The sequence below is a fragment of the Sandarakinorhabdus cyanobacteriorum genome, from assembly GCF_002251755.1.
GTDB lineage: Bacteria > Pseudomonadota > Alphaproteobacteria > Sphingomonadales > Sphingomonadaceae > Sandarakinorhabdus > Sandarakinorhabdus cyanobacteriorum.
This window is the reverse complement of record NZ_NOXT01000125.1, coordinates 1-115,343: the sequence shown is the minus strand read 5'-3', so window position 1 is coordinate 115,343 and position 115,343 is coordinate 1. Positions and strand designations below refer to the sequence as shown.

At 67.2% G+C, this 115,343-nt stretch carries 91 protein-coding genes, 2 tRNA genes and 1 pseudogene (1 of these 94 running past the window's edge); 52 read left to right on the top strand and 42 right to left on the bottom strand.

From position 1 onward, the window contains the following. The 5 genes in view from CHU93_RS16060 to CHU93_RS16040 are tightly spaced (at most 11 nt apart) and all read left to right on the top strand, a layout consistent with a single transcriptional unit that may run on beyond the window. Positions 1–404, top strand: partial view of a polysaccharide deacetylase family protein gene (locus tag CHU93_RS16060; protein WP_094475152.1) — the 3' end only. Its footprint begins 466 nt before the window's first position; the window shows 404 of its 870 coding nt (coding positions 467–870); its start codon lies beyond the left edge, outside the window; its stop codon occupies positions 402–404. Next, positions 401–1,159 (top strand): enoyl-CoA hydratase/isomerase family protein, encoded by a 759-nt coding sequence (locus CHU93_RS16055; protein WP_094475151.1) that lies wholly within the window; start codon positions 401–403, stop codon positions 1,157–1,159. Before CHU93_RS16060 ends, CHU93_RS16055 begins: the two co-directional genes overlap by 4 nt. Continuing rightward, the gene (locus CHU93_RS16050) at positions 1,156–2,049 is read left to right on the top strand and encodes a VOC family protein (protein WP_094475150.1); all 894 of its coding nucleotides are present in this window, start codon (positions 1,156–1,158) and stop codon (positions 2,047–2,049) included. Before CHU93_RS16055 ends, CHU93_RS16050 begins: the two co-directional genes overlap by 4 nt. Beyond that, positions 2,049–2,345 carry a YciI family protein gene (locus CHU93_RS16045; protein ID WP_094475149.1) on the top strand — a complete coding sequence of 99 codons (297 nt, stop codon included), beginning with the start codon at positions 2,049–2,051 and terminating at the stop codon, positions 2,343–2,345. The genes CHU93_RS16050 and CHU93_RS16045 overlap by 1 nt, the downstream gene beginning before the upstream one ends. Positions 2,346–2,356: 11 nt before the next feature. Beyond that, the gene (locus CHU93_RS16040; protein ID WP_133064444.1) at positions 2,357–3,313 is read left to right on the top strand and encodes a zinc-binding dehydrogenase; all 957 of its coding nucleotides are present in this window, start codon (positions 2,357–2,359) and stop codon (positions 3,311–3,313) included. Positions 3,314–3,425: 112 nt separating this feature from the next. Here CHU93_RS16040 and CHU93_RS16035 read toward each other — a convergent pair whose 3' ends face one another. Together CHU93_RS16035 and CHU93_RS16030 are read right to left on the bottom strand one after the other, a co-directional pair. Next, complete coding sequence (locus tag CHU93_RS16035; protein WP_094475147.1) at positions 3,426–4,208, bottom strand: helix-turn-helix domain-containing protein; 783 nt, start codon at positions 4,206–4,208, stop codon at positions 3,426–3,428. Between the two features lie 90 nt (positions 4,209–4,298). Continuing rightward, positions 4,299–5,120, bottom strand: a complete 822-nt coding sequence (locus CHU93_RS16030; RefSeq protein ID WP_243375731.1) for a helix-turn-helix domain-containing protein — start codon at positions 5,118–5,120, stop codon at positions 4,299–4,301. 131 nt (positions 5,121–5,251) lie between these two features. On the opposite strand from CHU93_RS16030, the gene CHU93_RS16025 reads away from it, so the two are divergent. Next, a complete protein-coding gene (locus CHU93_RS16025) occupies positions 5,252–5,695 on the top strand; it encodes a hypothetical protein (RefSeq protein WP_133064443.1) in 444 nt (147 codons plus the stop codon). Here the strand turns inward: CHU93_RS16025 and epmA are convergent. After that, the gene (epmA, locus tag CHU93_RS16020) at positions 5,661–6,668 is read right to left on the bottom strand and encodes an EF-P lysine aminoacylase EpmA (protein WP_243375730.1); all 1,008 of its coding nucleotides are present in this window, start codon (positions 6,666–6,668) and stop codon (positions 5,661–5,663) included. The two genes, CHU93_RS16025 and epmA, sit on opposite strands and share 35 nt — an antisense overlap. 79 nt (positions 6,669–6,747) lie before the next feature. Between epmA and efp the strand changes: the two genes are divergently transcribed. The 6 genes from efp (at position 6,748) to CHU93_RS17370 (ending at position 37,746) form a co-directional block, all read left to right on the top strand. Next, positions 6,748–7,320 (top strand): elongation factor P, encoded by a 573-nt coding sequence (efp, locus tag CHU93_RS16015; protein WP_086116401.1) that lies wholly within the window; start codon positions 6,748–6,750, stop codon positions 7,318–7,320. Positions 7,321–7,399: 79 nt separating this feature from the next. After that, the gene (locus CHU93_RS16010) at positions 7,400–7,669 is read left to right on the top strand and encodes a hypothetical protein (RefSeq protein ID WP_094475144.1); all 270 of its coding nucleotides are present in this window, start codon (positions 7,400–7,402) and stop codon (positions 7,667–7,669) included. A gap of 93 nt (positions 7,670–7,762) precedes the next feature. Next, positions 7,763–9,967, top strand: a complete 2,205-nt coding sequence (gene katG / locus CHU93_RS16005; protein ID WP_094475143.1) for a catalase/peroxidase HPI — start codon at positions 7,763–7,765, stop codon at positions 9,965–9,967. Positions 9,968–10,193: 226 nt separating this feature from the next. Next, the gene (locus CHU93_RS16000; protein WP_165768780.1) at positions 10,194–11,924 is read left to right on the top strand and encodes a ShlB/FhaC/HecB family hemolysin secretion/activation protein; all 1,731 of its coding nucleotides are present in this window, start codon (positions 10,194–10,196) and stop codon (positions 11,922–11,924) included. Beyond that, positions 11,924–34,588 (top strand): hypothetical protein, encoded by a 22,665-nt coding sequence (locus CHU93_RS15995; RefSeq protein ID WP_094475141.1) that lies wholly within the window; start codon positions 11,924–11,926, stop codon positions 34,586–34,588. Before CHU93_RS16000 ends, CHU93_RS15995 begins: the two co-directional genes overlap by 1 nt. 2 nt (positions 34,589–34,590) lie before the next feature. Continuing rightward, positions 34,591–37,746, top strand: coding sequence for a CHAT domain-containing protein (locus tag CHU93_RS17370; protein WP_243375740.1), 3,156 nt, complete (start codon positions 34,591–34,593; stop codon positions 37,744–37,746). Between the two features lie 2 nt (positions 37,747–37,748). Here CHU93_RS17370 and CHU93_RS15985 read toward each other — a convergent pair. The 4 genes from CHU93_RS15985 to CHU93_RS18305 form a co-directional block, all read right to left on the bottom strand. Continuing rightward, positions 37,749–37,838 (bottom strand) — tRNA-Ser (locus CHU93_RS15985). Between the two features lie 33 nt (positions 37,839–37,871). Beyond that, on the bottom strand, positions 37,872–38,477 hold the full coding sequence (locus CHU93_RS15980; protein ID WP_094475140.1) for a bifunctional transcriptional activator/DNA repair enzyme AdaA: 606 nt from the start codon (positions 38,475–38,477) through the stop codon (positions 37,872–37,874). A gap of 79 nt (positions 38,478–38,556) precedes the next feature. After that, a complete protein-coding gene (locus tag CHU93_RS15975) occupies positions 38,557–39,258 on the bottom strand; it encodes an aldo/keto reductase (protein ID WP_341476595.1) in 702 nt (233 codons plus the stop codon). Then, positions 39,255–39,548 carry an aldo/keto reductase gene (locus CHU93_RS18305; protein ID WP_341476594.1) on the bottom strand — a complete coding sequence of 98 codons (294 nt, stop codon included), beginning with the start codon at positions 39,546–39,548 and terminating at the stop codon, positions 39,255–39,257. Before CHU93_RS18305 ends, CHU93_RS15975 begins: the two co-directional genes overlap by 4 nt. A gap of 47 nt (positions 39,549–39,595) precedes the next feature. Between CHU93_RS18305 and glmM the strand changes: the two genes are divergently transcribed. The 25 genes from glmM (at position 39,596) to CHU93_RS15850 (ending at position 64,543) form a co-directional block, all read left to right on the top strand. Continuing rightward, complete coding sequence (glmM, locus tag CHU93_RS15970; RefSeq protein WP_094475139.1) at positions 39,596–40,942, top strand: phosphoglucosamine mutase; 1,347 nt, start codon at positions 39,596–39,598, stop codon at positions 40,940–40,942. Continuing rightward, positions 40,942–41,169 (top strand): DUF1272 domain-containing protein, encoded by a 228-nt coding sequence (locus CHU93_RS15965; protein ID WP_094475201.1) that lies wholly within the window; start codon positions 40,942–40,944, stop codon positions 41,167–41,169. The genes glmM and CHU93_RS15965 overlap by 1 nt, the downstream gene beginning before the upstream one ends. Then, positions 41,159–42,328 carry a bifunctional hydroxymethylpyrimidine kinase/phosphomethylpyrimidine kinase gene (gene thiD / locus CHU93_RS15960; protein ID WP_094475138.1) on the top strand — a complete coding sequence of 390 codons (1,170 nt, stop codon included), beginning with the start codon at positions 41,159–41,161 and terminating at the stop codon, positions 42,326–42,328. The genes CHU93_RS15965 and thiD overlap by 11 nt, the downstream gene beginning before the upstream one ends. Next, complete coding sequence (locus tag CHU93_RS15955) at positions 42,325–42,894, top strand: ribonuclease HII (protein WP_094475137.1); 570 nt, start codon at positions 42,325–42,327, stop codon at positions 42,892–42,894. The genes thiD and CHU93_RS15955 overlap by 4 nt, the downstream gene beginning before the upstream one ends. Before the next feature lie 210 nt (positions 42,895–43,104). Further along, positions 43,105–44,241 carry a site-specific DNA-methyltransferase gene (locus tag CHU93_RS15950; RefSeq protein WP_094475200.1) on the top strand — a complete coding sequence of 379 codons (1,137 nt, stop codon included), beginning with the start codon at positions 43,105–43,107 and terminating at the stop codon, positions 44,239–44,241. A 390-nt stretch (positions 44,242–44,631) separates the two neighbouring features. Next, positions 44,632–46,659 carry a M13 family metallopeptidase gene (locus tag CHU93_RS15945; protein ID WP_094475136.1) on the top strand — a complete coding sequence of 676 codons (2,028 nt, stop codon included), beginning with the start codon at positions 44,632–44,634 and terminating at the stop codon, positions 46,657–46,659. After that, positions 46,653–47,645, top strand: a complete 993-nt coding sequence (folP, locus tag CHU93_RS15940) for a dihydropteroate synthase (protein ID WP_094475135.1) — start codon at positions 46,653–46,655, stop codon at positions 47,643–47,645. The genes CHU93_RS15945 and folP overlap by 7 nt, the downstream gene beginning before the upstream one ends. Positions 47,646–47,750: 105 nt before the next feature. Next, positions 47,751–47,876, top strand: a complete 126-nt coding sequence (locus CHU93_RS15935; protein ID WP_094475134.1) for an aa3-type cytochrome c oxidase subunit IV — start codon at positions 47,751–47,753, stop codon at positions 47,874–47,876. Between the two features lie 22 nt (positions 47,877–47,898). Continuing rightward, positions 47,899–49,026 carry an NAD(P) transhydrogenase subunit alpha gene (locus CHU93_RS15930; protein ID WP_094475133.1) on the top strand — a complete coding sequence of 376 codons (1,128 nt, stop codon included), beginning with the start codon at positions 47,899–47,901 and terminating at the stop codon, positions 49,024–49,026. Between the two features lie 13 nt (positions 49,027–49,039). Then, positions 49,040–49,351: a proton-translocating transhydrogenase family protein gene (locus CHU93_RS15925; RefSeq protein ID WP_086116386.1), complete on the top strand. Its 312-nt coding sequence runs from the start codon at positions 49,040–49,042 to the stop codon at positions 49,349–49,351. A gap of 15 nt (positions 49,352–49,366) precedes the next feature. Further along, positions 49,367–50,809, top strand: coding sequence for an NAD(P)(+) transhydrogenase (Re/Si-specific) subunit beta (locus tag CHU93_RS15920; protein ID WP_094475132.1), 1,443 nt, complete (start codon positions 49,367–49,369; stop codon positions 50,807–50,809). A 361-nt stretch (positions 50,810–51,170) separates the two neighbouring features. Further along, on the top strand, positions 51,171–51,674 hold the full coding sequence (locus CHU93_RS15915; RefSeq protein ID WP_094475131.1) for a DUF1993 family protein: 504 nt from the start codon (positions 51,171–51,173) through the stop codon (positions 51,672–51,674). A gap of 86 nt (positions 51,675–51,760) precedes the next feature. Then, positions 51,761–52,927, top strand: a complete 1,167-nt coding sequence (locus tag CHU93_RS15910) for a PQQ-dependent sugar dehydrogenase (RefSeq protein ID WP_094475130.1) — start codon at positions 51,761–51,763, stop codon at positions 52,925–52,927. A 132-nt stretch (positions 52,928–53,059) separates the two neighbouring features. Then, positions 53,060–53,851 (top strand): 30S ribosomal protein S2, encoded by a 792-nt coding sequence (rpsB, locus tag CHU93_RS15905; protein WP_094475129.1) that lies wholly within the window; start codon positions 53,060–53,062, stop codon positions 53,849–53,851. Between the two features lie 115 nt (positions 53,852–53,966). Continuing rightward, on the top strand, positions 53,967–54,893 hold the full coding sequence (gene tsf, locus CHU93_RS15900; RefSeq protein WP_094475128.1) for a translation elongation factor Ts: 927 nt from the start codon (positions 53,967–53,969) through the stop codon (positions 54,891–54,893). A gap of 239 nt (positions 54,894–55,132) precedes the next feature. Further along, on the top strand, positions 55,133–55,867 hold the full coding sequence (gene pyrH, locus CHU93_RS15895) for a UMP kinase (RefSeq protein WP_094475127.1): 735 nt from the start codon (positions 55,133–55,135) through the stop codon (positions 55,865–55,867). Then, complete coding sequence (gene frr, locus CHU93_RS15890; protein ID WP_094475126.1) at positions 55,860–56,429, top strand: ribosome recycling factor; 570 nt, start codon at positions 55,860–55,862, stop codon at positions 56,427–56,429. The genes pyrH and frr overlap by 8 nt, the downstream gene beginning before the upstream one ends. Then, positions 56,426–57,160, top strand: a complete 735-nt coding sequence (locus CHU93_RS15885; RefSeq protein ID WP_094475125.1) for an isoprenyl transferase — start codon at positions 56,426–56,428, stop codon at positions 57,158–57,160. Before frr ends, CHU93_RS15885 begins: the two co-directional genes overlap by 4 nt. Further along, entirely contained in the window at positions 57,160–57,957 is a 798-nt protein-coding gene (locus CHU93_RS15880; protein WP_094475124.1) for a phosphatidate cytidylyltransferase, read from the top strand. Before CHU93_RS15885 ends, CHU93_RS15880 begins: the two co-directional genes overlap by 1 nt. Then, entirely contained in the window at positions 57,954–59,114 is a 1,161-nt protein-coding gene (locus CHU93_RS15875) for a 1-deoxy-D-xylulose-5-phosphate reductoisomerase (RefSeq protein ID WP_094475123.1), read from the top strand. Before CHU93_RS15880 ends, CHU93_RS15875 begins: the two co-directional genes overlap by 4 nt. Further along, positions 59,111–60,259: an RIP metalloprotease RseP gene (gene rseP, locus CHU93_RS15870; RefSeq protein WP_341476593.1), complete on the top strand. Its 1,149-nt coding sequence runs from the start codon at positions 59,111–59,113 to the stop codon at positions 60,257–60,259. Before CHU93_RS15875 ends, rseP begins: the two co-directional genes overlap by 4 nt. Positions 60,260–60,341: 82 nt before the next feature. Then, entirely contained in the window at positions 60,342–62,960 is a 2,619-nt protein-coding gene (bamA, locus tag CHU93_RS15865) for an outer membrane protein assembly factor BamA (protein ID WP_094475121.1), read from the top strand. Then, positions 62,960–63,562 (top strand): OmpH/Skp family outer membrane protein, encoded by a 603-nt coding sequence (locus tag CHU93_RS15860; RefSeq protein ID WP_094475120.1) that lies wholly within the window; start codon positions 62,960–62,962, stop codon positions 63,560–63,562. Before bamA ends, CHU93_RS15860 begins: the two co-directional genes overlap by 1 nt. Further along, the gene (gene fabZ / locus CHU93_RS15855; protein WP_094475119.1) at positions 63,562–64,038 is read left to right on the top strand and encodes a 3-hydroxyacyl-ACP dehydratase FabZ; all 477 of its coding nucleotides are present in this window, start codon (positions 63,562–63,564) and stop codon (positions 64,036–64,038) included. The genes CHU93_RS15860 and fabZ overlap by 1 nt, the downstream gene beginning before the upstream one ends. Positions 64,039–64,105: 67 nt before the next feature. After that, positions 64,106–64,543, top strand: a complete 438-nt coding sequence (locus tag CHU93_RS15850) for a hypothetical protein (RefSeq protein WP_094475118.1) — start codon at positions 64,106–64,108, stop codon at positions 64,541–64,543. Here the strand turns inward: CHU93_RS15850 and CHU93_RS15845 are convergent. From CHU93_RS15845 to CHU93_RS15830, 4 genes are read right to left on the bottom strand one after another with little or no spacing between them, the layout of a single operon-like run. Then, on the bottom strand, positions 64,512–65,420 hold the full coding sequence (locus CHU93_RS15845; protein WP_094475117.1) for a DMT family transporter: 909 nt from the start codon (positions 65,418–65,420) through the stop codon (positions 64,512–64,514). The genes CHU93_RS15850 and CHU93_RS15845 overlap by 32 nt on opposite strands. A gap of 34 nt (positions 65,421–65,454) precedes the next feature. Beyond that, positions 65,455–66,684 carry a glutamate carboxypeptidase gene (locus CHU93_RS15840; RefSeq protein ID WP_094475116.1) on the bottom strand — a complete coding sequence of 410 codons (1,230 nt, stop codon included), beginning with the start codon at positions 66,682–66,684 and terminating at the stop codon, positions 65,455–65,457. A gap of 42 nt (positions 66,685–66,726) precedes the next feature. Beyond that, positions 66,727–67,242 (bottom strand): molybdenum cofactor guanylyltransferase, encoded by a 516-nt coding sequence (locus CHU93_RS15835; protein ID WP_094475115.1) that lies wholly within the window; start codon positions 67,240–67,242, stop codon positions 66,727–66,729. Further along, on the bottom strand, positions 67,239–68,402 hold the full coding sequence (locus CHU93_RS15830) for an isovaleryl-CoA dehydrogenase (RefSeq protein ID WP_094475114.1): 1,164 nt from the start codon (positions 68,400–68,402) through the stop codon (positions 67,239–67,241). The genes CHU93_RS15835 and CHU93_RS15830 overlap by 4 nt, the downstream gene beginning before the upstream one ends. Positions 68,403–68,529: 127 nt before the next feature. On the opposite strand from CHU93_RS15830, the gene CHU93_RS15825 reads away from it, so the two are divergent. Genes CHU93_RS15825 through CHU93_RS15810 form a run of 4 tightly spaced genes read left to right on the top strand, consistent with a single transcriptional unit; the run spans position 68,530 to position 69,750 of the window. After that, positions 68,530–68,802, top strand: a complete 273-nt coding sequence (locus tag CHU93_RS15825) for a helix-turn-helix transcriptional regulator (protein WP_165768783.1) — start codon at positions 68,530–68,532, stop codon at positions 68,800–68,802. Beyond that, the gene (locus tag CHU93_RS15820; RefSeq protein WP_094475113.1) at positions 68,802–69,266 is read left to right on the top strand and encodes a hypothetical protein; all 465 of its coding nucleotides are present in this window, start codon (positions 68,802–68,804) and stop codon (positions 69,264–69,266) included. Before CHU93_RS15825 ends, CHU93_RS15820 begins: the two co-directional genes overlap by 1 nt. Positions 69,267–69,287: 21 nt before the next feature. Further along, a complete protein-coding gene (locus CHU93_RS15815) occupies positions 69,288–69,524 on the top strand; it encodes a hypothetical protein (protein ID WP_165768779.1) in 237 nt (78 codons plus the stop codon). Beyond that, complete coding sequence (locus CHU93_RS15810; RefSeq protein WP_094475111.1) at positions 69,508–69,750, top strand: hypothetical protein; 243 nt, start codon at positions 69,508–69,510, stop codon at positions 69,748–69,750. Before CHU93_RS15815 ends, CHU93_RS15810 begins: the two co-directional genes overlap by 17 nt. Before the next feature lie 189 nt (positions 69,751–69,939). Here the strand turns inward: CHU93_RS15810 and CHU93_RS15805 are convergent, their stop codons facing one another. The 5 genes from CHU93_RS15805 to CHU93_RS15785 form a co-directional block, all read right to left on the bottom strand. Continuing rightward, positions 69,940–70,356 carry a hypothetical protein gene (locus CHU93_RS15805; protein ID WP_094475110.1) on the bottom strand — a complete coding sequence of 139 codons (417 nt, stop codon included), beginning with the start codon at positions 70,354–70,356 and terminating at the stop codon, positions 69,940–69,942. Then, positions 70,353–72,311, bottom strand: coding sequence for an ATP-binding protein (locus CHU93_RS15800; RefSeq protein WP_094475109.1), 1,959 nt, complete (start codon positions 72,309–72,311; stop codon positions 70,353–70,355). Before CHU93_RS15800 ends, CHU93_RS15805 begins: the two co-directional genes overlap by 4 nt. Positions 72,312–72,385: 74 nt before the next feature. After that, complete coding sequence (locus CHU93_RS15795; RefSeq protein ID WP_094475108.1) at positions 72,386–72,847, bottom strand: nuclear transport factor 2 family protein; 462 nt, start codon at positions 72,845–72,847, stop codon at positions 72,386–72,388. Continuing rightward, positions 72,832–73,611: an enoyl-CoA hydratase-related protein gene (locus CHU93_RS15790; protein WP_094475107.1), complete on the bottom strand. Its 780-nt coding sequence runs from the start codon at positions 73,609–73,611 to the stop codon at positions 72,832–72,834. Before CHU93_RS15790 ends, CHU93_RS15795 begins: the two co-directional genes overlap by 16 nt. 8 nt (positions 73,612–73,619) lie before the next feature. Beyond that, entirely contained in the window at positions 73,620–75,140 is a 1,521-nt protein-coding gene (locus tag CHU93_RS15785; protein ID WP_243375738.1) for a carboxyl transferase domain-containing protein, read from the bottom strand. A 247-nt stretch (positions 75,141–75,387) separates the two neighbouring features. Here CHU93_RS15785 and rpmE point away from each other — a divergent pair, with 247 nt between their 5' ends. Beyond that, the gene (gene rpmE / locus CHU93_RS15780) at positions 75,388–75,618 is read left to right on the top strand and encodes a 50S ribosomal protein L31 (RefSeq protein WP_086116359.1); all 231 of its coding nucleotides are present in this window, start codon (positions 75,388–75,390) and stop codon (positions 75,616–75,618) included. A 175-nt stretch (positions 75,619–75,793) separates the two neighbouring features. On the opposite strand, the gene CHU93_RS15775 is transcribed toward rpmE, so the two are convergent. The 7 genes from CHU93_RS15775 to CHU93_RS15745 all read right to left on the bottom strand — a co-directional run bounded on the left by CHU93_RS15775 (position 75,794) and on the right by CHU93_RS15745 (position 80,226). Beyond that, positions 75,794–77,359 carry an AMP-binding protein gene (locus CHU93_RS15775; protein ID WP_094475106.1) on the bottom strand — a complete coding sequence of 522 codons (1,566 nt, stop codon included), beginning with the start codon at positions 77,357–77,359 and terminating at the stop codon, positions 75,794–75,796. A 76-nt stretch (positions 77,360–77,435) separates the two neighbouring features. Next, the gene (locus CHU93_RS15770; RefSeq protein ID WP_086116357.1) at positions 77,436–77,648 is read right to left on the bottom strand and encodes a DUF4170 domain-containing protein; all 213 of its coding nucleotides are present in this window, start codon (positions 77,646–77,648) and stop codon (positions 77,436–77,438) included. A gap of 26 nt (positions 77,649–77,674) precedes the next feature. Further along, the gene (locus CHU93_RS15765) at positions 77,675–78,247 is read right to left on the bottom strand and encodes a gamma carbonic anhydrase family protein (protein ID WP_094475105.1); all 573 of its coding nucleotides are present in this window, start codon (positions 78,245–78,247) and stop codon (positions 77,675–77,677) included. Beyond that, complete coding sequence (locus CHU93_RS15760) at positions 78,244–78,885, bottom strand: MlaC/ttg2D family ABC transporter substrate-binding protein (protein ID WP_094475104.1); 642 nt, start codon at positions 78,883–78,885, stop codon at positions 78,244–78,246. The genes CHU93_RS15765 and CHU93_RS15760 overlap by 4 nt, the downstream gene beginning before the upstream one ends. A gap of 36 nt (positions 78,886–78,921) precedes the next feature. Next, positions 78,922–79,410: a DUF3618 domain-containing protein gene (locus CHU93_RS15755; RefSeq protein WP_094475103.1), complete on the bottom strand. Its 489-nt coding sequence runs from the start codon at positions 79,408–79,410 to the stop codon at positions 78,922–78,924. Then, the gene (locus CHU93_RS15750; protein ID WP_094475102.1) at positions 79,400–79,804 is read right to left on the bottom strand and encodes a phage holin family protein; all 405 of its coding nucleotides are present in this window, start codon (positions 79,802–79,804) and stop codon (positions 79,400–79,402) included. Before CHU93_RS15750 ends, CHU93_RS15755 begins: the two co-directional genes overlap by 11 nt. Beyond that, positions 79,804–80,226, bottom strand: coding sequence for a hypothetical protein (locus CHU93_RS15745; protein WP_165768778.1), 423 nt, complete (start codon positions 80,224–80,226; stop codon positions 79,804–79,806). The genes CHU93_RS15750 and CHU93_RS15745 overlap by 1 nt, the downstream gene beginning before the upstream one ends. A gap of 125 nt (positions 80,227–80,351) precedes the next feature. Here CHU93_RS15745 and eno point away from each other — a divergent pair, with 125 nt between their 5' ends. From eno to prfB, 4 genes are all read left to right on the top strand, one after another. Continuing rightward, on the top strand, positions 80,352–81,626 hold the full coding sequence (eno, locus tag CHU93_RS15740; protein WP_094475100.1) for a phosphopyruvate hydratase: 1,275 nt from the start codon (positions 80,352–80,354) through the stop codon (positions 81,624–81,626). 165 nt (positions 81,627–81,791) lie between these two features. Further along, positions 81,792–83,072 carry an N-acetylmuramoyl-L-alanine amidase gene (locus tag CHU93_RS15735; RefSeq protein ID WP_165768777.1) on the top strand — a complete coding sequence of 427 codons (1,281 nt, stop codon included), beginning with the start codon at positions 81,792–81,794 and terminating at the stop codon, positions 83,070–83,072. A gap of 26 nt (positions 83,073–83,098) precedes the next feature. Beyond that, positions 83,099–85,507, top strand: a complete 2,409-nt coding sequence (locus CHU93_RS15730; RefSeq protein ID WP_243375728.1) for a penicillin-binding protein 1A — start codon at positions 83,099–83,101, stop codon at positions 85,505–85,507. A gap of 45 nt (positions 85,508–85,552) precedes the next feature. After that, positions 85,553–86,681, top strand: a protein-coding gene (gene prfB / locus CHU93_RS15725; RefSeq protein ID WP_106408492.1) for a peptide chain release factor 2 whose coding sequence is annotated in 2 segments (ribosomal slippage) — positions 85,553–85,621 and positions 85,623–86,681 — 1,128 coding nt in all. Because the reading frame shifts where the segments join, the coding sequence is not laid out codon by codon here. Between the two features lie 3 nt (positions 86,682–86,684). Here the strand turns inward: prfB and CHU93_RS15720 are convergent. From CHU93_RS15720 to sseA, 3 genes are read right to left on the bottom strand one after another with little or no spacing between them, the layout of a single operon-like run. Further along, positions 86,685–87,227 (bottom strand): chlorite dismutase family protein, encoded by a 543-nt coding sequence (locus CHU93_RS15720; protein WP_094475098.1) that lies wholly within the window; start codon positions 87,225–87,227, stop codon positions 86,685–86,687. 31 nt (positions 87,228–87,258) lie between these two features. Continuing rightward, complete coding sequence (gene metC / locus CHU93_RS15715) at positions 87,259–88,464, bottom strand: cystathionine beta-lyase (RefSeq protein WP_423825914.1); 1,206 nt, start codon at positions 88,462–88,464, stop codon at positions 87,259–87,261. Further along, positions 88,461–89,300 (bottom strand): 3-mercaptopyruvate sulfurtransferase, encoded by an 840-nt coding sequence (gene sseA, locus CHU93_RS15710; protein ID WP_094475097.1) that lies wholly within the window; start codon positions 89,298–89,300, stop codon positions 88,461–88,463. The genes metC and sseA overlap by 4 nt, the downstream gene beginning before the upstream one ends. A 123-nt stretch (positions 89,301–89,423) precedes the next feature. Between sseA and queF the strand changes: the two genes are divergently transcribed. Further along, positions 89,424–89,873: a preQ(1) synthase gene (queF, locus tag CHU93_RS15705; RefSeq protein ID WP_086116347.1), complete on the top strand. Its 450-nt coding sequence runs from the start codon at positions 89,424–89,426 to the stop codon at positions 89,871–89,873. 22 nt (positions 89,874–89,895) lie between these two features. After that, on the top strand, positions 89,896–91,614 hold the full coding sequence (locus CHU93_RS15700; protein ID WP_243375727.1) for a DUF885 domain-containing protein: 1,719 nt from the start codon (positions 89,896–89,898) through the stop codon (positions 91,612–91,614). Between the two features lie 4 nt (positions 91,615–91,618). Here CHU93_RS15700 and queE read toward each other — a convergent pair whose 3' ends face one another. After that, complete coding sequence (gene queE / locus CHU93_RS15695; RefSeq protein ID WP_094475096.1) at positions 91,619–92,251, bottom strand: 7-carboxy-7-deazaguanine synthase; 633 nt, start codon at positions 92,249–92,251, stop codon at positions 91,619–91,621. After that, positions 92,248–92,922 (bottom strand): 7-cyano-7-deazaguanine synthase QueC, encoded by a 675-nt coding sequence (gene queC / locus CHU93_RS15690; RefSeq protein ID WP_094475095.1) that lies wholly within the window; start codon positions 92,920–92,922, stop codon positions 92,248–92,250. Before queC ends, queE begins: the two co-directional genes overlap by 4 nt. Positions 92,923–93,506: 584 nt before the next feature. On the opposite strand from queC, the pseudogene CHU93_RS18300 reads away from it, so the two are divergent. Further along, positions 93,507–93,605: pseudogene (locus tag CHU93_RS18300) on the top strand (PEPxxWA-CTERM sorting domain-containing protein); the annotation flags it as partial. 39 nt (positions 93,606–93,644) lie between these two features. Here CHU93_RS18300 and hslO read toward each other — a convergent pair. From hslO to CHU93_RS15655, 6 genes are all read right to left on the bottom strand, one after another. Beyond that, positions 93,645–94,535, bottom strand: coding sequence for an Hsp33 family molecular chaperone HslO (hslO, locus tag CHU93_RS15680; protein WP_094475093.1), 891 nt, complete (start codon positions 94,533–94,535; stop codon positions 93,645–93,647). Further along, positions 94,535–95,461: an ornithine carbamoyltransferase gene (argF, locus tag CHU93_RS15675; protein WP_094475092.1), complete on the bottom strand. Its 927-nt coding sequence runs from the start codon at positions 95,459–95,461 to the stop codon at positions 94,535–94,537. Before argF ends, hslO begins: the two co-directional genes overlap by 1 nt. A 117-nt stretch (positions 95,462–95,578) precedes the next feature. Next, positions 95,579–96,766 (bottom strand): aspartate aminotransferase family protein, encoded by a 1,188-nt coding sequence (locus CHU93_RS15670; protein ID WP_094475091.1) that lies wholly within the window; start codon positions 96,764–96,766, stop codon positions 95,579–95,581. A gap of 123 nt (positions 96,767–96,889) precedes the next feature. Next, entirely contained in the window at positions 96,890–98,839 is a 1,950-nt protein-coding gene (locus CHU93_RS15665) for a TonB-dependent receptor plug domain-containing protein (protein ID WP_133064440.1), read from the bottom strand. Further along, entirely contained in the window at positions 98,836–102,048 is a 3,213-nt protein-coding gene (locus CHU93_RS15660; protein WP_094475089.1) for a WD40/YVTN/BNR-like repeat-containing protein, read from the bottom strand. The genes CHU93_RS15665 and CHU93_RS15660 overlap by 4 nt, the downstream gene beginning before the upstream one ends. Before the next feature lie 26 nt (positions 102,049–102,074). Next, the gene (locus CHU93_RS15655) at positions 102,075–102,788 is read right to left on the bottom strand and encodes a LolA-like protein (protein ID WP_133064439.1); all 714 of its coding nucleotides are present in this window, start codon (positions 102,786–102,788) and stop codon (positions 102,075–102,077) included. A 137-nt stretch (positions 102,789–102,925) separates the two neighbouring features. Between CHU93_RS15655 and CHU93_RS15650 the strand changes: the two genes are divergently transcribed. After that, positions 102,926–103,402: a YbaK/EbsC family protein gene (locus CHU93_RS15650; RefSeq protein ID WP_094475087.1), complete on the top strand. Its 477-nt coding sequence runs from the start codon at positions 102,926–102,928 to the stop codon at positions 103,400–103,402. Here the strand turns inward: CHU93_RS15650 and CHU93_RS15645 are convergent. The 8 genes from CHU93_RS15645 to CHU93_RS15610 all read right to left on the bottom strand — a co-directional run bounded on the left by CHU93_RS15645 (position 103,390) and on the right by CHU93_RS15610 (position 112,956). Further along, entirely contained in the window at positions 103,390–104,703 is a 1,314-nt protein-coding gene (locus tag CHU93_RS15645) for an ABC1 kinase family protein (protein WP_094475086.1), read from the bottom strand. The two genes, CHU93_RS15650 and CHU93_RS15645, sit on opposite strands and share 13 nt — an antisense overlap. Before the next feature lie 73 nt (positions 104,704–104,776). Continuing rightward, entirely contained in the window at positions 104,777–106,309 is a 1,533-nt protein-coding gene (locus CHU93_RS15640) for a wax ester/triacylglycerol synthase family O-acyltransferase (RefSeq protein ID WP_094475085.1), read from the bottom strand. A gap of 55 nt (positions 106,310–106,364) precedes the next feature. Next, entirely contained in the window at positions 106,365–107,138 is a 774-nt protein-coding gene (locus CHU93_RS15635; protein ID WP_094475084.1) for an esterase/lipase family protein, read from the bottom strand. Positions 107,139–107,257: 119 nt separating this feature from the next. Beyond that, positions 107,258–107,333, bottom strand: a tRNA-Glu gene (locus CHU93_RS15630). An 84-nt stretch (positions 107,334–107,417) separates the two neighbouring features. Further along, positions 107,418–109,193, bottom strand: a complete 1,776-nt coding sequence (gene recJ, locus CHU93_RS15625) for a single-stranded-DNA-specific exonuclease RecJ (protein WP_094475083.1) — start codon at positions 109,191–109,193, stop codon at positions 107,418–107,420. Positions 109,194–109,397: 204 nt separating this feature from the next. Further along, entirely contained in the window at positions 109,398–110,378 is a 981-nt protein-coding gene (gene glpX / locus CHU93_RS15620) for a class II fructose-bisphosphatase (protein WP_094475082.1), read from the bottom strand. A 70-nt stretch (positions 110,379–110,448) separates the two neighbouring features. Then, entirely contained in the window at positions 110,449–111,741 is a 1,293-nt protein-coding gene (locus tag CHU93_RS15615) for a homoserine dehydrogenase (RefSeq protein WP_094475081.1), read from the bottom strand. Between the two features lie 3 nt (positions 111,742–111,744). Beyond that, positions 111,745–112,956 carry an LL-diaminopimelate aminotransferase gene (locus CHU93_RS15610; protein ID WP_094475080.1) on the bottom strand — a complete coding sequence of 404 codons (1,212 nt, stop codon included), beginning with the start codon at positions 112,954–112,956 and terminating at the stop codon, positions 111,745–111,747. Positions 112,957–113,281: 325 nt separating this feature from the next. Between CHU93_RS15610 and CHU93_RS15605 the strand changes: the two genes are divergently transcribed. After that, positions 113,282–115,024 carry a PHA/PHB synthase family protein gene (locus tag CHU93_RS15605; protein ID WP_094475079.1) on the top strand — a complete coding sequence of 581 codons (1,743 nt, stop codon included), beginning with the start codon at positions 113,282–113,284 and terminating at the stop codon, positions 115,022–115,024. 42 nt (positions 115,025–115,066) lie between these two features. Then, on the top strand, positions 115,067–115,333 hold the full coding sequence (locus CHU93_RS18285; RefSeq protein ID WP_094475078.1) for an AAA family ATPase: 267 nt from the start codon (positions 115,067–115,069) through the stop codon (positions 115,331–115,333). Positions 115,334–115,343: the final 10 nt, after the last annotated feature.

Genomic DNA, 115,343 nt, shown 5'->3' with positions numbered 1-115,343 from the left:
CCGATCACACCCGCCGCCTGCTGATCGAGGCGGGGTTTGATTATCACATGGATGATTACAGCGGCGATGTGCCGTTCTGGGACAAGACGACCGTGCCGGAACGGCCGATGGTGATCGTGCCCTACCAGCTCGACAACAATGACATGAAGATGTGGACCGACCCGGCGATGGGGCCGGAGCAGTGGCTGGCCTATGCCAAGCGCAATTTTGATCAGGTTTATCGCGAAGGCGTCGAGGGCAATCCCAAGATGATGAGCCTGGGCCTGCACCTGCGCATCATCGGCCGGCCGGGGCGCATCTGGGCGCTGGAGGAATTTTTCCGCCATGTCCGCAGCCACGATGGCGTGTGGGTGACGACGCGGCACGAGATCGCCCGGCATTTTGCCAAGGTGCAGCCGGCATGAGCCTGCGCCTTGCCATCGAAGGCCCGATTGCCCGGTTGCTGATTGACCGGGCGGCCAAGCGCAACAGCTTCACGCAAGCCATGTGGGCCGAGCTGCCGCGCCTGCTCGAAGAGGCGGCGGCTGATCCGGCGGTGAAGCTGCTGATCCTGCAATCGGCAACGCCGGCCAGTGCCTTTTGCGCCGGGGCCGATATCGCCGAGCTGCTCGCCAACAAGGATGATTCCGAATGGCGCGCCGCCAACCAGGCGGCGATCAACCGGGCGCAGCATGATCTGGCGCGATTTCCGCTGCCCACCATCGCCTTTGCCGAAGGCGATGCGGTGGGTGGCGGCTGCGGGCTGGCGATGGCCTGTGATCTGAGGGTGGCAACGCCGGCCGCGCGCTTTGGCATCACGCCGGCCAAGCTGGGCCTCGTCTATCCGCTGCATGATGTGAAATTGCTGGTTGATCTCGTTGGGCCGGGGCAGGCCAAGCGGCTGCTGTTCACCGGCGCGCTGATCGATGCGGCCGAGGCACAGGCGATTGGCCTGATCGAGGCGGTGGCCGATGCGCCCGATGGCTTCGTGAATGCCATCCTCGCCGCCTCCCGCCATTCGACCCGGGCGATCAAGGGCTTTGTGCGCCGGGTGCTGGATGGCCAGGTGGCGGACGATGCCGAGACGCTGGCGATCTTTGCCGCCGCCTTCACCGGCGCCGATTTTGCCGAGGGCACCACGGCGTTCGTTGAAAAGCGCAAACCGGAGTTTGGCGCATGATCCCGCATGGCACCATCCTGGGCGGCGTGTCGGTCGTGCCCGATCTGGCGGCTGGCCTTGCCGCCTATCAGGGCACGCTGCAGCTTGATCTTGTGCACCGGGGCCCGCTGCCGGCCGACCTGGCGGCGGCTTGGGGCTGCCCGGCCAGTGCCGGCCGCGCCCACGCGGTGTTGCGGCCGAAAAGCGGTGCGCCCTGCTGGTTCCGGCTGGTGGAGCAGCCCGATGTGGCTGGGTTCAGGCCGACCACCAGTTTCGGCTGGGGGGCGTTTGAACTGACCGTGCAGGATGTGTTCGGCTGGCCCGACCGGCTGGCCGGCAGCGGTTTCACCATCGTGGGCGAGCCCAAGCAACTGCCGGGCATGGACGCCTTTGTGCCGATGCAGGCGTTGGGGCCGGGGCAGGAGATGATCTACCTGAACCAGGTGTTTGCCAACATGGACACGCTGGATCTGCCCAAGGCGGCCAGCATCACCGATCATATCTTCATCGTCATCCTGGCGACGCCCGACCGGGCCGCCACCTGCCGCTGGTATGCCGACCGGCTCGATCTTGATCTGGGGCCGGTGTTTGAATTGCCCTATCAGATGATCAACACCGCCTTTGGCTTGCCGGATGATTTCATCACCGCGCTGCAGATGGTGGGCAAGGGCCGCATGCCGATCGTGGAGGTAGATGATTATCCGCCGCAAACCAGCGTGCGCCCGCGCCATGACGGCATGTTGCCGCCGGGCAATGCGCTGGTGACGCTGGCGATGCGCGATCTGGATGCCTGCGATGTGACCTGGATCAGCCCGCCGGTGCGGCGGGACGGCCCGCTGTATGACGGGCGCCGCGCCGGCTGCGTGATCGGCCCGGCGGGCGAGCTGCTGGAACTGGTGGAGTTGGGCTGATGCCGCTGTTTGCCGTGCGCTGCGTGGATGCGGATGGGGCAGGGCCGCTCAGGCAACTGCATCTGGCCGCGCATCTGGCGCATGTGGAGGCGCATATGGCGCGCTATCGCGTGGCCGGGCCGCTGGCGCCATCGGGATCGCTGTTGGTGATCGAGGCGGCGGATGAAGCGGATGCCCGGGCCTTCATCATGGCCGATCCCTATGGCGCGGCCGGCGTGTGGAGCGACGTGATCATCGAGCCATTCCGCGCCGCAGCTGGCACTTGGGTGGGTGGCGCGACCTGGAAACAGGGCTGATAACGGCGGCCATGCGCGCTGCCGTTTGCACCCATTTGTCGCCCGATCTGTCGGGCCTGTCGTTGCATGACGACTGGCCGGAACCGCCGCCGCCCGGGCCGGGCGAAGTGCTGGTGGCGGTGCGCCATGCCAGCCTGAACTTCCCCGATTTTCTGATGCTGCAGGGCGGATACCAGTACAAGCCCGACGTGCCGTTCATACCGGGCACCGAAGGCACCGGCACGGTTTTGGCCGCCGGGCCGGGGGCGGAGCACTGGGTGGGGCGCGATGTGATGCTGGGCGCGCGCAGCGGGCTGATGGCGGAGCGCATCACGCTGCCGGCGCGCGGCTTGCGGGCCGTGCCGGCGGGGCTGACCATGGCCGAGGCTGCCGCCTTCACCGTTGGGGCGCTGACCGCCTGGGTCGGGCTGGTGGAGCGCGGGCGGCTCAAGGCCGGCGAGCGAGTGCTGGTGACGGGGGCCGGTGGCGGCATGGGGCTGGCCGCGGTGCAGCTGGCCGTGCACCTGGGCGCGCATGTGGTGGCGGTGGCGTCCTCGAGTGCGCGGCTGGCGCTGGCGCAGGCGGCTGGGGCGCATGAGGGGCTGCTGGTGGACCGGGCGGCGCCGCAGATTCCGCACAGGGACATTGATCTGGTGTTCGATCCCGTGGCGGGCCCGCTGGTGCTGCCGCTGGTCAAGTGCCTTCGGCGGGGCGGGCGCTATGCCATCATCGGCTTTGTGGGGGGGCGGGGGGAGGCGGTGCCGCTGAACCGGCTGTTGTTGAAGGAGATCGAACTGGTCGGCGTGCGCGCCGGCGAGCAGGGCCGGCAGGACCCGGCCGCCGGCGCCCGGCACATGCGCGAGATTGATGCGCGCGCCGTTCACATGCGGCCGCACATCGGGCTGGCGGTGCCGCTGGGCGAGGTGAAGGCGGCCTTTGCGGCGATGGGGGCCGGGCGCATTGAGGGGAAGTGCGTGGTTGGGATGTGAGGGGGCGCTGCGCGGGCGGGCGGGCCCCCTCCGTCAGCCTGCGGCTGCCACCTCCCCCTCTGGGGGAGGTGCCGAGCAACGCGAGGCGGAGGGGGCTGAGGGGACGAAGTGGTCAGGCAAATGCCGCCCGCGTCGCCGCATCGGCGGGGAAGAGCAGTTCCAGCCGCAGATCGCGCACGGTCACATCCTCTGATGTGCCGCATTGGGCGACGATGGACAGGAAGCTGAGGAGCCCGTTCGGCCCGCGATAGCTGACCGGCAGCACGGGCGAGCGGCTGCGGGTGCGATAGGGGTGGCGGGCGGCGGCGGCGCGGGTGACGGCGATGAGATCGGCCAGCACCGGATCATCGCCCGACAGCGATTGTTCCAGCGCCAGCCGCTCCAGGCTTTCGTGCAGCACCTGGGGCAGGTTGGCGATGAATTCGGGCGCACGTGGGTGGCAGGCGGTGAGGCGGAAGACATTGGGCGGGCCCGACCAGCCATCGAGGAAGGGCGCCAGCATGGCCGCGGCCGACGGGCTGGCTTCCAGCACATTCCAGTGCCGGTCACATAGCAGCGCCGGGAAGGGGGCGTGGTTGGCCATCATCGTCTGCAATATCTCGCGGAACGGCGCGATGGCTTCGGATGAGAGTGGGGAGGCCGGATAGGCCGAGGCAAAGCCGGCGGCATTGAGCAGATGGTTGCGCTGCGCCAGCGGCAGGGCCAGCGCTTCGGCCAGCGTGACCACCATCTCCCGGCTGGGGCTGGCCCGGCCGGATTCGAGGAAGGAAAGGTGGCGGGCGCTGACCCCGGCATCGAGGGACAGGGCGAGCTGGCTGACCCGCCGGCTGGCACGGGCGGCTTTGAGCGCCGTGGCGAAGGGGCCGGGATCGGAAAGGTCGGGACGGGTTGCCATGGCGGCATCATGCCACCGATGCGCGGCAGGGCAATGACCCGCAAGGTAAGCGCGGCGATGATGTGAACCCTCGCCGCGCGTGCCGGCCTGTCAATCGACGCGGGTGAAGTGGGTGGTTTCCAGCTTGGGCAGCGCGCCGCCGGCCCAGACGATGGTTTCGGTCATCGATTTGCCGTCCTTGGCCACGGTGTAGACGCGGGTGGAGACGGGGGCGCCGTTCTTGCCCAGGGTCATCACCAGCGTGTTGGCCGCCGGCTGGCGCAGGGCGACCGTGTCGATATTGGCCATGGTGCCGGTGACGGGCACCGGCACGCCATCGGTGGCGGCGGTGGATCCGGCGTGGACGCTGGCGCCATCGGGGGTGACGACCTCCACCAGCGTCGTCCAGCGGCCATCGGGCTGGTGGTGGAAGCGGATGCCGACGCGGGCCGGTCGCTCTTCGGCCGGGATGCGGGCGATATCCAGCGCCCAGTTGCCGGCCAGCGGCGAATGGCGGGCGGGGGTGATGGTGGCCGCCGGGGGCGCGGCGGGCGGGGTGGTGGCAGCGGCGGCCAGGAACAGGCCGGCGGCGGCGGCGGGCAGGGCAAACAACATGGCGATCTTCCCTTTGGTCCAGCCAGACCCGCTGGATGCGGGCGGCAGGCCATCGTTGGCCGGGGCGGGCGGGGGAAGAAGATCGATTTTCCTGTCCCAGATTTCCTGGGCTTCGAGCAGGCGGGCGAGTTCGCGGCTGCTGCCGATACCGGTCTTGCGGCGGGCGGAGCGCAGGCGTTCGTTGATGGCGGTTTCGGTGCGGCCAAGGCGGGCGGCGATGCTCTTGATGGTGTGGCCGGCGGCGAGCAGGCGCAGCACCTCGATCTCGGCCGGGTTGAGGCCATCGATGCCGCCGCGTGCATGCTCCATCGCTGTCATGCCGTTGTTGTGACAGGCGGGGGCCGGCGGCGTCTATCCCAAATAAATTGGGACTGGCCGGCCTATCCGCCGGGTAATTGCCGGCCATTGCAAGCTGCTGCAGCCTTGGCTGGCAATCGCAGGAGGTGGCGATGACAAGTGGTTTTTGGGGACAGGCACTGCATCTCTGGTGCTGGCAGGTTGCGGGCTTTGGCCTGTTGTTTGCAGCCGGCGGGCTGGCGGGCGCCGATGCCGCGGCCGGGCTTTATTATTGGCTGGTGAGCGGTCGGCAGCTGGATGCCGGCGCGTTTGATGCGCCGGGTATGCGCAGCACACTTGGGGTGATGGGCGGGTTGATGTTTGGCTGGGGCGTGTCGCTGATCGCGGTGTATCGAGCGGTGGGGGCCGATGTGCGGGTGTGGCGCGCGCTGGGCTGGGGCGTGGCCGGCTGGTTTGTGGTGGACAGCGCGTTGTCGTTGGCGACCGGGCTGCCCGGCAATGCCATCGCCAACACGCTGTTTCTGATCCAGTTCCTGGTGCCGGCGGTGAAGCTGGGGTTTTTCAGCCGGGAAACGGCGTCCAGATCACCTGCCTGATGTCGGTGCCGCCCAGCGCCAGCAGGGCCAGCCGGTCAAAGCCGAGCGCGACGCCGCTGGCCGGTGGCATTGCGCCAAGCGCCGCGATGAAATCCTCGTCGATGGGATAGCGGCGGCCATAGAGGCGCTGTTTTTCGTCCATGTCGGCCTCGAAGCGGCGGCGCTGTTCGGCCGGATCGGTGAGTTCGCCAAAGCCGTTGGCCAGTTCGACACCGCAAGCATAGGCCTCGAAGCGTTCGGCCCAGCGCGGATCATCCGCGCAAGGGCGGGCGAGGGCGGCTTCGCAGACGGGATAATGGGTGAGAAAGGTGAGGCGGCCGTCGCCCAGCCTGGGTTCGATGGTCACGATGATGCGGCTGAAGATGTCGCTCCACGTGTCGTCGGGGCGGGGGCGCAGGCCGGCGGCGGCGGCGAGCGCATCGCGGTCATCCAGGCAGGCGGCGAGATCGATGCCGGCATGGCGCTGGAAGGCATCGGCGCAGCTGAGCAGTTCGGGTTCGGCCATGGCATCGCATGTGCGCCCGCGCCAACGCAGCGGGCCAGTGCCGGCGGCCTGCGCCGTGCGGGCGAGCGCCCACGTGTCGGCGATCACGGCCGTCCAGTCCGCCTGGGCGCGATACCATTCGACCATGGTGAATTCGGGCGCGTGCAGCGGGCCCTGTTCGCCATTGCGCCAGACGCGGGCGAAATCGACGATCTGCGTCTCGCCGGCGGCCAGCAGCTTCTTGGCGGCGAATTCCGGGCTGGTGTGGAGATAGAGCGTCTGCTCCGCGCCGCCATCGGGCCGCCACAGCACCGGAAAGCCGTGCAGATGCGTCTCGTTGCCGGGGCTGATCTGGACGGCCCCGCATTCCACCTCGGTGAAGCCTTGCGCGGCGAACCAGTGGCGCAGGGCGGCCTTGATGCGATTGCGGCCGACAAGGAACGGCTTGCGGTCGAGATGGATGTCGCTGTGCCAGAAGGGGCGGGCCACGATGATTTCCCTTGAACTTGTGCGGCGCGATGCCCTAACGGCGGGCAGCATTTTGGCGCGTTGGCGCATAGGGGATCACATGGTCAAGGACATCGCGAGCAATTTCCGCAAGGGTCAGGTCATCGAGCATGAGGATGGCCAGCTCTATGTCGTGCTGAAGGCCGAGACCTTCCGCCCCGGCAAGGGCACGCCGACCACCACGATCGACATGCGCCGCATCGCCGATGGCGTGAAGACGGTGATCACGGTGAAGACCACCGACAGCCTGGAGCGGGCGTTCGTCGAGGAAGTCAGCCACAATTATCTCTACAAGGATGGGGACGAATATATCTTCATCAACAACGAGAGCTATGAGCAGATCAGCCTGAAGGAAGACATGATCGGCGATGGCATCGTGTTCCTGCAGGAAAATGCCGAGTGCAAGATCCTGATGTTTGACGGCAAGGCCATCACCATCAGCCTGCCGACCCGCGTGACCATGGAAATCATCGCCACCGAACCGGTGGTGAAGGGCCAGACCGCATCGTCGAGCTACAAGCCGGCCACGGTGGAATCGGGCGCCCGCGTGATGGTGCCGCCGCACATCGAAGTGGGCACGCGCATTGTGATCAACACCGAGGATTCGTCCTACGTGGAACGCGCCAAGGATTGATCTGGCGCTTGGCGTTGGCCTGAAATCGGGGGAAGGGTGGCGCATGCCATCCTTCCCCTTTTCATTTGGTCCGGTTTCTGTGGCCATGCTGTTGTTCCAGGCGGGCGTGCTGCTGGCCGTGGCCTGGCCGTTGGGCCGCCTGCTGGGCTGGCGCCGCTGGTGGAGCCGGCCGATCCTGGTGGCGATGAGCTGGATGGCCTGTTCGGCCGGCGGCCTGGTGTTGTTTGGCGCGATGGGCGCTGATGTCTTCATCATTCCCGTCGGGCTGGCAATGTCGGCCGTGCCGGCTGCGCTGCTTGCCGTGCCGCTGTGGTGGCTTGGCGACTGGCTTGTGAAAAAAATCGATTGAAGCGGGCAGGACAATCAATTTCCTGATTGCAACCTGCCGGGCTTAGCCTGCGGACATCGGGGCAACCCGGAGAGTCAAAAGGGAGCCAAACCAATGTCGCGTTCATTCGCATCGATCGTCGCCCTGGCTGTGGCCGGGATGGCCGCCAGCCTGGGCAGCAGCGCGGCCGCGCAAACCGCCAACACCTCCCCGCAGTTCTGGTGGCCGGAACTGGTTGATCTGTCGCCGCTGCGCAGCCAGCAGGCCGCGTCCAACCCCTATGGCGCCGGTTTCGACTATGCCGCCGAATTCTCCAAGCTGGATCTGAAGGCGGTGAAGGCCGATATCGCCAAGGTGCTGACCACCAGCCAGCCCTGGTGGCCGGCCGATTATGGCAATTATGGCCCGTTCTTCATCCGCATGGCGTGGCACTCGGCCGGCACCTATCGCATTGGCGATGGCCGTGGCGGTGCCGGTGGTGGCCAGATGCGCTTTGAACCGCTGAACAGCTGGCCCGACAACGGCAATCTCGACAAGGCCCGCCGCCTCTTGTGGCCGGTGAAGGCCAAATATGGCCGTGCGTTGAGCTGGGCCGACCTGATGGTGCTGGCCGGCAATGTCTCCCTGGAAACCATGGGCTTCAAGCCGTTCGGCTTTGCCGGTGGCCGCACTGACGATTGGGAAGCCGACAAGGTGTACTGGGGCCCTGAGAACAAGATGCTCGATGACAAGCGCTATTCGGAAGGCCGCAAGCTGGCCAACCCGCTCGGCGCGGTGCAGATGGGCCTGATCTATGTGAACCCGGAAGGGCCGAACGGCGTGCCTGATCCGCTGCTGGCGGCGAAGGACATCCGCGAAACCTTTGGCCGCATGGCGATGAACGACGAGGAAACCGCCGCGCTGATCGCTGGTGGCCACACGTTCGGCAAGGCGCATGGCGCCGCCAGCGCCAGCAATGTGGGCGCCGCACCGGCTGGCGAAGCGTTGGAAAAGCAAGGCTTTGGTTGGGAAAACAAGCATGGCACCGGCAAGGGCGCCGATGCCATCACCTCAGGGCTCGAAGGCGCCTGGACCTCGGCCCCGACCCAGTGGACGATGCAGTATCTGGAAAATCTCTACCGCTTCGACTGGGTGCAGACCAAGAGCCCGGCCGGCGCCATCCAGTGGGAGCCGAAGAACGCCAAGGACCAGAAGTTCGTGCCCGACGCGCACCGCGAGGGCGTGTATCACGCGCCGATCATGTTCACGACCGACCTCGCGCTGCGCATGGACCCGGCCTATGGCAAGATCACCAATGGCTGGCTGAAGAATCCCAAGGGGTTTGAAGACGCCTTTGCCCGCGCCTGGTTCAAGCTGACCCACCGCGACATGGGCCCGCGCTCCCGGTACATCGGTGCCGATGTGCCCAAGGAGGTGCTGGCCTGGCAGGATCCGGTGCCGGCCGTCACCCACCCGCTGGTGATCGATGCCGATGTCGCCGATCTGAAGGCCAAGGTGCTGGCCAGCGGCCTGAGCGTGCCGGAACTGGTGCGAACCGCCTGGGCGGCGGCGGCCAGCTATCGCGGGACCGACATGCGTGGCGGTACCAACGGCGGCCGGCTGGCATTGGCCCCACAGAAGGACTGGGCGGTGAACGCGCCGGCAGAACTGGCCAAGGTGCTGCCGGTGCTGGCCAAGGTGCAGGCTGATTTCAATGCTGCCGCCCCCGGTGGCCGCAAGATCAGCCTGGCGGACATGATCGTGCTGGCCGGCAATGCCGCGGTGGAAAAGGCCGCTGCCGATGCCGGTGTGCCCGTCACCCTGGCCTTCACGCCGGGCCGCACCGATGCGACGCAGGCGCAGACCGATGTGGCCAGCTTCAACGCGCTGGAGCCCAAGGCCGATGGTTTCCGCAACCACTGGACGCCGGACAGCCCCTACAACCCGACCCAGGCCATGGTGGACCGCGCGCATCTGCTGGGCGTGACGGTGCCGGAAATGACCGTGCTGGTGGGCGGCCTGCGCGTGCTGGGCGGCAACGCCGGCGGTTCCCAGGTGGGCGTGTTCACAACCCGTGTCGGCGTGCTGAGCAACGACTGGTTCGTCAACCTGCTCGGCATGGAGACCAAGTGGCAGAAGGCGGCGACCGAGGGCCTGTATGACGGCGTCGACCGCAGCACAGGCGCGAAGAAGTGGACCGCCAGCCCGGTTGATCTGCTGTTCGGCAGCCACAGCGAATTGCGCGCCGTGGCCGAGGTGTATGGCGCTGCCGATGGCCACAAGCAGATGGTGGCCGATTTCGCCCGGGCGTGGACCAAGGTGATGAACAACGGCCGGTAAAGCAGAAGGCAATTTGCCGTTCAGGAACGGGCGGTGCCAGGTGCGGCACCGCCCGTTTTTGCATGTCCGTTGCGCACCGGGTCTCAACAAGTGGCTGGCATATCAGTGCATCCATGGTCTAGGATGGACGTAATCATAAAGGTCGCGGGCAACGTTTGGGGGAACGGGGATGAAGCAAAGGCGCGTTCAGGGCGCGGGGCTTGGCCTGTGGCGGACGGTCTTTCTGATGGCGTCCACGCTGTGGGCCGTGTCGCCGACGCTGGCGCAGGTCGGCCTGACCGGCGCGCCGACTCGCGAGGAAATTGATCCGTCCCGCCGCCCGCAGTTGAACCAGCCCAGCCGCCTGATCGTTGATGGCGATATCGAACGCAGCCCCTGCGCCCTGGCCGATCCGGCCTATGCCAGCATCAATGTCACCCTGACCCAGGCCCAGTTCAGCAATCTGGGGCCGGTGCCGGCCGCCGCCCTGGAACGCTATTGGAAGCCGCTGGTGGGCAAGCCGTTGCCCATTTCGGTGCTGTGCGAGATCAGGGACGCGGTCGCCACCGATTTGCGCCGGCGCGGCTATGTGGCGGCCGTGCAGGTGCCGGCGCAGCGCATCGAGGGCGGCGTGGTGCGGTTCGAGGTGCTCTATGCCCGGTTGACGGCGGTGCGGGTGCGCGGCGATGTCGGCCGCATCGAGGCGCAGATCGCGCGCTATCTGAACAAGCTGGTGACGGGCGAGGTGTTCAACCGGGTGGCGGCGGAGCGGTACCTGCTGCTGGCCCGCGACCTGCCGGGCATGGATGTGCGCTTGCAGCTGAAGCCGGCGGGCGGCGCGCCGGGCGAGATGGTGGGCGAGGTTTCGGTGCGGCGCCGGGCGGTGGAAGCCGATCTGGTGGTGAGCAATCTGGCGCCGTCGCAAACCGGCCCCTTTGGCGGCCAGGTGCGCCTGCAGCTCAATGGCCTGACCGGCCTGGGCGACCACAGCTTTGTGTCCTATTATGCCACGCCCGATTTCAGCGAGCAGCATGTGCTGCAGGCCGGGCATGATTTTGCCATCGGCGGCGAGGGGCTGCGGCTGGGCGGGCGGGTCACCCATGCCTGGACCAGCCCTGATCTGGGCGCGGCGGTGCCGCCGGTTGAAGCGCGGGTGTTCTTTGCCAATCTGGAGCTGAGCTATCCGCTGAAGCGTTCGCAGGCGGCCACGCTGACTGGGCGCGGCGGGCTTGATCTGGTCAACCAGCGGGTCAGCTTCAACGCGGCGCCGCTGTCGCGCGATCAGCTGCGCGTGGCCTATCTCAGGCTGGATGGCGAATGGCAGGATCTGCGCGGGCGCGGGCCCGGTGGCACCAGCGGCTGGCGGCTGGGCGCCAATCTGGAGGTGCGGCAGGGCATCGACATGCTGGGCGCGACGCTGGATTGCAGCCGCGATGTGCGGCTGTGCGGCCGCGCCGGCGTGGTGCCGCCCAGCCTGATCACCGGCAGCCCCACCGCCACCGTCGTGCGCTTTGGCGGCCTCGCCGAATTGCGGATGGGCAAGGCGTTGACCGCGGTGGTGCAGCCGCGGGCGCAGCTGGCCAGTGGCGGCGTCTATGGCTTTGAACGCTTTGCCCTGGGCAATTACACGGTGGGCCGTGGCTATGAACCCGGCGTGTTGACCGGCGATGATGGCGCGGCCGTCTCGCTGGAACTGCGCCATGATGCCATCACCCTGTCGGAAGACTGGAAGCTGGCGGTGCAGCCCTATGTGTTTGCAGATGCCGGCTGGGCCTGGTCACGCGGGGTGGGGCCTGCCTTGGCCAACCCGGTCAGCCTGGTTTCGGCCGGGGGCGGCGGGCGCTTCATCCTGTCGGATCGGGCGCGGCTCGATCTGGGCGGTGCTGTGGCGCTGAAGGATGCCGGGCCGGTGCGGGCGGGCGATGTGCGCCTGCTGCTGACCTTTACCACAAGATTGCTGCCGTGGAGGAATAGCTGATGCGTCTGTTTGACGAGAACGCTCCGGCGCGCGCAGCCTCGAGCCAGTCCATCCGCACCCGGCTGACGCTGGCGGCATCGCCCAGCGTGCTGGCCGCGATGCTGGCGTTGCAGCCCCAGCAGGTGCGGGCGCAGGCCTTTCTTGGGACACCCGATGTCATCCGCGGATCGGTCAACCGCTTTCTCGGCACCGGCAGCGAGACGCTTCAGGTCAGCAGCGAGACGCTTCAGGTCAACAGCAGCCAGGCCACCATCAACTGGACCCCGGACGACAATGCCATCGGTGGCGGCACCATCGCCTTTCTGCCGACGGGCAACACGGCCAGCTTTGCCGCCGGCTCGGGCATCAGCAGCTACACGGTGCTCAACCGGATCATCACGGCCGATCCGTCGCGCGCAGTCGGCCTGCTGGGCACGGTCAACAGCGATGCCGCCGGCAGCATCTGGTTCTATGCCCCCAGCGGCCTGCTAATCTCCAACACGGCGCAGTTCAACGTGGGCAGCCTGCTGCTGACCACCAATGATCCGGTGGGGGCCGCTGGCGGTGGCGATTTCATGCCCGGCGGCAACAGTTTCCGGCTGCAGGGCGCTTCGGGCAGCACGGCAGCGATCGATATCCAGAATGGCGCCCAGATCAACGCGCTGAACAACAACAGCTATGTGATCGCGGTGGCGCCGCGGGTGAACATGGCTGGCGCCATCCAGGTCAATGGTTCGGCGGCGCTGGCGATGGCCGAAGATGTCAGCTTCACGCTGAATGGCGGCCTGTTTGACATCACCGCCAATGTCGGCTCGGCCGCTGGCGGCACCAACACGGTCACTGGCAGCATCACCGGCCCGGCCGGGGATTCGGTAAACAGCGATTATCACCGCATCTACATGATGGCGGTGCCCAAGAATGATGCCATCACCCTGCTGTTGACCGGATCGGCGCAGATGGGCTTTGCCATTGCCAGCGCGGCCGATGTGGACGGCAATGCCATCGTGCTTTCGGGTGGCCACAACATCAGCGGGACCAGCAGCGGCGAAGGCGTTGGCCAGTTTTCGGGCGCGGCGTCGGCCGGTGCCGGGACCGGCCAGGTCAACATCAGCCTCGATGCCGTCACGCTCACCTCCAACCTGACCATCCGTTCCCGCGATGTCGGGGAAGCGGTGGCGCGCACCGGCCAGCTGGATGCGGCGCGCAACATCGATATCTTTGCCAACACCCGCGCCAGCATTGGCGCCAGTTTCGGCCAGTTGCTCGAGGTTACGGGCAGCGTGCTCGCCGATGCATCGTCGCAGTTTGATGCCGGAAACGGCGCCAGCCGCACGGCTGGCTTTGCCAATGTGACGGCCGGCAGCGGCGGCAATGTTGCCGTGCTGGGCAATGTGGTGGCCCGCGCCGATGGGCGCGGTGACAGCAGCATGAATTCCGCTGGCGGCAGCGGCACCGGCGGCACCGCCCTTGTCGAGGCGACCGGGGGCAGCCAGCTGCAGGCCGACGGCATCATCGCCACGGCGCGGGGCTTTGGCGGCTATGCCGCCGGCAGTGCATCGGGCAATGCCAGCGGCGGTTCTGCCGTGGTGCAGGTCGATGCCACCAGCAGTCTTTCGGTTCGCGGCACCACCGGGCCTGGGGATATCAGCGTGGCGGCCGGTGCCGTCACCCGATTGGCCGACGTGGGCCAGACAACCGGCAATGCCAGCGGCGGCATCGCCCAGATCCTGGTGAACAGTGCGCTGTCGATGCCCGGCGGCCTGCTGGTGAACAGTGATGCGCGGGCCGATGCCGGCCAGCAGGGCTTCTCGCTGCAAGCCGGCGGTGCGACGGTGCGGGCCGGCACGGCGACGCTGGACGTTGGCGTTGGGGGATCGATTGCGGTCAACCGGTTTGAGCTCAGTGCGGTGGCGCTGGGCGATGCGGGTGGCGGCGGCATCGCCTATATCGGCGGCACGGCGCAATTGGTCTCGCGCACCAACAATGGCCTGGCCAACACCTCGGTCACCCAGACGTCGCGGCTGGATGCCTGGGCCCAGGCCGCCTCCGGCTTGGCCGGGGGCGCCATTGATGGCGGCAGCGCCACGGGCGGCCAGGCCCTTGTTGACGTGCAGGGCAACGACAATCTGGCCTTTGGCACCGGGCTGGTGATGGATGCCAGCGCCACGGCCGGCAATGGTGTTGCTGGCGGCGTTGGCGGCAGCGCCCAGGGCGGCAGCAGCCGCATCGTGATGAACGCCGGTGGCCTGTCGGTGAATGGCGACGTGGAAATGCGCGCGGATGCCACTGGCGGTTCGGGCGTGGTTGGCGGCAATGCCAGCGGCAGCAGCGACAACATTGGCCAGCAGCCGGCGATCTTCTATCGTTATGGCCCCAGTGGCACGGTGAATGATTCCGGCAGTTTCATTGTTGGCGGCCTGATCATTTCGTCCCAGGTGCAGGGCGGGTTCGGTTTTGGCGGTGCCGGCGGCACAGCAACAGGCGGCACCATCCGTTTCAACCTGCAATCGCGGACGCACCAGCTTGGCGATCTGATCGTCAATGCCGACACGCAGGGCGGGTTCGGCCTGACCGGCGGCCAGGCGGTGGGCTCGGAGATCACCGTCACGGCGTTTGATGCCGATCTGTCGAGCAGCGGCACCATGACCTTCAACGCCAATGTGTTTGGCGGGGAGGCCGATGCGGCAGCGACGGGCAACGCCGGCGCCGGCGGTGCGGCCACGCTAGGCGCGGTGCGTCTGACGGCGCGTGGCAATCCGGCAAGCACCGGCACGCCCGCACGCCTGGCGGCCAGCCAGATCAACATCAGTGCCGACGTGTTTGGCGGTCGCGGCGGCCTTGCCACCACGGGCACCGGCGGCACCGGTGGCAATGCCAATGCGATGGGAACCGGCAGCGGCATCCTGTTGCTGGGCAATGCCGGGCGCACCACACTTGATTTCGGCAGCACCAGCATCAGCTTCCGCGCCATTGGCGGCGCTGGCGGCGGATCCGACACCGGAACCTTGGGCAGTGGCGGCAATGCCGTGGGCGGCCGGGCCGATCTTGGCCTGTCGAGCGGTCCATTCTCGCCAGCGGTGAATCCGGCGACTGCGAATTTTGGCGGGCTGAATGTCAACGCCCAGGCGCTGGGCGGCAACACCGGCCCGTTCGATGGCGGCGTGGATGGCGGCAGCGGCGGCACGGCCACCGGCGGGCGCATCGTGCTGTTGGCGCGTGGCGGCACGGTTACGGCCAGCGGGGCGGTGCTTGACGCGTCGGCCGCCGGCGGTTTTGCCGAGGGCGAGACCTTGTCTGGCCGCGGCGGCGATGCCACCGGCGGCGCTGTCGTGGTGCTGGCGACGCCGCATTTCGTGTCGGGCGCGCCAACCAGCCTCACCATCAGCGGCAAGCTGGAAGCCCAGGCCCATGCCAGTGGCGGGGGCAGCCTCAACGATCCCGGCAATGCCACGGGCGGATCGGTTGAAATCACCCTGAGCCAGCACGACGGCGGCCCGGTTGTGGCCAATGTTGGCAGTGTTTCGGTTGCGGATCTGGTCGCCAATGCCTCGGCCAGCGGTGGGCCGGCGCTGGATGAACGGTTGACCGGCGGCAATGCCACGGGTGGCACCGTGCGGGTGCTGGCCAATGATGGCAGCATGACGCTGGGCACCATCAGCCTAAAGGCCGAGGGCACGGGCGGTGCCGAAGGCCTGAATGGGGTTCAGGCCGGCAACGGCAGCGGCGGCACGGCCGAGCTGCTGCTGAGCGGCGGCACGCTGACGGTGACGGGCGACAGCGAGATCCTGGCCAAGGGCATGAACAGCACGGCCACCGGCGGCACGGCCCGCGTGGCGGTGCAGGGCACGGGCGGCACCATGCGGTTGCTGGGCAGCACGCTGGCCATCGATGCCCGGGCCTTCAGCGGCAGCGGATCGGGCCGCCCAGGCGCGGGCACGGCCACCGGTGGCCGGGCCGAAATCCTGAACGTGGCCGGCGGCACACTGCAGCTGCGCGATGCCGCCGATGCAGCGGGGCAATTCACCTTTTCGGCCGATGCCTTTGTGAATGAACCGTCGCCGCAGGCACCGGCCAATGCCGTTGGCGGCACCTTGGTGATCAGCAATGCCGGCACCACGACGATTTCGGCGCCCGGCGTGCTGTCGTTCACGGTTGATGCCGTGGCCGGCGGCCAGTTTGGCAGCAGTGTTGCGGGCGGCAACGCCACCGGCGGCCAGGTCAGCATCAGCAACAGTGGCGGCGTGCTGAACCTCAACAGCCGGTTCAACCGCATCAACATCGGCCATATTGTCGAAGGCGGATCGTCCAGCGGGGTTGCCGGCAACGCCACTGCCGGCCTGATCAATGTCGCCATCACCGGCGGCACGGTGAATTTCAACGCCAACACCGCCATCGACAACATCGCCTTTGGCGGGGGCAGCACCAGCGGCCCGGCGGGCAACAGCACTGGCGGCGGCATCAGCTTCAGCTTTGATGGCGGGGCCAGGGCCAATGTCACCGGCTTCCTGCGATTCCAGAATTTCGGCGACGGCCATGTGCGCCAGGGTGGCACCACCCTGATCAGCAGCACGGGCGGCACCCTGGATATCAGCGGCAATCTCAGCTTCCGCGATGATGTCTTCACCGAAACCAGTTTTGCCGGTGCCCAGGGTGTGGCCGGCAGCGTGGTCATCACCACGGCCGCGACATCGACGATCAGCATTGCCGGCGATGTGAACGGCGATTTCAGCACCAATTTCGTCGGCACGCCCGGCGACCGCATCGCGGCGGCCGGCAATTTCAGCTGGAACAGCCGCGGCACCGTCACGATTGGCGGCGGTATCGATCTGCAGTCCAGTGTGGGCTTCGGCCCGGACGGCGCGGGCACCACCACCGGGGGCAGCGCCGCCATTGCTGTGCTGGGTGGCAGCTTCAGCATCGGCAACGGTTTGACCATCAACACCGGCGTGTCGGGCGGCCGCCTGGCCGCTGGCGATGCACCGGCCATTGCCGCCGGCGTCATCAGCCTTTCGACGGCGGCTGGCGCCAGCTTCACCAGCACCGGCGGCGTGCGGCTGGAGAGCAATGCCAACGGCCATGCGGCGTTGAGCGGCACCGGCGGCGGCGCCACGGGCGGCAGCATCAGCATCGCCAACGCCGGCAGCATGACACTGGACACCGGCCTTGCTGGCCTGCAGCTGCGCGCGACCGCCACCGGCGGCACCGGCAGCACCCGGGGCGGTGCCGCAACCGGAGGCAGCATCAGCCTGTCAACCGCCAGCACCGGCAGCTTCACCCAGCTGGTCGGCTCGCCCAGCCTGCTGCAGCTGGAAGTGCAGGCCATCGGCGGCGCGTCCCCCGTTCTGGGCGGCGATGCCACCGGCGGCAGCGCCAGCATCATCAACGGTGGCAATTTCAGCCTGCCGCACAATCTGCTGCTGCTGGCCAATGCCACCACGGGCGCGGGGCCTGATACCGGCCGCGCCATTGGCGGTTCGGCCACCCTGATCGCCAATGCGGGCACCAGCACGATCAGCGGCGATGTCAATCTGAACACCGAAGCCCTGGTGCAAAGCGCCGGCATCATGGGCACCGGCACGGGCGGCAGCATCAACACCGGTGCCGCTGCCGGTGCCACGCTGGATGTCAGCGGCAATCTTGATCTGCGCGCCGGTGCAACCGGCCGGGTGGCCACCGGCGGGGCCATCACCGTCACCGCTGCCGGCACGGTTCAGGTTGACCGCGCCGTTTCGGCCGATGCCGTGGGCTTCAGCACCGGCAGTGCGGCGACCGCGCTGGGGCTGGGTGGCACGATCGATCTTGCCGTCGGCAATGCCGGCCGATTGACCGTGGCCGACGGCGTGACGCTGTTTGCCTTTGCCAACACCCCGCTGACCAATCCCGACATGTCGATGGAGGGCGGCCGTGCCACCCTGGCCAGTGCCGGCACCGTGCAGATCGGCGGTTCGGGCCTGCTGATCGACAGCCGTGGCGGTTTTGACGAGGTTGTGGGCCGCAACGCCACAGGCGGCACGGCCGAAATCAGCCTGACCGGCGGCAGCTTTGCCAGCGCCGGTGTCACCCTGCTGGCCGATGGCCGCGGCGGCGTGCGCCAGGGCGATATTGGCGGCAATGGGGCCGGCGGCACCGCCCGCCTGGTGATCGGCAATGGCGCCAGCGCCACCATCAGCGGCACGCTGGAGGTGTCGGCGGTGGGCAGCGGCGGGGCCGGCGTGGACGGCGATGCCGGCAATGGCGTTGGCGGCCTGGCCAGCGTTGATGTTGATGGCAGCCTGAACCTGCAGTTGGGCAGCAGCCCGTTCCGCCTGAGCGCCGAAGGCGAGGGCGGCAACAGCGACAGCAGCCTTGGCGGCAGTGGCACGGGCGGCACCGCCCGCCTGATTTCGACTGGCGGCACAGGGAGCGTTGCCATCACCGCCACTGGCACGCCGCAGCTTTCGGTCACGGCCGAGGCGCGTGGTGGCAGTGGTGTCACCCAGGGCGGTGCGGCCATTGGCGGCAATGCCACGGTGGCCGGCGGCGCCAGCCTGCCCCTGCCGGGCGGGCTTGAGGTAAACGCGACGGCCTTTGGCGGCAATGGGGCGGTTGGTGGCGCCGGCCGGGGCGGCAATGCCCGCTTGTCCAACGCCGGCACGCTCAGCATTCCGGGCAGTGTGCTGATCAACGGCAGCGGCTTTGGCGGCAGCGGCAGTGTGAGCGGCAATTCCACGGGCGGCAGCGCCACGCTGATCAACAGCGCCGGCACGGCCGACATCATCGGCGCGCTGGACCTGTTTGCGGCCGGTCAGGTTTTCAGTGGCACCAGTGTGGCCACTGCCCAGGGCGGCACCGTCACGCTGTCCACGCTTGGCGGCACCTTGCAGGTGGGCGCCGCGGTGCAGCTGGATGCCAGCGGCAGCGGCCCGGTTGGCCTTGGCGGTTCGGTCAATGTCACGTCGAACGGCACCACCGATATCAATGGCAATCTGGACATCACGGCAGCGGGCAGCACCGGGTTGAGCAACCCGAATGCCGATGCCCGTGGCGGCGATGTGACCATCACGGTTGGCAGCGCCGGCGCGCTGGATGTGGCCGGGCGCCTGCGGGCGCTGGTGCGGGCGCGTTCCAGCGTGGCCAATCCCGGCATCACCCTGCGCGGCGGCGATCTGCTGCTGAATTCGGCCGGCACCCTGTTGATCGGCGGCTCGGGCCTGACCGGCGATGCCAGCGCCGAATACACGCCCTTTGGCCAGATTGGCGGCAATGCCATCGCCGGCAGTGTTGATATCAACATCAGCGGCGGCAATTTCCAGACCAGCAATGTCAATCTGAACGTCTCGGCCACGGGCGGCGATGATCCGGATGGGCCGGGGGGCAACGCCACCAGCGGGCTGGCGCGGTTCACCCTTGGTGCTGGTGCCACCGGCACGATCAATGGCCAGTTCGCGCTTGATGCCATGGCCTTTGCCGGCACCGGCCTTGTTGGCGGTGTGGCCCAGGCCGGCACGGCCAGCCTGATTGTGGGCGGCAATTTGTCGATCGACAACGGCCCCTTGCCCGGTTTCCTGGTCTCCGCAGCGGCGTTTGGCGGCGGAGGCCTGACCGGTGCCGGCGGCGGCGCAACCGGCGGCACGGCCAGCATCCTCACCCAGACGGGCGGCACGTTGGCCATCATCGCGCCGCCCAGCGCCCTTGTCGGCCCGGATGCCTCGGCCTTTGGCGGCTTTGGTGACAGCGTGGGCGGCAATGCCACCGCCGGCAGAGCGAGTGTCGTGAGCCATGGCAGCCTGAACCTGACGGGTGCGCTTGATATTGCGGCCGAGTCCGAAGGCGGGTTCGGCACCGTTCAGGGCGGCAATGCCGTGGGCGCCACCGCCAGCCTGGGCGGCAGTGGCAACATCAGCATTTCAGCCAATGTCAGCCTGTCCACCAGTGCGACGGGCGGTGACGGTGCCAGCAGCGGCAATGCCAGCGCCGGTGCGGTGAACATCATCCGCACCGGCGGCGTGGCAAACATTGGCGGCAGCCTGACCATCGACAGTTCGGCCGTGGTGCCGGCGGCGACCACCACCGGCAATGGCAGCGGCGGCGCCATCACGCTGGACGTGCAGGGCGGCCGGCTTTCGATTGGCCAGAATCTGGCCTTGCTGGCCACCGGCGATGGCCTGCTGTCGGCCGGGGGCAATCTGCAATTGTCCGCTGCCGGGGATCTGCTGGTGGGCGGGGCCATCACGCTTGACAGCCGGGCGAACAGCAATGTCCTGTCGGCCGCGGCGCGCGCCACCGCCGGCAACATCGGCATCGATGTCAGCGCCAGTGGCCAGTTGCGCGCCACCAACGGGCTGACCGGCACCATCACCGCCAATATCGATCTGGCGCTGTTCGGCTTCACCGCCACCGGGGGCAATCTGGCCTTCAATTCGGCCGGCACGGTCGATCTGGGAGGGTCCGGACTCAACATCGATGGCTCGGCGCGCTATTCCGATTCCAACACGGCCGGCGGCGCGGCGGCGGGCGGCCTGCTCAACGTCAACATCAGCGGCGGCACCTTCCAGGCCAGCCAGATCGCGTTGAACGCCAGTGCGGCGGGTGGCAGCAATTTGACTGGCAACGGCAGCAACGCCAGCGGCGGCGCGGCGCGGGTGCTGGTTGGGGCAGGGGCTTCGGCCACGCTTGGCGGCCTTGTGCTCAATGCCGGTGCCACCGGCGGCTTTGGCAGCGCCAACGGCGGCAATGCGCTGGGCGGCACCAGCCAGTTTTCGGTGTCTGGCACGGCCGATGTGGCGATGGCCAGCGATATCGTGCTGACCGCCACCGGCGCGGGCGGATTTGGCATTGGCGGCGGCGGCGCGGGCACGGGCGGCACGGCCATCCTGGAAAGCCTGACTGCGGCGGGCGATCTGGCCTTCACCGGCACCACGGCGCGGATCATCACGGTGAACGCCAGCGGCACTGGCGGCAATGGCAGCACCGGCGCCAACGGCGGCAACGGCAGCGGCGGCACGGCGCGGGTGGTGAATGACCATCTGCTGAGCGTGCCCGGCGCGCTCACCGTGCAGGCCGATGGCGTGGGCGGTACCGGCGACGGCACCACGCGCATCGGCACCGGCCTGGGTGGCACGGCCAGCCTCAGCTTCAGCGGCGGCCAGCTGGGTGTGGCGGGGGGCGACCTCACGGTTTCGGCCGACGGCCGCTTTGGCGCGGCGCGCGGCGGCACGGCCCGCGTGACCGGCACCGGCGGCAGCTTGTCCGTGGGCAATTTCCTGGAGGTGCGGGCGCAGGCGTCCGGCACTGCCAACGGCAGCAACATCATCCGCGGCGGGACTGTTGAATTGCTGCTGGGGGCCAGCACCACGCTCAGTGCCAACCGTGTCTTCGGTCTGGCCGGTGCGCAGGTGAGCAACTCTTTCGGTTCTCAAGGCACCAGCCTCACCGGCGGCGACGTCCGCCTCGACAGCGCCGGCAGCTTCAAGGCCACCAACGAAGTGCTGCTGGATGCCATTGCCAGCTACAGCGGCACTGGCGGCAGCAGCACCGGCGGCACCCTCAACCTCGCCATCCAGGGCGGAAGTTTCTCCACCCGCGATGTCAATCTGACCGCCGCTGGCTTTGGCGGCAATGGCAACGGCACAGCGGGCAGCCAGGGCACGGGCGGCAGCATCAATTTCACGGTTTCGGGCGGAGCGCAGGCCGGTATCAGCCGCAGCCTGTTCATGCGGGTCAGTGGTTTTGGCGGATCCGGCACGGTGCGCGGTGGCGCGGTGGGCGGCAGCTCGATCCTGACGGTGAATGGTGCCGGCACCAGCCTTTCGATCGATTACATGAGCATGGAGGCCGACAGTTTGGGCGGCAATGCCACTGGCGGCACGGCGGAAATCCGCCTGACCCCCGATGGCCAGGGCGGCGGCGGGACGCTCACCCTGCTTCGCGACATCCTGCTGCTGGCCGAAGGCAACACCAGCCTGAACGCCACTGGCGCCGGGCAGGGCGGCACTGCCCGCATCCTCGCCTCCGCCGGCAATCTGACCGTGGGGGATGGCATTGATCTCAGCGCCCGCAGCCTGGCTGGCTCTGGCGGCAATGGCGGCGCGGCGACGGGCGGCACCGCTGAACTGATCAACAGCGGCGGCACGATCGCCATCACCGGGGATGCCCTGCTCTCCGCGCTGGGCAGCAGCGGCACCGGCCAGGGCGCGGCCGGGCGCGGCGGCACCGGCCGCATTGTCAACAGCGCGAGCCTGTCGATCACCGGCCGCGCCGAATTGCTGGCGCGCGGCAGCGGTGGCTTTGCCACTCCGCAAGGCGGCAGCGGCTTTGGCGGCTCGGCCCTGCTCGACAGCAATGGCACGCTGAACATCACGGGGGCGGTCAGCCTGCTGGTGGATGCAACGGCCGGGGGTGGCACGGCCAGCGGCAGCAGCACGGCCGGCACCGCGCAGGTGACGATCGGTGGCGGCAGTGCCACGCTGGGCAGCAGCCTCACCCTGAACGGCAATGGCGGCGTCACCCCGGCAGCGACGCGCGGCAATGGCAGGGGCGGCACCCTCACTCTCGATGTGGCGGGCGGCACGCTGGATGTGGCGGGCGGCCTGACGATGACGGCGGAAGGCGGTGGCACCATTGGCCGTGGCGGCGATCTGGCGCTGACCATCGATGGCGCGCTGCGGGTGGGTGGCAGTGTCGAACTGGCAGCCAATGTCTTCACCGAAGTGGTGGTGCCCACGGCCCAATCCCAGGCTGGCACTATCACCATCGATGTCGGCAGCAGCGGCAGCTTCACGGCGCTGGGCGGCCTGTTCGCCAATCTGCGCAGCCTGGTCGGTGCGGCGGCCTATGATCTGACCGCGCGTGGCGGCAGCTTTGCCATGACGTCGGCCGGCCTGGTGGACATTGGCGGCAGCGGTTTCGCGGCTGATGGCGGTGCCCAATATATCAGCGGCGGTTTCGAAGGCGGTGCGGCCGTGGGCGGTGATCTGGGCATCACCCTCACCGGCGGCAGCTTCACCACGACCGGGCTGGCGTTGACCGCCGGTGCCGGTGGCGGCAACCGCAGCACCGGCCTTGGCGGCAGCGCCACGGGTGGCCGCGCCAGCCTTGACGTGGGCGCGGGCGCTTCGGCCAGCGTCACCGGCCAGTTCCGGCTGGAAGCCGGTGCCGGGGCCGGCGCCGGGATCAACGGCGGCAATGCCACTGCTGGCACCGTCCGGCTGGCTGTGGCCGGCACGGCCACCATCAACACCGGCACGGCGACGCCGCAATTGTTGGCCAACGCGATTGGCGGCAATGCCAGTTCCGGCAATGGCGGCGCGGCCCTTGGTGGCAACATCACCCTCGCCACCACTGGCACGGGCGGCACGCTGGCCATCGTGAACCAGCCCAATGCGACCCTGCGATTGGGCGCCGATGCGCGCGGCGGCAACAGCAGCACCGGCACCGGCGGCAACGCCACCGGCGGCAGCATCAGCATCGCCAACAGCAACCAGTTGTCGGTGGCCGGCAATCTGCTGGCGGTTGGCCATGGCCAGGGCGGCGTGAGCGGCGCCAGCGACGGCAATGGCTCGGGCACGGGCGGCATGATCAGCCTCGCCTCCACCGCCGGCCTGTTCGATGTCGGTGGCAATCTTGAACTCAGCACCGTTGGTTTCGAAGGCGCGGCCACGGGCGGCACCATCCAGGCCAACATCAGCGGCGGCACCCTCAACGTTGGGCAGACCCTTGATCTGGGCGCCGGCGCGCGCGGCCAGGCCCGCAACGGCAATCTCAATCGCGGCGGCACGGCTGGCATGCAGATCGCCGCCGGCGCCGCGGTTGCGGTGGGCGATTTCTTCAACATCGATGCCAGTGCGGTGTCGTTCAGCGGCGGCAGCGTGCCCGGCGGCACCACCACGGCCGGCACGGCCCGGCTGCTGTCGGCCGGCACCATCACGGCCACCACCGTGCTGCAGGTCAATGCCACCGGCCAGGTGGTCGGCAGCGCCGGTGATGCCACGGGCGGCACCTCGGAAATGATCATTTCCGGCGGCAGTGTCACCACGGCCAATCTCAACATCAACGCCTTGGGCTTTGGCGGGACCAACAGCAGCGGCACGGGCGGCACCGTCAACGTTTTGCTGTCGGGCGGCAGCCAGTTTGACGCCACCGACAGCTTTACCCTGGGCACATTTGCATCCAGCGGTTCGGCGGGCGGTGCTGCCACGGCCGGCACCACGACGCTGGGTGTGTCGGGGGCTGGCACCAGCCTCACCGCCGGGTTCATGGAGCTTTCGGCCAGCGCCGATGGCTTTGCCGGCGCCACTGCCGGCACCAGCAGCCTGATCCTGTCCAACGGCGCCAATCTTGCCACCACCGATGTGGCAGCCGTGCTGGCCGGCGCCACAACCACCAACAGCGGTGCGGCGCTGGCCGGCGCCGCCGGCGTGCGTGTCTCTGGCGTTGGCAGCCGTGCGACGTTCGGCAACGGCCTGGAGCTTGATGCGGCGGCCACTGCCGGCAACGGCACGGCCGACAATGGCTTTGCCACCGCCGGCACCGCGCAGCTGGTGATGGAGGGCGGCCTTGTCGATGTGACCGGCACGCTGGTGGTTGATGCGTCGGCCTTTGCCGGCACCGGCGGCAGCGGCGCGGGCGGTGTCGCCGTGGCCGGCCAGGCCCTGATCAACATCAACAGCGATGGCACCACCACGCCGGCCGGCATCACCACCGATGCGATCGACATCACGGTTTCGGCAAACGGCGGTGCCGGCAATGGGGCGGCAGCCGGCGGCAACGCCAGCGGCGGCACGGTCGAGCTGCTGGGCAGCAGCACCAGCGCCGCGCTCAGCCTGGGCGATGTGACGATCGCGGCCAATGTGGTGGCCGGGCGTGGCGGCAATGGCAGCGTTGGCGGTGCCGGCGGTGCGGCGCTGGGTGCCAATGTGCATGTGGGTCTGGTCAGCGCCGGGGGTGCCGGGCAGGGCCAGTTCACCAGCAGTTCGATCAGCATTTCCGCCAACGCCGCGAGCGGTGATGGCGGAAATGCGCTTGCCACCGGCATGGGCGGTCGCGGCGGCGATGTGGACGCCGGCACCATCCTGCTGGGCAACGACGGCGGTTTGCTGAATGGCGGCACGGTCGTGCTGAACGCCAATGCCATTGCCGGGCAGGGTGGCCGCAACAGCGGTCTTGCCACGCTGCGGGCGAATGGCGGCAATGCCCAGGGCGGCAGCGTGCGTGTGGACGTGCGCCCCGATGCCGTGACTGGCGCGGTGGGGATCACCACGCTGGGCAGCCTGATCGCCAATGCGGGTGGCGGCGGCGGTCTGGGCGATGCGGCCGGGGCTGGCCGTGGCGGCACGGTCACGATCGCAGCGGTGCGCCAGGCGTCGCGGCCGAACGACAGCAACACCGGGCAATTGATCATCTCCGGCCCGGCCACGCTTGATGCCTCGGGCGCGGGTGGCGGATCGCTGGACGGCGAAACCAGCCAGGGCGGTTTTGGCGGTGGCGGCACCGTACAGATCCTGGCCGAAGCCGGCCGTGTGCAGATTGGCGGCACCTTGAACGCCACGGCCCAGGGCATCGGCGGCGATGGCGGGGCGGCCGGCAACGGCAACGGCGGCATTCTGAACATGCTGGTGTTTGATGGCGGGCGCCTGCTGCCGCTTGGCGCGGCGACCTTGTCGGTCAGTGCCACTGGCGGCGCGGGCAGCAGCCTGGGCGGCAACGGCAATGCCGGCATCCTCAATCTGCAGGCCAGTGCCGGCGGCTGGCTGCTGTTTGACAACAGCCTTGCCGTGTTTGCCGATGGCAGTGGCAGCTCGGCCGATGCCGGCGGCAATGGCGCTGGCGGGGTGATCAGCATTGGCGTCAGCGGCCCTGCCAGCGCGCTTGGCCTGCGGGCGACCAGTGTGTCGGCCGGCGGCGTTGGCGGCGGCAGTGTCAGCGCGATCGGCGGCGAAGGCCGCGGCGGCAATGTCACCGTGCAGGCCCTTGATGGGGCCCAGCTGGCTCTGGATGCGCCGCTGGGCTTGCAGGCCGATGGCGTTGGCGCGTCTGGCGAGGGCGGCGGGGCCGGCTTTGGCGGCAACCTGCGCCTGCTGGCGTCCAACGATGGCCGTATTGTCGGCGGGGCCAATCTGTCGCTGTTCCGCGCCGAAGGTCTGGGCGGCAGCGGCACCGCCGGCAGCGGCGGCAATGGCCGTGGCGGCAATGCCGAAATCCGGGCCGACAACAATGGCACGATCGCGCTGGGCAACATCGAATTCAGCCGGGTGCGCGGCGTGGGCGGCGACGGCAATGGCACTGGCAACGGCGGCAGCGGCCGTGGCGGCACCATCACGGTGGAAGCCAGCGCCGCCGGCACGCTTTCGGCTGCCAACCTGAGCAATCTTTCCGCCACCGGCGAGGGTGGCAACGCCAATGGCAGCGGTGATGGCGGCGCCGGCTTTGGCGGGACATCGCAGCTGCTGGCGCTGGGCGGCGGCAACCTGTCGCTCACGGCCACGGGCGGCACCATCGGCATTGGCCTGACGGCGGCCGGCGTGGGCGGCAACAGCCAGGGCGGCCGGGGCGGCGATGGCCTTGCCGGTGCGGTCGACGTGATTGCCGAAGCCGGCACTGCCCGGCTGGCCCTGGATGGCCGCGCGGCCAGCGAAGAAGCGATCAGCCTGCGGGCGCGCGGCATCGCTGGCACGGGCCTGGTTGGCGGGGCTGCCAATGGTGGGAACGTGCTGGTTCTGGCCGATGCCGCAGCCAGCCTGTTGATGCAGGGCACGGTCAGCGCCAATGTCGGTGCGCTGGGCGGTGATGGGCTTGATGGCGATGGTGGTGCTGCTACCGCGGGCCAGATTGATGTGTTCCTGGGCGGTGGCCAGGGCGCCTCGCTGATCAGCAGCGATCTGGTGCTGGCCGGGGTGGCCATTGGCGGCAATGCCGGCAGCACGGGACTGAAGGCCGGCAACGCCCTGGGCGGGGTGATCAGCATCGAGGCTGATGGCGCCAATGGCGTGATCCAGACGGGCGCTGTCAGCATTGATGGATCGGCCATCGGCGGCAGCGGCGGGGCGACGGGCGGTGATGCCGCCACCCGGCAGATCAACCTGATCGCGCGCAGCAGCGATGCCTTTGGTGGCCCGTTGCTGTTCACCGGCCCGATGGCGTTGGTGGCGCAGGCAACGGGCGGCACCGGCGATGACGGTGGCAGCGCCACGGCCGGCCAGATCAGCATCAGCGCCCGTGGCGGCGCAATCTCGATTGGTGATGGCCTGGCAACCGGGCTGAGCATCGATGCCAATCTGTTGGGCGGCCTGGGCACCCAGGGGGCTGGCGGCAGTGCGGTGGGCAGCGACACGGCGATCAGCCTTGAAGCCGTGGCCAATGCGGCCGGCAAGACCGGTCTGCTGCGGGCGGGCGGCATGGCCATCACGGCCAATGGCGTTGGCGGCAACGGCCAGACCGGCGCCAATGCCCGGGCCAACGGCGTGACCATGTTGGCCCGTGGTGGCGATCTGGACATCGACAATATCGTTGATGCGCGTTTCAACGCTGTGGGCGGCGATGGCGATCTGGCTGGCGGCGCCGGTGTTGGCGGCAGTTTCGAGATTTCCAACCAATCCGGCGGGCGCACCAGCATTGGCGGGATCAGCGGCCTGCAGGCCAATGGTCGGGGCGGCGCATCCGGCGGCCTGGCAGGTGAAGGCCGGGGTGGCCGGCTTGCCATCGAGGCGCTGGCCGGCAGCATCACGCTGGGCGGCCTTGCCGGCGCTTCGCTGCAGGGCGAAGGCGGCGCCGCCACCGGCACCGGAACGGGCGGATCGGGCCTTGGCGGCACCTTCGATCTGAGCGCCAATGATGCGGTGCTGTCGATCACCGGCACCGTGACGGCCAATGGGCTGAGCGTGAATGCCGATGGCACGGGCGGCGCTGCACAGGACGGCGCGGCCGGCGAAGGCCGGGGCGGTACGATCGCGATCACCGCAGCGTTCAACAGCCTGCTCGTCATCGAAGACAGCGCCGATAGCGGCCATATGCTGACCGCGCGCGGTGTTGGCGGCAATGGCGCCAGCGGCGGGCGCGGGCTTGGCGGCCTGGTGGTGGCCACGGCCGGCGCCGATGCCGATCTGCAACTCATCGGCAATGCCACGCTGAATGCCAGCGCGACCGGCGGCAGTGCCAGCGATGGCAACGGCGGCAATGGCTTTGCCGGCCGCGTGGCGGTGCGGATTGCCGGCGGCACGGCCGCGACCGTTTTGACCACCGAAAATCTGGCGCTGGTGGCCACCTCCACCGGCGGTGCCGGCGGCGGTGACAATGGTGCGGGCGGCGCTGGTGACGGCAATCAAAACCGCGGCGGCAGCGGCATTTTCCTCGGCTCCACCAGCAATCTGGGCAGTATCACCACGGGCAATGTGGCAGCCACGCTGAGCGGAACCGGCGGCGCCGGCGCGAACGCGCGTCTGGCCGGCAGGGGCGGCAATGGCCTGGCCGGCGAATTGACCATTGGCACATTGGCCGAGGACGCTGGCGGGCCGGTGGGCGGCATGGTCACACTGGGCCGGCTGAACGTGACGGCAAGCGGCAGCGGCGGAGATGGCGGGCTTGGCGATCTGGCCGATGGCAGCGGCGGTTCGGGTGGCCATGGATTTGGCGGCACAGTCAATCTGCGCGCCACCGGCGGCAGCCTGGCGATCGCGGCCAATCTGGCGGGCGATCCGGCCATCACCATTGCTGGTGATGGTTTGGGCGGCGTGGGCGGCGATGGCTTCACGGTGGGCGACGGCGGCGATGGCACCGGTGCCGTGATCCGCATGGGCAGCCTGGCCAATGGGCTTGCTGGCAACGAAGCCGGACGGTTTGAAAGCGGCGGCGTGCTGATCGGCAATGCCGGTCTGGGTGGCAATGGCGGCGACGGCGGTGCCGGGTTTGGCGGCAATTTCAGCCTGTCCAGCCTGGTGGGCGGCAGCCGCATCAATGGCAGGCTGGCCGTGGCCGGCAGCGGCGTTGGCGGCAGCGGCCGCGCGGGCAGCGGCGGGCAGGGCGCCGGCGGCAGCACCGTGCTGGCCGGCCTGATCACGGCCAGCGGCCTCATTGATCTGGATGGCAGCGCCACCGGCGGCAACGGCAGCGGCGGCGGTGGCCGCAGCTTTGGCGGCCAGTTCGATCTGTCGGGCGGGTTGGCGCTGGGCGATCTGGCCATCAATGCCTCGGCCACGGGCGGCAATGCGGTTGATGTCGGCAATGGCGGCAATGCCAGTGCCGGCCGGGTGATGGTGATCGCCACGGCGGCAGACCAGATGGCCATCACCGGCGCGGCCGACCTGCGCAGCAATGCGCGCGGCGGCCAGGGGGCCAATGGCGGCAGCGGCGGCCAGGCCGCGGGCGGCAGCATCGGCATCCTTGGCAGTGGCAGCAGTGTCAGCATGGCGCTTGGTGTGCTCAACCTTGCTGCCACCGCCACCGGCGGTGACGGAGGCGGCGGCACTCTTGCCGGCAATGGCGGCGCGGGCCTTGGCGGCGATATTGAAATCAGCCTGAACGGCAGCAGCGCCGATCCGCTGGCGGCCACGTTGGCGCTGGCCAGTGCCAGCATCACCGCCACCGGCAATGGTGGTTCTGCCGGCGCCGGCACCGGCGGCCAGCACGGCAGCGGCACCGGCGGCGGCGTGCGCCTGCTGGCCAATGGCGCCCGCGTTGATGTTGCCGGCGATGTGCTGGCCAGTGCCAACGGCAATGGCGGCGGCTTCGGCAATCTGCCGGGGGCGGCGGGCAACGGCAGCGGTGGTGCCATCGGCATCGGCGCGGCGGCCGGCAGCGGCGGAGCACGGGGCCAGTTGGCGATTGCCGGCGCGGTCACCACCCAGACCGGCGGTTTTGATCCGGGCAGCGGCCAGGGCCGGCCGGGCACCACCACGGTCTTTGCCCGCGATGCCAGCCAGCTGGCGTTGGGCAGCCTGAACAGCAGCGCCACCGGCAATTTCGCGCCCGGCACCACGCCGCGCGGCGGCCTGATCGCCACCAGCGGTTCCAGCATCGCGATCAGCGGTGACGCCACCATGGTCTCGCGCGACAGCCTGGGCCTCAACGACGGTGGCGACATCGTTGTGGGCGGCACGCTGCTGTTCAGCGCCGCGGGCCCGGTGGTCAATGGCCTGGGCAGCACGCCGGGTGCCGGCGGCAACATCAATGCGACCAGCCTGCGCATCAACAGCAGCAGCCGTATCGATATCGCCAGCACCACGCTTGGCAGCGGCGATATCCAGCTGATCGGTGGCCCCACTGGCGACATCAATGTGGCCGCCATCACCGCCACCACCAGCCTCAGCCTGTCGGGCCAGAATATCCGCTTCACCGCGCTGCGCTCGGGCACCGGCACCAATGTGTCGGCACTGGGCAATGTCGAAGGCGGCAACATCAGCACGGGCGGCCGCCTGCAGGTGACGGCCGATGGCACCGCCACGCTGGGCGCGCTTGATGCCGGGCTGGTCAATCCCGTCCCGCTGCAACCCACCGACATCTATGTGCGCGCCAACGGCAATCTGGTGACCGGCACGCTGGCCAGCGCCAGCGACGTCGGCATTGTCGGCCTTGCTGGCATCAGTGTCGGCAGCATCGCGGCCGGCCGCGACGCCATCCTGCTCGCCACGGGCCCGGTGCTGCTGGGCGATGTGACGGCCACCGGCACCTTGTTTGTTGGCGATGCCAGCCAGCGCAGCCTGATCAGCTTTGCCAGCGGCGCGCCCGATTATGCCGCGTTGCTGGCGGCGGCTGCCCAGCCGTTCACCAGCCGGCTTTCGGCGGCATCGATCAGCGCCGGCCGGGCCAAGATCGCCACCGCTGGCCTGTTCGACCTGTCGGGCGCCTTCACCGCGCTTGGCCAGGCCAGCATTTCGGCCGACAGCTCGGCGCTGGGCAGCGTTGTTGCGGGCGGCGAACTGCGGATCACCACGCTGGGCAATCTGGCCCTCACCAATGTCAGCAGCGCTGACCGGTTGAGCCTGATCGCCGGCGGTGCGGTTGCCACCGGGGCCATCACGGTCGCCATCACCAACCCGATCGCGGGCGCGCGGGGGGATGCCTATGTGTCGGGCAGCAGCGTCGCGGTTGGCAATGTCAGCGCCGCCGGCGATATCGGGCTGGTGGCCACGGGCGCGCTGAGCAGCGGCGCGCTGACCAGCGGGCGTGATCTCGTGCTGCTGGCTGGCACCAGCATCGGCACCGGCGCCATCGCCACGGCCGCCACCGGTCGCACCCGTCTGGGTGCGGCAAGCCAGGCCAGCCTGATCAGCCTTGCCAGCGGCGTGCCCGACTATGCCGGCCTGTTTGCAGCGGCCAACACCAGCCCTGCCGGCACCATCAGCATCAACTGCAGCATCAGCACCGGCTTGCTGGATGCCAATTCCAGCGGCCTGCTGCGGGCGCAATCCGATATCGCCGTCATCACCGGTGCCCGCCTGTCGGGCGGTGCGCTCGACGTCGTCAACATCGGCAGTGGCGGCTTCCTGGAACTGGCCAGCGGGTCCGATCTCTCGCTTGGTGCCATCACCACGGCGGGCGGCTTCAGCCTTTCGGCCAACGGCAATATCAACATCGCCGCGCTGGATGTGGGCGGCACCCTGGCGCTCACCGCGCGGGCTGGCAGTGGCCAGCAGGCCGGTCCGGGCAACATCAATCTCACCTCGGTGCGCGCTGATGACGATATCCGGCTGGAAGCGGCCGGCGCCATCACCACCGGCACGCTTTCGGCGGCGGATTCAATCCAGCTCAATGCCGGCGGCAACATCACCACCGGCGCCATCGATGCCGGCACGGTGCAACCGCTGGCGGGCGCGGCGGGCAACCTGTCCATCACCTCGCCGGCGCTGGTGCAGACCGGGAACATCACAGTTGCCGGCAGCGCCATCCTGTCGGGCACGCTGGGCGTTGCCACCGGCAATGTGACGGCGCCGGGCGGCATCGTGCTGCTCGATACCGGCGGCATCACCGCCGGTGCGCTCACCACCGCGGCCAATGGCTTCATCTATATCGCCGCGCACGACCAGCTGCCGCAGATCACCTTCGATCAGGCCGGCAATCCGCAGTTTGCCGCGCTGCTGGCCAGCACCCCGGTGCGACTGGTGGGCGATATCACGCTGACCGGCCCGGCCAGCACCGGCCGCTTCATCGCGGCGGCCACTGGCGCCTTCAACGGCCAGGCCATCACGGCCGGTTCCGGCGTGGCCATCACCACCGCCAGCGCGGCGCTGGGCGCGGTCAATGCCGGCACGGGCGAGCTGCGCATCACCACCGATGCGGCGCTCAACCTCGCCAGCGCCAGCAGCGCCGCACGCATGAGCCTGATCGCGGGCGGCGCGCTCACCACCGGCGCCATCAGCGTCACCGCCAATCCGGTCACCGGTGGGCGCGGCGATGCCTTCGTATCGGGCGGCGCGGTCACTGTCGGCACGGTCACCAGCGTTGGCGATATCGGCCTTGTGGCAAGCGGCAATCTGGCGAGCGGCGCGCTGACCAGCGGGCGTGATCTGGTGCTGCTGTCGGGCGGCACCATCACCACGGCGGCGATTGCGACGCCTGGCACCGGCCGCACCCGGCTGGGCGATTTTGCCCAGTCCGGCCTGATCAGCTTCACCGCCGGTGTGCCCGATTACAGCGCGGTCTTTGCCGCCGCCACCGGCACCGTGCCGGGCGACGTGATCATCGGCGGCAGCATCAACACCGGCCTGTTCGAAGCGACCACGGCCGGCCTGTTCCGCGCCCGCGATGGCATCAATGTCGTCACCGGTGCGCGGGTGCGGGGCAGTGCGGTGGATGTCGTCAATGCCACCAGCCTTGGCTTCCTTGATATCGCCGCCACATCGGATCTGGCGCTGGGCGACATCAGCGCCGATGGCGGCCTGACGCTGAGCACCGAAGGCGATATCAGCGCCGGCACCGTCAATGTGGGCGGCACGCTCAACTTCACGGCGCGGCGGCGGGCCGGGCAGGGCGGCAATATCCGCCTGGGCGATGTGCGTGCCGAGGATGATATCCGCCTCACGGCCGATGGTTTGATCGCCACCGGCCGGCTTTCGGCAGCGGATTCGGTGTTCCTGAACGCCGGCAGCAGCATCACCACCGGCGGCATCGATGCCGGCCGCGTGCGGCCGCTGGCTGGCGCTGCGGGCAATGTCTATGTTGTCTCCCCTGATGTGGTGCGCACCGGCAACATTGATGTTTCGGGCAGCGCCACCCTGTCGGGCACCCTGGGGGTCACCACCGGCAATGTCAGCGCGCCGGGCGGCATCGTGCTGCTGGATACCGGCGGCATTTCGGCCGGGGCGCTCACCACGTCGGCCAATGGCTTCGTCTACATCGCCTCGCACACGCAATTGCCGCAGATCACATTTGATCAGGCCGGCAATCCGCAGTTCGCGGCGCTGTTGGCCAGCACTCCGGTGCGGCTGGTGGGCGATATCACACTGACCGGCCCGGCCAGCGCCGGCCGCTTCATCGCGGCGGCCACCGGTAGCTTCACCGCCCAGGCCATCACGGCGCCGACCAGCACCCTGGTATCGGTGGCCGGCAATGCCACGTTGAACGGCAGCATTGCCACCAACGATGTGTCGATCACCTCCGGCAATATCGCGATCGGCCCGAATGCCGCCATCGGCGGCAGCACGGCCACCCGCGTCGCCCTGCAGGCCGACAGCGGTGCCACCGCGCTGGTGGCGGGCGGCAATGGTGTCACCACCGCCGGCACCTACAGCCTGTCGAATGGCGAGTTCGCAGCGCTGCGCGCCAGCCGCATCAGCGTGACGATCAACAGCGGCAATCTCACGCTCGATACGCTGGCCTTGCCTGCCATCGCGCCGGCCAGCACCGGCGATGGCATCAGCTTTGGCGCCAGCGGCAATATCCGCGTGGCGGGTGCAGTCACCATGGCCCAGGCCGGCGCCAGCAACCGCCTGGCGCTCACTGCCAATGGCCGGATCGAGGTGGTGCGCGGCGCCGGCTCCATCCTGCTGGGCGCCAGCGCTGATGCCCCAACCGGCACATTGGCGCTTGGCGCGCCGCGCATCTGGGTGGCCGACAGTGCGACGCTGGATGGCCTGGCGGCGGGCACGCTTTCGGGCGAAGCGCGCGACGAGGCCCTGCAGGCGGTGCCGGCAAGCGCCACCGGCAGCACGCTGGCCGCCGGCGCGATCGCCGTGACCGCACGGGACCAGTTGCTGATCCAGAATGGCGGCACCGATCTGGAGCGCGCGGGCTTTACCGCCAGCAGCTTCACGGTCAGCCGTGGCGGCGACAGCCCCGGCCAGGGTGGCACCGCGGGCCTGCTCGACATGGTGATCCACGGCCGCATCCGCCTGGCCGACGGCACGTTCGCAACCAACGGCGACACGCGTGAACAGGTGCAGTTCAGCCCCGGCACCAGCATCCTGACAACCAGCAGCTCGGTGAACTTCTGCATCATCGGCGGCATCTGCCGCGGCACGTTGCCGGAAGGCACCGAACAACCGGTGCTGAGCCTGGTCAACAATGTGGAGGCGCTGACGCCGGAAGAGGAAGAACAGCGCGAAGAGGCGCAGGAGGCGGCCGAAAAACTGCCGATCATCCTGCTGCAGCGGCTGATCGATTTCAGCCCGCTGTTCGCCGCCCCCGACAGCAATGATCCGGTGACCAGCGGCGGCAACCAATCCCTGTGGCCAGAGATGATGCCAATCGGCATCCGCCGCCCGGGAGGGCTGAAGTGACGATGCGCCAACCGTTGACGATGCTGCCGTTCCTGCTGGGCACCAGCCTGGGACTTGCCGTGCCGGCACAGGCCGAAAGCCTGGCCCTGGCCGACAGTTTCCGCATCGGGACCGCCGGTGTGCTGTGCACGGCGCAGGTGCAGGTGGCCGATCCGGCGACCCGCGGCCTGTTCGACCGGGCCTATCGCATCGTTTGCCGAGATGCCGCCCAGCCGGTGGGCTCGCTTTATGCCTTGCGCGGGGCCGCGCCGGCGCTGTCGGCCGGTTGCCCGGCCCCTGCTGCCGCAAATCTCGCCAGCCTGCCCGGCGCGATGGTCAGCCGTTGCACGGTCGAGGGGCTTGGCCGGGTGCGCTATCAGCTGCAGCGCGGCAAGACGCTGTTCATCGCCGACGGTCTGGCCGGCTATGGCTCGGCGCTCGAGCTGGGGTTGAAGAGCCTGATCGCCGATGCGCCGGTGACCGGCACGGTGGAAGTGGCCGCGACCGAAGCCGGTGATCCGGCCGCCTTTGCCCGCATCCAGGCCGGCAATCTGGAACCGGGGCAGGCGCTGGCCGAAGCCTATCTGCGCAACAATGCCGCCAGCTTTGCCGAGGCGGCGGAGTTTTTCGACCTGCTGGTGGAGCGCAGCCGGCGCGGGGCCGCCGGTTTCACGCGCAGCGCCGAATATCTTGCCAACCAGGGCCTGCAACAGTCCAATCTCAGCCGCTTTGCCGAAGCCCAGCGCCTGTTTGCCCGTGCCACCCAGGTGCTGGATGGCAGCGATCCGATCGCCAGCCGGCTGGTGCGCAATGCGCTGGCCCAGCATGCGTTGAACCAGCGCAAGCCGGCAGCCGCGCTGGCGGCGCTGGCGCGGCCGGTGTCGGGCAACATCGGCACCACCGACACGGCGCGCCTGGCCCAGGGCTATATCGACGTGCCGCTGGCGCAGCGGCTGAAGACCGATGACAATGCCCTGCGGGCACTCGGGTACGGCAGCACGATCCTGTCGCCGGAGGAACGCGCCACCATCCTTGACGGCCAGGCGCTCTATCTGCGTGGCGTGGCGCTCGCGGCCGGCGGCGATCTGGCCGAAGCCCAGGCTGCGCTGACCGGCGCGCAGCGGTCGCTGTCCCAGGTGCGCGGTGGCCGGGTGCTGTCCATCCTGTGGCTGCGCGCCGGTGTGGCCAGCGAATTGTCACGCGTGGCCGAAGCCAATGGCCAGGGGCCGGCGGCGCTGGCTGCGATGGCCGAAGCCGTGGCCCTCACATCGGCCCAGTTGCCGCAATCGGCGGCGCTGCTCGCCCAGCAGGCGCGGCAGGCGGCCCTGTTTGCCCGCCAGGGCCAGGCCGATCAGGCCGCAACCCTGTATCGCGCCGTGGTCAAGGCGGCGCCCGACACGCCGGGGGCAGGGCAGGTGCTGGGGCCGCTGCTGGAACCCTGGCTGGCGCTGCTGGCCAGCCGTGGCGATGCCGGGGCGGCGTCTGATCTTTTTGATGCGGCCCAGATCCTGGTGCGACCGGGTGTGGCGCAGACCCAGGCGGTGCTGGCGCGCGAACTGTCGGGCGGCAGCGACGAAGCGGCCGGCCTGTTCCGCCAATCCATCACCCTGTCGCGCGATCTGGTGCGGGCCCAGGCCGATCTGGAGCGGCTGGCGCAGGTCGAAGCGCCCAATGCGCTGGAACAGGAACAGATTGCCGCGCTGCGCGACAAGGTCGCGACGCTGGGCCGTGACCAGACGGCCGTGCTGGCCCGGCTGGCCGAATATCCGCGCTTCCGCTCCATTTCCGGCGGCGCCATCACGCTGGCCAGCCTGCAACAGGCGCTCAAGGGCGATGAAGCCTATCTGAAGCAGATTGTTCTGGGTGAACAATCCTATGTGCTGGTGGTGGGGCGCGACAGCGCCTCGGTGCACAAGGTGGCGGCGACGGCGTCTGACTTGGGACAGTTGGTGAAGACCATCCGGGATTCGGTGGTGGTGCTTGAAAATGGCCGGCCGACCACCTATCCGTTTGATGCCGCCGCCGCGCGCCGGCTCTATCAGCTGGTGATGGGTCCGGCCGATGGCCCGGGCAACAAGGCCGTGCTGGCCAGCCGCCACCTGATCGTCGAACCGGATGGGGCGCTGCTGCAATTGCCGTTCAACCTGATGCTGAGCGGTGATGAGGGGCTGGCAGCCTATCAGGCGCGGCAGGATGATCCCAATGCCGATGCCTTTGATGCCCGTGGCCTGGCCTGGCTGGGGCGTGACCGGATCGTGTCCACCGCCACCAGCCCGCGCGCCTTCATCGATGTGCGCAAGCTGGCCGCCAGCCGCGCCAGCAACGCCTATCTGGGGCTGGGCGAGAATGCGATCCCGGCACAGGCCTTGCCGCCGGTGCTGCCACCGCCGCCACCGCCGGCCCCGCCCAAGGGCAAAGGCCAGAAATCATCGCCGGTGATGGCCGTTGCCGCCCTTGTGCCGCCGCCACCGGCCCCGATGACACCGCTGCCGCCCCGCGACGAATGCGATTGGCCGCTGGCGGAATGGGCGCATCCGATCTCGCCGGCCGAACTCAAGCTGGCCGCCGATCTGCTGAAATCGGCCGGCTCGGCCGTGCAGACGCAGGGCGATTTCACCGACACGGCGATGATGGGCCGCAAGGATTTGCGCAATTACAAGGTGTTGCACTTTGCCACCCACGGGCTGGTTACAGCGCCGCGCCCGGAATGCCCGGCACGCCCGGCGCTGCTCACCAGTTTTGGCGGGGCGGGCACCGATGGGCTGCTGTCGTTCCGGGAGATTTTTGACCTCAGCCTGGACGCTGATACGATCATCCTGTCCGCCTGTGACACTGCCGGCGCTGCCACCGCATCGGCCACGCGCGAGGCCGGCATCACCACCGGCGGCAATTTCGCGCTCGACGGCCTGGTTCGCGCCTTTGTCGGCGCCGGTGCCCGCGCCGTTGTTGCCAGCCACTGGCCGGTGCCCGATGCCTTTGACGCCACACGCACGCTGATCACCGGCCTGTTCAGCGATGTTGGCCGCATCAGCGTTGGCGAGGCGCTGCGCCGTTCGCAGGTGCGGATGATGGATGTGCCCGAAACCTCGCACCCCTATTATTGGTCGGGCTTTGCGATTGTGGGCGATGCCGCCAAGCCGCTGATGTCGCTGCCATCGGGGCAGGCGAGTGGCAAGTAGGCTGGCGGACAGAGTGGGATTCGAACCCACGGTGAGGTTTCCCCCACGGCGGTTTTCAAGACCGCTGCCTTAAACCACTCGGCCATCTGTCCGGCGCTTGGCCTAGTGGCTGACGGGCGGTGCGGTCAAGTCACGTTGTGCGGGCGCACCTTGCGCAACTCGGTGGGGGAGCGGCCATAGCGGGCGGCGATCACCTCGTTGAAACGGCGCAGGGAAGCGAAGCCGGCGGCGTGGGCAATCTCGGTCATCGGCAGGGCGGTGTGGGCGATCATCTGCATGGCGCGCTGCACCCGGCGGGTCTGGGCGACTTCGATGGGGGAGGCGCCGATGTGCTGGCGGAACAGGCGGGTGAGGTGGCGGGCGCCGACACCGCAGCGCATCGCCAGTTGCTCCACCGTGCCCTCGCCATCCAGCGCGCCGCTATCGATGAGTTTCAGCGCGCGCTCGACCGTGGTGCGGGTGCCGTTCCAGGCCGGGCAGAAGGGCGCTGATTCCGGCCGGCATTTGAGGCAGGGGCGGTATCCGGCGCGCTCGGCGGCGGCAGCGCTGGGAAAGAAGCTGATGTTGCGGGTGAGCGGCGGCCGCACCCGGCAGACCGGGCGGCAATAGATGCCGGTGGTCTTGACCGCGATGAAGAACATACCGTCATAGGCCGGATCGCGGGCCAGGCGGGCGGCGTTCATCGTATCGAAATCGAGGCCGTGAACGGTTGGCGAGGCAGGGGCGTGCATGGCGGAAACGATACGCCCAGCCCGCGCAGGCGACCAGAGGCCAGGCGAAGACCATGGCCGATTTCCGCCAGCGACGTTCTTACAGCCGGGTCATCGCCAATGCGGCCTTGCTGCCATAGCGCGCGCCCGATGTGCGGGGCAGGGCGGCATCCAAGGCTGCAATGTCGGCTGGTGTGAGGGACAGATTGGCGGCACCGGCCGTGTCGATCAGGGTGGCGCGACGCTTGCAGCCGGGGATGGGGATGACATCATCGCCCTTGGCCAGCAGCCAGGCGATGGCGACCTGGGCCGGGCTGGCCTGGTGATCGGCCGCCACCTGTTTCACCACCGCAACCGCCGCCAGATTGGCATCATAATTGGCGCCCTGGTAGCGCGGATCATGGTGACGATAATCGCTGGGCGGCAGATCTTCGGCGCGCGGCACCTGGCCTGTGAGGAAGCCGCGGCCAAGCGGGGAATAGGGCACAAAGCTGACCCCCAGTTCGCGGGCGGTGGGGGCGATTTCGGCCTCCACATCGCGTTCCCACAGGCTCCATTCGCTCTGCAGGGCGGCGACCGGCGCCACGGCGCAGGCACGGCGCAGCGTGGCGGCAGAACATTCGGACAGGCCGATGGCGCGGATCTTGCCTTCGCGCACCAGGTCGGAGAGCGTGCCGACCACATCCTCGATCGGCACGGCGGGATCGACGCGGTGCTGGTAGAACAGATCGATGACATCGCTGTTCAGCCGCTTGAGGCTGGCTTCGCAGACGGCGCGGATATGGGCGGGCTGGCTGTTCACGCCAGCAACTTGCCGCCTTCGATGCGGAAGCCGAATTTGGTGGCGATCACCGCCTGGTGCCGGCGGCCAGCCAGTGCTTCGGCCAGCAGCTCCTCGTTGGCGAAGGGGCCGTAGATTTCGGCGGTGTCGAAGAAATTCAGGCCGATATCAAGGGCATGGTGGATGGTGGCGATCGCTTCGGCGCGATCGACCGCGCCATACATGGCGGCAGCGCCGGCGGTGCCGGCCATGCCCATGCAGCCCAGGCCGAGAGCAGAGACGGTGAGCGGGCCGATCCGGCGGGTGTGCATGGCGCAACCCTTTCAATAGGCAGCGCCACACGCTAAGACATGTCGCCATGACAGCCAAGCAAAGCCGCCGCTATTTCGGCACCGATGGGATCCGGGGCCTGACCAACACGACGCCGATGACGGCGGCCCTCGCCATGAAGGTGGGCCAGGCCGCGGCGCGGCATTTCCTGCGCGGCCAGCATATTCACCGGGTTGTGATCGGCAAGGACACGCGGCTTTCCGGCTACATGATGGAATCGGCGCTGACCGCCGGGTTCACCAGCGTGGGCATGGATGTGACGCTGCTCGGCCCGATGCCTACCCCGGCGGTGGCGATGCTCACCCGGTCGATGCGGGCCGATCTGGGCGTGATGATTTCGGCCAGCCACAACCCGTTCCACGACAATGGCATCAAGCTGTTTGGCCCCGATGGATACAAATTGTCGGACGAGGATGAGGCCGCGATCGAGGCGCTGCTGGAGGAGGAGATTGCGCTGGCCGAGCCGCGCGCCATCGGCCGGGCCCGGCGCATCGACGATGCGCAAGGCCGCTATATCCATTTTGCCAAGGCGACCTTTCCCGAACAGCTGCGCCTGGATGGCCTGAAGATCGTGATCGATTGCGCCCATGGCGCCGCTTACAAGGTGGCGCCGGCGGCGTTGTGGGAACTGGGCGCCGAGGTGATTGCCATGGGCGTGGCGCCCGATGGCTTCAACATCAACGACAAGGTGGGCTCTACCCACCCCAAGGCGCTGCAGCTGAAGGTGCTGGAAAGCGGCGCCGATATCGGGATCGCGCTGGATGGCGATGCTGACCGGTTGATCGTGGTGGATGAACGCGGCCAGGTGGTCGATGGGGACCAGCTGATGGCCCTGATCGCCTCTCGCGCGGCGGAGGCCGGCACGCTGAAGGGCGGGGCGCTGGTGGCGACCGTGATGTCCAACCTGGGGCTGGAACGGTTCCTGGCCGGCCGGGGCGTGGCCCTGCACCGCGCCGCGGTGGGCGATCGCCATGTGCTTGAAATGATGCGGACAAGCGGCTGCAACGTGGGCGGCGAGCAATCGGGGCATATCATCCTGTCCGATCATGCCACCACCGGCGATGGCCTGGTGGCGGCGCTGCAGGTGCTCAGCGCGCTGGTGGCAACGGGCAAGCCGGCGAGCGAGTTGCTGCACCTTTTTGATCCGCTGCCGCAGCTGTTGAAGAATGTCCGCTTCAACGGCGGGGCGCCGCTGGAAACGGCCGGGGTGAAGGCTGCGATTGCCGCAGCCGGAGCCGCCCTGGCCGGTAGCGGCCGCCTGCTGATCCGCAAGAGCGGCACCGAGCCTTTGATCCGGGTGATGGCCGAAGGCGAGGACAAGGCGCTGGTTGCCCGCGTCGTCGATGATGTGTGTGCGGCGGTGGCGGCGGCCTGATGCTGGCGATGCGCCCGGATTGCGAACGCTGCGGAGTGGATTTGCCGCCGGATCAGGCGGGCGCCCGCATCTGTTCGTTTGAATGCAGCTTCTGTGCGGATTGCACCGCCGGGCCGCTGGCCGGGCGTTGCCCCAATTGCGGTGGCGATCTGCAACCGCGGCCGTTGCGGGTGGGGGCGGCGCTGGCGCGTTTCCCGGCATCGCTGGAGCGCAGGCATGGTCGCTAGAATCCTCTGCATCGCTGGGTCCGACAGTGGTGGCGGCGCTGGAATCCAGGCCGATATCAAGACGATCACAGCGCTGGGTGGCTTTGCCATGACGGCGGTGACGGCGGTCACGGTGCAGAACACGCGTGGCGTGACCGCCGTGCACGGGGTGCCACCGGAGATCGTTGCCGGCCAGATCCGCGCCTGCATCAATGATATTGGCGTGGATGCGATCAAGATCGGCATGTTGGGCAGCGAGGCGGTGATCACGGCCGTGGCCGATGCCCTGGCCGGCGTGACGGTGCCGATCGTGCTGGATCCGGTGATGATCGCCAAGGGCGGCGCCGCCCTGATCGAGGAGGAGGCGGTGTGGGCGCTGATGCAGCGCCTGTTGCCGCTGGCCAGCGTGATCACCCCCAATGCGCCGGAGCTGGAGGCGCTGACCGAAACCGAGGTGGCGGATGCGGCCGACATGTTGTTGGCAGCGCAGGAACTTTTGAACGCTGGGCCGCGCGCCGTGCTCGCAAAAGGGGGCCATCTGGACGGTGATGAGCTGACCGACTGGCTGGTGACGCGCCATGGCCACCAGGCCTTCAGCGGCGCACGCATTGCCAGTGGCAGCACCCATGGCACCGGCTGCACCCTGTCGGCGGCGCTGGCCTGCGGGCTGGGGCAGGGGCTGGCGCTGCCGGATGCGGTGGCGCGGGCGCGGGCCTTTGTGCGGCTGGCCATGTTGTCGGCCCCCGGCCTGGGGGCGGGCCATGGCCCGATGGGGCACCAGGCGGTGATCAATGATGGGACGGCGCCGGCCCCGGTGCTGAACCAGATCACCGTGGCAGCCCGCGATTATGCCGCGTCGGTCGCCTTTTACCGGCTGCTGGGGCTGTGCCAGATCGTGGACAGCCCCGACAATGGCTATGCAAGGTTCGAGGCAGGCAATGGCGTCACCTTGTCCATCCACGCTGATGGCGCGGCGGTGGGCGGTGCCACCATCTATCTGGAATCATTGCGGCTGGATGCCTGGGTGGCCGAATTGCAGGCGGCGGGGCTTGGGTTTGAACAATTGCCGCGCGACGAGGATTGGCGCTGGCGCGAGGCCCGGCTGCGCGATCCGGCCGGAAACAGCATCTGCCTTTATCATGCTGGTGAGGATCGGCGGTTCCCGCCCTGGCGCGTGTGATTATTGCCGGGGTGGATGAGGCCGGGCGTGGGCCCTGGGCCGGGCCGGTGGTGGCGGCGGCTGTCATCCTGCGTGGGGCGGTGCCAAGTGGCTTGAATGACAGCAAGAAATTGAGTGCCAAGCGGCGCGAGGCGCTGTTTGCGGCGCTGCTGGCCAGCGATTGCCGGATCGGCGTGGGGCAGGCCAGCGTGGCCGAGATTGATGCGCTGAACATCCTGCAGGCCAATCATCTGGCGATGACGCGGGCGGTCGATGCGCTGGGCGAAGTGCCTGATCTTGTTCTGGTGGATGGCAATCGCCTCCCGCCCTGGCGCTGGCCGGCGCGGGCCATTGTGGGCGGCGACGGGCTGGAGCCGGCGATTTCGGCGGCATCGATCATCGCCAAGGTGACGCGCGACCGGATCATGGCTGAGCTGGACGGCCAGCACCCCGGATATGGCTGGGCGCGGAACCAGGGTTATGGCACCGCCGATCATGCCCGCGCGCTGCAAAGCCTGGGCCCGACACCGCATCACCGCCGCAGCTTTGCCCCGGTGAAGCGGGTGCTGGCGGAATTTTCCAACTGAGTCTTTTGAGTCACACCACTAGGGATTGAGTCCCGCTTGCCCTGTGGGACTCCAGATATTGTGCCTGTTCACGATTTGATTCCATTCCCGAGCGAATCAGGGAATCCCATTGATTCAAAATGATTCTTGACGGCGAATCGCATCTGACTCATCACCATCACCTGTTGGATAGGGAGTGGTTTGATGAAGGCGTTTCGCAGCCCCGACATGATGGATGCCGAACGGCTGCTGGTGGAAACCGGCCTGTCGGGCCGCAAGACCGCGCCCAGGCTTGCCACCAACCGCATCATCCGCGGCGACTGTATCGAGGCGATGAACGCGTTGCCGGCCGGCAGTGTTGATCTGATCTTTGCCGATCCGCCCTATAATCTGCAGCTGGGCGGCGATCTGCACCGGCCCGATGGCAGCCAGGTCGATGCGGTGGACGATGATTGGGACAAATTCTCCAGCTTCGCGGCCTATGACCGCTTCACCCGCGCCTGGCTGAAGGCGGCGCACCGCCTGTTGAAGCCGGATGGCGCGATCTGGACCATCGGTTCCTATCACAACATCTTCCGCGTCGGCGCCGCGCTGCAGGACGAAGGCTATTGGCTGCTGAACGACATCGTGTGGCGCAAGGCCAATCCCATGCCCAATTTCAAGGGCACCCGCTTCACCAATGCCCATGAAACCCTGATCTGGGCGGCGAAGAGCGAGAACAGCCGTTACTGTTTCAACTATCACGCCATGAAGGCGATGAACGAGGATGTGCAGATGCGGTCGGACTGGTTGATCCCGATCTGCACCGGCAATGAGCGGTTGAAGGACGGCGGCGCCAAGGCGCACCCGACGCAGAAGCCCGAGGCGCTGCTCTATCGCATCCTGGTGGCCTGCACCCGGCCCGGCGATGTGGTGCTCGATCCCTTCTTTGGCACCGGCACCACCGGTGCGGTGGCGAAATTGCTCGGCCGGCGCTGGATCGGCATCGAGCGTGAGGAAAAATATGCCCGCGTGGCCGAGCAGCGCATCGCCGGGCTGCTGCCGCTGGAAGGCGGCGCGATCGAGATCAGCGAAGGCAAGCGCGCGGAGCCGCGCATCCCGTTTGGCAGTCTGGTCGAGAGCGGCTTTGTCCGCCCCGGCACACGCCTTTGGGGTCCGGGTCGCCGGGTCGGTGCCAGCGTTCGCGCTGATGGCAGCCTGGACATGGCCGGGCGCACGGGCTCCATCCACCAGATGGGCGCCGCCGCACAAGGCCTGCCAAGCTGCAACGGTTGGACCTTCTGGCACATCGAAGATGACGATGGCCGGTTGGTGCCTCTGGATGCCAGGCGTCAGGCGTTCCGCTTAACCACTGCGGCGGGCGCCTGACGCCTGGTATCCTTCACGTTCCGGCGGTTGCGGCTTTGAATGTGAAAGAGCCTGCTGATTGTGCCATTTTGGCTTTGTGTAGGACAGGTTGGCCAGCAACACATTGAACATTCCAATATTTTTCGGTCAACGCTTGCTGCGTGGCTGACAGGGCGCGAGTCGATGGCCGTGCCGGCGTGGCAAAACCGCCTTCCTTTGTGCCCGCAAACGGGCGCGCGGTGACCGCACATGTTCCGGCGGTGACCGCAGCTCGCGCGCCGGTGGTGGCGGGGCTGGTTGCCGGTGACCGCTGGCGGGTAGTGCCGAAATGACAGCAATTCTGCCGCACCCCTTGCGGGCCCCGTGTTGACTGGATAGGACACCCGCCATCCGCATTGAGGGGAGTGAGTGATGCGCCTGTTCCTGATTTCCGCCAGCCTGATTACCCTGGCCACCCCGGCCCTGGCCGCCGACAGCAAGCCGCAGATCGGCAGCTTCGGTTTCGACACCGCCGGCATGGACACCAGCGTGAAGCCGGGGGACGATTTCGTTGCCTATGCCAACGGCAAATATTTCGCCAACCTGCAGATCCCGGCCGACAAGACCGCCTTTGGCATGTCGAGCGGATTGTCGGATCTGAGCCGCGAGCGCACCCGCAGCATCATCGAGAAGGCCGCAGCCAGCAACGCCGCGCCGGGCAGCGAGGCCCAGAAGGTTGGCGATTATTTCGCCACCTACATGGATGAGGCCGCCATCGAGGCCAAGGGCATCGCACCGATCAAGCCCGATCTGGATGCCGTTGCCGCCATCAAGGACAAGGCCGGCTATGCCGCACTGATCGGCAGCTATCTCCGCCTGGGCCAGGGTGGCCCGATCCAGTTCGGCATCGGCCCGGATCGCAAGAACCCCGACCGCTTTGTCGTGCAGGGCGGCCAGGGCGGCCTGGGCCTGCCCGACCGGGATTATTATCTGGATGAGAAGAACCCGGCCTTCGCCGCCGCGCGCGTGAAGTACAAGGCCTATGTCGCGACCATGCTGGGCCTCGCAGGCTATGACAATGCCGCCGCCCGCGCCGATGCGATCTTTGCGCTGGAAATGCAGCTGGCCAAGGTGCACTGGAGCCGCGTTGAGCGCCGCCAGGCCGAAAAGACCTACAACCCGGTGCCGGTCGGCGAGCTGGGCACGCGCTTTCCGGGCTTTGACTGGGCCGCCTATTTCAAGGCCAGCACCATCCCGGTGCAGGGCGATGTGATCATTTCCACTCCCAGCTCGGTGGAGGCGATTGCCAAGATCATCGATGGCGCTGATCTGAATGTGCTGAAGGATTACATGGTTTTCCAGATCCTGCGCAGCGCCTCGTCGGGCCTGCCCAAGGCCTTTGGCGATGCCACCTTCGACATGTACAACAAGACGCTGGGTGGCCAGCCGGAGCAGGCGCCGCGCTGGAAGCGCGGGGTGGATTTCACCTCCAATGCGCTGGGTGAGGCCATCGGCAAGCTTTATGTCGCCGAATATTTCCCGCCAGCGGCCAAGGCCAAGATTGACGAGCTGGTGAAGAACATCATCGCCGCGCTTGACGCCCGGCTCGACAAGCTGGCCTGGATGGACCCCAAGACCCGCGCCGCCGCGCGGGAGAAGCTGGCCGCCTTCACGCCCAAGATCGGTTATCCCGACAAGTGGCGTGATTATTCCAAGCTGACCATCGTGCGCGGCGACATGATCGGCAACGCCCGCCGCCTGGCCGAGTTCGAATTCAACGACGATGTAGAGAAGCTGAACAAGCCGGTGGACCGCAGCGAGTGGTTCATGACGCCGATGACGGTGAACGCCTATGCCAATCCGACCTGGAACGAGATCGTGTTCCCGGCCGCGATCCTGCAGGCGCCCTTCTTTGATCCCAACGCCGATGATGCCGTGAATTATGGCGCGATCGGCGGCGTGATCGGCCATGAAATCACCCACCATTTCGACGACCAGGGCCGCAAATATGACAAGACCGGCCGCCTGGCCGAATGGTGGACCGCCGATGACGTGGCCCGCTTCAAGGAAGGCACCGACAAGGTGGTGGCGCAATATGGCGCCTATGAGCCGCTGCCGGGCAAGAAGATCAACGGCCAGCTGACGCTGGGTGAGAATATGGCCGATCTGGCTGGCGTGACCATCGCCTATGATGCCTATCAGCGCAGCCTGAAGGGCAAGAAGGCCAAGGTGATCGATGGCTTCACCGGCGATCAGCGCTTCTTCCTGGCCTTTGCCCAGAGCTGGCGCACCAAGAATCGCGATGCCGCGCTGCAGCAGCAGCTGGTGACCGATCCGCACACCGCCAGCCACTTCCGCCCCTATGTCGTGCGCAACCTGGATGTGTGGTACAAGGCGTTCAACGTGAAGCCCGGCGAGAAGCTGTATCTGAAGCCGGAAGAGCGGATCAAGGTGTGGTAAGACGTTATTATCGCCCGATCCTGACGGAAGGGGAGGGGTTGCCGCTGGCCGGCGGCCCCTTTTCCTTTGCGCGGGCCGAAGTGCTGACCCGCGCCGGCAGCGAGGGCGTGATTGCCGCCGAACAGGTGCCGGCTGACTGGCTGGACCGGCTGACCGCGCCGCGCCCGGTGCTGGCGCGCTGGGGGTATCGCCAATTGCCGCTGGTGATGGGCATCTTGAACGTGACGCCCGACAGTTTTTCCGATGGCGGCCGGCACGATGATCCGGCGCTGGCCGGCGCGGTGGCGCAGGCCATGCTGGCCGATGGCGCGGCGATCATCGATGTGGGCGGGGAATCCACCAGGCCCGGCGCGCGCGAACTGCCGGTGGCGGACGAACTGGCACGCATCAAAGGGCTGTTTCCGGCGCTGTCCGGCTGCGCCTGGTCCATCGACACGCGCAAGGCCGGGGTGATGAGGGCAGCCTTGGGGGCTGGCGCGGGCCTGATCAATGATGTGTCGGCGCTGTGCCATGATCGCGGCGCGCTTGCCGTGGTGGCGGACGCGCAGGCACCGGTGGTGTTGATGCATCACCAGGGCACGCCGGAAACGATGCAGCAGGCCCCGCATTATGATGATGCGCTGCTGGATGTGTTTGACTGGCTGGAGGGGCGGATTGCCGCAGTGGTGGCCGGCGGCGTGGCGCGGGACCGGATCATTGCCGATCCCGGCATCGGCTTTGGCAAAGGGGTCAACCACAATGTCGCGCTGCTGAAACGCCTCTCGCTGCTGCACGGGCTGGGGGTGCCGATCCTGCTGGGGGCCAGCCGCAAGTCCCTGATTGGCAAGCTTTCTGCCGATGAACCGGTGGAGCGGCGGCTGCCGGGCAGCCTTGCCATTGCGCTGGCCGGGGCCAGTGCCGGCGTGCAGATGCTGCGCGTTCATGATGTGCCGGAAACCGTGCAGGCCCTGAAGCTGTGGGCGGCGGCGCAGCCCTGTCTGGGCTGAGAGGGCTTCTGCCCCTTCACAGCCGCGAATACTCTGCTAACAGGCGAAACGCAGCCTTTGCGGCAGTGCAACGTGAACACGCAATTTTTGAGGGTTTTGCCAGCCATGGCCAGCAACAATCATCCGATGGACGGTCACAAGGCGACCTATTCGGGCTTCACCGCCGCCACCAAGTGGGGGACGACATTTGTCGTCACCGTGGTGGTCGCGCTCTATGTGTTCCTGGTCTGATTGACGCGGCAAGGGGGCGGCCATGAAGATTGCGGTGCTGAAAGAGATTGCGGCGAATGAAAGCCGCGTCGGCGCGACGCCGGAAACGGTGAAGAAGCTGATCGGTCTGGGCGCCAGCGTGGCGGTGGAAAGCGGCGCCGGTTTTGGTGCGCGCATTTCCGATGCGGATTATGCCGCGGCCGGGGCGAGCGTGGCATCGCGCGCCGAGGTGATTGCCGGCGCGCAGATGGTGCTGGGCATCCAGGCGCCGCAGCTGGCTGATCTGCCCGGCATTGCCGCCGGCACCATCGTGGCCGCCATCATGTCCCCCTTCAACGATCGCGGCAAGATCGAGGCCTATGCCGGGGCGGGTCTGGTCGCCTATGCCATGGAATTCATGCCGCGCACGACGCGGGCGCAATCGATGGATGTGCTGTCCAGCCAGTCGAACCTCGCCGGGTACAAGGCGGTGATCGATGCCGGCGAAGCCTATGGCCGCGCCTTCCCGATGATGATGACGGCCGCCGGCACCATTTCGGCCGCGCGCGTGTTCATCATGGGTGTGGGCGTTGCCGGCCTGCAGGCGATCGCCACCGCCCGCCGCCTGGGCGCCGTCGTGTCGGCCACCGACGTGCGGTCGGCCACCAAGGAACAGATTGAATCGCTGGGCGCCAAGGCCATTTTTGTCGACAAGGTGAAGGGCATCGAGGGCGAGGGCGCCGGTGGTTATGCCACCGAGATGAGCGACGAATACAAGGCCGCGCAGGCGGAGCTGGTGTCGAGCCACATCGCAAAGCAGGACATCGTCATCACCACCGCCCTGATCCCCGGCCGTCCGGCTCCGCGGCTGATCACCGATGCGCAGCTGGCCAGCATGCGGCCCGGCAGCGTGGTGGTTGACCTTGCGGTGGACAGCGGCGGCAACGTCGAAGGCGCGGTCGCCGGCCAGGTGGTGGAGGTGCATGGTGTGAAGATCATCGGCCATTCCAACCCGGCCAGCCGGATTGCGCCCGATGCCTCGGCCCTGTTCAGCCGCAACTTCTTCAACATGATCTCGGCCTTCTGGAACAAGGAGGCCAAGGCTGCCGAATGGCCCGCCGATGATGACATCGTGAAGGGCATCAAGCTGACCGAGGGCGGTAGAATCGTCCACGAACGGCTGCTGGGTTAAGGGGGCGCGCGCCATGGATTTCCTGTCGATCCTGTCGATCTTCGTGCTGGCGGTGTTCGTCGGCTATTATGTCGTGTGGTCGGTGACGCCGGCGCTGCACACGCCGCTGATGGCGGTGACCAACGCCATTTCATCGGTGATCATCGTGGGCGCGCTGATTGCGGCGGCCGCCGGGGCCATCACCGAAGGCGGCGGCATCTCGCAATGGCTTGGCCTGCTGGGTGTGGTGCTGGCCAGCATCAACATCTTCGGCGGCTTTGCCGTGACGCGGCGCATGCTCGCCATGTACAAGAAGAAAGACAAGAAGCCGGCGGCTTCGAAGTAAGGCAGGGGCAAAACCATGGAACACGCAGTCGCCGCCACCCCGGCCTGGGCCGTTCTGGCCTATCTGGTTTCGGGCGTCCTCTTCATCCTTTCGCTGCGCGGCCTGTCCTCGCCGGAAAGCTCCCAGGCGGGCAACCGCAATGGCATGATCGGCATGCTGATCGCCGTGGGCACCACGCTGGCGCTGCACCCGACCGGCCTGCCGCTGATCATCGGCGCCATCGCCATTGGTGGCGGCATCGGCTGGGTGATTGCCCAGCGCATCCAGATGACGGCGATGCCGGAGCTGGTCGCCGGCTTCCACAGCCTGGTGGGCATGGCCGCCGTGCTGGTGGGCTGCGCCGCCTATCTCAATCCGGTGGCCTTTGGCATCACCGATGCGGCTGGCGCCATCCTCGGCGTGAGCCGGGTGGAAATGGGCCTGGGTGTGGCCATCGGGGCGATCACCTTCTCGGGCTCGATCATCGCCTTCCTGAAGCTGTCGGGCCGCATGTCGGGCTCGCCGATCCTGCTGCCGGGCCGCCATGTGCTCAATTTGGGCGTGTTGGCCGGCATCCTGATCCTGACCGGCATCTTTGCCACCGACTCCGGCGCTGCTGCAGGGCAGGGGCCGTTGCTGTGGATCATCCTGGGCCTGTCGTTCCTGATCGGCGTCACGCTGATCATCCCGATCGGCGGGGCGGACATGCCGGTCGTCATCTCGATGCTGAACAGCTATTCGGGCTGGGCGGCGGCGGCCATGGGCTTCACCCTGCAGAACACCGCGATGATCATCACCGGCGCGCTGGTCGGCTCGTCGGGCGCGATCCTTTCGTACATCATGTGCAAGGCGATGAACCGCAGCTTCATCAGCGTGATCGCCGGCGGCTTTGGTGCCGAGGCTGATGCCGGTGGCCCCAAGGCCAGCGGCCCGGCCAAGAGCTACAAGGCCGGCTCCGCCGGCGATGCCGCCTTCATCATGCAGAATGCCGAAAGCGTCATCATCGTGCCGGGTTACGGCATGGCCGTCTCCCAGGCGCAGCACGCGCTGCGCGAGATGGGCGACCTGCTGAAGAAGGAAGGCGTGTCGGTGAAATACGCCATCCACCCGGTCGCCGGCCGCATGCCGGGTCACATGAACGTGCTGCTGGCCGAAGCCAATGTGCCCTATGACGAAGTGTTCGAGCTGGAAGACATCAACAGCGAGTTCGGCCAGTGCGATGTCGCCTTCGTGATCGGCGCCAACGACGTGACCAACCCGCTGGCCAAGACCGACAAGACATCGCCGATTTACGGCATGCCGATCCTGGATGTGGAGAAGGCCAAGACCGTGCTGTTCGTGAAGCGCTCCATGGGCGGGGTGGGCTATGCCGGCGTGGACAACCCGGTGTTCTATGCGGACAACACGATGATGTTGCTCGCGGATGCGAAGAAGATGGTGGAGAATATTGTGAAGGGGCTGAACGGCGGGGGGCACTGAGCAGCGCGGCGTGTGGATAGTGCGCAGCGCTATCCACCCACTCGCGCAAGCACGGCCAGCGACCAAAAAGGGCGGCCCTCAGGCCGCCCTTTTTTGTGTCGTCTGACGGCGCGGCTCTGCCGCGCTCTTCCTTTCTTCCTGCCTCTCTCACCAAGCGGACTCGGCGGCTCTGCTGCCGGCCGCGCGCTGGGTCAGACCGGCGACGTTCGCGCTTGCCCAGCCCCCTCCGTCGCCTTCGGCGCCACCTCCCCCAGAGGGGGAGGATCGAGGGCAGCCCCACCCCCGGAGGGGGAGGATCGGCCTTGCCCCAGCCCCAAAACCGCGCCACACTCAAATCCTGAACCAGACAGGGGAGCCCACCATGCCGATCTCGCTTCACGCCGCCTTTGTTCCGTCTTGCCGCCAGATCATTGGCGGCTGCTTGCAGGTTCTGGCCAAGGCGGAGGCCGCCGGCGCCTGTGATCCGGCCGAGGCGCGGCTGGCGCCGGACATGTATCCGCTGGGCTTCCAGGTGAAGCAGGTGGCCATGCACAGCGCCGGGGCGATTGCGGCGGTGCGGGTGGGCCAGTTCAGCCCCGGTGGCGCGCCGCTGGAAGCGAGCTATGCGGCTTTCGCGGCGGCCCTCAGGGAAGCGGATGAGGCGTTGGCCAGCGTGAGCGAAGCCGAGATGGAAGGTTTCATCGGCGGCACGACATTGTTCGTGTTTGGTGAGCGCAAGATGCCCTTCAAATCGGAGGATTTCCTGCTGAGCTTCAGCCAGCCCAATTTCTATTTCCATGCCTCCATGGTCTACGCCATCTTGCGCAACGCTGGGGTGGCGCTGGGCAAGATGGATTATATGGGCCGGCCGCGGATGGCGCTTTGACCCGGGCGGTGTGAGGCGGCTGCGACGCGGGCGGCATTGCCCGCGCGCACGTGCGGCGGCATAGACGGCGCAAAAGGAGATTCACGATGAACCGTGCGCTGCTGCTTGCCGCCCTGATTGCGGCCCCCGCCATCGCTGCCCCGGTGCCGCAGGGCCCGCCCAACGTGCCGGAAAAATCCCCGGCCTTTGCCGGCCAGACCCGGGCCGAGGCGGTGGTTTCGAAGACGAAGCTGCAGGTGACGGAACTGGCCAGCGGGCTCAACCGGCCTTGGGCGGTCGCGCTGCTGGAGGGCGGGCGCTTCCTGGTGAGCGAGAAGGCGGCCGGGCGGCTGACCATCGTGGCGGCCGATGGCAGCAAGACTCCAGTGACGGGCACGCCGGCGACCGACGCGCGCAACCAGGGCGGCATGCTGGGCCTCGCCAATCCGGGCGATGGCTGGATTTACTGGAGCTATGCCGAGCCGCGTGAGGGCGGCAATGGCACGGCGGTGGCGCGTGGGCATCTGGTGGGCGCCGAAATGCGCGATGTGCAGGTGATCTTCCGCCAGATGCCGACGCTTGACGCCACCCAGCATTATGGCGGCCCCATGCTGTTTCCCAAGGATGGCAGCATCATCATCACGTTGGGCGAACGTTCCATCCTGCCGGGCCGCATGCAGGCCCAGAAGCTGGACAGCCTGCTCGGCAAGATCGTCCGGCTGAACCGCGATGGATCCATCCCCAAGGACAATCCGTTCGTGAAAATGGCCGGCGCCCGGCCGGAAATCTGGACCTATGGCAACCGCAATGTGCAAGGCGCGGCGCTGGATGCGAAGGGGCGGGTGTGGGAGGTGGAGCATGGGCCGGCCGGCGGCGACGAGCTGAACCTGATCGCCAAGGGCAAGGATTATGGCTGGCCAAGCATCACCTATGGCGAGGAATATTCGGGCAAGCCGATCAGCGACAACGCCACCCAGAAGGCCGGGATGGAACAGCCGGTCTATTATTGGGATCCGGTGATCGCGCCGTCGGGCATGGTCTTTTATAGCGGCAAGGCCATGCCGGAATACAAGGGCAATATCCTGGTGGGCGGCCTGCGTTCCATGGCGCTGGTGCGGCTGGTGCTGAAGAATGACCGGGTGGTGGGCGAGGAACGGCTGCTCACCGACCGCAAGCAGCGCATCCGCGACGTGGTGGAAGGCCCGGCCGGCGAGCTTTACCTGGTGACGGACGATGCCGACGGCAAGCTTCTGAAGGTGACGCCGGCGGGTTGAGGCCGGCTTGACGCCACGCGCGCGCTCCGCTAATGGCGCGCCTTCCAAAAACCCCACGCGGGGGGACATATCCGGTGCCGGGATCCGTTCCCGACCACTCCCCCGCGGCGGCCCAACCGGAGGTAGATACTTATGGCGGCTCCCGTCGTCACCATGGCGCAACTGCTTGAAGCCGGCGCCCATTTTGGTCACCAGACCCATCGCTGGAACCCGAAGATGAAGCCGTACATCTTTGGTGACCGCAATGGCGTGCACATCATCGACCTGTCGCAGACCGTGCCGCTGTTTGCCCGCGCGCTGGATTTCGTGCGCGTCACCGTGCAGCACGGCGGCAAGGTGCTGTTTGTCGGCACCAAGCGCCAGGCGCAGGACCCGATCGCCGAAGCCGCCCGTCGTTGCGGCCAGCATTATGTCAACCATCGCTGGCTGGGCGGCATGCTCACCAACTGGAAGACCATCTCGGGCTCGATCCGCAAGTACAAGAGCCTCGAAGAAACCCTGTCGGGCGACACCACCGGCTTCACCAAGAAGGAAGTGCTGAAGCTGACCCGCGAGCGCGACAAGTTCGAAGCCTCGCTGGGCGGTATCCGCGACATGGGCGGCCTGCCGGACGTGATCTTCATCATCGACGTCAACAAGGAAGAACTGGCTGTCAAGGAAGCCAATGTGCTGGGCATTCCGGTTGTGGCCATCCTCGATTCCAACACCGATCCCAGCGGCATCGCCTTCCCGGTGCCGGGCAATGACGACGCCAGCCGGGCCATCCAGCTCTATGTCAACGCCATTGCCGATGCCGTGATCGATGCCAAGCAGGGCCGCGCCGCCGACATGGGCGTGGACCTGGGCGCGATGGACGAAGCCCCGGTGGAATATCTGGCTGAAGAAGCCGCCCCGGTGGCCGAAGAAGCCCAGCCGGAAGCCTGAGGCTTCCATCCCCCAATGCGCGGGAGGCCGGGTGCAGGCGCATCCGGCCTCTTGTCACACTGATTACACACTGGCGCGGCATGGGCCCGCCAGTTCAACCTGAAAGGAGCATCCCATGGCTGAAGTGACCGCCAGCATGGTGAAGGACCTGCGCGACAAGACCGGCGCGGGCATGATGGATTGCAAGAAGGCGCTGGCCGAAACCGCTGGCGACATGGAAGCCGCCGTCGATTGGCTGCGCGCCAAGGGCCTGGCCGCTGCCGCCAAGAAGGCCGGCCGCACTGCCGCCGAAGGCTTGGTGGGCGTGGCCGTGAATGGCACGAAGGGCGCCGCTGTCGAAGTGAACAGCGAAACCGACTTTGTCGCCAAGAACGACATTTTCCAGGCGTTCGTGCGCACCGTGACCGGCCTGGCGCTGGACAGCGGCGCCGATGCCGAAGCGCTGGCCGCCATGCCGTTCCCGGGCGGCGAAGGCACGGTTGCGGAAAAGCTGACCGCCAACATCGCCACCATCGGTGAGCAGCAGAGCCTGCGCCGCACCGCCACCCTGGAAGTGAGCCAGGGCACGGTTGCCGCCTATGTCCACAACGCCGTGGCGCCGGGCATCGGCCGCATCGGCGTGCTGGTTGGCCTGGAATCGGCTGCGCCGGCTGATGTGCTGGAGCCGCTGGCCAAGCAGCTGGCCATGCATGTCGCCGCCGCCAACCCGCTGGCGCTGGACGAAACCGGCCTGGACCCGGCCCTGGTGGAGCGTGAGCGCGCCATCGCCCGCGAAAAGGCTGCCACCAGCGGCAAGCCGGCCGAAATCATCGAGAAGATGATCGAAGGCGGCGTGCGCAAGTTTGCCCAGGAATCGACCCTGGTGAACCAGCTGTTCGTGATGGACGGCAAGACCAAGGTTGCCGATGTCGTCGCCGCTGCCGCCAAGGCCGCCGGCACCGCCATCGCGCTGAAGGGCTTTGTGCGCATGCAGCTGGGCGAAGGCATCGAGAAGCAGCAGAGCGACTTCGCTGCCGAAGTGGCTGCCGCCGCCGGCCTGTAATCGCAGCGCTGAACAAACGGGGCGGGCCGGGGGTGACCTTGGCCCGCCTTTTTTGCGCGGTTGGCCCGCCCCTCCGTCGCCTGCGGCGACACCTGCCCAAACAAGTTTGGGGAGGGGGACCGCCGAAGGCGGTGGAGGGGCCCAATTGTGCACGCATTTTCCTATGCGCGCCGCTTGGCAGCGCGGCCAAGCGCCGCTAGTGACCTAGCGGCAGAAGACGGCAGGATTATCGGGGGACCATGGCCAGTTTCAAACGCATCCTGTTGAAGCTTTCGGGCGAGGCCGCGATGGGCGACCAATCGTTCGGCATTGATCCGCCCACCGTGGCGCGCGTGGCTGGCGAGGTGAAGGCCGCCAAGGATGCCGGGCACGAGATTTGCCTGGTGATCGGCGGCGGCAACATCTTTCGCGGGATGGCCGGCGCCGCCAAGGGCATGAATCGCACCACGGCCGATTATATGGGCATGCTGGCCACGGTGATGAACGCGCTGGCCATGCAGGATGCGCTGGAAGCCATTGGCGTTTCCACCCGCGTGCAATCGGCCGTGGAAATGAACAAGGTGTGTGAGCCGGTGATCCTGCGCCGGGCTGAACGGCATCTGGAAAAGGGCCGGGTGGTGATCTTTGCCGCCGGCGTGGGTGATCCGTATTTCACCACCGACAGTGGGGCGGCGCTGCGCGCTTCGGAAATGAAGTGCGATGCCCTGCTGAAGGGCACCAGCGTTGACGGCGTGTACGACAGCGACCCCAAGACCAATCCGGCGGCCACCCGTTTTGACCGCATCGGTTATGACCGGGTGCTGGCCGACAATCTGAAGGTGATGGACGCGGCCGCCGTGTCGCTGTGCCGTGACAACAATATCCCGATCGTGGTGTTCAACATCCGTGAACCCGGCAACCTGGCCCGCGTGCTGGCCGGCGAGGGTGTTTCCACCACGGTTGGCGCAATCGAGGAAGGACAAGCACATGGCTGATTTCGAGCCCGGCCCGTTCAAGGCCGATCTGGAGCGCCGCACCGCTGGCGCCATCGAAGCGTTGAAGCATGATCTGGGCAGTTTGCGCACCGGCCGCGCCAACACCAGCCTGTTGGATACGGTGCAGGTGGAGGTCTATGGCTCCATGATGCCCTTGAACCAGGTGGCGAACGTGACGGTGCCGGAACCGCGCATGCTGGCCGTGCAGGTGTGGGACCGTTCCAATGTGACGCCGGTGGAAAAGGCGATCCGCTCGGCTGGCCTGGGCCTCAACCCCATCACCGATGGCCAGACGCTGCGCCTGCCAATCCCGGACATGACGGAAGAGCGCCGCAAGGAGATGGTGAAGCTGGCCGGCAGCTATGCCGAAAAGGCCAAGATCGCCGCCCGCAACGTGCGCCGCGACGGCATGGAAGCGCTGAAGGCCGCCGAGAAGAAGGGCAAGATCAGCCAGGACGAGCAGAAGCGCCTGGAAACCGAGGTGCAGAAGATCACCGACAAGGCGATGGTGGACATTGATGCCGCCACCGCCGCCAAGGAAAAGGAAATCCTTGGCAAGTGAGTGCTACCGCCGCCCCGTTGGCTGGTGATGGCGCCGGTGGTTGCCGGCATCTGGCGATCATCATGGATGGCAATGGCCGTTGGGCCAAGGCGCGCCGGCTGCCGCGCATCGCCGGCCATCGCGCCGGGGTGGAGGCGGTGCGCCGCGTGGTGGAGGCGGCACCCGGGCTGGGGCTGGATGTCCTCACCCTCTATGCCTTTTCCAGCGAGAACTGGAAGCGCCCGGCCGATGAGGTGAGCGACCTGATGGGGTTGCTCAAACATTATGTGCAGAGCGAGATCGACAATCTGCACCGCAATGGCGTGCGGCTGGATTTCATCGGCAACTGGCGGGCGCTGAAGCCGGATATGGTGGCCCTGCTGGAGCGGGCGCGGGAACGGACGGCCGGCAACCAGGGCTTGTCGCTGGTGATGGCGCTCAACTATGGCGGGCAGGATGAACTGGTGCGCGCGGCGCGCGGGCTGGCCGCGGATGTGGCCGCCGGCCGCCTGAACGCCGACGATGTGACGGCCGAAGCGCTGGAGGCGCGGCTGGACACGGCGCAATGGCCGCTGCCCGATGCCGTGCTGCGCACATCGGGCGAATTGCGCCTGTCGAACTTCCTGCTCTGGCAATCGGCCTATGCCGAATTCCTGGTGACCGAGACGCTGTGGCCGGATTTCGATGCCGCGGCGCTGGGCGCGGCGCTGGCCGAATTTGCCCGGCGCGAACGCCGGTTCGGCGGGCGTTGATGGGCGAACTGGGCAAACGCATCGCCACCGGCATCCCGCTGGTGGCCGCCGCCGTGGCGGCATTGTGGGCCGGCGGCATCGCCTTTGCCGGGCTGGCGGCCGTTGCGGTGCTGTTGATGTGGGCGGAATGGGCAGCCATGCACCGGCTGCCGCTGATCGTGCGCCGCATTGGATTGGCCGTGCTGGCGCTGATGCTGTGGATCACCGCCGTGCTGCAAAAGCCGGACGAAGGCCTGATGCTGCTGGGCGGTGCGGCCGGCATGATGATGATCCTGGCTGGCAAGCTGGCGCGTGGGGCCGGGCGGCCGGCGGCGATCGGTCTGTTGTATTGCGGCCTGCCGGGCATCGCGCTCATTTGGCTGCGCGGGCAGGGCTGGGGCATTTGGGCCACCTTGTTGTTGATGCTGGTGGTGTGGGGGGCGGATATCGTCGCCTATTTCACCGGGCGGGCGATTGGTGGCCCCAAGCTGGCCCCGGCGATCAGTCCGAACAAGACGTGGAGCGGCGCAATCGGCGGCCTGCTGGGCGCGGTGGCGGCGTCGCTGCTGCTGATGCTGTGGTGGCCGGGCTATGCCGGGGCGGCCGGTGCACTGCGGCTGGCGATGCTGGCGGTGCCCCTGGCCATCCTGTCCATCCTGGGTGATCTGTATGAAAGCTGGCTGAAGCGCCGTTGCGGCGTGAAGGACTCGGGCACGATCCTGCCCGGCCATGGCGGGGTGATGGACCGGCTGGATGGCCTGGTGCCGGTGGCGGTGGCCGGTGCCGGAATTTTTGCTGTGACAGGGTGGGCGGGATGACGCGCAGTCTGACGATTTTGGGCGCCACCGGTTCGGTGGGCAGCCAGGCGCTGGATCTGGTGGCGCGCAACCCCGGCCGCTGGCGGGTGGAGGCGTTGACCGCCGGCAGCGACGTGGTGCGGCTGGCTGAGGCCGCCCGGGCCTGTGGCGCGCGCTTTGCCGCCGTGGCCGATGCCGGCAAGGGGCAGGCGCTGAAGGAGGCGCTGGCTGGCAGCGGGATCGAAAGCGGCGCCGGGCCGGAGGCGGTGGTGGAGGCCGCCGCCCGTGATGCCGAGATCGTGATCACCGCCATTGTGGGCGCCGCCGGCCTGCCGCCGACCATGGCCGCCGTGCGGCGCGGGGCGCAGATCGGCATTGCCAACAAGGAGACCCTTGTTTGCGCTGGCCCGGTGGTGACCGCGGCGGCCAAGGCCCATGGCGCCACGCTGCTGCCGGTGGACAGCGAGCACAACGCGATCTTCCAGGTGTTTCCGCACGATGACCCGGCCCAGGTGGAGCGGGTGATCCTGACCGCGAGCGGCGGCCCGTTCCGCAGCCGCAGCCGCGAGGCGATGCGCGGGGTGAGCGTGGCCGATGCCTGCAAACACCCGACCTGGAGCATGGGCGCCAAGATCAGCATCGACAGCGCCACCCTGATGAACAAGGGGCTGGAGCTGATCGAGGCCGGGCAATTGTTCCCGGTGTCGGTCGATCAGCTGGGTGTGATCATCCACCCGCAATCGGTGATTCATTCGATGGTGGAGTATAACGACGGCAGCGTGCTGGCCCAGCTCGGCAGCCCGGACATGCGCATCCCCATCGCCTATGCCATGGGCTGGCCGGAGCGGATTGCCACGCCGGCACAGCGGCTGGATTTTGCCGCGGTGGCGCAACTGAGCTTCGAGAAGCCTGATCTCGAACGTTTTCCCTGCCTGGCGCTGGCCTGGGCTGCGATGCGGGCCGGCGGCAGCGCGCCCTGCATCCTGAACGCCGCCAACGAAATCGCCGTGGCGGCGTTCATCGAAGGGCAAGCCGGCTTCCTTGATATCGACGCCATTGTGGCGGAGACATTGGCGATGGTGCCATCGGGCCGGGTTGAAACGCTGGAAGAGGTTGTGGCGGTGGATGCCACCGCCCGCGACGTGGCGCGCGGCCTCGTGCGCAGGCGGGCGGCATGAACCCGTTGCTGATGCAGCAGCAGCCGGGCCTGCTGTTCACCCTCGCCAGCTTTGTGGCGATGATCGCCGTTCTGGTGGTGGTGCACGAAGGCGGCCATTATCTGGCGGGCCGGCTGTTCAACACCAGGATCGAGGCCTTTGGTGTTGGCTTTGGCCGCGAGTTGTTCGGCTGGACCGACAAGCGCTGCGTGCGCTGGCGGGTGAATGCCATCCCGCTGGGCGGCTATGTGAAATTTGTCGGCGACATGAACGAGGTGAGCCAGATCGATCCGGCGATCATGGCGCTTCCGGAACGGGAACGGCGCGGGCTGTTTGCCTTTCTGCCGCTGTGGCAGCGGGCGATCATCGTCGCGGCCGGGCCGCTGATCAATTTCGTCTTTGCCATCCTGATCCTGGCTGGGTTCAACCTCGCGCTGGGCCACCCGTCCTCGCCGCCGGTGGTGGACAAGGTGGTGGAAGGCAGTGCAGCCGCCGCCGCCGGCCTGCAGCCGGGCGACCGCATCCTGAGCGTGAATGGCACCAGCATCGCCCGGTTCGAGGATATCGTGACCGAGGTGGTGACCGGCGTGGGCAAGCCGGTAACGCTGGACATCGTGCGGGCCGGCGTGCCGCGTGAGGTGACGGTGGTGCCGAAGATGGTCGAGACGGTGGACCGGTTCGGCAATGTCACCCGCCATCCCCAGCTGGGCATCGTGCGCCCGGCCGAGGTGATCGAGGATGTTGGCGTGGCCGATGCGTTCCGCCTGGCAGTAGTCGATACCGGCAGCATCATCGCCACCATCGGCCGCACGCTGCGCCAGGTCATCCTGGGCGAACGCTCGCTGGCCGAAATGGGCGGCCCGGTCAAGACGGCGCAGATCGCCGGCCAGCAGGCCAGCCTGGGCCTGGTGTCGGCGATTGCCTTCATGGCGTTCTTTTCGATCAACCTGGGCTTCATCAACCTGTTGCCCATCCCCACGCTGGACGGCGGCCATCTTCTGCTTTACGGCATCGAGGCTGTCCGCCGGCAGCCCTTGGCAGAAAAGGTGCAGCAATGGGCCTTCATGTCGGGCTTTGCCGCCTTGATGTCGTTGATGGCCGTGCTGACCTGGCATGATTTCGGATCGGTGGGCCTGTGGGCCCGCCTGTCTGGCCTGCTGGGATGAGCGGCTGACGGCAGGACCAACAAGCGCACCGCCGGCCGAACCGGTGGGCACGGGATGCAAGAGACGAAGATTGGTGGGGTTGATGGACACAGCGCAGGACAAGCGGGGCAGGGGCGGGGCTGATTTGGTCCGGCCGCTGGCGCTGTTGCTGGTGGGCACCGCGCTCGCCACGCCGGCCCTGTCGCAGCAGCGCCCGCGCCGCCCGGATGCCGAGCCGGCGCGCCCGTCGGCCGAGGCCGAGGCCCGCGCCGCCGAAAGCCGCAACGTGACCGCGCTGCCGGCCACCGCCGCCAATGCCGGCGTGGTGCGTTCGGTTGTGGTGCGCGGCACGGAACGGCTGGAGCCGGAAACGGTGCGTTCCTATCTCAACCTCGCCATTGGCGACCGTTATGACCGTGATGCGCTCGATACCGCGCTCAAGGCGCTTTACGCCTCCGAACTCTTTGCCGATGCCACCATCCGCGACGACAATGGCGCCCTGATCGTCGAGGTGAAGGAAAATCCGGTGATCAACCGGATCATCGTCGAAGGCGCCAAGCGGGTAAAGGAGGAGAAGATCCGCGAGGAAATCCGCCTCGCGCCGCGTCAGATCTTCACCCGCTCCAAGGCGCGCGCCGATCTGGCGCGCATCCTGGAACTGTATCGCCGTGGCGGCCGCTTTGCCGCCAGTGTCGAACCCAAGATCATCCAGCTCGAACAGAACCGCGTCGACGTGGTGTTCGAGATCAACGAGGGCGCCAAGTCCAAGATCCGCCAGATCAACATCCTGGGCAACAGCAAGTTCAAGGAAGGCGAGATCCGGAAGCAGATGGCGTCGAAGCAGGCGCGGGCCTGGCGCTTCTTCACCTCCAACGACACCTATGATCCCGATCGCCTGGCCTATGACCAGCAGAAGCTGCGGCAATTCTATCTGACGCAGGGCTATGCCGATTTCCGCGTGTCGTCGGTGGTCGCCGAGCTGACGCCCGACAAGAAGGACTTCATCGTCACCTATGTCGTGGAAGAGGGGGAGCGCTACAAGTTCGGCAAGGTCGATCTGGTCAGCCAGCTGCGCGACGTGAAGGCCAGCGAATTCAAGTCGATCATCCGCATCAACGAGGGTGATTGGTATGACGCGCAAAAGATCGAGAACACGGTCGAGACGCTGACCGAAACGGCCGGTCTTCTGGGCTATGCCTTTGCCGATGTGCGCCCGCAGTTCGAGCGCAACAAAGACGATCTGAAGATGAACATCACCTTCCAGATCGCGGAAGTGCCCCGCGTCTATGTGGAGCGGGTGGCCATCAACGGCAACACCATCACGCAGGACAATGTGATCCGGCGCGAATTCCGCCTGGTCGAAGGCGATGCCTTCAACTCCATCAAGGTGAAGCGCACCAAGGACCGTCTGCTCGGCCTCGGCTATTTCCAGGAAAAGCTGGACATCGAGCAGAAGCCCGGCAGCACGCCTGACCGGATCATCCTGGAAACCAACGTGCAGGAACGCCCGACCGGCGAACTGCAGCTGTCGGCCGGTTTTTCCAGCATCGAACGCTTCATCTTCTCGGCCAGCGTGCGCCAGCGCAACTTCCGTGGCCGTGGCCAGGAAATCCGCCTGTCGGGCAATATCTCCAGCTTCGCGCGATCGGTGGAGGCCGGCTTCACCGAGCCTTATCTGGCCGGGCGCAACCTGGCGCTGGGCTTTGACGTGTTCCGCCGCGATTTCCGCTCGTTCCGCTTCACCGGCAATAACACACGAGACACCACCTATACCCAGGTGTCCACCGGCTTCCAGGTCCGCACCGGCTTCTCGATCACCGAATTCTGGGCGGCGTCGCTGCGCTATGGCCTCAGCCGCGAGGAAATCGGCCTGGATCAGGCGACCTTCTTCACCAACGGCGTCTGCGATCCGCTGCGCGCCGGCCGCTTCCTGTGCGAACAGCTGGGCAACCGCACGGTGTCGACCATCGGCTACTCGCTGATTTTCAACAGCCTGAACAACATCCGCCTGCCCAGCCAGGGCCAGCGCTTCACCTTCAGCCAGGATCTGTCGGGCGTGCCGGTGGGCATCAAGTTCCTGCAGACCCGCGCCAATTATGATTATTTCACCCCGCTGTTCGGCTCGGGCTTCGTGCTGAACCTGGGCGCGGAAGGCGGCTATGTCACCGGCTATTCCGGGCAGGACGTGATCCTGACCAACCGCTTCTTCCTGGGCCAGCCGCAGTTCCGTGGCTTCAACATCCGTGGTGTCGGCCCGCGCGTGCTGCGCCGGCCGCTCAACCTGGATGGCACGGTGGTGGCGGATCGTCGCCAGGCGCTGGACGATGCACTGGGTGGCCGCGCCTATTATCTGGCCCGCGCCGAAATCCGCATCCCCATCGGCTCGGCCGGATCGGAACTCGGCCTGCGGCCGTCGATCTTTGCTGATGTTGGCGCGCTGTGGAGCCTGCGCGCGCCGACGCTCACCTGCCAGAACGGGCCCACGGTGGCGGCACCGCGCGTGGCCGGCCAGGTGGCGCCCTGTCTGGCCACCGATGGCATCTCCTCGGGCTTTGTCGAGGAATATCTGGGGAATACGCCGAAGCCGCGCGTTTCGGTCGGTATCGGGGTCAACTGGAATTCGCCGTTCGGGCCGTTCCGGTTCGACCTTGCCAAGGCACTCGTCACCCAGCCGGGCGACGACCCGCAATTGTTCCAATTCAACGTAGGGACCGCATTCTGATGAAGAAGACCTTGATTGCGCTGGCGCTGGCCAGTGTTGCCGTTCCGGCCGCCGCCCAGCAGCTGCCCGCCGCCGTGATCGTGCTGGTGGACCAGAACGAGATGATCGAGACCTCGGCCGCCGCCAAGGCCGCCGCTGTCGAGCTGAAGCCCAAGGCCGATGCCCTGCAGGCCCGCCTGAACACGCTGCGCACCAGCCTGACCGCCGAGGAAAAGACCCTGCGTGAAACCCAGCCGCAGCAGGGCGCCGCGCCGGCCACCATCCAGGCCTGGCAGGCCAAGGTGCAGGATTTCCAGAACCGCCAGCAGCAGGCCGAACAGGAAGTGCAGCGCCGCAACCAGGAAATCGAAGCGTCGCGCCAGTGGATCGTCAAGCAGATCATCGATGCCGCCCAGCCGATCATCGGCCAGATCATGCGCGAACGCGGCGCCACCATCGCCCTGGATGAGCGCGTGACCATCCAGCACACCCCGGCTGTCGACATCACCGCCGATGTGCTGGCCCGCCTGGACAAGGCACTGCCCAAGGTGTCGATCACCCCGCCGGCCGCGCCGGCTGCGCCCGCCGCCCCGGCCCCGGCGGCTGCCCCGCCGCGCAAGTGATGGGCACCGAAGCTGCCACCGCCAGCACCGCCGACGTTCTGGCGGTGATGTCGCTGTTGCCGCACCGGTTCCCGATGCTGCTGGTTGACCGGGTGATCGACATGATCCCCGGTCAATCGGCCACGGGCATCAAGGCGGTAACGATCAACGAACCGTTTTTCGCCGGCCATTTTCCGGCCCGCCCGATCATGCCGGGCGTGCTGATCGTGGAGGCGCTGGCGCAGACCGCCGGCGTGCTGGCCATCCACACCGCCCGGGCCAAAGACCCGGATGCGGGGGACAAGCTCGTCTATTTCATGGCGATCGAGAACGCCAAGTTCCGCACTCCCGTGGAGCCGGGCTGCCTGCTGCACTTGAAGGTGGAGGTGGTGCAGGACCGTGGCCGCATTGCCAAGTTCAGCGGCCGGGCCGAAATCGATGGCAAGTTGGCGGCCGAAGCCAGCTTCACCGCGATGATCGCCGATCCGCCGGCCTGATGGGCCGGACGGCCACTTGCGGGGGGCGCCAGCGCTCCCCACATTGGCGAGGAAAGGACCGGACCCGATGATCGCGCTTGTTGTTGCCTCCATCCTGTCGGCCAGCCAATTCGCAGCCAGCGTGGCGGCGCATAGCCCGCGTGCCGCCGTGCAGCAGCTGGTGGCCGGTGGTGACTGGCCGCGCGTGATGGCCGGGATCAGGGGCGGTGCGGCCGACTGGATCGCGCTGGCGCCCGAACTTGCCGCTGGCGCCGATGCGGCCCATGGCGCGGAATTGACCGCCGCGCTGGCCGGGGCCCTGCCACGCGCGCCGGCCGAGGTGCTGGCCGTGGTGGATGTGCGCCGTGGCCCGGTGCTGGGGGTTCAGGCCGTGTGCGGTGCGCCGGCGGCGGTGGCGGCGGCAGCCGATGTGCGAGAGGCGCTGGACCTGCTGCCCGATGTGGCGGCGGTGGGCCGGACCAAGGCACTGTGCCTCAAGGAACTGGCGCAGGCGGCGTCGCGCTGAGCGCTTTCGGCGCCGGCTTTGGGGCTTTGGCGGCCCACAGGCAGGCGCCGGCGATGATGGCAGCGCCGGCCAATGTGCTGGCGGCCACCGCCTCGTCAAACAGCAGCCAGCCGAACAGCGCCGCCCAGGGCAGGGCGCTATATTCCATCACCGCCGAAACCTGCACTTCGAGGTGGACATAGCCGCGTGCCATCAGCTGCACGCCGATGTTGCCGGCAAGGCCGGTTGCCATCATCCAGGCCAGATCGGTCCACCCCGGCACGGCGGCCGCGGTGATCGCGACGGGGGACAGCCACAGCATTGGCACCACGGCGGCAATCAGGGTGATGACGGTGGCACCATCGGCCGCTGCGCGCGACCGCATGATGACCGCCGATGCGGCATAGAGGATGGCGGCGCCCACGGCGGCCAGCGCGGCCAGCAAGGACGTGCCAGACAATTGCGGCATGCCGCCCACCGTGACCAGCACCCCGGCAAAGCCCATGGCACCGGCCGCGACATAGCGCGGCTGCACCGGTTCACCCAGATAGAGCCGTGCCATGAACGGCCCCACCAGCGGGCCGACGAAGGTGAGGGTGAGCACCAGCGCCAGCGGCAGCTGGGTGATCGACCAGAAGAAGGCCAGGGCCATCACCGCCAGCAAGGACCCGCGCACCACATTGGGTTTCAGCCCGCCCGGTGCCACCCAGGGCCGGCCCTGCCATTGCCACACGGCGAGCGCGATGATGCTGCCACTGGCATAGCGGCCGAAGGTGGCGAGCGGCGCGCCATGGCGCAGGGCCAGCCATTTCATCAGCGCATCCAGCACGCACAGCGCGCCAATCCCCGCCAGCACGAGGATGATGGCCGAAAGGCGCGAAGGGGGCTGGCCAGACATGGCGGCCAGCCTTACCGGCCGCTGGCGGGGCCGTCTACCGTCCCAGGCGGCGGATCAGGCTGGCGGCGAGATAGAGGCGCGACGGCACCGCTTCGAGATAGACATATTCGGCATCGGTGGTGTGATAGCCGGCACCCGGCAGGCCCAGCGCCTCCAGCACCGGCACGCCGGCCAGGGCGGCAAAGGCGGCATCGGTGCCGCCACCGGTGCGCGGCATCAGCTTCAGCTTGCGGCCCAGCCGGGCATAGGTGGCCTGGGCTTCCTCGATCAGGGCCATGCTGGCCGGCGTGACGTTGAACGGCGGCCGGTTCAGCCGCACCTCGTAATTGACCACGGCACCGGGTTGGGACGGCGCGGCCAGCCGCTGGCCCAGCGCCCGCTTGAAGGGTTCGAATTCGGCCATGTCGATGATGCGCAGATCACCGATCAGCGTCACGCTGTCGGGGATGATGTTGCGCACACCGCGATCCTGGTTCACCACCGTCCAGTTGAAGCGCAGCTTGCCGGGGCCCTGATCCAGATCACGGGTGGCGTTGATGATGTTCGCCGCTTCGGCCAGCGCGTTGATGCCGCTTTCGGGCGCGGCGCCGGCATGGGCGGATTTGCCCTTGATGGTGACGATCACCGTGTTGGTGCCCGATGTGCCGTTGGTCATGGCTTCGGGATAGCCGGTGGGTTCAAAGCTGAGCACCGCCGACTTTCCCTTGGACAATTCGGTGATGATCGGGCCGGAACCAAGCGAGCCGCGTTCCTCATCCGTGTTGATGGCCACGGTCAGCTCGGCATAATCCCGGGGGCTGAGCAGCGTGAGGGTGTGGAGGATCAGCGCCACGCCGCCCTTGTCATCCGCCACGCCGGGGCCATAGGCGAGCGTCCCCTGCGGGCTGCCGACCAGCTTGAACGGGGCCCGGGCCAGCGCGCCGCGCTGATACACCGTGTCCATGTGGGCGATCAGCAGGATCTTGCCCTGGCCCTTGCCCTGCCAGCGCGCGACGATGATGTCGCCCAGCGCCTCGCCCATCGGCTTGACCCGCTCGGTCTTGCCGCCCAGCGCCGCCAGCCGGGCTTCGAGCAACGTGCCCATGGCGGCCAGGCCTTCGGCATCGCCGCTGCCGGTTTCGATTTCGACGAGCTGCTGCAAGGTCTTGGTGAGGGCAGGGGCTTCGGCCGTCGCGGCCTTGAGCAGGGCGGCATCCGGCTTGGGCGGTGCCGCCCAGGCTGATGTGGCGATCAGGGCCGCAAGGGCCGCCAATGCTCTTTTCATTCGTTTCTCCCCACAGGCAGGATAACCGGCTTGGGGCGAATGTCATCCCATGAAATGCTGCGACAGATCGGCTTGCGTGTTGATGTTGGGGAGCGGGCCGAGATCGACGGCGCTGGCGCCGGTTGTGGCCACCCATTGCTGCACGCGGCGGCCGCCGGTGGCGAGAAACTGGTCAAGATCGGCAGCCAGCGTGACCGGCCACAGGCCGATCAGCGGCTGGCCCTGCGCGTGAGCCGGGGCCTGGCCCAGCCGGTCAAGCCAGTCCGCCGGCAGGCCGGGGCAATCGACCGGCAGGCTGGCGACCGCACTGAAACCAAGAAGGGCAGCATGGTGCAGGGCGGCGTTGAGGCCGGCCAGCGGGCCCAGATCAGGCCCCGGTCGGTCGGGCAGGGATGGCAGGCCGGGCCAATCCCGCCCCGCCACGGCCAGCGCATCGCAGCCGGCCAGCGCCGCCAGCGCATGGGCGATCAGCGGCCGGCCATCGAGCATTGCCAGCGCCTTGTCGCTGCCAAAGCGGCGCGACTGCCCGCCGGCGAGGACAACGCCGAGCCGGCTCACTTCGTCTCTTCGAATAGCTCCCGCCCGATCAGGTAGCGGCGGATTTCGCTGGTGCCGGCGCCGATTTCATAGAGCTTGGCATCGCGCAGCAGGCGGCCGGTGGGATATTCGTTGATATAGCCGTTGCCGCCGAGGCACTGGATCGCCTCCAGCGCCATCCAGGTCGCCTTTTCGGCCGAATAGAGGATGCAGCCGGCTGAATCCTTGCGCGTGGTCTCGCCGCGGTCGCAGGCCTGGGCGACGGCATAGCTGTAGGCGCGTGCGGTGGAGAGGGCGACATACATGTCGGCCAGCTTGCCCTGCATCAGCTGGAACTGGCCGATCGGCTGGCCGAACTGCTGGCGCTCGTGCACATAAGGCACCACCACATCCATGCAGGCCTGCATGATGCCGAGGGGGCCGCCGCTCAGCACCACCCGTTCATAATCAAGGCCGCTCATCAGCACGCGGGCGCCATTGCCCACCCCGCCCAGCACATTCTCGGCCGGCACGGCGCAATCCTCGAACACCAGCTCGCAGGTGTCAGACCCGCGCATGCCCAGCTTGTCGAGCTTTTGCGCGGTGGAAAAGCCCTTCATGCCCTTTTCGATCAGGAAGGCGGTGACGCCGCGCGGGCCGGCGGCCGGATCGGTCTTGGCATAGACCACCAGGGTTTTGGCGTGCGGGCCGTTGGTGATCCACATCTTGTTGCCGTTGAGCACATAGTCGCTATTGCCCTGCTGGTCGGCGCGCAGCTTCATGCCAATGACGTCGCTGCCGGCGCCGGGTTCGGACATGGCAAGGCTGCCGACATGTTCGCCGCTGATCAGGCCGGGCAGATAACGCGCCTTCTGTTCGGCCGTGCCCCAGCGGGCGATCTGGTTGATGCACAAATTGGTGTGGGCGCCGTATGACAAGCCGACACTGGCCGAGGCGCGCGACAATTCCTCCACCACCACCACATGGGCGAGATAGCCCAGCCCGGCGCCGCCATCGGCTTCCGGCACGGTGATGCCGTGCAGGCCCAGTTCGCCCAGCTTGGGCCACAGATCGCGCGGGAACATGTTGCTGGCATCGATTTCGGCCGCGCGCGGGGCGATTTCGGCGGCGGCAAAGGCGCGCACCGTGTCGCGCAGCATTTCGATGGTGTCGCCGTGGTCGAAGCGAAGCTGGGTGAGCATCCCAAGGATTCCTTGTCTGATTTGCTGCCGTTCTAGGCCGGGTGGGCAGGAGCGGGAAGGGGGTATTGCCAAAATCCGGAACTGCGCGTTGACAGCATGAATCGTTGCGTATACATAACGATTCGTGATGACGAACAACGACGCCTCGAGCCTGCACAACCGCCTCGCCCTGTTCCGGGCCGAAGCCGGGCTGAGCCGCGAGGATCTGGCAAGCCAAGTGGGCGTGAACCCGCAGACCATCGGTTTCCTGGAGCGTGGCCAATATGGCCCCAGCCTGGAACTGGGGCTGAAACTGGCGCGCGTGTTCGGCGTGCCGGTGGAAATGTTGTTCAGCCTGGAACCCTTTGCCCCGCTGGCGGCCAGCCTGGCCGCGCCGCGTATCATGGAAGGAGGCCGCTGATGGCCACAACCCAAGTGCCGCGACTGTCCACGCGCAAGGCGCGCTGGTTCAGCATCGCGCTCGCCCTGCTGTTTCCGGTTGCGCAGATCGGCCTGATCATCCGCCCCTGGCCGCTGTCACCGATGGCTGAAGTGGCATTTGCAGTGATCTTTCTCGTTGCCATGGCGTTGGGGCTTGCCGTGATGATCGGCACGCCCGGCTGGCGGCGGGAAGCCAAGGGCGCACTTGATGAGCGCGAGGCCATCGAAACGGCCAGAGCCCTGTCGCTCAGTTATCGCATCATGGGCCTGCTGCTGATGGCCTTCACGCTTTGGTATGGCCTGGCCACGCGCGGCAACAGCCTTGGCCTGCCCGAACCCGGCACGATGCTAGTGGTGCTGTTGCTGATCAACATGCTGTGGCTGCAGTTGATCTTGCCGTCAGCGATTCTGGCCTGGAACACGCCCGTTGATGAAGAGGATTGAGCGATGGGAAGGACGATGACCATGGCCCCCAAGGCCCCGCTGAAACTGAGTCTGCGCACCGCGCGCCTGTTGTCGGTCGCCGTCCTGGGCGGCATCGGCATCGGCTATCTGGGCGGTGCCATCACCGCCGATGCCGAAGGCACCACCCCGATCGGGTTCGTGTTCGTGCGGCTGATCGGGCTGTTCAGTGCCGTTGCGCTGTTCATCGATGGGCGCGGGCAGTTGACCCAATCCAGCGGCCATGCTGGACGAGCGTGAACGCCAGTTGCGCGACAAGGCCTATGTGGCGACCCACCAGATCATGGTGACCGGCCTGTTCGGCTTCCTCATCTGGTCGATCATTGCAAAGTTCGTCGATGGCTGGATGCCGGGGCAGGGGCAGGCGCTCGATCTGCTCTCGGGGTTCGCGATCAGTGCGATGGCGCTGCCCGGCATCATCCTGGCCTGGCGCGAACAGCCTGCCGATGCGGAGGATGAGGCATGAGCCAGATAATGCTGATGGTGGCCATGCTGGTGCTGGGGGTGGCCGCGTCGCCAAGCCAGACACCGGAAACCCCATGCTGATCTTTGCGCTGGCGGTGCTGGGCGTGGCACCGCGCCTGATCAAACCCTGAGCTTCCTGGCCGGAAGGGCCCGGACCGGCATGAGCCCCGCCGGTTCGGGCCAACCCGTGTCAGGCGCTGGCCACCAGCTGCACGCGCCGGCTTTCGACAATGCGGCCAAGGGCGGCGAGCGGCTGGCCATCGGGTTGCACCGGGCGGTGGGCGGCGCGGATGGCCTCGAATGCGGCGCGCACGCCCTCATAACCGGCCGGCGTGCGATAGCCGACAATCATCACCACATCCCAGCTGGCGCCATCGGCCGGATCGGCGCGGTACAACCGGGCATGGGCAAACAGGCCCTGCGCCACCGCCAGCCGGTCCATCACCAGCCAATTCGCCTCCAGAAAGCGCAGCAGCGGGGCCGGATCGGCGGTGCTGGCCTTGAGGAAGGTCCATTCCTCCACCGCCACGCCGGCCGGCACGGCGATGGCCGGGGCGGCAAGGCCGAGCGCCAGCGCCGTCAGCAGCCCGCGCCGGTCAGGCGTCACGCAAACTCCACCAGCATCATGCCATCGGCGACCTGATCGCCGGTGGCGACGTGCACGGCCTTGATGGTGCCGGCGGTGCGTGCCGTCAGCCGATGCTCCATCTTCATCGCTTCCAGCACCAGCAGCCGGTCACCTTCGGCCACGGCCTGGCCCGGCGTCACGTCAACGCTGAGCACACGGCCGGGCATTGGCGCCATCAACTGGGCGTGGCCGGCGCCGGCTTCGGCCTTTTTCGGCGGCATGGTCGCGATGCTCCAGCTCTGGCCCGCCAACCGCACCTCCACGCTGCCGGCCTGGGGGACCATCGTCGCGGGCAGCAACGTGCCGCCCATGTCGATCATCAGGCCATTGGGCCCGGTGCGGCGGGCGCTGACTTCGCCAACGCCGGGAAGGCCGCCGATGCGCCAGCGATCCTGGCCGACGCTGCGCAGGCTGACCGCGTGGGCGTCGCCTTGCCACGACAGCATCACCGTCTGTTCCCGCGCCAGGTTGAGGCGGATCGGCAGGGCAGCAAACAGGCTGGCGGGCGCCGCGCCGCTGGGCAGGCCCAGGCCGAGCGCGGCGGCCAGCAGCGCCGGGGCCGGGCAGGCGGCGGGCGGCGACAGGCTGGCCATGTGGCGGGCGATGAAGCCGGTATCCACCTCGCCGGCGCGGAAGGCCGGATGGTCGGCCAGCCGGGCGAGGAAGGCGCGATTGGATTTCAGGCCATCAACGATGGTCGCATCCAGCGCGCCGACCAGCCGGTCGATGGCCTCGCCGCGGCTGGCGCCATGGGCGATCACCTTGGCGATCATCGGATCATAATCAAGGCCGATGCGGCTGCCCTGTTCCACGCCGGTATCGATGCGGACGCCGGCCCCGGCGCCAAAGGCCAGGCGGTGGATGGTGCCGGTCGATGGCAGGAAGCCGCCATCCGGATCCTCGGCATAAAGCCGGGCCTCCATCGCCCAGCCGGTCACGCTCAGCTCGTCCTGGCGCTTGGGCAGCGGTTCGCCGCGCGCGACGCGGATCTGCCATTCCACCAGGTCCTCGCCGGTGATGCATTCGGTGACGGGATGCTCCACCTGCAGGCGGGTGTTCATCTCCATGAAGTAGAAGGCGGGATCGCCGGCTTCGTCCAGCGTGTCGAGATCGAGGATGAATTCCACCGTGCCTGCACCCTGATAGCCGATGGCATGGGCGGCGGTCACGGCGGCGATGCCCAGCGTGTGGCGCAACCGGTCTGACAGGCCGGGGGCGGGGGCTTCCTCGATCACCTTCTGGTGGCGGCGCTGCAGCGAGCAGTCGCGTTCAAACAGGTGGACGGCATTGCCATGGGCATCGGCAAACAGCTGCACCTCGACATGGCGCGGGCGCTGGATCAGCTTTTCCAGCATCACCGCCGGATTGCCAAAGGCGGTTTCGCCCTCGCGCTGGGCAGCCATCAGCGCATCCTGGAATTCTTCCGGCGCATGGACGGCGCGCATGCCCTTGCCGCCGCCGCCGGCCACCGCCTTGATCAGCAGCGGGAAGCCCACACCCTCAGCCGCCTTCTGCAGCCGCACCAGGCTCTGGTCTGTGCCCTGATAGCCTGGCGTGATCGGCACGCCGGCCTTCTTCATGGCGGCCTTGGCGGTGTCTTTCAGGGCCATCACCCGCATGGCGCTTTCCGGCGGGCCGATGAAGATGAGGCCGGCCTTTTTCAATGCCTTGGCAAATTCGGCATTCTCGCTGAGGAAGCCATAGCCGGGGTGGATGGCATCGGCGCCGGTGCGCCTGGCCGCCGCGATGATGGCATCAATGTCGAGATAGGGCCGGTCGCCGGCCAGTGGCACGGCCTGGCCGGCCTCGCGCACGAAGGGCGCATCGGCATCGGCGGCGCTGTGCACGGCCACGGTGGCGAGCCCCAAGCGGTGGGCGGTGCGGATGATGCGGCAGGCAATTTCGCCGCGATTGGCGATCAGGATCTTGTGCATCGTTTCACTCTTCAGCCCCTCTCCCGTTCGGGGAGAGGGTGGGCCCCGCCGCACAGCGGTGGGAGGGTGAGGGGTTATTTCGGCGGGCAGCCCTTGGGATCGGCGGTCCAGCCGAAGGTCGTCAGCAGCCATTTGCCGTCGATCTTGCTCCAGCCAAAACTGTCCACCCCGCAATGGATGCGCTTGCCATCGATATCCAGCGTGTAGGGTGCCCAGACATGGGCATAATCGCGGGTGACGAGGATTTTCGACTTCACGATCCGCTCGTCAAACACGCGCGGCGGGGCGTTGCGGAAATTGTCGAACAGGGCCTGGCGGGTGAGCACGCTGTATTTCGAGCCGCCTTCGGGCGGGAAGCGCAGGATCTGGATGACAAGCTGCGGATGCGTCATCGCCTCGGCCGCATTGGCATCGCCCTTGTTGAGCGCGGCCATGAAGGCGTTGGTGGCGGCCATCACCTCGGCCTTGGGATTGGCGGCGGCGGGGGCTGCCAGCAGCAGTGCGATCAGGCCGGCGCGCATCATTCGATCACCCATGATGGTTTTCCCTTGCTCAAGAAGGCGTTGATGCCCTCGCGGCCTTCAGCGACAGTGCGGCGGGCGGCGATGCGGCGGGCGGTGTCGGCGCGCAGTTCGTCGCTGATGGCCTGGCCGGCAAAGTCCAGCGCCAGCCGCTTGGCATCAGCAACCGCCCCGGGGGCGGCCTGACCGATGTGGGTGAGCCAGTGCGCCACCACGGCCTCGGCGGCATCGGCATCGATGGCGACTTCGTCCACCAAACCAAGTGATTGCGCGGTTGCGGCATCAAAGGCCTCGGCGGTGAGGAACCAGCGCCGGGCGCGCGCGCCGATCTTCGCCATCACGAAGGGCGAGATGGTGGCCGGGGTGAGGCCCAGCCGCACTTCAGACAGGCGGAACTGGGTGCCATCCACCGCCACCGCCATGTCGGCACAGGCAACCAGCCCAACGCCGCCGCCCGTGACATGGCCGTGGGCGACAACGATCACCGGCTTCGGGCAATCATTGATGGCGGCCAGCATGTCCGAAAGCCGCGTGGCGTCGGCTTCATTCTCGGCAGCGCTCCAGCCGGCCGCCGCGCGCATCCAGTCGAGATCGGCGCCGGCGGAGAAGCTCTTGCCGGCGCCGCTCAGTACGATGGCGCGCACCTCATTCGCCTGGCCCAGCCGGGTGAAGCCTTCCGTGAGCGCGGCGATCAGATCGGCGTTGAAGGCGTTATGCCGCTCCGGCCGGTTGAGGGTGAGGCGGGCGGTGCCATAATCGTCAAGGCTTTCGTCAAGCATGGGCCGCCTCACATCCGGAAGGTGCCGAAGCGGGTTTCCGGCACCGGCTGCTGCAGCGACGCCGCGAGGGACAGCGCCACCACGGCGCGCGTGTCTTCCGGCGCGATGATGCCATCGTCCCACAGCCGGGCGCTGGCGTAATAGGGATGTCCCTGGCGCTCATATTGGGCGCGGATTGGCGCCTTGAACGCCTCTTCCTCCGCGGCCGACTTGAAGCCGCCGCCCTTCACCGTGGCCAGCACGCTCGCCGCCTGTTCGCCGCCCATCACGCTGATCCGCGCATTGGGCCACATCCACAGGAAGCGTGGGGAATAGGCCCGGCCGCACATGCCATAATTGCCGGCGCCAAAGCTGCCGCCGGTCACCACGGTGATCTTGGGCACGGCGGCACAGGCAACCGCCGTCACCAGCTTGGCGCCATGCTTGGCGATGCCTTCATTCTCAAAGCGGCGGCCAACCATGAAGCCGCTGATATTCTGCAGGAACAAGAGGGGCGTGCGGCGCTGGCAGGCCAGTTCGATGAAATGCGCGCCCTTCTGGGCGCTTTCGCTGAACAGGATGCCGTTGTTGGCGATGATGCCGACGGGATAGCCCTCGATATCGGCAAAGCCGGTGACCAGCGTCTCGCCATAGCGCGGCTTGAATTCGTGCAGTTCCGATCCGTCGACCAGCCGGGCGATGATCTCGCGCACGTCCACCGGCACCCGCGTGTCGATGGGGGCGAGCGCGTTCAGCTCGGCGGCGTCGAACAGCGGCGGCCGGCTGGGGCCGCGCACCACGGCGGGCGCGGCCGGCACGGTGGCGATGATGCGCCGGGCAATCGCAATGGCATCCTGGTCATTTTCGGCGAGATGATCGGCCACGCCCGAAAGCCGCGTGTGCACATCGCCGCCGCCCAGCTCCTCGGCGGTCACCTCCTCGCCGGTGGCGGCCTTCACCAGGGGCGGCCCGCCTAAGAAGATGGTGCCCTGGTTCTTCACGATGATCGATTCATCCGCCATCGCCGGCACATAGGCGCCGCCGGCGGTGCAGCTGCCCATCACCACCGCCACCTGCGGGATGCCGGCCGCGCTCATGGTGGCCTGGTTGAAGAAGATGCGGCCGAAATGGTCGCGATCGGGGAACACCTCATCCTGCCGGGGCAGATTGGCGCCGCCAGAATCGACCAGATAGAGGCAGGGCAGGCCGTTTTGCGCGGCGATTTCCTGGGCGCGCAGATGTTTTTTCACGGTGAGCGGATAATAGCTGCCGCCCTTCACCGTGGCATCATTGGCGACGATCACGCACAGCCGGCCTTCGACCTGGCCCACCCCGGCGATCAGGCCGGCGGCGGGCACATCCTCGCCATAGACATCATGGGCGGCGAACTGGCCGATCTCGAGGAACGCAGTGTGGGGGTCGAGCAGCGCCTCCACCCGCTGGCGCGGCAGCAGCTTGCCGCGTGCCACATGTTTTTCCCGCGCCGCCTGCGGCCCGCCCAGCGCGATGCGGGCGGCCTTTTCGCGCAGGTCGCTGAGCAGATCCGCCATGGCGCTGGCGGTGGACTTGGCGGAGGGGGGCAGGGGTTTACCAATGGCGGGCATTGTTGCGGTATAGGCGGCCCCGCGCCAGTCGCCAAGTGGCGCAGCCACCCCAAAGCGAACCTGGCGCAGCCACCGCAAAGCGAACCTGGCGCAGGTGCGTGGAACAGTTGCAAAGCTGGGGACAAGCCGCTATGCGGCGCGTTCAGTTTTCCAAGGGCCGGTCGGAACCGGTCCGCAATGAAGGAAGCCCATCATGAAGTCCGGCGTTCATCCCGATTATCACACCATCACCGTCAAGATGACGGACGGCACCACCTATCAGACCCGTTCGACCTGGGGCAAGGATGGCGACGTGATGAACCTGGAAATCGATCCGACCAGCCACCCGGCGTGGACCGGCGGCACCGGCCGCCTGATGGATGCCGGCGGCCAGGTGGCGCGCTTCAACAAGCGTTTCGCCAGCTTTGGTCTGGGCAAGAAATAAGCCTGGCTGTCAGGCTGAAGCGGTGAGGGCGGTCCTTGTGGGCCGCCCTTTTCCGTTGGGTCCTCCCCAAACTTGTTTGGGGAGGTGCCTAGCAAGGCGGGGCGGAGGGGCTGGTGGGGCAAGCGCCCCTCCGTCAGCCTTCGGCTGCCACCTCCCCAAACTTGTTTGGGAAGGATTATCCCGTCACCATCGCTTTCGCTGCCGCATAATCCGCCTTGCCGTTGGGCGCGCGTGGCACTTTCTTGACGATGTGCACCGTCTTCGGCGCCTTGTAGGCGGCAAGCTGCTGGCGGACATGGGTGCGCAACGTTTCGGCGTCCACGGGGGCATGGGCCTCCACCACCGCGGTCACCGCCTGGCCCCATTTCTCATCGGGCAGGCCGAACACCAGCGCGTCGTCGATGGCGGGATGGGTTTTCAGCGCCTCTTCCACCTCTTCGGGGAAGATCTTCTCGCCGCCGCTGTTGATGCATTGGCTGCCGCGACCGAGCAGGGTGAAGCTGCCATCGGCTTCGATGATGGCGAAATCGCCGGGGATGGAATAGCGTTTGCCGTCGATTTCGGGGAAGGTGGCGGCGGTTTTCACCGGATCCTTCCAATACCCGCGCGGGATCAGGCCGCCGCGCGCGATGCGGCCCATGGTGCCGGCGGGCACGGGCTTCATGTCATCCCCGATGATCAGCGTGTTGCCATCGGCCATGAACTTGGTCGGGGCGCCGGCATTGTCCTTCGTCTGCGCCGCCGCGCCCAGCCCCAGGCCTTCGGAGGAGCCCAGGCTGTCAACGATCATCAGATTGGGGGCGTGGCTGAGCAGGCCGGCCTTCACCTCGGGGCTCCACATGGTGCCGGACGAGATCATGATCTCCACCGTCCTGATGCTGCCGATGCCGGCATCCAGCGCCTTCAGGATCGGCCGGGCAAAGGCATCGCCGACGATGACGACATAATCGCACGCTTCGCGTGCGCAGGTGGTGGTGGCCTCCCCGGGATCGAAATTGGCGCCGGCCAGGGTGACGAGCGTGCCGCCGCGGCACAGCGTGCCCAGCGCGATGATCAGGCCGGTGCCGTGCATCAGCGGCGGCAGGATCAGCGCGCGGCGGCGGCCGGTGCCGGTTTTCAGATCGTTGATCAGCGCAGCCACGTCATGCGTGACTGCCAGGTCAATGCCAGGGTTCATCAGGCCCCACAGCGCCGCCTGATCCCACATCACCCCCTTGGGCAGGCCGGTGGTGCCGCCGGTGTAGATGAACAGCATGTCATCGCCGCGATGATCCTGGGCGGGCAGGGCGTGGCCGGCGCTGGCGGTGGTCTCGAAATCATGGGCGAAATCCGGCGTCTCGCCGCCCAGCTGGATCCACACTTTGGTGGGCAGGCGGTGGCGGATGCTGGCGACCAGAGCTGCAAACTCCGCATCATAGAAGCACACGGCGGCATCGCTGTTGTCGAGGATGTAGAACAGCTCCTCGCCGGTGTAGCGATAATTGACATTCACGTGGACGAGCCGGGCGCGCAGGCAGGCGACCAGGCTTTCCGCATATTCGGCGCTGTTGCGCATCAAGATGGCGCAGCGATCGCCGGCGACCGCGCCACCGGCCAGCATGGCGGCGGCCAGACTGGCCGAGCGGGTGGCGAGCTCGCCCCAGCTGCGGCGGGTCTGCCCGTGGATCAGCGCCGGCTGGGCCGGATCAACCATCGCCACCACCGTTTCGATGATGGCGCCAAAGCTCAGGTCGTGCGGCATGTCTCAATCTCCCCGGCCGCCACTTTATGGCCGGAGCGGGGGTTGGAAAGCCTGCACTTGTTGGGGGTTGGCCGGTTCAGCCTTCGGGCTGCAGCAGCTTGTGCAGATGCACGACGACATATTTCATCGTCGCATCATCCACCGTGCGTTGCGCATTGGCGCGCCAGGCGGCTTCGGCCTTGGCATAATCGGGAAAGATGCCAACAACATGAAGATCATCGGGGTTGGTGAACTCCAGCCCCTGGGGATCGGCCACACGGCCACCGAAAACGAGATGCAGCTTGCTCATGGCGCGGCGTCTAGCCGCAGTTGGGCTCAAGCGCCAGTGGCGCTTTGCGCATACTCGGCCTGCAGGCGTTGCATGGTCGCGGCAAACCAGGCTTCGAATTCGGGGCCATCCCAGGCGCGGTGGTTGCCTTGCGCGTAGCATTCGGCGTTGCGCATGTAGAATTCGGCGTTGATGCGGTTGGGCAGGCGATTGTCGCGGGTGGCGATCACCTTGGCCGGGCTGCCGACGATGATGCTGTTGTCGGGCGCTTCGAACCGGTCCTTGCAATAGGCGTGCTGGCCAACGATGGAGCCAGCGCCCACCCTGGCCCCGTTATACACGGTGGCATTGATGCCGATCAGGCAATGATCCCCCACCTGGCAGCCGTGCAGCGTCACATGATGGGTGACGCTGGTATAGGCGCCGACGATCACCGGTTTGCCTGGATCGGTGTGGATCATCACGAAATCCTGGATATTGGCGCCTGCGTGGATGTCGACATGGGCGGTCTCGGCCCGGATCACCGCGTTGCACCAGATGCTGGCACGCGGACCCACTGTCACCTTGCCATAAATCTGCGCCGAAGGATGGACGAAGGCGGTGGGGTGGATATCGATCATTGTTTCTGCACAGCCAGTGATTTCGCGTTGGCACTCTTCATGAACGTCACCAGCGCGTCAAAGCCATTCTTGCCAACATAGGCGGTGAAATCGGCTTCCTGGGTCAGCGCGAGGTTGACGCCCGCAACGATCAGGTTGTTGACCTGTCGCTTGCCGCCGTCGCTCTTCACCTGCCAGATCGTATCCACCGGCTGGGCGCCGGGGCGGGTGACGCGGGTATAAACCTCGGTGTAGGGCCCGCGGCCCACCGTGCGCTGCACCATCACCTTGGCATCGGCATAATCATACAGCCTGTCGGCATAGGCGTTGAGCACGAATTCCGGGAAGGCAGCGCGATAGGCCTCCAGCTGGGCCGGCGTCACCGTGGCGCGCTGGCGGCGGATCAGGCGCATGCCGATATCATCCAGCGCGACATTCTGGGTGAGAAGCTCACGGAACTTCGCCCGGGCCGCCGGCTTGCTCAGCGACTTGTCGCGCAGCACGGCAAAGCCGCTGTTCACCAGATTTTCGATGAACGGCCGCGCCGCCGGATCGCCGGGGTTGGCGGCCGTTGCCGCGCCGACCTGGGCAGTGGCTGGCGTGAAGGGCAGGGCGGTGGCCAGCAGCAGGGCGGCCAGAGTGAATGCAGGCTTGATCATGACCGGGGCAGTGCCAGAGCGCGGCTGAACAACAGCTTAGCGGCTGGTGATGCGGCGGGCGAGCGCGCCGAGGCTGCGCTTTTCGGCGGTGCTGGTGGGGAAGAGCATGGCCAGCGCCGCGCCGGCCGCGACACCGGCCAGGATCGCCACCACTGGATTTTCCTTGACCAGTTCGCGGGCATCGACGCCTGCCGAGGAGGCCGCCACCAGCGCCTCGTCCTCATAATCGGTATAGCCTTCGATATCGCGGTCGATGTCGAGCTCGGCCTTGGAAATGCGGTTCCCGGCATAGAGCGCCAGGCCGACGGCGGCGACTGCAGCGGCGGTGACATAGGGGTGCGCCTTCACGGTGGCGCCGGCATCACGGGCCAGGCCCAGCCCGCGCGTCTTCACCGTTTCCAGCGCCTCGTCGACCAGTTGGCGCGGCGCCAGACGGTCAGTCAGTTCGTTCACCTCTTCGGCCAGGGCGGCACCGGCATCATCGGCGGCGCGGGCCAGATCCTCGATGGTGGCGTCACTCGGCATGGGTCTTGTCCTTCGGTTTGGCAGCTAAGCGGTCAATCTGCGCCTGCAATGTGGTCATCGCGCGCGTCGGTGCAAGCGAAACCCCGTCCAGTCGCGACAAGGCGCCCTGTGCAAGCGCCAGAGCCGCAACACCGGCCAGCGCCGCCACCACCAGCGCGGCGGCCCAGGGCGGCAGCAGGGTGGCAAGGCCCAGCACGGCGGCCACCAGCAGCAGCACCAGCGCCGTCAACCCCAGCGCCAACGCCGCCAACAGGGCCAGCAGCGGCCCGCGCAGCTGCCCGGCGTTGGCCTTCAGCTCGGCCGCTGTCAGCTTCAGCAACGACTGCACCAGCGTCAGCAGCCCGGCCACCAGGTGCCGCGCCTGCGCCGCGATGGAGGGCTGGCCGCGCGCCATCAGTCCCGCGCGGCCTTCAGCATGCGGCCGGCCAGGAAGCCGACGGCAATCGCCACCGCCAAGGCGGCAGCCGGTTGGGCCTGCACCAGGGCGCGGCCATCGTCCACCAGTTCCTCCACCGATTTTTCCGACAGCGCATCAGCAATCTGATCGATGCTGCCGCTGGCCTGGGCCACGAAGCCGGCCACTGGCTGGGCGGCTTCGGGCAGATTGTCGGTCAACAGATCGGCCAGATCCTTGAGGCCGCGCACCTGGCCAACCAGCGCGTCGCGGGCATCTTCCACCATGGCAACCAGCCGCTTGCGGGCAAAATCGATCAGGCTGTCAAAGCCGCCAGCGGCCGGCGTCGCAATGCCTTCATCGCCGTCATAATCCCCGGCGTCGATGGGGATGGGCGCGGCTCTGGGGTCAATTGGCTGCATGGCCATGGTCATTTGCCTCACACATGTGCTTGCCCGCACAACATTCGCCTTCTATCTGGCCAATCACGCGCGCCGGCGCAAGGCTGGCCGCACCGGAAAAACCCTGTCGCCACGAGGCCAAAGCCATGACTGCGATCATCGATATCCACGCCCGCGAAATCCTGGACAGCCGCGGCAACCCCACGGTCGAGGTGGACGTGGTGCTGGAAGATGGCAGCACCGGCCGCGCCGCCGTGCCGTCGGGCGCCTCCACCGGTGCCCATGAGGCGGTAGAACTGCGCGATGGCGACAAGGCGCGCTATCTGGGCAAGGGCGTCTTGAAGGCCGTCGCTGCGGTGAACGGCGAGATTTACGACGCGCTGTCGGGCATGGAGGCCGAGGAACAGGGCGCCATCGATGCCGCGATGATCGAGCTTGATGGCACGCCGAACAAGAGCCGGCTGGGCGCCAACGCCATCCTGGGCGTGAGCCTTGCCGTCGCCAAGGCCGCCGCCGATGCGCGCGGCCTGCCGCTGCACCGCTATGTCGGCGGGGTTTCGGCGCGGCTGCTGCCCGTGCCGATGATGAACATCGTCAACGGCGGCGCCCATGCCGACAATCCGATCGACGTGCAGGAATTCATGGTGATGCCGGTCGGCGCCGGTTCCATCGCCGAAGCCGTGCGCTGGGGCGCGGAAATCTTCCACACCCTTAAGGCCGAGCTGAAGGCCCATGGCCACAACACCGCCGTGGGTGATGAGGGCGGCTTTGCCCCCAATCTGAACGGCACCCGCGCCGCGCTGGATTTCGTGATGGCGGCCATTGAAAAGGCCGGCTTCACCCCCGGCGGCAACGTGATGCTGGCGCTGGACGCCGCCGCCACGGAGTTTTTCAAGGATGGCGCCTATCATCTGCACGGCGAGGGCCTGACCCTGTCACCGGCCGCCATGGCCGATTATTGGGCCGCCCTGTGCGGCGATTATCCCATCCTCTCGATCGAGGACGGGATGAGCGAGGACGACATGGACGGCTGGAAGATCCTGACCGACAAGCTGGGCGGCAGCGTCCAGCTGGTTGGCGATGATCTGTTCGTCACCAACCCGGCGCGGCTGGGGCAGGGGATCAAGGATGGCCTGGCCAATGCCCTGCTGGTCAAGGTCAACCAGATCGGCACGCTGTCGGAAACGCTGGCAGCCGTCGATCTCGCGCACCGCAACCGCTATCGCAGCGTGATGTCGCACCGTTCGGGCGAGACCGAGGATGCCACCATCGCCGATCTCGCGGTCGCTTGCGGCTGCGGCCAGATCAAGACCGGCAGCCTCGCCCGCTCCGACCGGTTGGCCAAGTACAACCAGCTGATCCGCATTGAGGAAGAGCTGGGCAGCGACGCCGTCTACGCTGGCACCTCGGTTCTGCGCTGACCGCCAAGACCCTCCCCAAACTTGTTTGGGGAGCTGGCAGCCGAAGGCTGACGGAGGGGCTAGTGCCACAAACGCCCCTCCGCCTCGCGTTGCTCGGCACCTCCCCAAACAAGTTTGGGGAGGATCGGGTTGCTCCGCCGGCCCAGCCCCTCTATCCCTTTGGCTGTGCGCCGCATCCTGTTGATCCTGTGCCTGTTCTGGGCCGCTCCCCTGTGGGCGGCGCGGATCACGGCCGTTGAAAGCCAGCCCGGCCGGGTGACCATCACCGCCGATGGCCCGCTGCCGGCGGCGCAGGCCTTTGCGCTCGCCGATCCGTTTCGGCTTGTGGTGGATTTCGTCGGCGTGGTTGACCCAGCGCTCACCGCGCCCGGCACCAACAGCGTCGCCGGCCTGCGGATGGCCATGTTCGCCCCCGGCACCGCTCGGCTGGTGATCGATCTGAAGGCGCCGGTCATCATCCGGGAGGCGCGGGCCACCGGCAACCAAGTGGTGCTGATCCTTGATCGCAGCACGCCCCAATTGTTCGCCGCCATGGTGGCGCGGGGCCGCAAGCCCTTGCCACTGCTGCGCAGCGACGGGCCGCCACCGCCGCCGACCTTGCCCGATGCCGGGTTCCAGCTGCCATCCGATTTCGGCAAGCCGGCCACCGCCGCTGAACCGCCAGCGCCCGAAGCACCGCCGGCCGAGGCCGCCAAACCCCCGCCGCCCAAACGCGAGGCGGTTGCCATCATCGCTCGGCCCGGCGGCGTCAAATCCCGCACCGGTGGCAAGCCGCTGGTGGTCATCGATGCCGGCCACGGTGGCAAGGATGTTGGCGCCATTTCGGTGGATGGCGGCTATGAGAAGGATGTGACGCTGAGCATCGCCCGCGAAACCGCCCGCATCCTGCGCGAAAGCGGCAAGGTGCGCGTGAAGCTGACGCGGGACACCGACATCTTCATTCCGCTGGGCGGCCGGGTGCGCATCGCCCGCGATGCCCGCGCCGATCTGTTCATTTCCATCCATGCCGACAGCGCGCCGAACGACCAGGCCAGGGGCGCATCTGTCTACACCCTCTCGGCCGTGGCCAGCGATGCCATCGCCGAACGGCTGGCGGCGCGCGAAAACAAGGCGGACATCATCGGCGGCGTCAACCTGGGGGTGGAGGCGCCGGAGGTCGGCGAAATCATGGTCGATCTCGTCCGCCGCGCCACCGGCAATGTCTCGGTGCAATTTGCCGACACGCTGCAAGACGCGCTGGAAGAGCAGGACATCAATTTCCGCGGCGAATTCCACCATTTCGCCGCCTTTGCCGTGCTGAAGGCGCCCGATGTGCCGTCGGTTCTGCTGGAAACCGGCTATGTCACCAACCGGCAGGATGCCGAACGGCTGTTTTCCGATGCCGGGCGCCGCCAGGTGGCCAGGGGCGTTGCCCGCGCCATTGAACGCCACCTCACTGGCAAATGAGCCGCTGGCCCGCTATCGCTTTTGCCGTGAGCCGTCGCCGCCTTCTGTTGCTGATCCTGTTGCCGCTGCTGCTGGCCGGCGGCTTCTATTGGCAGGCAACCAAGGGCCTGCCATCCGAAAGCGATTTGGCCGCCTTCAGTCCGGCGCTGCCATCGATGGTGCGCGACGTGAATGGCGAGATCGTCACCAGCTACACCCGCGAGCGCCGCATCTTCGTGCCCTATGCCGAACTGCCGCCGCGCCTGGTCCAGGCCTATATCTCGGCCGAGGACAAGACCTTCTTCGAACATGGCGGCATCGACTGGCTGGGCATTGCCTCGGCTGTGGTCACCAACATCGAATCGGTCTTCACCGATCGCCCGCCGGTTGGCGCCTCCACCATCACCCAGCAGGTGGCGAAAAGCCTGGTTGGCAACGAGGTGTCGTTGTGGCGCAAGATCAGGGAGGCGATCCTTGCCCGCCGGCTGGAATCGGCGCTGACGAAACAGGAGATCCTCGAGATTTACCTCAACCAGATCTTCCTCGGCCGCAACGCTTATGGGGTGGAGGCCGCGGCCCAGGCCTATTTCGGCAAATCGGTGGACCGGCTTGATCTGGCGGAAATGGCCTATCTCGCCATCCTGCCCAAGGCACCCTCCACCTATGATCCCATCCGCCGGCGGGACCGCGCGCTCGCCCGGCGCGATTATGTGCTGCGCCAGATGGCGGCCAATGGCTACATCAGCGAGGCTGAGCGCGCCGCCGCCGCCGCCATGCCGCTGGCGGCCATCCCCAACCGCGCACTGCCCCGCCCGCGCGACGATTATTTCATCGAGGAGGTGCGACGGACCCTGATCGCCCGCTTTGGCGAGGCGCAGGAGAACGGCCCCAACAGCGTCTATGGCGGCGGTCTGTGGGTCCGCACCTCGCTCGATCCCGTCATGCAGGCGGCGGCCGAACAGGCGATGCGCGACGGCATGACCCGCTATGAGGCGAACCGCCCATGGCGTGGCCCCATCGCGCGGATTGAATTGGGCGCCATCGACTCTGGGGCTTGGCCCGGCCGCTTGTCGGGCACGCTGGTGCCCTTGGGCTATCCCAACTGGGCCAAGGCCGTGGTGCTGGCCAAATCCGGGCTGGACGCCCGGATCGGCTTCACCGACGGCAGCAGCGGCACGCTGCCCGGCCGGCTGGCGGCGCGGCCATTCAAGGCATCGGGCCGCTCCGCCGCGCAGGTGCTGCGCCCCGGCGATGTGATTGCCGTCGCCCGCACCCCAGCCGGGTGGGCGCTGCGGCAGCCGCCGGAAATTTCGGGCGGCTTCGTGGCGGAGGAGGTGGCCTCGGGCCGCATCCGCGCCATGGTCGGCGGCTTTGATGCCCGTGCCCAGGCCTTCAACCGCGCCACCCAGGCCAACCGCCAGCCCGGCTCCACCTTCAAGCCGATCGTCTATGCCACCGCGATGGACAATGGCTTCACCCCGGCCAGCATCGTCGTCGATGGCCCCTATTGCGTGTTCCAGACCAAGCTGTTGGGCACGAAATGCTTCAAGAATTTCAACAATCTGCGCAGCGCCGGCCCGCAGACGCTGCGCTGGGGCCTCGAACAGTCACGCAACCTGATGACGGTGCGCGTCGCGGATGCGACCGGCATGGAACGGATCGTGGCGCAGGCCAAGGCGCTGGGCATCGGTGAGTATCAGCCGGTGCTCTCCATCGCGCTGGGCGCCGGCGAGACCACGGTGATGAAGCTTACCAACGCCTATGCCCAGATTTTCAATGATGGCCGCCGGCTGGAACCAGGCCTGATCGACTATGTCCAGGATCGCAGCGGCAAGGTCATCTGGCGGCGTGACAATCGCGGCTGCCCCGGCTGCAACGCACCCGATTGGAACGGCGGGCCGATGCCGCGCCCGCAGGGCCGGGTCGTCCAGGTGATGGACCCGCGCACCGCCTATCAGATCGTGCATGTGATGGAAGGTGTGATCCAGCGCGGCACCGGCACCGTGCTGGCCAGCCTCAATCGTCCATTGGCGGGCAAGACCGGCACCACCAACGGCCCCAATGATGTGTGGTTCGTCGGGGGCACGCCGGACATCGTGGCCGGGCTTTATCTTGGCTATGACCAGCCACGCAGTCTTGGCAGCTATGCGCAAGGTGGCACCACGGCAGCGCCGATCTGGCGGCAATGGGGGCAGGTGGCGCTCAAGGATTGGCCTGCGCTGCCATTCGCGATTCCGGCCGGGGTACGCATGGTCCGCATCGACCGCCGTTCGGGCAAGCGCGTGTTCGGCGTGTGGCCTGATCCCGGCCCGCGCCCCGCTGTGATCTGGGAAGCCTTCAAGCCCGACAGCGAGCCCAGGCGCATCAACCGCGCCCAGGATGTGCTGGAACGGCGCAGCGGCGGCCGCGTGCGATCGGATGCGGAGTTTCTGGAAGCCGAAGGCGGGATTTACTGACGCGGCATCTTGCCAGCGGCTCAGGCCGGCCCTATCCGCACCGCCATGAGAGCCGAAGCCGAAAACACTGCCCTCCAAATCAAGCAGGCGCTGGACCTGCTGAGGAGGTCTCTTTGACTGGGATCGCGCCCTACGCCGTCTCGATGAACTGAACGCGCGGGTTGAAGACCCAAAGCTGTGGGACAATCCCAAGGCTGCGCAGGCGCTGATGACCGAGCGCCGCCGGCTGGACGAGGCCATCACCGCGACGCGTGAGATTGAACGCGACCTCGCTGACACCTGCGAGCTCATCGAACTTGCCGAAATGGAAGGCGATGAGGCCATGGCCGAAGACGGCGTGGCGGCGCTGAAGGCGCTGGCGAGCAAGGCCGAGAAGGACAAGGTTGCCGCCCTGTTGTCGGGCGAGGCGGACAACAACGACACCTATATCGAAATCAACAGCGGCGCCGGTGGCACCGAAAGCCAGGACTGGGCGAGCATGCTGCTGCGCATGTACCAGCGCTGGGCGGAAAAGCATGGCTACAAGGTCGAGCTGATCGATTTCAACTCGGGCGAAACCGCCGGCATCAAGAACGCCACCATATTGGTGAAGGGCACCCAGGCCTATGGCTGGGCCAAGACCGAAAGCGGCGTGCACCGGCTTGTGCGCATCAGCCCCTATGACAGCGCGGCGCGCCGGCACACCAGCTTTGCCAGCGTCTGGGTCTATCCCCAGGTGGATGACGAGATCGAGATCGAGATCAAGGAATCCGATCTGAAGATCGACACCTATCGCGCCTCGGGCGCCGGCGGCCAGCATGTGAACACCACCGATTCGGCCATCCGCATCACCCATGTGCCCACCGGCGTGATCGTCGCCTGCCAGAACGAGCGCAGCCAGCACAAGAACCGCGCCACCGCGATGAAGATGCTGAAGGCCCGGCTTTACGAGCGCGAACTCGCCATCCGCGAGGCCGAAGCCGCCAAGACCGAGGCCAGCAAGACCGATATCGGCTGGGGCCACCAGATCCGCTCCTATGTGCTGCAGCCCTATCAGCTGGTGAAGGATCTGCGCACCGGCGTCACCTCCACCAGCCCGTCCGACGTGCTGGATGGCGATGTCGATCCCTTCATGGCCGCGGCGCTGTCGCAGCGTGTGACGGGCGAAGCAGTTGACGTGGAGGATGTGGACTGATCGTCAGCACCGCAACCGGATCATGGTTTCGGCGCAGACATAATCCCATTCCTCGCTGGCGCGCAGCCGGGCCAGCATGACGTCGAACGCCGCTTCGGCGACTTCGTCAAACTCGAACCAGGTGATGAAATCGAACGGCTCGCCCAGATCGCGGCCGTGATAGAGCGTGCGCGCCACCTCGGGCAGAACGCTCATGCCGATGCGCATGTGGCGCGACCGGGCATAGATGGCCAGCCGTTGATCCTGCGCCATGCCCCACCAGGCCGCGCATTTGGACATGGGGATCAGCACGGCGCAGCGGTCGCCCCGGTCCGACGGGGCGGCGTGACCGCTCAGCTCCCGCTGCTCCTGTTGGCTGGTATAGCGCAGGTTGCTGTTCACGCCGCGCGCCTGCCAGCGGGCGCCGGCCGGCGCCGTGGCGGCCGGCGTGATCGCGAGCCGGGCAAATTTGGGAATGGCGGGGCCGTTCAATGTCTGGTGTGACAGCACGGACCAGGCGCCGAGATCGCCGCCGCTGAACACCGTGGGGGATGCGGGCTGTTGCATGGCCCGTCATTCGCCGCCCCGGCCGCTGTGGTTACGCGAACTGCGCCATGTAGCGCGACAGGCCAGCGTCGAGATCGGCGATCAGATCGGCCGGATCCTCAAGCCCGATCGACAGCCGCACGATGGGGCCGGGCAGGGGTGTGGTCGTCGCAGTACGTATGCGGTCCAGCTCCACGGGGAGCACCAGCGATTCATAGCCGCCCCAGGAAAAACCAATGCCGAAATGCTGCAGTCCGTCGATCAGCGCGGCGGTGTGCGGCCGGCTGCCCTGTTTGAGCACCATGGCGAACAGACCGGTGGCGCCGGAAAAATCCCGTTTGAACAGCGCATGATCGGGATGGGAGGGCAGGGCGGGGTGCCAGACTCGGTCCACCGCCGGATGGCCTTCCAGCCAGCGCGCCACCGCCAGTGCCGAGGCTTCGTGCCGCTCCAGCCGCAGGGCGAGCGTGCGCAGGCCGCGCAGCGCCAGCGTGCAATCATCGGCGGACACGAAATGGCCCAGCCGGTAGGTGGCGGCCTTCAGCCTTGGCCACAGCGCGGCATTGGCGGTGGCGCTGCCCATCATCACATCGCTGTGCCCGCCAACATATTTGGTCAGCGCCTGGATGCTGATGTCCACCCCCAGGCTGAGCGGCTGCAGGCGCAAGGGCGTGGCCCATGTGTTGTCGATCAACGTGGTGATGCCGCGCGCCCCTGCCACCTGGGTGATGGCCGGCAAGTCCTGCACCTCGAAACTCAGGGAACCGGGCGATTCCAGCAGGATGGCACGCGTCTGTTCAGAGACGATCTCAGCGATGCCCGCGCCGCAGCGCGGATCGAAATAGCGGGTGGTGATGCCCAGGGGGCTGAGCAGATGATCGGCAAAGGTCCGGCTCGGCTCATAGGCGCTGTCGGTGATCAACAACTCGTCACCAGCCTTCAGGCAGGCGAGCAGGCTGGTGGTGATGGCAGCGACGCCCGATGGGAACAGCTTGGTGCCGGCCGCGCCGGGCTCCAGCCCGGTCAGCGCGTCTTCCAGCGCCCAATGGCTCTGGGTGCCGCGCCGGCCATAATAAAGCCCAGCATCGGGATCGCGGATGGCGCGGTCCAGATCAGCCAGATTTTCGAACAGGATGGTCGATGCCCGCGCCACCGGCACGTTGACCATGTCGACGGCATGGTCACGCCCGGCCTGGGCCAGCTGCGTGCCGATGCCCAGCCCCGACAAGTCAGCGCGCGGCGGCCGGCGCTGCGTCACGCGCCCATCACGACCGGGTTGTGCGGGTTGGTGCCCCACTCGCTCCAACTGCCGTCATACACCGCCACATCGGTCTTGCCGTTCAGCGCGGCGCCAAAGGCCAGCACCGGGGCGGTGATGCCCGAACCGCAGGTGGCCACCAGCGGCTTGCCCAGGTCGATGCCGGCGGCATCAAACAGCGCCTTGATCTCGGCCGCGGGCTTGTAGGTGCCATCATCATTGAACAGCGCGGCATAGGGGATGTTCTTCGAGCCCGGGATATGGCCGGGGCGCACGCCGGGGCGCGGATCGGCTTCGGCACCGGTGAAGCGCGCGGCGGAGCGGGCGTCCACCACCTGCTCGGCCTTGGTGCGCAGATTGTCGGTCATCTGCGCGGCATCACGCACCAGCTTCTTGTCGGCCCACACGGTGAAATGGCGGTGGCGCACGATCGGCTTGCCGCTTTCCACCGGCCGGCCTTCGGCCTGCCACTTGCCAAAGCCGCCATCCAGGATCGCCACCTCATGCGCGCCAAACAGGTGCAGCATCCACCACACGCGCGCGGCCGAACGGATCGGGCTGTTGTCATACACCACGATGCGGCTGCCATCGCCCAAGCCCAGCGCCTGGCAGCGCGAGGCGAATTTCTCGGCCGGCGGCAGCATGGTGGGCAGGGGGCTCGACGTGTCCGACACCTCCTCGATATCGAAGAACACCGCGCCCGGAATATGGGCGGCTTCGAATTCGGCGCGGGCGTTGCGGCCGTGGGCCGGCAGGAACAGGGTGGCGTCGATGATCCGCAGATCAGACTTGACCATCTCTGCGGCAAGCCATTCAGTGGACACCAGAAGGTTCATGCGGTTACTCCCCGAGGATCATTGTCCGGACCGATATAGAGGCGTGACATAATTGCGCAGGCAGCGCATGTCACCCCCAATGTCGGGCCCGGGCATGGCTTTGTTACAGCTTGGAGAGATTAAGTGGTCGACGTGTTGCATTTGGGCCAGACAAGCGCCCTGCCGGCCAGCCCGGAAGCGGCGGTGCTGGATTATCCGCCCAACCCGCGGCCCGGTGCGATGTTCCTGGTGCGCTTCACCTGCCCGGAGTTCACGTCGCTGTGCCCGGTCACCGGTGCGCCCGATTTCGCGCACATCGTGATTGACTATGTGCCCGATCAAACCATTGTTGAATCAAAGGCGTTGAAGCTGTTCCTCGGATCGTTCCGCAACCATGCCGGCTTCCACGAGGATGTGACCGTGGGCATCGGCCAACGGCTGGTGGCCGAAATGCAGCCCCGATGGCTGCGCATCGGCGGCTATTGGTATCCGCGCGGCGGCATTCCGATCGATGTGTTCTGGCAATCAGGCCCGGTGCCCGATGGCTTGTGGCTGCCGGACCAGGGCGTGCCGACCTATCGCGGGCGCGGCTGACACGGGAAGAGGGGGGACCATCATGCTGATTCGCACCATCACCGCCGCGCTGTTGCTGGCCGGAAGCGCTGCGGCGCAATCCGCTGATCAACGCCTGAAAGCGGTTTATGATGCCGAATGGCAATGGCGCCTGGCGCAGACCGGCCAGGTGCAGGATGGGCTGGACACGAGGCAGGGCCCGCGCCTGCCCTGTGTGACGCCGGCCTGCCAGGCGGGGCGGCTGCGCTATTGGCAGGGCGTGCTCGATCAGCTGGCCGCCATTCCCGATGCCGATCTTTCGCGCGCCGAACGGCTGAACAAGGCCGTCCTGCAGGAGTCGCTGCGCGCCGAGGTGGTGGGCCTGAAGTGGCGCAATTATGAAATGCCGATCAACAGCGATGTGAACGTGTGGAATTATTTGCCCGCACAGGCGCCGTTCCGCACGGCACAGGAATATCGCGACTATATCAGCCGCATGCGCGACATCCCGCGCTGGTTTGACGAGAATATCGCCAACATGCGCGCCGGCATGAAGCGCGGCTTCACCCCGCCGGCCGTCACGCTGAAGGGCCGGGACCAGACGCTGGAAAAACAGATCAAGCCAGGCAGCGAAAGCCCATTCTATGCGCCGTTCGCACTGATGCCGGCCACCATAACGGCTGCCGAACAGGCGCAGCTGCGCGCCGAGGCCCAGACGGTCATTGATGGCATCGTCAACCCGGCGCAGACGAAGATGCTGGCCTTCCTGCGCAGCGACTATCTGCCCGGCGCCCGCACCACCACGGCGGCGCGCGATCTGCCCGATGGCACCGCCTGGTACCGCGATCAGGTGAAGGAATTCACCACCACCGATCTGACGCCCGAAGCCATCCACCAGATCGGCCTGAAGGAAGTCGCACGCATTGATGCCGATCTGCGCGCCGCCATGGTGCAATCGGGGTTCAAGGGCGAATACAAGGATTTCCTGGTCTTTCTTCGCACCGATCCGCAATTCTATGCCCGCACGCCCGATGAGCTGCTTGGCTTTTCCGCCTATGTCATCAAGCGGATGGACGGCAAGCTGAACCAGATTTTCACCACCCTGCCGCGCTATCGCTTCACCCTGCGCCCCGTGCCCGATGCCATCGCCCCCACCTACACCTCCGGGCGCGGCGGGCTCGATGCCTGTTACATGAACACCTATGATCTGAAATCGCGGCCGCTGTTCATGCTCACCGCGCTCACCCTGCATGAATGTGTGCCCGGCCACAGCCACCAGGGCGCCATGGCGCTGGAGGCGCCGGCGGCGCCGCCATTCCGCCGCCAGACCTATTTTTCCGGCTATGGCGAGGGCTGGGGGCTCTACACCGAGTTTCTGGGCAAGGAACTCGGCATGTACCGCAATGCCTATGAGGAGTTTGGCCGCGCCAGCTTTGAAAACTGGCGCGCCAGCCGGCTGGTGGTCGATACCGGCCTGCACCTGATGGGCTGGAGCCGGGATCAGGCCATCGCCTATCTCGAAGAGCATACCGCGCTGGCCCGCCACGATATCGAGATCGAGGTGGACCGCTACATCAGCTGGCCCGGCCAGGCGCTGGCCTACAAGCTGGGCGAGATGAGCATCCGCAAGCTGCGCGGCGAGGCAGAGGTGGCGCTGGGCAGCGGCTTTGACATCCGCCGCTTCCACGACACACTGCTCGGCCTCGGCTCGGTGCCGCTGCCGGTGATGGAGGCGGAAATGCGCGCCTGGGTGGCGGCGGAGCGCAGCCGGGCCGGGCGCTGATGGCTTAGGGAATCCCCGTCAGCTTGTGCGTCTGCAGGCTCAGCCGCCATTGCGGGTGGGCCAGGCAATAGGCAATGGCGGCCTGGATATTTTCGGCCTGGGCCGGGCCGTCCATCGGCTGCAGGAAGAAATGCTGGAAATCCATGTGCGCGAAGCGGTCGGGCATCGCCTTGGCCTGCGGAAACACCAGCTTCAGCTCGCTGCCAGCGGTCAGCACCAGCGGCGCATCGGCCTTGGGCGACACGCAGATCCAGTCAATGCCGGGTGGCGGCACTTGTGTGCCATTCGTTTCGATGGCGATTTCGAACCCGCGTGCGTGCAGGGCTGCCACCAGCGGCGCATCCAGCTGCAACAGCGGTTCGCCGCCAGTGCACACGACCAGCCGGTGCGCGGCTGTCTCCCCCCAGCAGGCGGCCACGGCATCGGCCAGCGCCTCAGGCGCGGCAAATTTGCCGCCACCCGGCCCATCGGTGCCAACGAAATCCGTGTCGCAGAAGGTGCACACGGCCGTGGCGCGATCCTGTTCGCGGCCGGACCACAGGTTGCAGCCGGCAAAGCGCAGGAACACCGCCCGCCGGCCGGTTTGCGCGCCTTCACCCTGCAAGGTGAGGAACAATTCCTTCACGGCGTACATCAGAGCGCCGGGTCCGCCATCCCGGCTTCGGCAAAGCCCTTGGCGCGCAGCCGGCAGCTGTCACACAGGCCGCAGGGCCGGCCGTCCGGCGTCGGGTCATAGCAGGACCAGGTCAATTCGAGCGGCGCGCCGGCTGTCTGACCGGCCGCGATGATCCCGGCCTTGTCCAGCGTCATCAGCGGAGTATGGACTCGGAAGCGTTCGCCCTCCACCCCGGCCTTGGTGGCGCTGTTGGCCATGGTTTCAAACGCCGCGATGAATTCGGGCCGGCAATCGGGATAGCCGGAATAGTCCAGCGCATTCACCCCGATGAACAGATCCCGCGCGCCCGCCGCTTCCGCCCAGCCCAGCGCGACCGACAGGAAGATGGTGTTGCGCGCCGGCACATAAGTGACCGGGATGCCGGGCTCCACGCCGCCTTTGGGCACATCGATATCGGCGGTCAGCGCCGATCCGCCAAAGCCGGTGAGATCCAGCGGCAACACGATATGCCGCTCGGCGCCCAGCGCCTTCGCCACGCGCGCGGCATGCTCCAGCTCGATGCGGTGGCGCTGGTTGTAATCGATGGTCAGCGCCAGGATTCGCCAGCCTTGCGCCCGTGTAATGGCGGCCACCGTGGTGGAGTCCAGCCCGCCCGAAAGCAGGACGACAGCAAGGCGGTTGGAGGCGTTCATTGCGGCGCTCTATAGCCAAGCTTGCCCTGTTCGCAAACCAGCCGGCAAATCTTGACGAACTGTCCTGTGATAGTATAACACTGTTGCAGTGCCTGCGGAGATGGGCATGCAAACGGGGGTCTGCAAACATGAAACTTCGCACGTTGGGTGCAGTAGCGGCCTTGTTGACAGCCATGCCGGCTGCCGCACTGGATGTGATTGCCAGCTTCACGCCGACCATGACCAACACCGGCAATTTCGCGCCGGTCACGGCCGTTTTGACCGGCCTGGTCGAGGGCATCAACCTTGGCAGCAACATCGGGTTTTCCGTCACGGCGTCGCCAATCGCGGGCACCCTTGGCGGCGGTTACACCGCCGGCAACAGCGATTTCGGCACCTTTGGTGACGACACTGTAGCGCTGATCGTCACGGGTGGTGTCGTGACCATGGCCGATTTCTATTGGCGCCGCGGCTCCACCTCTTTCACCATCAGCAAGAACGCGTTCTCGATCCCGCAGATTGAGGACGACGTCACCTTCGAATATGCCGAAAGCCGGGATCTGGACACGTTCGAGCCCATCCCGACCAGCTTCACCGCCGTTGGTGGCCCGGCAGTGCCGGAACCGGCCAGCTGGGCGATGCTGATTGCCGGCTTCGGCCTGGTGGGCGCCGTCCAGCGCCGGCGCGCCGCCGCGTTGGGCTGAACATCATCATGCCGGGTGGGGCCTCCACCCGGCAGACGTTCAGGCCGCGATACCGAACACCCGGCTGCAGAATTGGCAGTCGACGCTGATCAGCCCCTTGTCGTCGCGCATCTCGGCGCGTTCGGCTTCGGGAAAGCGCATCAGCACGTCGCGGATATGCGCCGCCGAACAGCGGCAGCCCTTCACCGGGGTGGGGCCCGGCACCACGCGCACCTGCTCTTCGTGGAACAGCCGCCACAACAGTGCCTCGGCCGAAAGCTCGGCGTCGGTCAATTCCTCCACTGATGTGGTGGCGGCCAGCGCCTCGATATGGCTCCAGTCCGGATGCTGTTCGCCAGCGTCCAGCCGCTCGCCGCCGATCTCGGCGCGGGCGAGATGCTGCACCATCAGGCCGCCGGCCAGCCAGCCAGTCGCGGCACTGCCGGCGACGCCGACGCGCATCAGGGTGGGCAATTGCTCCGATTGGCTGAACCAGGTTTCCAGCGCCTCGCCCAGCGTCGCGCCCTCCAGCGGCACGATGCCCTGCCAGCGTTCATCCGACACCGCCTGGTCAACCGTGATGGCAAGATAGCCGCTGCCGAACAGATTGGGCAGGCTCATGCCTTCGGTTACAACGGCTTCCGGGTCGTGCTTCACATAGCCGCGCAGCTCGCCGGCCCGCCAGTCACAGGCCAGCAACTCGACAATCCCGCCCTTGGCCTGCGCCTGCAGCGTCACCTGGCCATCGTCCTGCTTCATCGCCGCGCCAACCAGCGCGGTGAGCGTCAGGGCTTCGGCCAACAGGCGAATCAGCGGTTCCGGATAGGGATGGGCGGCCAGGATCGCGTTCAGCGTTGCATCCAGCCGCACCACCTGGCCGCGCGCGTTGCGCGCCGGCACCATGAAGCCCAGCGAACGATCGGCCGCGGGGGCAAGGCCTTCGGTCACCATCAGATGCGGCCCAGACACCAGAGCAGGATGGCCTTTTGCACGTGCAGGCGGTTTTCCGCCTCGTCCCACACGGCAGAGGCCGCGCCGTCCATCACGCTGTCCGTCACCTCGTCATTGCGGTGGGCGGGCAGGCAGTGGAGGAAGATCGCGCCGGGGGCAGCCTTTGCCATCAGCGCATCATTCACCTGGAACGGCTTGCAGGCGGCCATCTTTTCCTTGCTGTCGGCCTGGCCCATCGACACCCAGGTGTCGGTCACCACCACCTCGGCATCTTCCACCGCGGCTTCGGCATTGTGCACCAGATCGATGCAGCCGCCGCGCGCGCAGGCGGTGGCCATCACGCCCGAATCCGGCTCCAGACCGTGCGGCACACCCACCTTCAGATCGAATTTCAGCAGGCTGCTGGCCTCGATCAGCGAGTTGGTCATGTTGTTGCCATCGCCAACATAAGCCCAGGTGGAGCCCGTCACCGGGCGGCCGGCGCGCTCTTCAAAGGTCATGATGTCGGCCATCACCTGGCAGGGGTGCGACAGATCGGTGAGGCCATTGATCACCGGAATGCCGGCATGTTCGGCCAGCTGCTCCAGCTTCTCGTGGCGGTTGGTGCGCAGCATCAGCGCATCGACCATGCGGCTCAGCACCCTGGCGGTGTCCGCGATGGTCTCGCCGCGGCCCAGCTGCATCTCGCCGGCGCTCGACACGATGGTGGTGGCGCCCAGCTGGCGGGCGGCCATGTCGAAGGAAAAGCGGGTGCGCGTGCTGGGTTTTTCAAAGATCATGCCCAGCACATGCCCGGCCAGCGGCGCATCGTCGTCCACCCGGCCCTTGGGCCAGCCGGCGCGCGCCGCCTTGCGCCGGTGCGCTTCATCAAGGATCGCCCGCAGGCCGGCGGGGGTGGCAGTGGCCAGATCGAGGAAATGCGGCATTTTTCAAAGTTCCTCCCCTTCCGCGTGGCGGATGGGGCCGGGGGGGTGGGAAATTCGGGGCAAGCGGCTGGTGCCCACCCCCATCCCCTCCCGCGAGCGGGAGGGGAGCGAGTTGGGTCAGGCGGCCACCGCCGGCTGATAGCTGCGCGCCGCTTCGGACAGGCGCTCCACGCATTCGCGGATCTGCTTCTCGCCAATGGTCAGCGGTGGCAGCAGGCGCATCACATTGTCACCGGCGGCCACGGCCAATATGCCATGGCTGCGGGCGTGGCCAACAAAGGCGCGGCTGTCGCTCTTCAGCTTCAGGCCCAGCATTAGGCCATGGCCCCGCACGCTTTCGAACAGCGTATCGTGATTGGGGATCATCTGTTCCAGCGCCTGGGTCAACCGGGCGCCCATCTCGCGCACCTGCAGCAGAAAATCCGGTTCGGTCACGATATCGAGCACCGCTTCGCAGGCCGCCATCGCCAGCGGATTGCCGCCATAGGTGCTGCCATGGGTGCCAACCACCATGCCGGCGGCGGCCTTTTCGGTGGCCAGGCAGGCGCCGACCGGGAAGCCGCCGCCAATGCCCTTGGCAATCGCCATGATGTCGGGCGTCACGCCATACATCTCGTGGGCAAACAGATGGCCGGTGCGGGCGACGCCGCACTGCACCTCATCAAGGATCAGCAGCAGGCCATGCTTGTCGGCCAGCGCACGCAGGCCCTGCAGAAATTCCGGGCTGGCCGGGCGGATGCCGCCTTCGCCCTGGATCGGCTCCACCATGAAGGCGCCCACCGTGTCGTCGATGGCGGCTTCGGCGGCGGCGAGATCGTCGAACGGCACCACCTTGAACCAGTCCGGCAGCGGCTCGAAGCCCTTGCGCAGCTTTTCCTGATCGGTCGCCGAAATGGTCGCCAGCGTGCGGCCGTGGAAGGCGTTGGAGAAGGTGATGATGCGATGCTTGTGCGGGTTGCCGGTCGCATAATGATAGGCGAACACGGTTTTCACCGAACATTCAATGGCTTCGGCGCCGGAGTTGGTGAAGAACACCGTGTCGGCAAAGGTCAGGTCCACCAGGCGCTGGGCCAGATGCTCCTGCGCCGGCGCCTTGTAGAGATTGGATGTGTGCATCAGCGTGGCGGCCTGTTTCTGGATCGCCTGCACCAGATGCGGGTGGCCATGGCCCAGGCAGTTGACGGCAATGCCGCTCGCCATGTCGAGCCACTCGCGCCCTTGCGCATCATAGAGATAACAGCCGTCGCCTCGCACCGGCGCGACCTCGCACCGGCCATACACAGGCATCAGCGGGCTGATCGTCATCGTCTTCGTTCCCGTACCGGGCGTCTGGATGCGGACGCCGAACACGCAATAACTGGCAACGCAAAAAGGCGGCCCAAACGGCAGCCGCCTTTGGCTTGGCTATAGCGGCTTGGATGCCGGCTCTCAACCCCCAACCATCAGGCCAATCCGCAAGGTTCGGCCCGGCAGCGGCAGCCCCAGTTGCGGCGTGATCAGGCCGTTGAACAGATTGTCGGCCGCTGCGGTCAGGGCGATCGGTGCCTTGCCGATATGGGCCACGGGCAGGCGGGCGCGCAGGTTCACCTCGGCGCCCGGGGCCAGGCGGGCCAGCGTGCCATCGGGCGCCAGATCGCGCGCCGGGCCGATGTGGCGGATTTCGGCGCGCATATCGAACGCGGCCCGTGGTGCCCAATCCAGCGCCAGCATCAGCTCCTGCGCCGGCCGCTGCACCAACGGTTGGCCGAGACTGTTGCCGGCATCCAGTGCGGTGCCGGTCAGTTCCAGGGTCAGATGTTCCTGCACCCGCCATTGCACGGCGGCATCGATGCCATAGCTGGTGGTGGCCACCTGGTTGAAGCGCTGGCGCAAGCTGGCCGGGCCCACGCGCACGACGCGCTGGCCAATGCTGCCCAGCCCGCGCTGCCAGAAGGGGTCGAGCGTGAGGGTGAGGGGGCCCGTCTGCCACTGCAGCTCGATATCGGTCAGCCACAGCTGTTCCGGCTTCAGATCGGGATTGGCCAGAAAGCGGCCCAGTGCCTCGCCAAACAACTCGCGCGCGGAAGGGAAGCGGTTGCGCCGCCCGGCAGATGCCGTGATGGTCAGGCCAGCGGCCGGGCTGGTGCGCAGCGCGGCGGAAAAGGTCGCGGCGCCATTGACCGGCTGGGCCGGCTTGTCCCCCGTGCGCGGGTTGGCGCTGCGGTCATAGCCCAGGCCCAGGGTGAGCGCCGTGCCGGCGGCCAGCGGCACATCGGCCTCCACCCCGCCCGACAGCAGAGTCTGGCGATACAGAAGGGGGGCGGGCACCGTTGCGGGCGGGAAGGCCACATCGGTCTGCTGGTGGTCGGACGTCTGCCCCGACAGGCTCCAGCGCAGGGTGACCGGGCCGATCGGGTGCGCCAGGGTCAGCCGCGCGCCCAGCGTGTCGTCATCATTGCCCTCACGGGCGCGCAGCGCGGAATAGCTGGCATCGCGATACGACAAGATGGCCTGGCCAAACCATTGCCGCCAGAGGGTGGCCCGCGCCGTGGCATCGCCCAGCGCCAGTTGCAGCGCCACCTGCGCCTGGGTCAGGCGCCAATCCGGATAGCGCCAATAGCGCGGCGCGGTCACTGCCGGGTCGCGATCGGATTCCGGCGCGATGCCGCGATCGGCATCGATGTGCAGCAGGCTGGCGCGCCAGTCGAGCGCGCCGGCCGCGCCGCCGATGCCGGCAAACAGGCTGGTGGCGTTGATATCGCTATTGGTGCGCCGATCCGATGCCGCCTGGCTGAAGGGCAGGGCCGATTGCCGGGCAACCACAGCCGCCGATTGCGCCTGGTGCGCTGCCCCGATTGCCAGCGTCAACCCGCCCAGCGGCACCACCCCGGCGGCCGACAGGTTGCGGATGCCATAGCTGCCGGCCTGGGCCTGGCCCACGGCGCCTTCGTCCCGCGTGGTCAGATCCAGCACGCCGGCCACGGCATTGGCGCCATATTCGATGGCACCGGCCCCCTTGCGCACGGCCAGCCGGCCGATCAGCCCGGCCGGCACCAGCCCCAGATCGATGCGGCCATCCCATGGCACCGCCAGCGGCGCGCCATCCAGAAACACCTGGGTCTGGCGTTCCTCGCTGCCGCGCACCCTGACCACGCTTTCGCCGCGCGAATTGGGCCGGATCGACACGCCGGGCAAGCCGCGCAGGGCATCGGCAACACTGCGCGGCTGCCGGTCGAGCAGGGCTTCGGCCGAAAGGCCCACGCCGGGGCTCAGCACCCGGCCGGGGGTGGCCGGCGCTGTCACGGTGATCAGGGTCTCGCCCGGAAAGGCAACTGGCCCGGCGGTGGCTCCTGCCACCGCCGGGCCAGCCAGCATCAATGCCGGAACAAGCGCTCTCACCGCTTCTTGCGCGGGAAGGCGAGCTGCCGGAAGTCACCGAAATAACGCCCGCCGATCATGCCGCGGCCAAGCGCCGTCATCTGGCCGCCGGTGGGCACCAGATCAACGGCAACCGCCGCCAGGCTGATCGGCGCCAGGCCCGCGGCCTTGAGTTCGACATTCAGCGCCGCGGCCTTGCTGGCCTTCAGGGCGGCGAAGGCGTCCTCCACCTCCTTCAGCTCCTTTTCCAGCGCATCAACACGGGCGACGGCATAGGCCGGCGGCCGGCCTTCGGTGCTGATGATCTGGCCATAGGCCGCGTCCATATTCTCGCGCAGCCGCTCCTCGCCGGTGATGGCACCGCCTTCGGTGGTGGCCACCACCTGCTTGCGCAGGGCATCGGCCTTGCCGGCCAGTTCCAGCGCCGCCTTCTTCGCCGCCGGGGTGGCAGCGGGATCGGCAGCGGCCCTTTCGGCACCGGCCTTCATGGCCACCAGGCCAAAGGTCAGCCCGGTCATGCGGCGGAACAGCGCCTTCACCCGCTCGGCCGCATCATATTGGGCCTTGCGGTCGTCGAGGGTGAAGTTGGCGCGGGCATCGGTGGTGATGGTCAAGGGCACATCGGTGACTTGGCCGGCCTTGGTCAGCCGCACCGTATAGGTGCCGGGCAGCACGCGCTGGCCCACGATGCTGTTGCCGGCGATGCTGGCCGCCGGCGGCACCACCGGCGGCTTGGTCCGCATCGACCACACCACCCGGTTCAGCCCCTTGCGCTTGGAGGTCGGCAGTTCTTCCACCACATTGCCATCCGGCCCGATGATTTCCAGCTTCATGCGGCCGATCACATGGCGCGCCTTCTGGTAATAGGTGATCACCGCCCCGTCAGACGGGTTCTGGCCCACATACATGGCATCGCCGGCACTCCAGCCGCCATTGCCCTGGATGCGCTGTTCCACCGGTGGCCCGGCGATCAGCACGGCATTGGCCGCCAGCGTTTCGGCCTTCAGCGCGCGCAGCGGGGACACATCGTCGATCACCCAGATGCCGCGGCCGTGGGTGGCCAGCACCAGATCATCGCCCTTCTTCGACTGCGCGATGTCGCGCACCGCCACCGCCGGGAAATTGCCGGGGCGGAATTCTTCCCAGGTGGCGCCGGTGTCGCGGCTGATGAACAGGCCGAACTCCGTGCCCAGATACAGGATGTTGGGCGAAACCCGATCCTCCTTGATGACATGGGCATAGCCGCGCACGCCCGCGGTGGCCGGGCCGGCCAGCCGCGTGAAGCCCTTGCCGCCATCGCGCGTCACAAACACATGCGGCGCGAAATCGCCCCACATGTGCCGGTCCACCGTCACATAGGCGGTGTTGGCATCAGCCACGCTGGCTTCCACCCAGCTCACCCAATTGTCGGGCCCCAGCTTCAGCGCCTTGGTGACATTGGTCCAGCTGGTGCCGCCATTGGTCGTCACCTGCACATTGCCATCATCGGTGCCGACCCAGATGGTGCCGGCCGCCTTCGGGCTTTCGCTGATCGAATAGATGGTGGTGTGCATTTCGGCGGAGCTGTTGTCCACCGTGATGCCGCCCGATTTTTCCTGCTGCTGTTTCAACGGGTTGTTGGTGGTCAGATCCGGCGAAATGCGCTCCCACGTCGTGCCATGGTCACGCGTGCGGTGCAGATACTGGCTGCCCATATAGAGCACCGACTTGTCGTGCGGGCTGAGCGCCAGCGGCGTGTTCCAGTTCCAGCGCAGCTTTTCCTTGTAACCCGGCTTGGGCTGGATGGCCTTCTGCTCCAGCGTCTTGCGGTTGATCCAGGCGATGTTGCCGCCCTGATATTCGGCATAGACATGATCGGGGCTGGCGGGATCGGGCAGCACCCAGAACCCATCGCCGCCATAAAGATTTTCCCAGCGGCTGTTGGTGATGCCGCCCGGATATTCGCTGTCACCCACCCACGACGAATTGTCCTGCAGGCCGCCATAGACCTGATACGGGTCCTTGTCGTCGATGGCGACATGATAGAATTGGCTGATCGGCAGGTTCATGCCGTGCCACCATTTCGAACCGCCGTCATAGCTGATCCACAGGCCGCCATCGTCGGCACCGATCAGGTGGCTGGGGTTCTTGGGGTTCACCCACACATCGTGCCAGTCGGCATGGCTGTTGCCGGCGGTGTCGGTGAAGCTCTTGCCGCCATTGTCCGAAACGATCACACGCAGGTTCATCTTGAACAGGCGGTCAGCGTTGGTCGGGTCCACCACCAGCTTCTGGAAATAGAAGGGGCGCCAGACCATGTTGCGGCTGCGGTCGCGCTCTTCCCAGGTCTTGCCGCCGTCATTGGACACGTAGAGCGCGGTCTTGGCATGCTCGATCACGGCATAGACGCGCTCCGGCTTGGACGGGGCATGCACCACCTCGATGCGGCCCCACGGGCCCTTGGGCAGGCCCTTGGCGCTGGTGGCATCCAGGTTGGTCCAGGTCTTGCCGCCATCGTTCGATACCAGCATGGCGCTGCCCGACGGCGCATCCGGGCCATCGCCGCCCGACCGGAAGCTCCAGCCCTTGCGCCGGAAATCCCACAGGCCGGCAAGGATGCGATCCGGGTTCGACGGGTCCAGGCTCACGCCCGAACAGCCGGTCGAAAGATTGGCGCCCTTCAGGATCTGCACCCAGGTCTTGCCGCCGTCGGTCGTCTTGTAGAGGCCACGGTCGGCACTGTCGCTCCACAGCGCGCCGGGGGCGCAGGCATAGACGATGTCGCTGTTGGTTGGGTGCACGACGATCTTGGTGATGCGCTCCACATTGGGCAGGCCCATCAGGGTCCAGTTGTCGCCGCCGTCTGTGGATTTGTAGATGCCGTTGCCCACCGAAACGCTGTTGCGAGTCCAGCTTTCGCCGGTGCCCACCCACACGATGCGCTTGTTCGAAGGGTCGAGCGCGATGGCACCGATCGATTGCACCGGCTGCCGGTCAAACTTCGGCGTGAAGCTGGTGCCGCCGTCTTCGGATTTCCACACGCCACCGCTGGCGGCGCCCACAAAGATGGTCAGCTTGCCGTCATCCTCGGCCCGGGCGGCGATGGCGGCGATGCGGCCCGACATTTCGGCCGAACCGATGTTGCGGATGCCCAACCCCGAAATGCCGGCGGTGGGCGTGTCGGCGGCCAGCACCGGGCCGGCAACAGCAAGCGCCAGCGCAGAGCCGGCGAGAAGCGCGAAACGCGTCATGGTCATGTTCCCCCAAATCCCCTGGTTCACTTGCCCGGCTGCGCGAACAGCGTGGCCGGTGCGGCTTCGTTGGCCGCAGCCTTGGTGATGATGGTGCGCTGGCGCTCGCTGGCGCCCTGCGGCCCGCTTTCCACCGACATCGGGAACATCACCCCGTTCACCGCCTCATAATCGCCCAGCTCGGTCTCGCTCACCTGCACCGCGCCGCGGATCCGCCGCGTTTCGGTGATCTTCACCTCCAGCATCGAATCGGGATCGATCAGATAGACGAACTCGTCACCATCCTTCTGGGTCACCTTCAGCTTGTAACAATCGGTGCCGTCAAAATCCTCGCGGCCCAGATAGGTGATGGTGGCGCCATCGGCCTTCGCGCTCAGCAACACGCCCTGGATGGCGGCGGCATCCGCCAGGCTGCGCGCCTCGTCATCGCCCATCGCCTCGGCATCCTTGCGGCCCTCGAACGGGTTGATGCGCCAGCCGCCGCCCTTGCCGTCATAGGCCTGCACCAGCGTCAGGCCCTGCAGCGCCGCCTCCACGCGCACCGCGCCGCCTGACCGCACCTCGTGATAGGTCAGCTCGAAGCCGCCGGGAAACACCAGCTTGCCGTCAAGCGTCAGGCTGGTCAGCCCGGCCATGGCGGCCTGGCCGCCACGGGCCGCCAGATTTTTCTGCACCAGTTCATCGGCGCTGGGCGCAGGCGCCGCCGGCTGCGCCACGGCGGCCGATGCCAGCAAAAGCACGCCAAGCGCGAGGCAAGCGATTCGCATAAATCCCCCAAGGATCATCGGTGGTTGATGGCAAATTTCTGCCGCAGCCTTGGTGTATTGTCAATCCAATACTCTTGTGCATTGCGGCAAAGCCGGGCTAGCAAAGACCCATGGGACACAAGCAGGTTCTGGACTGGCTGGCGGCGCATGCGCCCGATGTGCCGGTGATCATTCCCGGCGCCTCCACCGCCACCGTGGCCGAAGCCGCCGCCGCCCTCGGCGTCGAACCGGCGCGCATCGCCAAGTCACTGGCCATGCGGGTGAATGGCGAGGCGCTGTTGCTCGTCACCAGCGGCACCGCCCGGCTCGACAACGCCAAATGCCGCGCCGCGCTGGGCGGCAAGCCACGCATGCTGGACGCAGAGGAAACCCTGGCGCTGACCGGCCATGCCGTGGGCGGCGTCTGCCCCTTCGGCCTCAAGACCCCGCTGCCGGTGTGGCTGGATGTGTCGTTGCAGGCATTCGACACCGTGTTCCCTGCGGCCGGCAGCCGCGAAAGCTCGGTCAAAATCGCGCCGCAGCGCCTGGCCGATCTCCTGGCCAAGGGCTGGGTGGATGCCTGCAAACTGCCGGATCAGCCGGTGTAGGGCCGCACCAGCGCCGCCACGTCCACCCGCGCCTTCAACCGGGCCGCCAGCAGATACATGCCGGCGATCTTGCGCTGGATGAACAGCACATCGGGCGGCGGCGCGGTGAAATGGTCGCGCTGGCCGATCAGCGTCTGCGATTGGTCCTTCAGATTGCTGGCCAGCCCGCCAGCGCCGAAATCGAACGGCCCATCCAGCCGCAGCGGCGCGAAGCCATCGCGGGCCATCGCCAAAATCGTGTTTTCCATGGCGGCCGGGGCGGCGGGCGGCAAGATGCCGATAGCGGCCATCGCCCGCAGCAGCGCCGCATCGTCCCCAGCCAGGCCCGATGCCAGCAGCGCGCGATAGCCATCGCTGATATGGTCGGGCACTGGCCTTGCCGCGCCAAAATCCAGCAGCACCAGCCGGCCGCTGTTGAGGTCATAGCGGTAATTGGCAAAATTGGGATCGGTCTGCATCAGCCGCCAATCGAACAATTCCGCCATCAGGATGCGCAGCATCAGCGTCATCAACCGGTCACGCTCGGCCTGGGGCAGGGCGGCGGCCTTGTCGATGGCGACCCCCTTCACATGGCCCATGGCCAATATCGTCGGCCGCGACAGATCGGCGGCCAGCGCCGGCACCACCACATCGGGCCAATCCGCCGCCAGTTCGCCAAAGCGCGCCAGCATGGCGCCTTCGCGGGCGTAATCGGCCTCCTGATGCAGCTGGCGCTTGGCCTCTTCCAGCAGCGGATCCAGCGCAAAGCCGGCCGGCAACAGGCCCGACAGCTTCACCAGCGTCGCCACATTGTCGACATCGGCATCGATGCTGGCCGCAACGCCCGGATATTGCACCTTGATCGCCAGATCGCGGCCATCCAGCGCCACCGCCCGGTGCACCTGGCCGATGGAGGCCGCGGCAATCGGCGTGCGGTCAAAGCGCTGGAACTGGCCTTCCCAACCCGGCCCCCAGCCGGCCTCCAGCGCGGCGTTCAGCTGCTTTTCCGGCATCGGATCGGCCTCGGCCCGCAGCCGCGCCAATATGTCGGCCAGCTCGCGCGGGAGCACCTCGCCGCCATCCATGCTGATCAGCTGGCCCAGCTTCATCGCCGCACCGCGCAGCCGCGCCAGTTCATCGGCCAGCCGTTTGGCGTTGGCGGGGGTGAGCAGCAGGCTGGGCAGATCGGGCTTCTGCCCCTTCAGCATCTCGCGCGCGCCGCCGCCGATCACATTGCCGGCAATGCCGCCAGCCAGCCGGCCAAAGCCCGCCAGCCGTGACAGACGGGAGGAGGGGACAGTGCGGGGGCGGACCGGGAGCATGGCCAAGCCCTTGCCGTCAAAGGCCCGGCCCCGCCAGTGCGGGTGATTGCCGCGCTGGGAAAAACGCCCGGCGTCAGGCCGCCAGCCCGAACGCCTGTTCCAGCACCACCAGTTCCTCTTCCAGCAGGTCGGCCAGGCCCTGCACCTCGGGCAGGATATTGGCCCCGGCGATCAGGCCGAAATCCAGCTGGTCGCGATAGCCCTGCACGGTGATGTTCAGCGCCATGCCGTGGGTGACGATGGAAACCGGATAAAGATGCAGCAGCTCGGCCCCGGCGGCATAAAGCGTCATGCGCGGGCCCGGCACGTTTGAAATGCACACATTGGTGGCCGGCGGCAGCACGTCCGCCAGGCCCGAGCGGGAATAAAGCAGCGCCAGGAGCTGCGCCGCCACCGGCAGGCCCAGCGCCGAGGCATTGGTCATCAACGGCACAAAGGCCTTGAACGGGTTCACCATTTCCTTGGCCTTGCCGCTTTCGGCAACGATGGTTTCCAGCCGCTGCCTGGGATCATCGATGTTGGTTGCCAGCGGGCAGATCATCGCGAACACTTGGTTGTTTGTGTTGGCATTGCCTTCATCGCGCAGCGAGATCGGCACGCCTGCGGTCAGCGGCTTGTCGGGCACGCCGCCCGTGTCGCGCAGATAGCGCCGCAGGATGCCGGCCGAAATCGCCATCACCGCATCGTTCAGCGATCCGCCGGCGGCCTTGCCCACCGCCTTCACCCGCGGCAGCGACAGGGTGATGCTGCCAAAGGCGCGTTCCGAACTGATCGATTTGTTGAGCGCGGTCTTGGGCGCCACCAGATTCTGCAGATCAGACAATCGCGCCGGATCGATGAAGCTGGCCATGGAGCGGGTCGCCGCCCCCGCCATCGCCGGCAGCGCGGCAGCGAATTTCACGCCCATCTCCACCTGGCCGGCCATGTGATCGAGCAGCACCGATCCCAGATCGGTCTTGCCGGTGCGCGGCAGCTTGAAATCCACCGCCTCGGGCGAAAACGGCGCCTGCCAGAAGCGCAGATAGGATTGCATGGCGTTGCTGGCGGTTTCGGCCAGACCCGGTTTGTCCTCGGCTTCGGCCGGTTCCGCCGCCGGCGCGCGCACCCGTGGCCCGGCATTGGGCACCACGTCATAGATGATCTTGGTCAGCGCCACGCCGGCACCGCCATCGATCAGCGCATGATGGATCTTCACATACAGGCCAACCTGGTTGCCCGGCATGTTTTCAAACACATAAAATTCCCACAGCGGCCGGGCGCGGTTCAGCAGCTTGGCATGCATCCAGCCCACGGTGCGGCGGAGCGCGGCCGTGTCGCTCGGCGCGGCCAGGCTGGCGCGGAAAATCTGGCGGTTGATGTCGAACTGCTCATCCTCCACCCAGCTCGGGTGGTCCATGTCCAGCGCGGCGCGCGCCAGCTTGCGCTTCAGCATCGGCGCATCGGCCAGCCGGTCGGCAATCTGCGCCTTGAACGCCTCGAAGAAATCGCCTTCATAGCCATCGGGCAGCTGGAACATGGACAGGGAGCCGACATGCATCGGCATTTCCGGCGTTTCCATGTAAAGAAACCCGGCATCCAGCGTCGAAAGCTTCACCGCATCAGCCATTGGCCCATCCCCCATTCATCCCGAATGGCAGAGTGGTGGCCTTCGCCAGCGAAAGTCAACCGGCGTATGCGAAGGCGAACGGCCCATTGCGGCGGAAGGGGGTGAAATGGCCTTCCGGTTGTGCCAGCCGGTCCGCCACGGCCCACAGCGCCGCCGGGTTGACGCCGATGCCAAGATGGCTGGCCAGATGCACCTCGATATTCTCGGCATTGGGCGCCGGCTTCGCGATGCAGGTGCGCCAGTTCACCACGCCATCCAGCCTGGTGTAGATCGACGAATTGGGCACCGGCAGATCGCCGGCCAGCAGCGTCAGATCATTGGGATCGGGATCGCCTTCCTTCGACATATATTCATAAAGCCGCTTGGCGTTGGTGGCGTTGATGTCGCCGGAAAACGGGCTGCCCAGCGTGATCACGCAGCGCACCGCATCGGGATTGGTCAGCGCCAGATAGCGCGAAAACACCCCGCCCAGGCTCCAGCCGACCAGCGAGACCTTGCGGCCGGTTTCGGCATGAAGATCGGCCAGCTGCTGGCGCATCACATCGCGCATCTTGTAAAATCGGCCCAGGTTGCGGCCATTGCCCCAGGGCCGGGCATCATGGCCCAGATCGCGGAGATATTTGCGCAAGGGCGCGGTGGAGGTGTCGCTCGCCATGAAACCGGGCAGCACCAGCACCGGGTGGCCATCGCCCTTGGGCGCGGTCATCATCAGCGGCCGTGTGGCAACGGCGGCCGCCAGCTCCATCAGGCCGCGGCCTTCCGACAGGGTGAGCAGCATGGACGGGGCCCGAAGCCGGGCGGCAGGAGCGGTGGCAGCGGCAGTCGACATGATGTGCGGCCTTTCTGGCGGCGGACATAGCGGGAACCCTGCACCCGGCCGAGCCAATACGCAACCAACGATGCCGTAACAAAAAAGCCGGAACCCGAAGGTTCCGGCTCTTTTGAAGATGGTGATCCCTACGGGACTCGAACCCGTGTTTTCGCCGTGAAAGGGCGACGTCCTAGACCGCTAGACGAAGGGACCAGCAGCGAGAGGCCGCCTGTTATTGGCATGGGGCCGCCGCGTCAACCGCCATTTTGCCGGAAACTGTGGAAAAATCGTCCTGCCTCAACGGCCATCGGCAAAGGCGGCGTCGTCCAGCTCCAGTTCCACGGCGTTGCCGCCGGTCCAATCGTCGCGTTTCACCCTGCCGGCGACATGGATCGGCCGACCACGCGCGCCCTGCAACAGGGCGCCCATCTCGCTGTCGCCCTGCCGCCAGGCCATCGCCTTGATGCGCCCGCCATCGGCACCGGCCAGTTGCAGCCGCAGATGATTGTCGCCCACGATCCGGCTGTCCACGATCTGGAACGGCCCGGCGGCAACGCGCGGCGCCGGCCAGCCCTGGCCATAGGGCCCGGCCGTTTCCAGCACGTCCACCAGCCCGGCATTCAGCCCGCGCGGCGCCACGGCGACATCGATCGACAGGCTGCGCTCCGCCGTGGCTGCTGCCACCGCGGCCGCCATGCGATCGTTCAAAAATTCATCCAGCGCGCCAATCCGGTCAGCCGCCACCGTCAGCCCCGCCGCCATGGCATGGCCGCCGCCGGCGATCAGCAGGCCATGATCGGCTGCCGCCAGCACCGCCGCGCCCAGATCAACGCCAGTGATCGACCGGCCGGACCCCTTGGCGGTGCCATCCTCCTGAATGGCGATCACGATGGCCGGCCGGCCCAGCCGCTCCTTCAGCCGGCTGGCGACAATGCCGATCACGCCGGGGTGCCAGCCTTGCCCCGCCACCAGCGTGCAGCCGGGTGCCGGTGTGGCGGTGGCCAGCGCCGCATCGGTCACCGCCTGTTCGATGGCGCGGCGTTCCTGGTTCAACTGGCCCAGTCGGGCGGCGATCTCGGCGGCTTCGGCGGCATCATGGGTGGTGAGCAGCCGCACGCCCAGATCGGCCTGGCCCACGCGCCCGCCGGCATTCACCCGCGGCCCCAACGCAAAGCCCAGATCGCGGGCCACCGGCGCGCGATTGAGCCGGGCGGCATCGGCCAGCGCCGCCATGCCAATGTTTTCCCGCCGCGCCATCACCTTCAGCCCCTGGGTGACAAAGGCGCGGTTGAGGCCCCGGAGCGCCGCCACATCGGCCACCGTGCCCAGCGCCACCAGATCGATCAGCGCCATCAGATTGGGTTCATCCCGGTGGACAAACCAGCCCTTGGCGCGCAGCAGCCGGTTCAGCGCAACGGCAAGCAGAAAGGCCATGCCCACGGCCGCCAGATGGCCAAACTGCGCCGCATCGGCGGCTTCATCCAGCCGGTTGGGGTTCACCAACGCCACGGCCGGGGGCAGGGCGGTGCTGGCCTTGTGGTGATCCACCACGATCACATCCAGTCCGGCGGCCCTGGCGGCTTCCAGCGCGGCGAACCCCTGCGTGCCGCAATCCACCGTCACCACCAGGTCGGCGCCGGCCTGTTTCAATGCCACCAGCGCCTCCGCCGACGGGCCATAGCCTTCCAGCAGCCGGTCGGGGATATAATGGCCGACCTTGCCGCCACAGCTGCGCAAGTATCGGATGAGCACGGCGGCCGATGTGGCGCCATCCACATCATAATCGCCGTAAACAACGATCATCTCGTCCCGCGCCAGCGCCTCGGCCAGCCGTTCGGCGGCGCGGTCCATGTCGGCAAAGATGGAGGGGTCGGGCAACCAGTCGCGGAGTGTCGGCGCCTTCAGCCGGGCAAAATCCGGCGGTTCGCCGCCGCGCGTGCGGAACAGATGGTGCAGCAGCTCATCATCGCCCCGCCCATCCAGCCCATTCCCCGGCGGCAAGCCCCCCCGCCAGGCCCAACGCTGGCCGGTGAGGGAGGTGCTGATGCCGAAGACGGGGCGGGGGGAGTCCATGCCCTGTCATGGGCAGTGCAGCGGATTCGGGCAATAGTCCTGATCCTGCCCAAACTTGTCTGGGGGGGTGGCACCCGCACCACAATGGATCCTCCCCCTCTGGGGGAGGTGTCGCCGAAGGCGACGGAGGGGGCCCTGTGAGCGCGGCCCTCGCCGCCCCCTCCGCCCTGCGGGCACCTCCCCCAGAGGGGGAGGATATAAAACTCAGGGATGCCGCACGGCGCGATGCTCCCCGCTCACCCGGCGCACGGTGCCGGTGGAGGCGCGCATCACGATGGTCTCGGTGGTGATCACGCCATTCTTGCGCCGCTTCACCCCCTTCAGCAGGGAGCCATCGGTGACGCCGGTGGCGGCAAAGATGCAATCGCCCTTGGCCATGTCTTCCAGGCCATAGATGCGATCAAGATCGGTGATGCCCCAGCGGCGCGCACGGCCGCGTTCATCATCGTTGCGGAACAACAGGCGGCCCTGCATCTGCCCGCCGACGCAGCGCAGCGCGGCGGCCGCCAGCACGCCTTCCGGCGCCCCGCCCGAACCCATGTAGAGATCAATGCCGGTCTCGGGATCGGTGGTGGCGATCACGCCGGCCACATCGCCATCGGGGATCAGCATGATGCCGCAGCCCAGCGCGCGCAACTCGGCAATCAGGCTCTCGTGGCGCGGCCGGTCGAGCACGCAGACAATGGTGTCCGACGGGTGCACACCCTTGGCCGCTGCCACCGCCTCGACATTCTGGGTCGGCGTCTTGTCCAGGCTGATGATGCCTTCGGGATAGCCGGGGCCAACCGCCAGCTTGTCCATATAGACATCGGGCGCATTCAACAGCCCGCCCTCTTCGGCGATGGCCAGCACGGCCAGCGCGTTGGGCCCGGCCTTGGCGGTGATGGTGGTGCCTTCCAGCGGATCGAGCGCGATATCGATGCGCGGGCCGGTGCCGATCGCCTTGCCCACCTTTTCACCGATGAACAGCATCGGCGCCTCGTCACGCTCGCCTTCGCCGATCACCACCGTGCCGTCAAAATCCAGCTGATTCAGCGCGTTGCGCATCGCTTCCACGGCGGCGGCATCGGCGGCCTTCTCGTTGCCGCGCCCGATCAGCTTTGATGCCCCGATGGCGGCATATTCGGTGACCCGCACCATTTCGAGCACAAGCACGCGATCAAGCACATGGCTGGGAGCCGTCATTTTCTGTCCACCCCGTAATCCGAATCAATGGCGCACAGCCTTACGCCCGCCACGCCATGGGCGAAAGGCGTCAAAAATCCAGTATGTGCATCATCACCGGCTGCCCCACCACCGATGGGGATGCGGCCATGCGGGCCAGACTGTCCACCACATCGGCTTCGCGGGCCTCGTGGGTGACCATCACCACCATGGCATCGCCGCTGCTCGACGTGCCGCGCTGCACCAGGCTTTCGATGGAAACCCCGCAGTCGCGCAGCGCCGCCGTCAGCTCCGCCAGCACGCCGGCGCGATCGGCCACGTTCAGGCGCAGATAATAACGCCCGCGCCGGCCGGCCGCATCGGCGCGGGGCAGGGCGGCCAGATCGGCCACCGGCATCACGAAGGGCGGCCGCACATCACCGCGCGCGATATCGACCAGATCGGCCACCACCGCGCTCGCCGTCGGCCCTTCGCCGGCACCGCGCCCCTGGAAGAACAGCCGGCCGACGAAATCGCCTTCCACCACCAAGGCGTTCAGACTGCCCATCGTGGTTGCCACCGGATGCGCCATCGGCACCAGCGCCGGGTGCACGCGCTGGAACAATCTGCCATCCTCGGCTTCCGCCAGGCCCACGAGCTTGATGCGGAAACCCAGCGCGGCGGCCTGGGCGATATCGGCGCTTTCGATGGCGCGGATGCCGGTGCAGGCCACGCCGGCAAAATCCAGCGCCGCGCCAAAGGCCAGCGCCGCCAGGATCGACAATTTGTGCGCCGTGTCGATGCCATCAATGTCGAAACTCGGGTCCGCCTCGGCAAAGCCCAAAGCCTGCGCATCGGCGAGCACCTCGGCAAAGCCCAGGCCTTCGGCTTCCATGCGTGACAGGATATAATTGCAGGTGCCGTTCATCAGGCCATAAACGCGGGTGATCCGGTTGGCGGCGCTGCCTTCCGAAATCCCCTTGATCACCGGAATGCCGCCGGCCACCGCCGCTTCATACTTCAGCGGCAGGTCGGCCGCCTCCGCCATCTGCGCCAGTTCCAGGCCATGATGCGCCAGCATCGCCTTGTTGGCCGTCACCAGCGGCTTGGCCGCGCCCAGCGTCCGGCGGGCCAGCGTCAACGCCGGGCCATCGCTGCCGCCGATCAATTCCACCACCACATCCACATCATCGCGGGTGGCGAGTTCGGCGGCATCATCCACCCAGGCGATGCCGTCCAGGCTGATGCCGCGATCCCGGTTGCGATCCCGCGCGCTCACCGCCGTCACCACGATCGGCCGCCCCGCCCGCCGCGCCACCAGATCGGCGTTCTGCGCCAATATCTTCACCACGCCGGCGCCCACATTGCCCAACCCGGCGATCCCGATGTGAAGTGCGCTTGCCATGGCTCAGCCCCCCGCCTTCACCGATGGCGTGTTCACGCCCATCGATTGCAGATATTTCCTGATGTTGCGCGCCGCCTGGCGCAGCCGCTGCTCATTTTCCACCAGCGCGATGCGCACAAAGCCCTCGCCATCCTCGCCATAGCCAACGCCCGGCGCCACCGCCACGCCGGCTTCGGTGAGCAGCTGCTTGGAAAATTCGAGGCTCCCCAGATGCGCCAGCGCCGGCGGCAGCGGCGCCCAGGCAAACATGCTGGCGCGCGGTGCCGGAATCTCCCACCCGGCGCGGCCAAAGCTTTCCACCAGCACATCGCGCCGCCGGTGATAGAGCGCGCGGTTCTGCGCCACGATATCCTGTGGGCCATTCAGCGCCGCCACCGCCGCCGCCTGGATCGGCGTGAAGGCGCCATAATCCAGATAGGATTTCACCCGCGTCAGCGCCGAAATCAGCGTCTTGTTGCCCACCGCAAAGCCGATGCGCCAGCCCGCCATCGAATAGGATTTTGACAGCGAGGTGAACTCGATCGCCACATCCTTCGCCCCCGGCACCTGCAGGATCGACGGGGTGGGCTGCCCATCAAAATAAATCTCGGAATAAGCGAGGTCCGACAACACCCAGATATTGTGCTTCTTCGCAAACGCCACCACCCGCTCGTAAAAGGCGAGATCGGCCACCTCGGCGGTCGGGTTGCTCGGATATCCCATCACCAGCACGCTGGGGCGCGGCACTGTAAAGCGCACCGCCCGCTCCAGCGCTTCGAAATAACGCTCGTCAGGCGTCGTCGGCACGCTGCGGATGGTCGCGCCGGCAATGATGAAGCCAAAGGTGTGAATGGGATAAGACGGGTTGGGCACCAGCACCACATCGCCCGGCGCGGTGATCGCCTGCGCCAGATTGGCCAGGCCTTCCTTGGAACCCAGCGTCACCACCACTTCCGTATCGGGATCAAGATCAACCCCGAACCGCCGGTCATAATAGGCCGCCTGCGCCCGCCGCAGCCCCGGAATCCCCTTCGACGCGCTGTAACCATGCGCATCCGGCTTGGCGGCCACCTCGGCCAGCTTGGCGATCACGTGCGGCGGCGGCGGCAGATCGGGATTGCCCATGCCCAGGTCGATAATGTCCTCCCCGCGCGCCCGTGCGGCGGCCCGCATGGCGTTCACTTCCGCAATCACATAGGGCGGCAAGCGTTTGATGCGGTAAAATTCGTCCTGCATGGCCAGTTCCGTTGGGTTGGTTGATGCTGCCTTAGGCAGTGATCGGGCAAAAGAAAAGCGGCGGAGAAACATCTTTGTTTCGCCGCCGCCGGTGAGAGGGTTTGATTCTTGCTCTATCCCTCAGGTCGGTGGCGGCGCGCCGGCGGCAGCGGCAATCGCGGCGGCAGCTGCTGCTGCGCCGGCCATGATGGCTGCAATGGTCGCCTGCTGGCGCACGCGTCTCTCCACGCCGGCCCATCGCCGGCATCGCGGCCATAACCCAAAAGCCCGGGCTTGGCAAAGCCCGCGCTTCAAGGGCACAACAGGCCATCAGGAGCGCGAAACCATGTCCGATCCCGCCGAACAGGCCCAGCAAAGCTTTCAGCAGCTCACCGATCTGATGGGCAAGGGCCAGCAGATGATGCTGGAATTCTGGACGAAGGAGCATGCCGCGCCCCCGCTGGTGCCCGATCCGCTCGGCGTCATGTCCACCTGGGCCAAGGCGTGGAGCGCCATGCTCGCCGATCCCGCCCGCCTGATGGAGCAGCAGCAACGCTATCTCACCGATGCGCTCGATCTGTGGCAGCGCGTCCTCACCCCCAATGCCGAACCGGCCCAGATCAAGGACAAGCGCTTCGCCGGGAAAGCCTGGGCCGAAAACCCCGCCTTCGATTTCCTGCGCCAATCCTATCTGCTCACCGCCAGCCACATCATGCAGGCCGCCGGCCAGTTGGATGGGCTCGACGCCGCCGAACAGGCCAAGGCGCAATTCCTCATCAAGCAGTTCATCGACGCGATGAGCCCCTCCAACTTCCTCGCCACCAATCCCGAAGTGCTGGCCAAAACCGCCGAAACCGGCGGCGCCAACCTCATCAAGGGCCTCGAACATCTGCTCGCCGATCTTTCCGCCGGCCGCATGCGGATGACCGATGAAAACGCCTTCGAAGTCGGCCGCAACGTCGCCATCACACCCGGCAAGATCGTCTTCCAGAACCGCCTGTTCCAGCTGATCCAATATGCCCCCAGCACCGAGACGGTGTTCACCACCCCGCTGCTGATCTTCCCGCCGTGGATCAACAAATATTACATCCTCGATCTCACCGCCGAAAAAAGCTTCATCCGCTGGGCCGTCGCGCAAGGGCTCACCGTCTTCGTCGTCAGCTGGAAAAATGCCGACGAAACCCTGGCCGACGCCACCATCGACACCTATGTCGAAGAAGGCATGTTCACCGCCATCGATCTGGTCCGCCAGATCTGCGACGTGCCCTCCGTCCACACGATCGGCTATTGCGTCGCCGGCACCACGCTCGCCGCCGCACTCGCCGTGCTCACCGCCCGCGGGCAGGCCGAAAAGGTCGCCACCGCCACCTTCTTCACCGCCCAGGTCGATTTCAGCGACGCCGGCGAACTCAAACTCTTCGTCGACGATGCCAGCCTCGACACCATCGACACACTCACCAGCGGCAAACCCGTGCTCGACGGCCGCTACATGGCCACCAGCTTCAACCTGCTGCGCTCAAACGACCTGATCTGGAACTATGTCGTCAACAACTACATGCTGGGCAAAGACTATTTCCGCTTCGACCTGCTCTACTGGAATTCGGATGCCACCAACGTCCCCGCCCGCTGGCACCGGGACTATCTCGATCAGATGTACCGCCAGAACCTGCTGGCCAAGCCCGGCGGCATGACCATCGCCGGCACGCCCGTAAACCTCGCCACCGTCACCACCCCCAGCTACATCCAGGGCGGCCGCGAAGACCATATCGCCCCGGCCCGGTCAGCCTTCAAACTCACCCACGCCTTCACCGGTGAAACCCGCTTCGTCCTCGCCGGTAGCGGCCACATCGCCGGCGTCGTCAACCCCCCATCCTCCGGCAAATACCAATATTGGACCAACGACACCAAAGCCGACACCTTGGACGCCTTCATCGCCGGCGCAAAGGAAACCAAAGGCAGCTGGTGGCCCGACTGGATCTCTTGGCTGGGGCCGCGCTCCGGCGCGCACGTCCCGGCGCGGGCGCCGGGGCAGGGGGGCTATGCTGCTATTGAGGATGCACCGGGGGCCTATGTGAAGGAGCGGATTTGACTATTGATCCGGAGTGGAAAGTGGACAGGAGTAGGTAACTCAATGATTCTGGCAACGTTCTCAGTTGAAAATTACCGCAGCATCACACAATCTAGAAAGATATCTCTTTCTAATAATACGGTTCTTGTGGGGCCAAATAACGAAGGAAAGTCGAATGTGTTACGAGCACTCAATCTCGCAATGTCAACCATTTCTCGTATTGCAGCAATAGAATCTAGGTCAATCGATCCTGAACTTGCTTCAAGAACGCTTGCATCTCGACGTGCAATGTATGATTGGTCTAGCCCGGATTATTCACCGGCCGGGTGATTTCGGGTTG

Coding starts and splice junctions, on each gene's coding strand:
- CHU93_RS16055 (WP_094475151.1), top strand. CDS start 401: ATGAGCCTGCGCCTTGCCATCGAAGGCCCGATTGCCCGGTTGCTGATT.
- CHU93_RS16050 (WP_094475150.1), top strand. CDS start 1,156: ATGATCCCGCATGGCACCATCCTGGGCGGCGTGTCGGTCGTGCCCGAT.
- CHU93_RS16045 (WP_094475149.1), top strand. CDS start 2,049: ATGCCGCTGTTTGCCGTGCGCTGCGTGGATGCGGATGGGGCAGGGCCG.
- CHU93_RS16040 (WP_133064444.1), top strand. CDS start 2,357: ATGCGCGCTGCCGTTTGCACCCATTTGTCGCCCGATCTGTCGGGCCTG.
- CHU93_RS16035 (WP_094475147.1), bottom strand. CDS start 4,208: ATGGCAACCCGTCCCGACCTTTCCGATCCCGGCCCCTTCGCCACGGCG.
- CHU93_RS16030 (WP_243375731.1), bottom strand. CDS start 5,120: ATGACAGCGATGGAGCATGCACGCGGCGGCATCGATGGCCTCAACCCG.
- CHU93_RS16025 (WP_133064443.1), top strand. CDS start 5,252: ATGACAAGTGGTTTTTGGGGACAGGCACTGCATCTCTGGTGCTGGCAG.
- efp (WP_086116401.1), top strand. CDS start 6,748: ATGGTCAAGGACATCGCGAGCAATTTCCGCAAGGGTCAGGTCATCGAG.
- katG (WP_094475143.1), top strand. CDS start 7,763: ATGTCGCGTTCATTCGCATCGATCGTCGCCCTGGCTGTGGCCGGGATG.
- CHU93_RS16000 (WP_165768780.1), top strand. CDS start 10,194: ATGGCGTCCACGCTGTGGGCCGTGTCGCCGACGCTGGCGCAGGTCGGC.
- CHU93_RS15995 (WP_094475141.1), top strand. CDS start 11,924: ATGCGTCTGTTTGACGAGAACGCTCCGGCGCGCGCAGCCTCGAGCCAG.
- CHU93_RS17370 (WP_243375740.1), top strand. CDS start 34,591: ATGCGCCAACCGTTGACGATGCTGCCGTTCCTGCTGGGCACCAGCCTG.
- CHU93_RS15980 (WP_094475140.1), bottom strand. CDS start 38,477: ATGCACGCCCCTGCCTCGCCAACCGTTCACGGCCTCGATTTCGATACG.
- CHU93_RS18305 (WP_341476594.1), bottom strand. CDS start 39,548: ATGCACACCCGCCGGATCGGCCCGCTCACCGTCTCTGCTCTCGGCCTG.
- glmM (WP_094475139.1), top strand. CDS start 39,596: ATGACAGCCAAGCAAAGCCGCCGCTATTTCGGCACCGATGGGATCCGG.
- CHU93_RS15965 (WP_094475201.1), top strand. CDS start 40,942: ATGCTGGCGATGCGCCCGGATTGCGAACGCTGCGGAGTGGATTTGCCG.
- thiD (WP_094475138.1), top strand. CDS start 41,159: ATGGTCGCTAGAATCCTCTGCATCGCTGGGTCCGACAGTGGTGGCGGC.
- CHU93_RS15950 (WP_094475200.1), top strand. CDS start 43,105: ATGGATGCCGAACGGCTGCTGGTGGAAACCGGCCTGTCGGGCCGCAAG.
- CHU93_RS15945 (WP_094475136.1), top strand. CDS start 44,632: ATGCGCCTGTTCCTGATTTCCGCCAGCCTGATTACCCTGGCCACCCCG.
- CHU93_RS15935 (WP_094475134.1), top strand. CDS start 47,751: ATGGCCAGCAACAATCATCCGATGGACGGTCACAAGGCGACCTATTCG.
- CHU93_RS15930 (WP_094475133.1), top strand. CDS start 47,899: ATGAAGATTGCGGTGCTGAAAGAGATTGCGGCGAATGAAAGCCGCGTC.
- CHU93_RS15925 (WP_086116386.1), top strand. CDS start 49,040: ATGGATTTCCTGTCGATCCTGTCGATCTTCGTGCTGGCGGTGTTCGTC.
- CHU93_RS15920 (WP_094475132.1), top strand. CDS start 49,367: ATGGAACACGCAGTCGCCGCCACCCCGGCCTGGGCCGTTCTGGCCTAT.
- CHU93_RS15915 (WP_094475131.1), top strand. CDS start 51,171: ATGCCGATCTCGCTTCACGCCGCCTTTGTTCCGTCTTGCCGCCAGATC.
- CHU93_RS15910 (WP_094475130.1), top strand. CDS start 51,761: ATGAACCGTGCGCTGCTGCTTGCCGCCCTGATTGCGGCCCCCGCCATC.
- rpsB (WP_094475129.1), top strand. CDS start 53,060: ATGGCGGCTCCCGTCGTCACCATGGCGCAACTGCTTGAAGCCGGCGCC.
- tsf (WP_094475128.1), top strand. CDS start 53,967: ATGGCTGAAGTGACCGCCAGCATGGTGAAGGACCTGCGCGACAAGACC.
- pyrH (WP_094475127.1), top strand. CDS start 55,133: ATGGCCAGTTTCAAACGCATCCTGTTGAAGCTTTCGGGCGAGGCCGCG.
- frr (WP_094475126.1), top strand. CDS start 55,860: ATGGCTGATTTCGAGCCCGGCCCGTTCAAGGCCGATCTGGAGCGCCGC.
- CHU93_RS15880 (WP_094475124.1), top strand. CDS start 57,160: ATGGGCGAACTGGGCAAACGCATCGCCACCGGCATCCCGCTGGTGGCC.
- CHU93_RS15875 (WP_094475123.1), top strand. CDS start 57,954: ATGACGCGCAGTCTGACGATTTTGGGCGCCACCGGTTCGGTGGGCAGC.
- rseP (WP_341476593.1), top strand. CDS start 59,111: ATGAACCCGTTGCTGATGCAGCAGCAGCCGGGCCTGCTGTTCACCCTC.
- bamA (WP_094475121.1), top strand. CDS start 60,342: ATGGACACAGCGCAGGACAAGCGGGGCAGGGGCGGGGCTGATTTGGTC.
- CHU93_RS15860 (WP_094475120.1), top strand. CDS start 62,960: ATGAAGAAGACCTTGATTGCGCTGGCGCTGGCCAGTGTTGCCGTTCCG.
- fabZ (WP_094475119.1), top strand. CDS start 63,562: ATGGGCACCGAAGCTGCCACCGCCAGCACCGCCGACGTTCTGGCGGTG.
- CHU93_RS15850 (WP_094475118.1), top strand. CDS start 64,106: ATGATCGCGCTTGTTGTTGCCTCCATCCTGTCGGCCAGCCAATTCGCA.
- CHU93_RS15845 (WP_094475117.1), bottom strand. CDS start 65,420: ATGTCTGGCCAGCCCCCTTCGCGCCTTTCGGCCATCATCCTCGTGCTG.
- CHU93_RS15840 (WP_094475116.1), bottom strand. CDS start 66,684: ATGAAAAGAGCATTGGCGGCCCTTGCGGCCCTGATCGCCACATCAGCC.
- CHU93_RS15830 (WP_094475114.1), bottom strand. CDS start 68,402: ATGCTCACCCAGCTTCGCTTCGACCACGGCGACACCATCGAAATGCTG.
- CHU93_RS15825 (WP_165768783.1), top strand. CDS start 68,530: ATGACGAACAACGACGCCTCGAGCCTGCACAACCGCCTCGCCCTGTTC.
- CHU93_RS15820 (WP_094475113.1), top strand. CDS start 68,802: ATGGCCACAACCCAAGTGCCGCGACTGTCCACGCGCAAGGCGCGCTGG.
- CHU93_RS15815 (WP_165768779.1), top strand. CDS start 69,288: ATGGCCCCCAAGGCCCCGCTGAAACTGAGTCTGCGCACCGCGCGCCTG.
- CHU93_RS15810 (WP_094475111.1), top strand. CDS start 69,508: ATGCTGGACGAGCGTGAACGCCAGTTGCGCGACAAGGCCTATGTGGCG.
- CHU93_RS15800 (WP_094475109.1), bottom strand. CDS start 72,311: ATGCACAAGATCCTGATCGCCAATCGCGGCGAAATTGCCTGCCGCATC.
- CHU93_RS15795 (WP_094475108.1), bottom strand. CDS start 72,847: ATGGGTGATCGAATGATGCGCGCCGGCCTGATCGCACTGCTGCTGGCA.
- CHU93_RS15790 (WP_094475107.1), bottom strand. CDS start 73,611: ATGCTTGACGAAAGCCTTGACGATTATGGCACCGCCCGCCTCACCCTC.
- CHU93_RS15785 (WP_243375738.1), bottom strand. CDS start 75,140: ATGGCGGATCTGCTCAGCGACCTGCGCGAAAAGGCCGCCCGCATCGCG.
- rpmE (WP_086116359.1), top strand. CDS start 75,388: ATGAAGTCCGGCGTTCATCCCGATTATCACACCATCACCGTCAAGATG.
- CHU93_RS15775 (WP_094475106.1), bottom strand. CDS start 77,359: ATGCCGCACGACCTGAGCTTTGGCGCCATCATCGAAACGGTGGTGGCG.
- CHU93_RS15770 (WP_086116357.1), bottom strand. CDS start 77,648: ATGAGCAAGCTGCATCTCGTTTTCGGTGGCCGTGTGGCCGATCCCCAG.
- CHU93_RS15765 (WP_094475105.1), bottom strand. CDS start 78,247: ATGATCGATATCCACCCCACCGCCTTCGTCCATCCTTCGGCGCAGATT.
- CHU93_RS15760 (WP_094475104.1), bottom strand. CDS start 78,885: ATGATCAAGCCTGCATTCACTCTGGCCGCCCTGCTGCTGGCCACCGCC.
- CHU93_RS15755 (WP_094475103.1), bottom strand. CDS start 79,410: ATGCCGAGTGACGCCACCATCGAGGATCTGGCCCGCGCCGCCGATGAT.
- CHU93_RS15750 (WP_094475102.1), bottom strand. CDS start 79,804: ATGGCGCGCGGCCAGCCCTCCATCGCGGCGCAGGCGCGGCACCTGGTG.
- CHU93_RS15745 (WP_165768778.1), bottom strand. CDS start 80,226: ATGCAGCCAATTGACCCCAGAGCCGCGCCCATCCCCATCGACGCCGGG.
- eno (WP_094475100.1), top strand. CDS start 80,352: ATGACTGCGATCATCGATATCCACGCCCGCGAAATCCTGGACAGCCGC.
- CHU93_RS15720 (WP_094475098.1), bottom strand. CDS start 87,227: ATGCAACAGCCCGCATCCCCCACGGTGTTCAGCGGCGGCGATCTCGGC.
- sseA (WP_094475097.1), bottom strand. CDS start 89,300: ATGAACCTTCTGGTGTCCACTGAATGGCTTGCCGCAGAGATGGTCAAG.
- CHU93_RS15700 (WP_243375727.1), top strand. CDS start 89,896: ATGCTGATTCGCACCATCACCGCCGCGCTGTTGCTGGCCGGAAGCGCT.
- queC (WP_094475095.1), bottom strand. CDS start 92,922: ATGAACGCCTCCAACCGCCTTGCTGTCGTCCTGCTTTCGGGCGGGCTG.
- hslO (WP_094475093.1), bottom strand. CDS start 94,535: ATGGTGACCGAAGGCCTTGCCCCCGCGGCCGATCGTTCGCTGGGCTTC.
- argF (WP_094475092.1), bottom strand. CDS start 95,461: ATGCCGCATTTCCTCGATCTGGCCACTGCCACCCCCGCCGGCCTGCGG.
- CHU93_RS15670 (WP_094475091.1), bottom strand. CDS start 96,766: ATGACGATCAGCCCGCTGATGCCTGTGTATGGCCGGTGCGAGGTCGCG.
- CHU93_RS15660 (WP_094475089.1), bottom strand. CDS start 102,048: ATGACGCGTTTCGCGCTTCTCGCCGGCTCTGCGCTGGCGCTTGCTGTT.
- CHU93_RS15650 (WP_094475087.1), top strand. CDS start 102,926: ATGGGACACAAGCAGGTTCTGGACTGGCTGGCGGCGCATGCGCCCGAT.
- CHU93_RS15645 (WP_094475086.1), bottom strand. CDS start 104,703: ATGCTCCCGGTCCGCCCCCGCACTGTCCCCTCCTCCCGTCTGTCACGG.
- CHU93_RS15640 (WP_094475085.1), bottom strand. CDS start 106,309: ATGGCTGATGCGGTGAAGCTTTCGACGCTGGATGCCGGGTTTCTTTAC.
- CHU93_RS15635 (WP_094475084.1), bottom strand. CDS start 107,138: ATGTCGACTGCCGCTGCCACCGCTCCTGCCGCCCGGCTTCGGGCCCCG.
- recJ (WP_094475083.1), bottom strand. CDS start 109,193: ATGGACTCCCCCCGCCCCGTCTTCGGCATCAGCACCTCCCTCACCGGC.
- glpX (WP_094475082.1), bottom strand. CDS start 110,378: ATGACGGCTCCCAGCCATGTGCTTGATCGCGTGCTTGTGCTCGAAATG.
- CHU93_RS15615 (WP_094475081.1), bottom strand. CDS start 111,741: ATGGCAAGCGCACTTCACATCGGGATCGCCGGGTTGGGCAATGTGGGC.
- CHU93_RS15610 (WP_094475080.1), bottom strand. CDS start 112,956: ATGCAGGACGAATTTTACCGCATCAAACGCTTGCCGCCCTATGTGATT.
- CHU93_RS15605 (WP_094475079.1), top strand. CDS start 113,282: ATGTCCGATCCCGCCGAACAGGCCCAGCAAAGCTTTCAGCAGCTCACC.
- CHU93_RS18285 (WP_094475078.1), top strand. CDS start 115,067: ATGATTCTGGCAACGTTCTCAGTTGAAAATTACCGCAGCATCACACAA.